Source organism: Enterobacter sp. 120016, from assembly GCF_018383635.1.
Taxonomy (GTDB): domain Bacteria; phylum Pseudomonadota; class Gammaproteobacteria; order Enterobacterales; family Enterobacteriaceae; genus Enterobacter; species Enterobacter asburiae_D.
The window spans coordinates 1-115,343 of the sequence record NZ_JAHAWC010000010.1 but is presented as its reverse complement, the minus strand read 5'-3'; the positions used below and the strand labels follow the sequence as shown (position 1 = coordinate 115,343).

At 55.2% G+C, this 115,343-nt stretch carries 102 protein-coding genes (1 of these 102 running past the window's edge); 54 read left to right on the top strand and 48 right to left on the bottom strand.

From position 1 onward, the window contains the following. Together zapD and coaE are read right to left on the bottom strand one after the other, a co-directional pair. A protein-coding gene (gene zapD / locus KIF87_RS15430; RefSeq protein ID WP_023310405.1) for a cell division protein ZapD crosses the window boundary here: on the bottom strand, positions 1-166 show its beginning. Its footprint begins 578 nt before the window's first position; 166 of the gene's 744 nt are visible here — the first part of the coding sequence; its start codon is at positions 164-166; the stop codon falls past the left edge of the window. Continuing rightward, positions 166-786, bottom strand: a complete 621-nt coding sequence (gene coaE / locus KIF87_RS15425; protein ID WP_213329238.1) for a dephospho-CoA kinase — start codon at positions 784-786, stop codon at positions 166-168. Before coaE ends, zapD begins: the two co-directional genes overlap by 1 nt. A 228-nt stretch (positions 787-1,014) precedes the next feature. Between coaE and KIF87_RS15420 the strand changes: the two genes are divergently transcribed. Next, positions 1,015-2,058, top strand: coding sequence for a GMP reductase (locus KIF87_RS15420; protein ID WP_213329235.1), 1,044 nt, complete (start codon positions 1,015-1,017; stop codon positions 2,056-2,058). A gap of 43 nt (positions 2,059-2,101) precedes the next feature. Here KIF87_RS15420 and hofC read toward each other — a convergent pair whose 3' ends face one another. From hofC to nadC, 4 genes are all read right to left on the bottom strand, one after another. Next, entirely contained in the window at positions 2,102-3,286 is a 1,185-nt protein-coding gene (hofC, locus tag KIF87_RS15415; protein WP_213329234.1) for a protein transport protein HofC, read from the bottom strand. After that, positions 3,276-4,658 carry a type II secretion system protein GspE gene (gene gspE, locus KIF87_RS15410; RefSeq protein ID WP_213329231.1) on the bottom strand — a complete coding sequence of 461 codons (1,383 nt, stop codon included), beginning with the start codon at positions 4,656-4,658 and terminating at the stop codon, positions 3,276-3,278. Before gspE ends, hofC begins: the two co-directional genes overlap by 11 nt. Before the next feature lie 10 nt (positions 4,659-4,668). After that, positions 4,669-5,106, bottom strand: coding sequence for a prepilin peptidase-dependent pilin (gene ppdD, locus KIF87_RS15405; RefSeq protein ID WP_213329229.1), 438 nt, complete (start codon positions 5,104-5,106; stop codon positions 4,669-4,671). 174 nt (positions 5,107-5,280) lie between these two features. Then, positions 5,281-6,174, bottom strand: a complete 894-nt coding sequence (gene nadC, locus KIF87_RS15400; protein WP_032660661.1) for a carboxylating nicotinate-nucleotide diphosphorylase — start codon at positions 6,172-6,174, stop codon at positions 5,281-5,283. An 87-nt stretch (positions 6,175-6,261) separates the two neighbouring features. Between nadC and ampD the strand changes: the two genes are divergently transcribed. Further along, positions 6,262-6,813, top strand: a complete 552-nt coding sequence (gene ampD, locus KIF87_RS15395; RefSeq protein ID WP_213329228.1) for a 1,6-anhydro-N-acetylmuramyl-L-alanine amidase AmpD — start codon at positions 6,262-6,264, stop codon at positions 6,811-6,813. A gap of 9 nt (positions 6,814-6,822) precedes the next feature. Then, complete coding sequence (gene ampE, locus KIF87_RS15390) at positions 6,823-7,677, top strand: beta-lactamase regulator AmpE (RefSeq protein WP_213329226.1); 855 nt, start codon at positions 6,823-6,825, stop codon at positions 7,675-7,677. An 18-nt stretch (positions 7,678-7,695) separates the two neighbouring features. On the opposite strand, the gene KIF87_RS15385 is transcribed toward ampE, so the two are convergent. From KIF87_RS15385 to aroP, 3 genes are all read right to left on the bottom strand, one after another. After that, a complete protein-coding gene (locus tag KIF87_RS15385) occupies positions 7,696-8,646 on the bottom strand; it encodes a glycoside hydrolase family 43 protein (protein WP_213329225.1) in 951 nt (316 codons plus the stop codon). A 10-nt stretch (positions 8,647-8,656) separates the two neighbouring features. Continuing rightward, on the bottom strand, positions 8,657-10,054 hold the full coding sequence (locus KIF87_RS15380) for a glycoside-pentoside-hexuronide (GPH):cation symporter (protein ID WP_196367357.1): 1,398 nt from the start codon (positions 10,052-10,054) through the stop codon (positions 8,657-8,659). 164 nt (positions 10,055-10,218) lie between these two features. Next, positions 10,219-11,589, bottom strand: coding sequence for an aromatic amino acid transporter AroP (gene aroP / locus KIF87_RS15375; RefSeq protein ID WP_063143363.1), 1,371 nt, complete (start codon positions 11,587-11,589; stop codon positions 10,219-10,221). A gap of 537 nt (positions 11,590-12,126) precedes the next feature. On the opposite strand from aroP, the gene pdhR reads away from it, so the two are divergent. From pdhR to lpdA, 4 genes are all read left to right on the top strand, one after another. Continuing rightward, a complete protein-coding gene (gene pdhR, locus KIF87_RS15370) occupies positions 12,127-12,891 on the top strand; it encodes a pyruvate dehydrogenase complex transcriptional repressor PdhR (RefSeq protein ID WP_008501960.1) in 765 nt (254 codons plus the stop codon). Positions 12,892-13,014: 123 nt separating this feature from the next. After that, positions 13,015-15,678: a pyruvate dehydrogenase (acetyl-transferring), homodimeric type gene (gene aceE / locus KIF87_RS15365; protein WP_089599170.1), complete on the top strand. Its 2,664-nt coding sequence runs from the start codon at positions 13,015-13,017 to the stop codon at positions 15,676-15,678. Between the two features lie 14 nt (positions 15,679-15,692). Beyond that, on the top strand, positions 15,693-17,588 hold the full coding sequence (gene aceF / locus KIF87_RS15360) for a pyruvate dehydrogenase complex dihydrolipoyllysine-residue acetyltransferase (RefSeq protein ID WP_032660647.1): 1,896 nt from the start codon (positions 15,693-15,695) through the stop codon (positions 17,586-17,588). 175 nt (positions 17,589-17,763) lie between these two features. Beyond that, a complete protein-coding gene (gene lpdA / locus KIF87_RS15355; protein WP_003856313.1) occupies positions 17,764-19,188 on the top strand; it encodes a dihydrolipoyl dehydrogenase in 1,425 nt (474 codons plus the stop codon). A gap of 53 nt (positions 19,189-19,241) precedes the next feature. On the opposite strand, the gene KIF87_RS15350 is transcribed toward lpdA, so the two are convergent. Further along, positions 19,242-20,033: a DUF2950 family protein gene (locus KIF87_RS15350; RefSeq protein ID WP_213329223.1), complete on the bottom strand. Its 792-nt coding sequence runs from the start codon at positions 20,031-20,033 to the stop codon at positions 19,242-19,244. A 10-nt stretch (positions 20,034-20,043) separates the two neighbouring features. Further along, complete coding sequence (locus KIF87_RS15345) at positions 20,044-21,603, bottom strand: DUF3300 domain-containing protein (RefSeq protein WP_213329221.1); 1,560 nt, start codon at positions 21,601-21,603, stop codon at positions 20,044-20,046. A 399-nt stretch (positions 21,604-22,002) separates the two neighbouring features. On the opposite strand from KIF87_RS15345, the gene acnB reads away from it, so the two are divergent. Then, positions 22,003-24,600: a bifunctional aconitate hydratase 2/2-methylisocitrate dehydratase gene (acnB, locus tag KIF87_RS15340; protein WP_213329218.1), complete on the top strand. Its 2,598-nt coding sequence runs from the start codon at positions 22,003-22,005 to the stop codon at positions 24,598-24,600. A gap of 190 nt (positions 24,601-24,790) precedes the next feature. Next, complete coding sequence (gene yacL / locus KIF87_RS15335) at positions 24,791-25,153, top strand: protein YacL (RefSeq protein ID WP_023310423.1); 363 nt, start codon at positions 24,791-24,793, stop codon at positions 25,151-25,153. 31 nt (positions 25,154-25,184) lie between these two features. Here yacL and speD read toward each other — a convergent pair whose 3' ends face one another. The 3 genes from speD to KIF87_RS15320 all read right to left on the bottom strand — a co-directional run bounded on the left by speD (position 25,185) and on the right by KIF87_RS15320 (position 27,311). Then, complete coding sequence (gene speD, locus KIF87_RS15330) at positions 25,185-25,979, bottom strand: adenosylmethionine decarboxylase (RefSeq protein WP_023334531.1); 795 nt, start codon at positions 25,977-25,979, stop codon at positions 25,185-25,187. Then, positions 25,980-26,849 (bottom strand): polyamine aminopropyltransferase, encoded by an 870-nt coding sequence (speE, locus tag KIF87_RS15325; RefSeq protein ID WP_023310424.1) that lies wholly within the window; start codon positions 26,847-26,849, stop codon positions 25,980-25,982. It abuts the gene before it with no gap. Positions 26,850-26,963: 114 nt separating this feature from the next. After that, positions 26,964-27,311, bottom strand: coding sequence for a YacC family pilotin-like protein (locus KIF87_RS15320; RefSeq protein WP_121425082.1), 348 nt, complete (start codon positions 27,309-27,311; stop codon positions 26,964-26,966). Positions 27,312-27,456: 145 nt separating this feature from the next. Between KIF87_RS15320 and cueO the strand changes: the two genes are divergently transcribed. Further along, on the top strand, positions 27,457-29,025 hold the full coding sequence (gene cueO, locus KIF87_RS15315; RefSeq protein WP_213329216.1) for a multicopper oxidase CueO: 1,569 nt from the start codon (positions 27,457-27,459) through the stop codon (positions 29,023-29,025). Positions 29,026-29,115: 90 nt separating this feature from the next. Here the strand turns inward: cueO and KIF87_RS15310 are convergent, their stop codons facing one another. Continuing rightward, positions 29,116-31,506, bottom strand: coding sequence for a glucose/quinate/shikimate family membrane-bound PQQ-dependent dehydrogenase (locus KIF87_RS15310; protein WP_213329213.1), 2,391 nt, complete (start codon positions 31,504-31,506; stop codon positions 29,116-29,118). Positions 31,507-31,714: 208 nt separating this feature from the next. Between KIF87_RS15310 and hpt the strand changes: the two genes are divergently transcribed. Further along, positions 31,715-32,251, top strand: a complete 537-nt coding sequence (hpt, locus tag KIF87_RS15305; protein WP_032660636.1) for a hypoxanthine phosphoribosyltransferase — start codon at positions 31,715-31,717, stop codon at positions 32,249-32,251. A gap of 60 nt (positions 32,252-32,311) precedes the next feature. Here the strand turns inward: hpt and can are convergent, their stop codons facing one another. After that, on the bottom strand, positions 32,312-32,974 hold the full coding sequence (gene can / locus KIF87_RS15300) for a carbonate dehydratase (RefSeq protein WP_008501947.1): 663 nt from the start codon (positions 32,972-32,974) through the stop codon (positions 32,312-32,314). A 107-nt stretch (positions 32,975-33,081) separates the two neighbouring features. Between can and KIF87_RS15295 the strand changes: the two genes are divergently transcribed. The 4 genes from KIF87_RS15295 to KIF87_RS15280 all read left to right on the top strand — a co-directional run bounded on the left by KIF87_RS15295 (position 33,082) and on the right by KIF87_RS15280 (position 36,630). Next, positions 33,082-34,008 carry an ABC transporter ATP-binding protein gene (locus tag KIF87_RS15295; RefSeq protein WP_048974999.1) on the top strand — a complete coding sequence of 309 codons (927 nt, stop codon included), beginning with the start codon at positions 33,082-33,084 and terminating at the stop codon, positions 34,006-34,008. Beyond that, positions 34,005-34,775, top strand: coding sequence for an ABC transporter permease (locus tag KIF87_RS15290; RefSeq protein WP_023334536.1), 771 nt, complete (start codon positions 34,005-34,007; stop codon positions 34,773-34,775). The genes KIF87_RS15295 and KIF87_RS15290 overlap by 4 nt, the downstream gene beginning before the upstream one ends. Before the next feature lie 104 nt (positions 34,776-34,879). Next, positions 34,880-35,320 (top strand): PTS sugar transporter subunit IIA, encoded by a 441-nt coding sequence (locus KIF87_RS15285; RefSeq protein WP_213329210.1) that lies wholly within the window; start codon positions 34,880-34,882, stop codon positions 35,318-35,320. A 62-nt stretch (positions 35,321-35,382) separates the two neighbouring features. Then, positions 35,383-36,630, top strand: a complete 1,248-nt coding sequence (locus tag KIF87_RS15280; RefSeq protein WP_213329207.1) for a polysaccharide deacetylase family protein — start codon at positions 35,383-35,385, stop codon at positions 36,628-36,630. A 1-nt stretch (position 36,631) separates the two neighbouring features. Here KIF87_RS15280 and KIF87_RS15275 read toward each other — a convergent pair whose 3' ends face one another. The 16 genes from KIF87_RS15275 to thpR form a co-directional block, all read right to left on the bottom strand. Next, a complete protein-coding gene (locus KIF87_RS15275; RefSeq protein ID WP_213329205.1) occupies positions 36,632-37,735 on the bottom strand; it encodes a fimbrial protein in 1,104 nt (367 codons plus the stop codon). Between the two features lie 25 nt (positions 37,736-37,760). Beyond that, positions 37,761-38,357: a fimbrial-like protein gene (locus KIF87_RS15270; RefSeq protein WP_213329202.1), complete on the bottom strand. Its 597-nt coding sequence runs from the start codon at positions 38,355-38,357 to the stop codon at positions 37,761-37,763. A gap of 23 nt (positions 38,358-38,380) precedes the next feature. Then, the gene (locus KIF87_RS15265) at positions 38,381-38,944 is read right to left on the bottom strand and encodes a fimbrial protein (protein WP_213329200.1); all 564 of its coding nucleotides are present in this window, start codon (positions 38,942-38,944) and stop codon (positions 38,381-38,383) included. Between the two features lie 17 nt (positions 38,945-38,961). After that, positions 38,962-39,537, bottom strand: coding sequence for a fimbrial protein (locus KIF87_RS15260; RefSeq protein WP_213329197.1), 576 nt, complete (start codon positions 39,535-39,537; stop codon positions 38,962-38,964). A 26-nt stretch (positions 39,538-39,563) separates the two neighbouring features. Then, positions 39,564-42,158 (bottom strand): outer membrane usher protein, encoded by a 2,595-nt coding sequence (locus KIF87_RS15255; RefSeq protein WP_213329196.1) that lies wholly within the window; start codon positions 42,156-42,158, stop codon positions 39,564-39,566. 50 nt (positions 42,159-42,208) lie between these two features. Next, a complete protein-coding gene (locus KIF87_RS15250; protein WP_502757629.1) occupies positions 42,209-42,937 on the bottom strand; it encodes a fimbrial chaperone in 729 nt (242 codons plus the stop codon). A gap of 56 nt (positions 42,938-42,993) precedes the next feature. Continuing rightward, entirely contained in the window at positions 42,994-43,578 is a 585-nt protein-coding gene (locus KIF87_RS15245; RefSeq protein WP_213329192.1) for a fimbrial protein, read from the bottom strand. Between the two features lie 437 nt (positions 43,579-44,015). Beyond that, positions 44,016-44,396: an aspartate 1-decarboxylase gene (gene panD / locus KIF87_RS15240; protein ID WP_006810068.1), complete on the bottom strand. Its 381-nt coding sequence runs from the start codon at positions 44,394-44,396 to the stop codon at positions 44,016-44,018. Between the two features lie 31 nt (positions 44,397-44,427). Then, positions 44,428-45,279, bottom strand: coding sequence for a pantoate--beta-alanine ligase (gene panC / locus KIF87_RS15235; RefSeq protein ID WP_213329190.1), 852 nt, complete (start codon positions 45,277-45,279; stop codon positions 44,428-44,430). Positions 45,280-45,290: 11 nt separating this feature from the next. Beyond that, positions 45,291-46,082: a 3-methyl-2-oxobutanoate hydroxymethyltransferase gene (gene panB, locus KIF87_RS15230; RefSeq protein ID WP_213329188.1), complete on the bottom strand. Its 792-nt coding sequence runs from the start codon at positions 46,080-46,082 to the stop codon at positions 45,291-45,293. Positions 46,083-46,206: 124 nt separating this feature from the next. Then, positions 46,207-46,686, bottom strand: a complete 480-nt coding sequence (folK, locus tag KIF87_RS15225; RefSeq protein WP_213329187.1) for a 2-amino-4-hydroxy-6-hydroxymethyldihydropteridine diphosphokinase — start codon at positions 46,684-46,686, stop codon at positions 46,207-46,209. After that, on the bottom strand, positions 46,683-48,080 hold the full coding sequence (gene pcnB / locus KIF87_RS15220; RefSeq protein ID WP_213329277.1) for a polynucleotide adenylyltransferase PcnB: 1,398 nt from the start codon (positions 48,078-48,080) through the stop codon (positions 46,683-46,685). The genes folK and pcnB overlap by 4 nt, the downstream gene beginning before the upstream one ends. Before the next feature lie 42 nt (positions 48,081-48,122). Next, entirely contained in the window at positions 48,123-49,013 is an 891-nt protein-coding gene (gene gluQRS / locus KIF87_RS15215; protein ID WP_213329185.1) for a tRNA glutamyl-Q(34) synthetase GluQRS, read from the bottom strand. 59 nt (positions 49,014-49,072) lie between these two features. After that, positions 49,073-49,528 (bottom strand): RNA polymerase-binding protein DksA, encoded by a 456-nt coding sequence (gene dksA, locus KIF87_RS15210; RefSeq protein ID WP_001155232.1) that lies wholly within the window; start codon positions 49,526-49,528, stop codon positions 49,073-49,075. A 176-nt stretch (positions 49,529-49,704) separates the two neighbouring features. Continuing rightward, the gene (gene sfsA, locus KIF87_RS15205; protein ID WP_121425046.1) at positions 49,705-50,409 is read right to left on the bottom strand and encodes a DNA/RNA nuclease SfsA; all 705 of its coding nucleotides are present in this window, start codon (positions 50,407-50,409) and stop codon (positions 49,705-49,707) included. Then, positions 50,399-50,953 carry an RNA 2',3'-cyclic phosphodiesterase gene (gene thpR, locus KIF87_RS15200; protein WP_213329183.1) on the bottom strand — a complete coding sequence of 185 codons (555 nt, stop codon included), beginning with the start codon at positions 50,951-50,953 and terminating at the stop codon, positions 50,399-50,401. The genes sfsA and thpR overlap by 11 nt, the downstream gene beginning before the upstream one ends. Before the next feature lie 73 nt (positions 50,954-51,026). Here thpR and hrpB point away from each other — a divergent pair, with 73 nt between their 5' ends. The 10 genes from hrpB to fhuB all read left to right on the top strand — a co-directional run bounded on the left by hrpB (position 51,027) and on the right by fhuB (position 67,549). Continuing rightward, positions 51,027-53,456: an ATP-dependent helicase HrpB gene (gene hrpB, locus KIF87_RS15195; protein ID WP_213329181.1), complete on the top strand. Its 2,430-nt coding sequence runs from the start codon at positions 51,027-51,029 to the stop codon at positions 53,454-53,456. A 203-nt stretch (positions 53,457-53,659) separates the two neighbouring features. Beyond that, positions 53,660-56,185, top strand: a complete 2,526-nt coding sequence (gene mrcB, locus KIF87_RS15190) for a bifunctional glycosyl transferase/transpeptidase (RefSeq protein WP_213329180.1) — start codon at positions 53,660-53,662, stop codon at positions 56,183-56,185. A 343-nt stretch (positions 56,186-56,528) separates the two neighbouring features. Then, the gene (locus KIF87_RS15185; RefSeq protein ID WP_249665921.1) at positions 56,529-57,101 is read left to right on the top strand and encodes a fimbrial protein; all 573 of its coding nucleotides are present in this window, start codon (positions 56,529-56,531) and stop codon (positions 57,099-57,101) included. 42 nt (positions 57,102-57,143) lie between these two features. After that, positions 57,144-57,857, top strand: a complete 714-nt coding sequence (locus KIF87_RS15180; RefSeq protein WP_213329275.1) for a fimbrial biogenesis chaperone — start codon at positions 57,144-57,146, stop codon at positions 57,855-57,857. 20 nt (positions 57,858-57,877) lie between these two features. Next, positions 57,878-60,355 carry a fimbria/pilus outer membrane usher protein gene (locus KIF87_RS15175; protein ID WP_213329176.1) on the top strand — a complete coding sequence of 826 codons (2,478 nt, stop codon included), beginning with the start codon at positions 57,878-57,880 and terminating at the stop codon, positions 60,353-60,355. Positions 60,356-60,367: 12 nt separating this feature from the next. After that, positions 60,368-61,372, top strand: coding sequence for a fimbrial protein (locus KIF87_RS15170; RefSeq protein WP_213329174.1), 1,005 nt, complete (start codon positions 60,368-60,370; stop codon positions 61,370-61,372). A gap of 204 nt (positions 61,373-61,576) precedes the next feature. Next, the gene (fhuA, locus tag KIF87_RS15165) at positions 61,577-63,832 is read left to right on the top strand and encodes a ferrichrome porin FhuA (RefSeq protein WP_213329173.1); all 2,256 of its coding nucleotides are present in this window, start codon (positions 61,577-61,579) and stop codon (positions 63,830-63,832) included. A gap of 50 nt (positions 63,833-63,882) precedes the next feature. After that, the gene (gene fhuC / locus KIF87_RS15160) at positions 63,883-64,680 is read left to right on the top strand and encodes a Fe3+-hydroxamate ABC transporter ATP-binding protein FhuC (RefSeq protein WP_033144663.1); all 798 of its coding nucleotides are present in this window, start codon (positions 63,883-63,885) and stop codon (positions 64,678-64,680) included. After that, the gene (gene fhuD, locus KIF87_RS15155) at positions 64,680-65,570 is read left to right on the top strand and encodes a Fe(3+)-hydroxamate ABC transporter substrate-binding protein FhuD (protein ID WP_213329171.1); all 891 of its coding nucleotides are present in this window, start codon (positions 64,680-64,682) and stop codon (positions 65,568-65,570) included. The genes fhuC and fhuD overlap by 1 nt, the downstream gene beginning before the upstream one ends. Next, on the top strand, positions 65,567-67,549 hold the full coding sequence (fhuB, locus tag KIF87_RS15150; protein WP_213329169.1) for a Fe(3+)-hydroxamate ABC transporter permease FhuB: 1,983 nt from the start codon (positions 65,567-65,569) through the stop codon (positions 67,547-67,549). Before fhuD ends, fhuB begins: the two co-directional genes overlap by 4 nt. A gap of 96 nt (positions 67,550-67,645) precedes the next feature. Here the strand turns inward: fhuB and hemL are convergent, their stop codons facing one another. Continuing rightward, on the bottom strand, positions 67,646-68,926 hold the full coding sequence (gene hemL / locus KIF87_RS15145) for a glutamate-1-semialdehyde 2,1-aminomutase (protein ID WP_213329168.1): 1,281 nt from the start codon (positions 68,924-68,926) through the stop codon (positions 67,646-67,648). Between the two features lie 177 nt (positions 68,927-69,103). Between hemL and clcA the strand changes: the two genes are divergently transcribed. Both clcA and erpA read left to right on the top strand, forming a co-directional pair. After that, on the top strand, positions 69,104-70,504 hold the full coding sequence (clcA, locus tag KIF87_RS15140) for a H(+)/Cl(-) exchange transporter ClcA (protein ID WP_213329166.1): 1,401 nt from the start codon (positions 69,104-69,106) through the stop codon (positions 70,502-70,504). Between the two features lie 79 nt (positions 70,505-70,583). Further along, entirely contained in the window at positions 70,584-70,931 is a 348-nt protein-coding gene (erpA, locus tag KIF87_RS15135; protein WP_063145182.1) for an iron-sulfur cluster insertion protein ErpA, read from the top strand. 71 nt (positions 70,932-71,002) lie between these two features. On the opposite strand, the gene KIF87_RS15130 is transcribed toward erpA, so the two are convergent. Genes KIF87_RS15130 through mtnN form a run of 3 tightly spaced genes read right to left on the bottom strand, consistent with a single transcriptional unit; the run spans position 71,003 to position 73,145 of the window. After that, positions 71,003-71,626, bottom strand: coding sequence for a TRIC cation channel family protein (locus tag KIF87_RS15130; RefSeq protein ID WP_023334566.1), 624 nt, complete (start codon positions 71,624-71,626; stop codon positions 71,003-71,005). Positions 71,627-71,653: 27 nt separating this feature from the next. Further along, positions 71,654-72,454, bottom strand: coding sequence for a vitamin B12 ABC transporter substrate-binding protein BtuF (gene btuF / locus KIF87_RS15125; protein ID WP_213329164.1), 801 nt, complete (start codon positions 72,452-72,454; stop codon positions 71,654-71,656). Next, positions 72,447-73,145 carry a 5'-methylthioadenosine/S-adenosylhomocysteine nucleosidase gene (gene mtnN / locus KIF87_RS15120; RefSeq protein WP_014882620.1) on the bottom strand — a complete coding sequence of 233 codons (699 nt, stop codon included), beginning with the start codon at positions 73,143-73,145 and terminating at the stop codon, positions 72,447-72,449. Before mtnN ends, btuF begins: the two co-directional genes overlap by 8 nt. An 82-nt stretch (positions 73,146-73,227) precedes the next feature. On the opposite strand from mtnN, the gene dgt reads away from it, so the two are divergent. The 3 genes from dgt (at position 73,228) to cdaR (ending at position 77,614) form a co-directional block, all read left to right on the top strand. After that, complete coding sequence (gene dgt / locus KIF87_RS15115; protein WP_213329162.1) at positions 73,228-74,742, top strand: dGTPase; 1,515 nt, start codon at positions 73,228-73,230, stop codon at positions 74,740-74,742. 131 nt (positions 74,743-74,873) lie between these two features. After that, entirely contained in the window at positions 74,874-76,310 is a 1,437-nt protein-coding gene (degP, locus tag KIF87_RS15110; RefSeq protein ID WP_213329161.1) for a serine endoprotease DegP, read from the top strand. Between the two features lie 146 nt (positions 76,311-76,456). Continuing rightward, positions 76,457-77,614 (top strand): DNA-binding transcriptional regulator CdaR, encoded by a 1,158-nt coding sequence (gene cdaR, locus KIF87_RS15105; RefSeq protein ID WP_023334570.1) that lies wholly within the window; start codon positions 76,457-76,459, stop codon positions 77,612-77,614. A gap of 92 nt (positions 77,615-77,706) precedes the next feature. Here the strand turns inward: cdaR and KIF87_RS15100 are convergent, their stop codons facing one another. From KIF87_RS15100 to map, 4 genes are all read right to left on the bottom strand, one after another. Then, positions 77,707-78,093 carry a DUF3461 family protein gene (locus KIF87_RS15100; RefSeq protein WP_014168696.1) on the bottom strand — a complete coding sequence of 129 codons (387 nt, stop codon included), beginning with the start codon at positions 78,091-78,093 and terminating at the stop codon, positions 77,707-77,709. Between the two features lie 111 nt (positions 78,094-78,204). After that, positions 78,205-79,029 (bottom strand): 2,3,4,5-tetrahydropyridine-2,6-dicarboxylate N-succinyltransferase, encoded by an 825-nt coding sequence (dapD, locus tag KIF87_RS15095; RefSeq protein ID WP_039030312.1) that lies wholly within the window; start codon positions 79,027-79,029, stop codon positions 78,205-78,207. Between the two features lie 32 nt (positions 79,030-79,061). Then, a complete protein-coding gene (gene glnD, locus KIF87_RS15090; RefSeq protein WP_121425061.1) occupies positions 79,062-81,737 on the bottom strand; it encodes a bifunctional uridylyltransferase/uridylyl-removing protein GlnD in 2,676 nt (891 codons plus the stop codon). A gap of 63 nt (positions 81,738-81,800) precedes the next feature. Next, on the bottom strand, positions 81,801-82,595 hold the full coding sequence (map, locus tag KIF87_RS15085; RefSeq protein WP_023310454.1) for a type I methionyl aminopeptidase: 795 nt from the start codon (positions 82,593-82,595) through the stop codon (positions 81,801-81,803). A gap of 321 nt (positions 82,596-82,916) precedes the next feature. On the opposite strand from map, the gene rpsB reads away from it, so the two are divergent. The 20 genes from rpsB to tilS all read left to right on the top strand — a co-directional run bounded on the left by rpsB (position 82,917) and on the right by tilS (position 106,399). Next, the gene (gene rpsB / locus KIF87_RS15080; RefSeq protein WP_003856207.1) at positions 82,917-83,642 is read left to right on the top strand and encodes a 30S ribosomal protein S2; all 726 of its coding nucleotides are present in this window, start codon (positions 82,917-82,919) and stop codon (positions 83,640-83,642) included. 117 nt (positions 83,643-83,759) lie between these two features. Continuing rightward, positions 83,760-84,611, top strand: coding sequence for a translation elongation factor Ts (gene tsf / locus KIF87_RS15075; RefSeq protein WP_014882627.1), 852 nt, complete (start codon positions 83,760-83,762; stop codon positions 84,609-84,611). 150 nt (positions 84,612-84,761) lie between these two features. Next, positions 84,762-85,487, top strand: a complete 726-nt coding sequence (pyrH, locus tag KIF87_RS15070; RefSeq protein ID WP_047346409.1) for a UMP kinase — start codon at positions 84,762-84,764, stop codon at positions 85,485-85,487. Between the two features lie 167 nt (positions 85,488-85,654). Next, positions 85,655-86,212: a ribosome recycling factor gene (gene frr / locus KIF87_RS15065; RefSeq protein WP_023334573.1), complete on the top strand. Its 558-nt coding sequence runs from the start codon at positions 85,655-85,657 to the stop codon at positions 86,210-86,212. A 95-nt stretch (positions 86,213-86,307) separates the two neighbouring features. After that, positions 86,308-87,507 (top strand): 1-deoxy-D-xylulose-5-phosphate reductoisomerase, encoded by a 1,200-nt coding sequence (gene ispC / locus KIF87_RS15060; protein ID WP_121425062.1) that lies wholly within the window; start codon positions 86,308-86,310, stop codon positions 87,505-87,507. 186 nt (positions 87,508-87,693) lie between these two features. After that, positions 87,694-88,452, top strand: coding sequence for a (2E,6E)-farnesyl-diphosphate-specific ditrans,polycis-undecaprenyl-diphosphate synthase (gene ispU / locus KIF87_RS15055; RefSeq protein WP_024907522.1), 759 nt, complete (start codon positions 87,694-87,696; stop codon positions 88,450-88,452). A gap of 12 nt (positions 88,453-88,464) precedes the next feature. Further along, positions 88,465-89,322, top strand: coding sequence for a phosphatidate cytidylyltransferase (gene cdsA / locus KIF87_RS15050; RefSeq protein ID WP_023310457.1), 858 nt, complete (start codon positions 88,465-88,467; stop codon positions 89,320-89,322). Between the two features lie 11 nt (positions 89,323-89,333). Then, positions 89,334-90,686, top strand: coding sequence for a sigma E protease regulator RseP (gene rseP, locus KIF87_RS15045; RefSeq protein ID WP_213329159.1), 1,353 nt, complete (start codon positions 89,334-89,336; stop codon positions 90,684-90,686). 29 nt (positions 90,687-90,715) lie between these two features. After that, the gene (gene bamA / locus KIF87_RS15040) at positions 90,716-93,133 is read left to right on the top strand and encodes an outer membrane protein assembly factor BamA (RefSeq protein ID WP_213329157.1); all 2,418 of its coding nucleotides are present in this window, start codon (positions 90,716-90,718) and stop codon (positions 93,131-93,133) included. A gap of 122 nt (positions 93,134-93,255) precedes the next feature. Next, a complete protein-coding gene (gene skp / locus KIF87_RS15035) occupies positions 93,256-93,750 on the top strand; it encodes a molecular chaperone Skp (RefSeq protein WP_045907838.1) in 495 nt (164 codons plus the stop codon). A 3-nt stretch (positions 93,751-93,753) separates the two neighbouring features. After that, positions 93,754-94,779 (top strand): UDP-3-O-(3-hydroxymyristoyl)glucosamine N-acyltransferase, encoded by a 1,026-nt coding sequence (gene lpxD, locus KIF87_RS15030; protein WP_032644136.1) that lies wholly within the window; start codon positions 93,754-93,756, stop codon positions 94,777-94,779. A 102-nt stretch (positions 94,780-94,881) separates the two neighbouring features. Continuing rightward, positions 94,882-95,337, top strand: a complete 456-nt coding sequence (gene fabZ, locus KIF87_RS15025; protein WP_010426706.1) for a 3-hydroxyacyl-ACP dehydratase FabZ — start codon at positions 94,882-94,884, stop codon at positions 95,335-95,337. A 3-nt stretch (positions 95,338-95,340) separates the two neighbouring features. Further along, entirely contained in the window at positions 95,341-96,129 is a 789-nt protein-coding gene (lpxA, locus tag KIF87_RS15020; RefSeq protein WP_023310462.1) for an acyl-ACP--UDP-N-acetylglucosamine O-acyltransferase, read from the top strand. Continuing rightward, positions 96,129-97,277: a lipid-A-disaccharide synthase gene (gene lpxB / locus KIF87_RS15015; protein ID WP_213329156.1), complete on the top strand. Its 1,149-nt coding sequence runs from the start codon at positions 96,129-96,131 to the stop codon at positions 97,275-97,277. The genes lpxA and lpxB overlap by 1 nt, the downstream gene beginning before the upstream one ends. Next, entirely contained in the window at positions 97,274-97,870 is a 597-nt protein-coding gene (gene rnhB / locus KIF87_RS15010; RefSeq protein ID WP_063145194.1) for a ribonuclease HII, read from the top strand. The genes lpxB and rnhB overlap by 4 nt, the downstream gene beginning before the upstream one ends. Before the next feature lie 38 nt (positions 97,871-97,908). Then, positions 97,909-101,391: a DNA polymerase III subunit alpha gene (dnaE, locus tag KIF87_RS15005; RefSeq protein WP_213329154.1), complete on the top strand. Its 3,483-nt coding sequence runs from the start codon at positions 97,909-97,911 to the stop codon at positions 101,389-101,391. 12 nt (positions 101,392-101,403) lie between these two features. After that, positions 101,404-102,363: an acetyl-CoA carboxylase carboxyl transferase subunit alpha gene (gene accA / locus KIF87_RS15000; protein WP_023310466.1), complete on the top strand. Its 960-nt coding sequence runs from the start codon at positions 101,404-101,406 to the stop codon at positions 102,361-102,363. A gap of 100 nt (positions 102,364-102,463) precedes the next feature. Then, complete coding sequence (locus KIF87_RS14995) at positions 102,464-104,596, top strand: lysine decarboxylase LdcC (protein WP_213329153.1); 2,133 nt, start codon at positions 102,464-102,466, stop codon at positions 104,594-104,596. 65 nt (positions 104,597-104,661) lie between these two features. Beyond that, the gene (locus tag KIF87_RS14990; protein WP_213329151.1) at positions 104,662-105,051 is read left to right on the top strand and encodes a VOC family protein; all 390 of its coding nucleotides are present in this window, start codon (positions 104,662-104,664) and stop codon (positions 105,049-105,051) included. Positions 105,052-105,109: 58 nt separating this feature from the next. Then, complete coding sequence (gene tilS, locus KIF87_RS14985) at positions 105,110-106,399, top strand: tRNA lysidine(34) synthetase TilS (protein ID WP_213329149.1); 1,290 nt, start codon at positions 105,110-105,112, stop codon at positions 106,397-106,399. A gap of 28 nt (positions 106,400-106,427) precedes the next feature. Here the strand turns inward: tilS and rof are convergent, their stop codons facing one another. Together rof and KIF87_RS14975 are read right to left on the bottom strand one after the other, a co-directional pair. Then, positions 106,428-106,688 carry a Rho-binding antiterminator gene (rof, locus tag KIF87_RS14980; protein WP_008501890.1) on the bottom strand — a complete coding sequence of 87 codons (261 nt, stop codon included), beginning with the start codon at positions 106,686-106,688 and terminating at the stop codon, positions 106,428-106,430. Next, the gene (locus KIF87_RS14975) at positions 106,675-106,875 is read right to left on the bottom strand and encodes a YaeP family protein (RefSeq protein WP_006173580.1); all 201 of its coding nucleotides are present in this window, start codon (positions 106,873-106,875) and stop codon (positions 106,675-106,677) included. Before KIF87_RS14975 ends, rof begins: the two co-directional genes overlap by 14 nt. Positions 106,876-107,071: 196 nt before the next feature. Here KIF87_RS14975 and KIF87_RS14970 point away from each other — a divergent pair, with 196 nt between their 5' ends. From KIF87_RS14970 to nlpE, 3 genes are read left to right on the top strand one after another with little or no spacing between them, the layout of a single operon-like run. Next, positions 107,072-107,617, top strand: a complete 546-nt coding sequence (locus KIF87_RS14970; protein ID WP_063145198.1) for a YaeQ family protein — start codon at positions 107,072-107,074, stop codon at positions 107,615-107,617. Then, positions 107,614-108,036 (top strand): alternative ribosome rescue aminoacyl-tRNA hydrolase ArfB, encoded by a 423-nt coding sequence (arfB, locus tag KIF87_RS14965; protein ID WP_213329273.1) that lies wholly within the window; start codon positions 107,614-107,616, stop codon positions 108,034-108,036. The genes KIF87_RS14970 and arfB overlap by 4 nt, the downstream gene beginning before the upstream one ends. 34 nt (positions 108,037-108,070) lie before the next feature. Next, a complete protein-coding gene (gene nlpE / locus KIF87_RS14960) occupies positions 108,071-108,769 on the top strand; it encodes an envelope stress response activation lipoprotein NlpE (RefSeq protein ID WP_032660574.1) in 699 nt (232 codons plus the stop codon). A gap of 47 nt (positions 108,770-108,816) precedes the next feature. Here the strand turns inward: nlpE and proS are convergent, their stop codons facing one another. From proS to metN, 6 genes are all read right to left on the bottom strand, one after another. After that, positions 108,817-110,535, bottom strand: a complete 1,719-nt coding sequence (gene proS / locus KIF87_RS14955) for a proline--tRNA ligase (RefSeq protein ID WP_023334587.1) — start codon at positions 110,533-110,535, stop codon at positions 108,817-108,819. Positions 110,536-110,647: 112 nt separating this feature from the next. Then, the gene (gene tsaA, locus KIF87_RS14950) at positions 110,648-111,355 is read right to left on the bottom strand and encodes a tRNA (N6-threonylcarbamoyladenosine(37)-N6)-methyltransferase TrmO (RefSeq protein WP_213329147.1); all 708 of its coding nucleotides are present in this window, start codon (positions 111,353-111,355) and stop codon (positions 110,648-110,650) included. Next, complete coding sequence (gene rcsF, locus KIF87_RS14945; RefSeq protein WP_008501883.1) at positions 111,352-111,756, bottom strand: envelope stress sensor lipoprotein RcsF; 405 nt, start codon at positions 111,754-111,756, stop codon at positions 111,352-111,354. Before rcsF ends, tsaA begins: the two co-directional genes overlap by 4 nt. Positions 111,757-111,862: 106 nt before the next feature. After that, a complete protein-coding gene (metQ, locus tag KIF87_RS14940) occupies positions 111,863-112,678 on the bottom strand; it encodes a methionine ABC transporter substrate-binding lipoprotein MetQ (RefSeq protein WP_193941881.1) in 816 nt (271 codons plus the stop codon). Positions 112,679-112,718: 40 nt separating this feature from the next. Then, a complete protein-coding gene (locus KIF87_RS14935; RefSeq protein ID WP_014168730.1) occupies positions 112,719-113,372 on the bottom strand; it encodes a methionine ABC transporter permease MetI in 654 nt (217 codons plus the stop codon). After that, positions 113,365-114,396 carry a methionine ABC transporter ATP-binding protein MetN gene (metN, locus tag KIF87_RS14930; protein WP_213329145.1) on the bottom strand — a complete coding sequence of 344 codons (1,032 nt, stop codon included), beginning with the start codon at positions 114,394-114,396 and terminating at the stop codon, positions 113,365-113,367. Before metN ends, KIF87_RS14935 begins: the two co-directional genes overlap by 8 nt. A gap of 188 nt (positions 114,397-114,584) precedes the next feature. Between metN and gmhB the strand changes: the two genes are divergently transcribed. Then, a complete protein-coding gene (gene gmhB, locus KIF87_RS14925) occupies positions 114,585-115,151 on the top strand; it encodes a D-glycero-beta-D-manno-heptose 1,7-bisphosphate 7-phosphatase (protein WP_029741186.1) in 567 nt (188 codons plus the stop codon). The last annotated feature ends 192 nt before the right edge of the window (positions 115,152-115,343 follow it).

The following is a 115,343-nucleotide window of genomic DNA, read 5'->3' as shown; positions in this document are numbered from 1 at the left end:
GTTCAATCACATCCAGCAGATCGCCTACGTTGCGGAAGAAGTGCAGCGCCGTGGCATGATCGTTAACAGGCAGATGTTGTGAAAGCTGTTGAATAAGAAATTCGATGCGCAGCCAGGTGCGCATTTTTTCGTTGAGCGGATGCTCAAAAAGGATGTGTGTCGACATTATGGTTTTTCCTGTGCAACGGCCTGCGCGGCGAACGTCAGATACTGCGCGTGCAGACGGGCAACATCCGATGCAATGGCATCTGGTGCGCCGTTATTATCAATGACATCATCCGCCACGGCAAGGCGCTGAGCGCGCGTAGCCTGAGCGGCAAGAATTTGTTCAGCATGCTCCCGCGAGACGCGATCGCGCGTCATGGTTCGCCGGATTTGCGTTTCGGGAGAGACATCAATCACCAGCACCCGATCGGCTTTCATATGCAGCTGATTTTCAACCAGTAGCGGAACCACCCACAAGACATAGGGCGAGCGGGCTGCGGCTATCTGACGCTGAGTTTCCTGGTGGATGATGGGGTGGAGCAGGGCATTAAGCCAGACTTTTTCCGCAGAATCGGAAAAAATGCATTCGCGAAGCTGACGGCGATTCAGTGTGCCATCGGCATTGATGATGGCCTGACCAAAATGTTCTGCGATGGCCTTTAGCGCGGGTGTATTGGGCTCTACCACCTGGCGGGCAATGATATCGGCATCAATAATCGTGATACCCAAACGAGAGAACGCGTCCGCAACGGTACTTTTGCCACTACCGATGCCGCCGGTTAATGCGACGATATACCCCATTAAATCAAATCCTGGGAATTATTCATTATTAAAATCAGTTGATTAAAACTCTTAGGCGCGCCAGCAACTGTTTAGCCCCGTTTACCGGCTTTTTACCAGGTAAATTTATAGGATTGTAGCGTAAAAAAAGAGAATTTCGCAGTCTTGCGGAGCAGGTATTAGTGCGTATGATAACGTCACTGGAGTTGTGCTTTTAACATATTTGCCTCTAACCCCAGGAATCCGCACATGCGTATCGAAGAAGATCTGAAGTTAGGTTTCAAAGACGTTCTTATCCGCCCTAAACGCTCTACACTGAAAAGTCGCTCAGACGTTGAACTCGAACGTCAATTCACCTTTAAGCATTCCGGTCAGACCTGGTCTGGCGTGCCGATCATCGCTGCCAACATGGATACTGTGGGAACCTTTGAGATGGCAACCGCCCTGGCACAGTTCGACATTCTCACCGCCGTGCACAAACATTACAGCCCTGAAGAGTGGAATGCGTTTGTTGCGTCCGCGTCTGCTGACGTGGTGAAGCATGTGATGGTCTCCACCGGTACCTCCGATGCGGATTTCGAGAAGACCAAACAGATCCTGAACGCTAACCCGGCGCTCAACTTCGTCTGTATTGACGTGGCGAACGGTTACTCCGAGCACTTTGTGCAGTTCGTCAGCAAGGCGCGCGAGGCCTGGCCGACGAAAACCATCATCGCGGGCAACGTGGTGACTGGTGAAATGTGTGAAGAGCTGATCCTTTCCGGCGCAGATATCGTGAAAGTAGGTATTGGCCCAGGCTCCGTGTGCACTACACGCGTCAAAACCGGCGTCGGTTATCCTCAGCTCTCCGCAGTCATTGAATGTGCCGACGCGGCGCACGGTCTGGGCGGCCAGATCATCAGCGATGGCGGCTGTACCACGCCGGGCGATGTTGCGAAAGCCTTCGGCGGCGGCGCGGACTTCGTGATGCTGGGCGGTATGCTGGCAGGCCACGAAGAGAGCGGTGGTACCGTTGTTGAAGAGAACGGCGAGAAATTTATGCTGTTCTACGGCATGAGCTCTGAATCCGCGATGACCCGTCACGTCGGTGGCGTGGCAAAATACCGTGCGGCAGAAGGCAAAACCGTGAAGCTGCCTCTGCGCGGCCCGGTTGAACACACCGCGCGCGATATCCTCGGCGGCCTGCGCTCGGCCTGCACCTACGTTGGGGCATCCCGCCTGAAAGAGCTGACGAAACGTACAACGTTTATTCGCGTTCAGGAACAGGAAAACCGCGTATTCAATAGCCTGTAATGGCTTCGGCTGGCGCATGCCCGTGCGCCAGCACTGTTCAGCACTAGCCCGCGCTCATCGCATCTCCCAGATGGAAAATCGGCAGGTACATTGCCACTACCAGCGTGCCGATGATGACCCCTGTCACAATCAGAAGCATCGGCTCAAGAAGTGCCGCCAGATTATCTGCCCGTTGAAAGGTCTGTTCCGTGTGATGTCGGGCGAGGTTTGCCAGCATGACGTCCAGCGCGCCTGACATTTCGCCGGTGCGTAAAAGCTGAATACACAGCGGGGTGAAGATGGCCGCTTTCTGAAAGGATGACCAGACGGGGAGGCCTTTTTCAATCTCCTCCCGAACGCTGCGGAGTATTTCTCGCCAGTAGCGACTTTCAACGGTCTCCTCCGCACTTTCAAGGCCCTGTAAAAAGGGGATACCGGCCCGCTGCGTGAGTGACAGCACGGTAAAGATGTGCCCCAGTTTTTGACCTTTTGCCAGTGCGCCCAACACGGGCGCGTGCATCAGCATGCCCTGCCAGCGAGGGTTCTGCCGCAGAGCCCAGGCGGTGGCAAAGGGCGCTAATAACGCGGCGAACAACGCAAGGGCATATGACCGCATAAATGCGGCCATCCCCATGACCATTTGCGTCAGCAGCGGAAGCGGAGTGTTAAACGTTTTGTAGATCGCGGCAAACTCGGGCAAGACCAGGGTGACCATCGCCAGCACCACCAGTACGGCCAGCGTCAGGACGATCGCCGGGTAGCGCAGCGCCTTTTTCACTTTCGCACTGAGCTGCTGCTGCGCTTTTTGCTGCTGCGCGAGCTGGCGACAGCACTCCTCCAGCTTCCCTGTAAGCTCACCGGTTTTCACCATCGAGACATGCAGTTGGCTAAAAACGGCTGGCCACTTTTTTAGCGACTCAGAAAAGGGGGCTCCCTCACTGAGCTCATCGGCAATGCTTTGCAGCAGCGCCTGCCAGGGTTTTAACGGATGTTGCTCTGCCAGCATCTGCAGGCTGTGGGACAATGTCAGCCCGGCCTGCAGAAGCGTTCCGAGCTGGCGAAACATCTCGTAGCAGTGATGCGGCCGCCAGCGGTGTCGCTGAGCGCATCGGGTCAGCGTCAGAGGATGGAGGTCGCTGCGCATCAGCCTGGTGAAGGCGGCATTGCGGTCTATGGCCCAGAGCGTCCCGCTTCGGGGTTCTCCTTCCTGGGTGAGCGCTCGCCAGCGCCAGAGCTGATTAGCTGCCATCGGGCATGCCCAGGACGCGCACCAGCTCTTCGAGCGTGGTCAGGCCTTGTTCGACGGCCATGCAGCCGTGCTCAAAAAGAGAAATCATTCCCGCCTGCCGGGCGCTTGCCTCTATTACTTCTGTTCCCGCCCCGCTGGCAATGGCCTGCCGCAGGGCATTGTCGATCGTGAGTACTTCAAAAATGGCCACGCGGCCATAAAAACCGTGATAGCAACGATCGCAGCCGGTGGGCTGCCAGCGTGGAAGCGGTCTGGACCATACGGCGCGCGGTAGTTCAGCATGCTCGCTGGCTTCCCGACGACAGTGTGGGCATAAACGCCGGACCAGCCGCTGGGCAATCACCATCGACAGCGCGGAAGATATCATCCAGCGGGCGACGCCCATCTGCTCCAGGCGAACCAGGGTTTCCGTCGTCGAGTTGGTGTGCAGAGTCGACAGCACCAGATGCCCGGTCTGGGCGGCATTAATAGCAATGTCTGCCGTTTCGCCGTCACGGATTTCGCCGACCATAATGATGTCTGGATCCTGCCGCAGCAGCGCCCGCAGTACGCTCTGGAATGTTAAACCCGCCCGGGGATTAATCTGCGTCTGGTTTAATCCCGCGAGGGGGATCTCAATGGGATCCTCCACGCTACAAATGTTGACGTCAGGGGTGTTACGCGCCTGCAGCGCGCTATACAGCGTCACGGTTTTGCCGCTGCCGGTAGGGCCGGTGACCAGAATCAGCCCCTGCGGCTGGTGGAGGACCTCATTAAAACAGGCCAGCTGTTCAGCACTCATGCCAAGCGCGTTTGGCTCGAGGGCCTGCTGAACCTGATGCAGGAGACGCAGCACAATTTTCTCGCCACCGCTGCAGGGAAGCGTCGCGATTCGAAACGAGACCGGCGCGTTTGCCAGCTCAATCGTAAACTGGCCGTCCTGAGGCAAACGACGTTCTGCAATATCCAGGTTACCCAGCACTTTTAAACGTGCGCTGAACAGGCTTGCCAGCGAGGCGGAAAGCGGAGGCTGGGGACAAAGAACCCCGTCGATGCGTAAACGGATCTGGCACGCGTGCTCCATCGGTTCGATATGAATGTCGGAGGCGCGCTGGTTGATTGCCTGCTGCAGCGTATGGTTGAGAATATCCACCGTCGAGTGCGTTTGTGAAACAACGGGCAGATGCGATTGTGACGTTAGCTGCCGGTGTTTCTCCATGCGCTCAGCGCTCCAGCACTCAATATCAATTCGTTTCTGGGTCGCGAAGCGCAGCGCCTCCATGAGTTCAGCCGCGGGGCTGCCTACGACGGCGATGCTGACCATGTCACTGTCGCTGGTGAGCAGCAGAGCGTGATGGCGCAGGCAAAGCGCCACGAGTTGTTCGGTATTCATTATCCGCTCCTCAGTTATTGTCGAAGCGGAAAACGTCTTCGCAGGCCTGTTTCAGGGCGCTGTCAGCACCGATGCTGCAGTCGCGCGTCCAGCCCGTCATACCGTTGCCGTCGCTCCACCGTGGCGTCATGGTTACCGTCAGCCCGTTGAGACTCTCCTGTCCTGTTAAGATCACGATCCCTTTCGCCACGCTCATTCCTGAAACGTAGCGTGTCGTGGTGGGGGAAGGGATACCGTTGCTGCCGGCATCGCAGCTCTCCACGCCACCGTGATCCAGCGCGCAAAGCTCGATGGCCGTACGGTAGGGAACGAAGGTTTGCAGCATATCGGTCAGCGCCGCCTTGCGCAGGTAGTTTTGATAGGCGGGAACGCCGATGGCGCTCAGAATCGCAATGATGCCAATGACCACCATCAGCTCAATGAGTGTGAAGCCTTGTTGTCTGTCCATATCTGCTCCTTATGCAAAGTGGCGCTACTTTGTCAGCGGGAAAGAGCAGAAACGAGAGGCAAAAAAGGGAACGGGAAGGGGTCTTCAGAGAATTTATTCAGTGTTGCAGGGAAGAACAGCGGATCTGCGAGCGGGGCTGAAATTCCCCTCTCCACCCGGAGAGGGGAGAATGCGTTATTTGAAGCGCATTGAGAGGTCGAGAGCGCGAACGTGTTTGGTCAGCGCGCCGACGGAGATGTAATCCACGCCGGTTTCGGCGAATTCACGGATCGTTTCGAAAGTGACGTTCCCGGACACTTCAAGCTGGGCCCGGCCGTTTGTCAGTTTTACCGCCTCGCGCATCTGCTCTGTTTCGAAGTTATCGAGCATGATGATATCGGCCCCGGCCTTAATCGCCTGCTCCAGCTCTTCCAGGCTTTCGACCTCCACCTCAACAGGCACGTCCGGGTGCAGCCAGAAGGCTTTCTCAACCGCCTGACGCACGGAGCCAGAGGCAATAATGTGGTTCTCTTTAATCAGAAAGGCGTCGGATAAGCCCAGACGATGGTTTGCGCCGCCGCCGCAAAGCACGGCATACTTCAGCGCGGTGCGCAGGCCCGGCAGCGTTTTGCGGGTATCCAGCAGCTGAGTGCGGGTACCGGCCAGCAGGTCAACGTAGCGACGCACTTCACTGGCCACGCCTGAGAGCGTTTGTACAAAATTGAGCGCGGTACGTTCGCCGGTCAGCAAGACGCGGGAAGGACCGTCCAGTTCGAACAGCGGCTGGTTGGCCGTGACTGCATCGCCGTCTTCAACATGCCAGGTCACCTGCACATCATCGCCCGCCAGCTGGGTAAAGACCTCTTCAACCCAACGCTTGCCGCAAAAGACGCCGTCTTCACGGGTGATAATGACCGCGTGGGAGCGTGTCTCTTTTGGCAATAATTGTGCGGTAATATCCTTATCAGCGTTAACGTCACCGCCCAGATCTTCTTTCAAAGCATGGGAGACGCTTGCCGGAATATCCATATTAATACGTTCCAGAAGCGCTTCACGTCGGTGGTCGGGGTTGTAGCGGCGAGGCGGCATGATAAAACTCCAAATTGGTAACGAATCATAATATTGAAACATGCTACTCTGAACCGAGTCATTGCACCATACAGAAGGAGTTCCAGCATGTTGTTAGAAAACGGATGGCTGGTGGATGCGCGGCACGTGCCCTCGCCGCACCACGATTGCCGCCCGGAGGATGAAAAACCCACACTGCTGGTGGTTCATAATATTAGTCTCCCGCCGGGTGAATTTGGCGGCCCGTGGATCGATGCGTTATTCACGGGAACGATTGATCCCGATGCTCATCCCTTCTTTGCTGAGATTGCACATCTGCGCGTATCGGCTCACTGCCTGATTCGTCGCGATGGTGAAGTGGTTCAGTATGTTCCCTTTGATAAGCGCGCCTGGCATGCCGGGGTGTCGATGTATCACGGGCGCGAACGGTGCAACGATTTTTCTATCGGGATTGAACTGGAAGGCACGGATACGACGCCCTACACCGATTCACAGTATCAACAGCTAGCGGCTGTGACCCACACGCTAATTGGACTCTACCCGGCTATCGCCGAAAATATCACGGGACACAGTGATATCGCCCCGGAGAGAAAAACCGATCCCGGTCCGGCCTTTGACTGGCCCCGGTTTCGCGCCATGCTCGCCGCGTCGTCAGAATAAGGAGATACCATGACGTTGTTTACCATGCTGCTGGTTATCATCGCTGAACGCCTGTTCAAGCTCGGTGAGCACTGGCATCTGGATCACCGGCTGGAGGTGTTATTCCGCCGGATTAAGCACTTTTCTATGCTGCGCACGCTGCTGATGATGGCAGGGGTGATGGTCATAACGTTCCTGCTCCTGCGCTCGCTGTACGGACTCTTTTTCAACGTGCCGCTGCTGGTGGTGTGGATCCTGCTTGGGGTGCTGTGCATTGGTGCGGGAAAGGTGCGTTTGCACTATCACGCATACCTGAAAGCCGCCTCCCGTGACGATGCCCATGCGCGCGGTGCCATGGCGAGCGAACTGACCATGATCCACGGCGTGCCGCCGGACTGCGACGAGCGCGAATTTCTGCGCGAGCTGCAAAACGCGCTGCTGTGGATTAACTTCCGCTACTACCTGGCACCGCTGTTCTGGTTCGTGGTGGGCGGCCCGTGGGGGCCGGTACTGCTGATGGGGTATGCGTTTCTGCGCGCCTGGCAGACCTGGCTTGCCCGTTATCTGACGCCGCATGAACGCCTGCAGTCCGGCATTGATGCCATCCTGCACGTGCTCGACTGGCTTCCGGTGCGTCTGGTGGGCGTGGTGTACGCGTTAATTGGTCACGGTGAAAAAGCGCTGCCCGCTTGGTTCGCGTCTCTTGCCGATCGCCATACGTCGCAGTACCAGGTGCTAACGCGTCTGGCGCAGTTCTCGCTGGCGCGTGAGCCGCATACGGACAAGATTGTAACGCCGAAAGCCGCTGTCTCCATGGCGAAGAAAACCTCGTTTGTGGTGGTGGTGATCGTGGCACTGCTGACGATTTACGGCACGCTGGTGTAGGCCAGCGCGCCGCAAAGACTAAAGCGTATCCGCGGGCGGGATGCCGAAATCAGGCATCCCGTTTTCATTCCAGCGGACGAGCTTCAGGCGGGTATGGCGGTTCGGATCGTACAGCGGGTCGCCCTCAATTTCGGTGTAGTTACGCGCGTGATACACCAGCACATCTTCCCCTTCGGGCGTTTGCGTAAAGCTGTTGTGTCCCGGGCCGAACTGGCGGTTCTCATAGCTGGTAACGAACACCGGACGCGGGGATTTGTGCCAGTTTGCCGGGTTTTGCGGATCGGCATTCAGGTCTATCCACAGTAGCCCCATGCAGTAGTTCTCGTCGGTGGCGCTGGCGGAATAGCTGATAAACAGCTTATCGCCGTGAATCAGCACCGCCGGGCCTTCGTTGACCCAAAAACCGCGACACTCCCAGTCATACTCCGGCTTGCTGAGCATCACCGGCTCGCCTTTCAGCGTCCAGGGGTTCTCCATTTCACACAGATAAAGATTGGAGTTTCCGGTGATATCCGGCGCTTTTTGCGCCCACAGATACCAGCGTTTCCCCTGATGAACAAAGGTGGTGGCGTCCAGGGCGAAGGTATCGAAAGGCGTTTTGATCTGCCCTTTTTCCACCCACGCGCCGGTGAGCGGATCGCCATCAGCACATTCAATGGCGAACATACGGTGCTGGAACATCCCGAGCGCGTCGAGCGCCTGGGTGTGCGTCGCGGCAAAATAGATGTACCACTTCCCGTCAATGTGATGCAGTTCCGGCGCCCAGATCAGCTGGCTCATCGGGCCGGTCTCGGGTTTGCGCCAGACCACCACTTCTTCAGCATTACGTAAGCCTTCCAGCGACTCTGCGCGGCGGATCGCCAGCCTGTCGTACTGCGGCACGGAAGCGATGAAATAGTACTGCCCCTCATGGCGTAAAATGTACGGGTCGGCACGTTGTTCGATAAACGGGTTTGGCCAGGTTTGCATTCGGCTTTCCTTATTTTGTTTCAGCGGCTTTCAGTTCCTGATAATCGTTCAGCTCGCGATAGTTGCTGCGGCGTTTTTCCAGATCGAGCTGGATCTGCTTCATGGTTTCGCGGTCCACTTTCAGCAGGCGTACCACGCCAGCGGTAATTAAGTATCCAACGCCGGGAATGACGGTAAACAGCAGCACGATCCCGTTAATGGCGTCCGCGCTTTGCGCTTTTGCGCCCGCGTCATAGCCGTACCAGGAGAGCAGGAAGCCGACCATCGCCCCGGCAATCGCCAGCCCCAGTTTCAGGAAGAAGATGTTGCCGGAGAAGCTGATCCCGGTAATGCGCTTACCGGTCTTCCACTCGCCGTAGTCATCCACGTCGGCCATGAGCGACCAGTGCAGCGGAGACGGGATCTGGTGCAGGATGTTCAGCAGGAAGTAGAGCACCACGATGGTGACGGTGGCTTTCGGGTCGAAGAAATAAAAGGCGGTTGAGAAAATCGCCAGCACGATGTTGGTCCAGAAGAAGACCTTCAGCTTACACCAGCGGTCGGTCAGCACTTTTGCCAGCACGCTGCCGAGCATCATGCCGACTACGCCCAGGCTGATAAACAGCGTGGCGAAGTGGGTGCTCTGGCCCATCACCCAGGTGACGTAATACATGGTGGCGGCCATGCGGATAAAGCCCGGGCAGACGTTGCACAGGGTCAGGAGCAGAATGCGTACCCACTGGTCGTTCTTCCACACGTCTTTCAGATCGTTTTTCAGCTCGTCGTTGGTCTGTACCGCAGGGCGCACGCGCTCGCGCACGGTGGCGAAGCAGAACAGGAACATGCAGGTTCCAATCAGCGCCAGCACGGTCATCGCCATCTGATAGCCTTTGGCCTTGTTGTCCCCACCAAACCAGTCGGCCATCGGCAGCAGCGTTAATGAGAGCAGCAGCGTGGCGATCCCGACCAGCACGAAGCGATACGACTGGCAGGCCACGCGTTCTTTTGGATCGTTGGTGATCACCCCGCCCAGCGAGCAGTAAGGGATGTTGATGGCCGTATAGGTCAAAGAGAGCAGGAAGTAGGTGACAAACGCATAGATAACTTTGCTGTTATAGCTCCACTCCGGCGTGGTGAACATCAGGATGCTGAACAGCGCGTAGGGGAAGGCGATCCACAGTAGCCATGGACGAAACCGGCCATATTTACTGCGGGTACGGTCGGCAATCGCCCCCATGATCGGGTCCGTTACGGCGTCAATTACGCGGACGGACAGCAGCAGTACGCCGACCAGCGCAGGCGCCAGGCCAAAAATATCCGTATAAAAATAGTTAACAAACAGCATGATGGCGCCGAAGATGATGTTGCATCCCGCGTCGCCCATCCCATAGCCGATCTTTTCTTTTACTGACAGTGTGTTGTTATCCATCGACAGCTCTCCGGTTTACGGTATGGAGAGAATTATTCGCTGGCGAAGGAATATATGCGTTGCAGTATCAGGGCGGTGATATGGATAAATGCGCTGTGGGCGCGAAAGTGTGAGGAAGGTAACAACGCGCGGCACCCGCAAAAGCAGGTGCCGCGGAGAAGGGCTTAGTGGGCCTTCATGGCATTACGGCTTTTCTGACTGAAGAGATAGCCCACGCCAAGGATCGCAATCCAGACCGGGATCAGGTAGACGGAAATCGCCATGCCCGGCGTGATCAGCATGATCACCAGCACGGCCGCCATGAACACCAGGCACACCCAGTTGCCCAGCGGGTAAAGCAGGGCAGGGAAGCGGGTGGTAACGCCCTGCTGCTGCTTGGCGCGGCGGAACTTGATGTGCGCCAGGCTGATCATCGCCCAGTTGATGACCAGAGCAGAGACCACCAGCGCCATCAGCAGGCCAAACGCCGATTCCGGTGCCAGATAGTTAATGAGCACGCACAGCGCGGTCACGACCGCCGAAACAAGAATCGTGTTTACCGGCACGCCGCGCTTATCGACGTTGAGCAGCGCTTTTGGCGCGTTACCCTGCTGGGCCAGGCCGAACAGCATGCGGCTGTTGCAGTATACGCAGCTGTTGTAAACGGAGAGCGCAGCGGTCAGAACAACCACGTTGAGTGCGTTTGCTACAAAGGTATCGCCCAGCTCGTGGAAGATCAGCACAAACGGGCTGGTGTCAGCGGTCACGCGGGTCCACGGCAGCAGGGAGAGCAGCACGGCCAGCGAGCCCACATAGAAGATCAGGATGCGGTAGATAACCTGGTTAGTGGCTTTTGGAATGCTCTGCTCCGGGTTGTCGGCTTCTGCGGCGGTGATGCCCACCAGCTCGAGGCCGCCGAAGGAGAACATAATGATAGCCATCATCATCACCAGACCGGTCATGCCGTGAGGCAGGAATCCGCCCTGTTCCCAAAGGTTGCGCACGGTTGCCTGCGGGCCACCGTTTCCGCTGAACAGCAGCCAGCCGCCAAAGATAATCATCGCCACTACGGCAATGACCTTGATGATGGCAAACCAGAACTCCATTTCACCGAACACTTTTACGTTGGTCAGGTTAATGGCGTTAATAATAACGAAGAAAGCCGCTGCGGAGGCCCAGGTTGGGATCTCAGGGTACCAGAACTGAATGTATTTCCCGACGGCGGTAAGCTCAGCCATGGCAACCAGAACGTACAGCACCCAGTAGTTCCAGCCCGATGCAAAACCGGCAAAGCTGCCCCAGTATTTATAGGCAAAGTGGCTGAAGGAGCCTGCGACCGGCTCTTCAACGACCATTTCCCCTAACTGGCGCATGATCAGAAAAGCAATGAAACCTGCAATCGCGTAACCCAAAATAATGCCGGGACCGGCTGACTGGATAACGGATGCGCTGCCCAGAAACAGGCCGGTACCAATCGCACCGCCCAGTGCGATGAGCTGTATATGGCGGTTTTTAAGCCCGCGCTTTAGCTGATCGCCGTGCTGTTGAGCTTCCATTTGAAACCTCGTGTGTGGTTGTTATGTTCACGCTGTGCGTGTGTAATTATGAAAATCCATATTCTGTATTTATTTCTTTACGGTTAACGAGACCGAAAAAAGCGGAGATGACTTCCGTAAGCGCAAGAATAGTGGTAAGCGCCTGCGAATGCACCTGCTTTATGAAAGGGTGATGACGACTTGAATAAAAAGAAAGCATTTGTAAATCGGCCCGCTTATTCGTACTAACCCAACCTATAGAATAGAAATGCTCCATAAGTGGGCGAATTTTCATTATTTGCGTTGTTGAATCGCTTCAGATTGCAAAAACCCTCGTTTCATTATGGTTAAAACTCCCACTTAAGGAGTAATCAACTCATTTGTGCAAAGTTACATTTCTGAAACGTTATTTCTGTAAGGTTGTTAAAATGTGCAGGGTTTACTGATTTCAATCAAAACCAATATGGACAGAAGGTGAATACTTTGTTACTTTAGCGATACGAAATAGAAATTGGTAAGACCAATTGACTCCGGGCAAAAAGGCGTAAGACAGGGAATATGGCCTACAGCAAAATTCGCCAACCAAAACTATCTGATGTGATTGAGCAGCAGCTGGAGTTTTTAATCCTCGAAGGGACTCTGCGCCCGGGTGAGAAACTTCCGCCAGAACGCGAGCTGGCAAAACAGTTCGACGTTTCACGTCCCTCTCTGCGTGAGGCGATTCAACGTCTCGAAGCAAAGGGCTTGCTGCTTCGTCGCCAGGGCGGCGGAACCTTTGTGCAAAACAGCCTGTGGCAGAGCTTCAGCGACCCGCTGGTAGAACTTCTCTCTGACCACCCAGAATCCCAGTTTGACCTGCTTGAGACCCGTCACGCGCTTGAAGGTATTGCGGCCTATTACGCCGCCCTTCGCAGCACTGATGAAGATCGCGTGCGTATCCGCGAGCTGCATCAGGCCATTGAACGGGCACAGCAGTCCGGCGACTTAGACGCCGAGTCCAGTGCCGTTGTCCAGTATCAAATTGCCGTCACCGAAGCGGCCCACAACGTGGTGCTCCTCCATCTGCTACGCTGCATGGAGCCCATGCTGGCCCAGAACGTTCGTCAGAATTTTGAATTGTTGTATGCCCGTCGGGACATGCTCCCACTGGTAAGCAACCATCGCACCCGAGTATTCGAGGCGATAATGGCCGGGGAACCGGAGCAGGCGCGCGAAGCGTCGCACCGCCATCTGGCTTTCATTGAGGAAATCTTGCTGGACCGCAGCCGTGAACAATCGCGTCGCGAACGTTCATTACGCCGCATACAGCAACGAAAGGATTAAGCGCCAGGTACTTTTAGAGCGCGGCAACTAAACGCAGAACCTGTCTTATTGTGTTCTTACCCAAGAGCACAATGGGACAGGTTCCAGACAAATCAACGTATTAGATAGATAAGGAATACCCCCATGTCAGAACGTCTCCAAAATGACGTGGATCCGATCGAAACTCGCGACTGGCTACAGGCGATCGAATCGGTCATCCGTGAAGAAGGTGTTGAGCGCGCTCAGTATCTGATTGATCAGCTGCTTTCTGAAGCCCGTAAAGGCGGTGTGAAGGTTGCTTCAGGTGCAGGGGCTAGCAACTACGTAAACACGATTGCCGTCGAAGACGAACCGGAATACCCGGGCAATCTGGATCTGGAACGTCGTATCCGTTCTGCAATCCGCTGGAACGCCATCATGACCGTTCTGCGCGCATCCAAGAAAGACCTGGAACTGGGTGGCCACATGGCGTCCTTCCAGTCTTCTGCAACCGTTTACGAAGTGTGCTTCAACCACTTCTTCCGTGCAGCGAACGAGAAAGACGGCGGCGATCTGGTGTACTTCCAGGGCCACATCTCTCCGGGCATCTATGCACGTGCATTCCTGGAAGGTCGTCTGACTGAAGAGCAGATGAACAACTTCCGTCAGGAAGTTCACGGTAAAGGTCTGTCTTCTTACCCGCACCCTAAACTGATGCCTGAATTCTGGCAGTTCCCGACCGTATCTATGGGTCTGGGCCCAATCGGTGCGATTTATCAGGCTAAATTCCTGAAATACCTGGAACACCGTGGTCTGAAAGACACCTCTGAGCAGACCGTTTACGCCTTCCTGGGCGACGGCGAAATGGATGAGCCAGAATCCAAAGGTGCGATCACCATCGCAACCCGTGAGAAGCTGGACAACCTGTGCTTCATCATCAACTGTAACCTGCAGCGTCTGGATGGTCCGGTAACCGGTAACGGCAAGATCATCAACGAACTGGAAGGCATCTTCGCAGGTGCTGGCTGGAACGTGATCAAGGTCATGTGGGGCGGTCGTTGGGATGAGCTGCTGCGTAAAGATACCAGCGGTAAACTGATCCAGCTGATGAACGAAACCGTTGACGGTGACTACCAGACCTTCAAATCCAAAGACGGTGCCTACGTTCGTGAGCACTTCTTCGGTAAATATCCTGAAACCGCAGCACTGGTTGCAGACTGGACGGATGAGCAGATCTGGGCCCTGAACCGCGGTGGTCACGATCCGAAGAAAGTCTACGCTGCACTGAAAAAAGCGCAGGAAACCAAAGGTAAAGCGACTGTAATCCTGGCCCATACCATCAAAGGTTACGGCATGGGTGATACCGCAGAAGGTAAAAACATCGCTCACCAGGTTAAGAAAATGAACATGGACGGCGTGCGTTATATCCGCGACCGTTTCAACGTTCCAGTGACCGATGAGCAGGTAGAAAACCTGTCTTACATCACCTTCCCGGAAGGTTCTGAAGAGCACAAGTACCTGCACGAACGTCGTCAGGCGCTGAAAGGCTACCTGCCAGCTCGTCAGCCAAACTTCACCGAGAAGCTGGAACTGCCAGCTCTGGAAGACTTCTCTCAGCTGCTGGAAGAGCAGAACAAAGAGATCTCTACCACTATCGCTTTCGTTCGTGCCCTGAACGTGATGCTGAAGAACAAGTCGATCAAAGATCGTCTGGTTCCAATCATCGCCGACGAAGCGCGTACTTTCGGTATGGAAGGTCTGTTCCGTCAGATCGGTATCTACAGCCCGAACGGCCAGCAGTACACCCCGCAGGACCGTGAGCAGGTTGCATACTACAAAGAAGACGAGAAAGGTCAGATCCTGCAGGAAGGTATCAACGAGCTGGGCGCAGGCGCATCCTGGCTGGCTGCTGCGACCTCTTACAGCACCAACAACCTGCCGATGATCCCGTTCTACATTTACTACTCCATGTTCGGGTTCCAGCGTATCGGTGACCTGTGCTGGCAGGCAGGCGACCAGCAGGCTCGCGGCTTCCTGGTAGGCGGTACCTCCGGTCGTACGACCCTGAACGGTGAAGGTCTGCAGCACGAAGATGGCCACAGCCACATTCAGTCTCTGACTATCCCTAACTGTATCTCTTACGACCCGTCTTACGCGTATGAAGTGGCAGTCATCATGCATGACGGTCTGACCCGTATGTACGGTGAAGCGCAAGAGAACATTTACTACTACATCACCACCCTGAACGAAAACTACCACATGCCGGCAATGCCAGCAGGTGCCGAGGAAGGTATCCGTAAAGGTATCTACAAACTCGAAACCCTCGAAGGTAGCAAAGGTAAAGTTCAGCTGCTGGGCTCCGGCTCTATCCTGCGTCACGTACGTGAAGCAGCGCAGATCCTGGCGAAAGACTACGGTGTGGGTTCCGACGTGTACTCTGTGACTTCCTTCACTGAACTGGCGCGTGATGGCCAGGATTGTGAGCGTTGGAACATGCTGCACCCAATGGAAACCCCACGCGTTCCGTACATCGCTCAGGTGATGAACGACGCGCCAGCGGTGGCGTCTACTGACTATATGAAACTGTTCGCTGAGCAGGTTCGTACTTACGTTCCAGCTGATGATTATCGCGTTCTGGGTACTGACGGCTTCGGTCGTTCTGACAGCCGCGAAAACCTGCGTCACCACTTCGAAGTTGATGCTTCTTACGTGGTTGTAGCAGCACTGGGCGAACTGGCTAAACGTGGCGAAATCGATAAGAAAGTGGTTGCGGACGCAATCACCAAATTCAATATCGATGCAGAAAAAGTTAACCCGCGTCTGGCGTAAGAGGTAAAAGAATAATGGCTATCGAAATCAATGTACCGGACATCGGGGCTGATGAAGTTGAAATCACCGAGATCCTGGTCAAAGTAGGCGACAAAGTTGAAGCTGAACAGTCGCTGATCACCGTAGAAGGCGACAAAGCCTCTATGGAAGTCCCGTCTCCTCAGGCTGGCATCGTTAAAGAGATCAAAGTCTCTGTTGGCGATAAAACCGAGACCGGCAAACTGATCATGATTTTCGATTCCGCCGACGGTGCAGCAGCAGCTGCACCTGCGCAGGAAGAGAAGAAAGCCGCTCCGGCCGCCGCTGCTCCAGCAGCTGCCGCGAGCGCGAAAGAAGTGAACGTGCCTGACATCGGCGGTGACGAAGTTGAAGTCACTGAAATCCTGGTGAAAGTGGGCGACACCGTTGCGGCCGAGCAGTCACTGATCACCGTAGAAGGCGACAAAGCCTCTATGGAAGTGCCAGCTCCGTTTGCCGGTACCGTTAAAGAGATCAAGATCAACACCGGTGACAAAGTGTCTACCGGGTCGCTTATCATGATCTTCGAAGTGGCGGGTGCTGCACCTGCTGCAGCGCCTGCGCAGGCCGCTGCACCGGCTCCGGCTGCAGCACCAGCGGCTGCTGGCGGCGCGAAAGACGTTAACGTACCGGACATCGGCGGTGACGAAGTTGAAGTCACCGAAGTGATGGTGAAAGTGGGCGACAAAGTTGCCGCTGAACAGTCACTGATCACCGTTGAAGGCGACAAGGCTTCTATGGAAGTGCCTGCGCCGTTCGCGGGTACCGTTAAAGAGATCAAAATCAGCACCGGCGACAAAGTGTCTACCGGCTCTCTGATCATGGTCTTCGAAGTGGAAGGCGCTGCGCCTGCCGCAGCTCCGGCTGCCGCGGCTGCTCCAGCCCCTGCTGCTGCACCGGCTCAGGCTGCTAAACCAGCCGCTGCCCCTGCTGCTAAAGCAGAAAAATCTGAGTTCGCTGAAAACGACGCTTACGTCCACGCGACCCCGCTGATTCGTCGCCTGGCGCGCGAATTCGGTGTGAACCTGGCGAAAGTGAAAGGAACCGGCCGTAAGGGTCGTATCCTGCGCGAAGACGTTCAGACCTACGTGAAAGACGCGGTGAAACGCGCCGAAGCTGCACCTGCTGCAGCCGCCGGCGGCGGTATCCCGGGCATGCTGCCATGGCCGAAAGTGGACTTCAGCAAGTTCGGCGAAATCGAAGAAGTGGAGCTGGGCCGCATCCAGAAAATCTCTGGTGCTAACCTGAGCCGTAACTGGGTGATGATCCCGCACGTTACGCACTTCGATAAGACCGATATCACCGATCTGGAAGCGTTCCGTAAACAGCAGAACGCCGAAGCTGAGAAGCGCAAACTGGACGTGAAATTCACCCCAGTGGTCTTCATTATGAAAGCCGTTGCCGCTGCCCTTGAGCAGATGCCACGCTTCAACAGCTCCCTGTCTGAAGACGGTCAGAAGCTGACGCTGAAGAAATACATCAACATCGGTGTTGCGGTTGATACGCCAAATGGTCTGGTTGTTCCGGTCTTCAAAGACGTGAACAAGAAGAGCATCACTGAGCTGTCCCGTGAACTGACCGTGATCTCCAAGAAAGCGCGTGATGGTAAGCTGACTGCCGGCGAAATGCAGGGCGGCTGCTTCACCATCTCCAGCATCGGCGGCCTGGGTACCACCCACTTCGCGCCGATCGTGAACGCGCCGGAAGTGGCTATCCTCGGTGTGTCTAAATCCGCGATGGAGCCGGTGTGGAATGGCAAAGAGTTCGTGCCGCGTCTGATGATGCCAATCTCTCTGTCCTTCGACCACCGCGTGATCGACGGTGCTGATGGTGCGCGCTTCATCACCATCATCAACAACACCCTGAGCGACATTCGCCGCCTGGTGATGTAATCGAAAAGCCGGCCAGTCGGCCGGCTTTTTTCTGATAATCTCATGGTGTTTGTGAGGTTATTGGCGAAAGCGACAATTCGTGAGCCGTTTGTTGTTTCAAAATTGTTAACAATTTTGTAAACTGCGGGCGGATAGAACGACCCGGTGGACGACGGGTATAAATTAAGAGGTCATGATGAGCACAGAAATCAAAACTCAGGTCGTAGTACTTGGGGCAGGCCCGGCAGGTTACTCCGCAGCATTCCGTGCAGCGGATTTAGGTCTGGAAACCGTCATCGTAGAACGTTACAGCACCCTCGGCGGTGTTTGTCTGAACGTCGGCTGTATCCCTTCTAAAGCGCTGCTGCACGTAGCGAAAGTTATCGAAGAAGCCAAAGCGCTGGCTGAACACGGTATCGTCTTCGGCGAGCCGAAAACCGATATCGACAAAATTCGTACCTGGAAAGAGAAAGTTATCACTCAGCTGACCGGCGGTCTGGCGGGTATGGCCAAAGGCCGTAAGGTGAAAGTGGTAAACGGTCTGGGTAAATTCACCGGTGCGAACACCCTGGAAGTGGAAGGCGAAAACGGCAAAACCGTGATCAACTTCGACAACGCGATCATCGCGGCAGGCTCTCGCCCAATCGAACTGCCATTCATTCCGCATGAAGATCCACGCGTGTGGGATTCCACCGATGCGCTGGAGCTGAAAACCGTTCCTAAGCGTCTGCTGGTCATGGGCGGCGGTATCATCGGTCTGGAAATGGGTACCGTGTACCATGCGCTGGGTTCAGAGATCGACGTGGTTGAAATGTTCGACCAGGTTATCCCGGCTGCCGACAAAGACATCGTTAAAGTCTTCACCAAACGCATCAGCAAGAAATTCAACCTGATGCTGGAAACCAAAGTGACTGCCGTTGAAGCGAAAGAAGACGGTATTTACGTTTCCATGGAAGGCAAAAAAGCCCCATCCGAACCACAGCGTTACGACGCCGTGCTGGTGGCTATCGGCCGTGTGCCGAACGGTAAAAACCTCGATGCGGGCAAAGCTGGCGTGGAAGTGGACGACCGTGGCTTTATCCGCGTTGACAAACAGCTGCGCACTAACGTGCCGCACATCTTTGCTATCGGCGATATCGTCGGTCAGCCAATGCTGGCGCACAAAGGTGTTCACGAAGGTCACGTTGCCGCTGAAGTTATCGCCGGCATGAAGCACTACTTCGATCCGAAAGTCATCCCATCTATCGCGTACACCGAGCCAGAAGTGGCATGGGTGGGTCTGACCGAGAAAGAAGCGAAAGAGAAAGGCATCAGCTACGAAACCGCCACCTTCCCATGGGCTGCTTCTGGCCGTGCTATCGCGTCCGACTGCGCTGACGGTATGACCAAACTGATCTTCGACAAAGAGACTCACCGCGTGATCGGTGGTGCGATTGTCGGTACCAACGGCGGCGAGCTGCTGGGTGAAATCGGTCTGGCTATCGAAATGGGCTGTGACGCTGAAGACATCGCGCTGACCATCCACGCTCACCCGACTCTGCACGAGTCCGTGGGTCTGGCGGCAGAAGTGTTTGAAGGCAGCATCACCGATCTGCCAAACGCGAAAGCGAAGAAGAAATAAGTTTCTTCAGATGAAAAAAAGCGGCCAATGGCCGCTTTTTTTATGCGCTGCGTTTAGGGTGCCACCGGCTGCCAGGTTTTATCAGGGCCATAGGCGGCTAGCGCCCGGGCTTTCTGCTCTGAATCGCTGCCGAGATCGGACTGGTACACCTTGTCGTCCTGATTTATCACAAAGCTCATTACGCCCGTCTGACCATAGCTGACCGGCCAGGCAACCATCGCGAAACCGTGATTATCCGGCAGAATGCGGAAACGATAGCCGTGATAGCCGGTACCCGGCTCTTTCGGACTAAATGCCGGGCCGAGCGGGCTGGGCGCTTCGCCGGGCGAGGCTGGCCAGTACAAACCGTCTTTTTTCCCTTTCGAGCTGACAATCTTCTGCGCGTATTTCTGGTTCATCGCAAAATAGCTTTGCTGCGCATCAACATAGGCATGTAAGGCTTCAATGGCGGCGAGCTCGTTACGCCCGATTTCGCGGGTCAGGATCTCTTCAGCCCCTTCTTTGATATCGAACTGCCAGCCGGCAGAGGTTTTGATCACCGGGATGGGGAGCTGCCAGCCGCTGTCTCCGACAACCAGATGCGCCGTATCCCCTTCGACAACCGTGTTATGACGGACGTTCCAGTCGCGCAGGAAGCGATCGACAGCATCCGGATCAACGCCTTCGGGGGGCAGAAAATCGCGCCAGTTCTCTCCGAGCAGGTTGGTCATCGCGCTCTCATTTTGCTCACTGATGGCTTTGGTCAGCGCATCGGTTGCCTGAGCGGGTGTGCTAAAAGACTGCTGCGCCATCACCGAGGCCGAGAGCATGAACAACACCATTCCACTGAGTAGTTTACTTTTCATGTCGGTTCCCTTAGCGATGTCGAATTTCACGGCGTTCAGCACGTCCACCAGACGCCTGACGCGGCTGCTGCTGGCGAGCAGCAAGCTGCCTGCTTTGCGCACCGCGCTGCTGCTGCGCCTGCCAGTTCGCGGAGCGGCTGTCGTTACCGCTCAGCGCATTGGCCCGCGGCTGGCTGTTTCGCTGCTGAAGAGAGCGTTGCTGCGCGGGCTGTGAAGCCCGCTTCTCTTGTCTCTGTGCGGTGGTTTGGCGGTTTTCTCGCTGCTGCGCGGTGCTCCGCTTCGCCGTCTGCGGTTTGGTGTCGTAGCCACGGTAGTTATTGCGCTGCGAAATCTGCTTCAGCTGTTCGCTTGAGGCCTGACGCTGCACGTCTTTCGTTCCGGTTCGCGCCGTTTGGGGGAAGGTTTTGCCCGTAGATTTCTCCATCTGGCTCAGCGCGGCCTGACGCTGGCTATCGCGGTTAACCGGTTTTTGCTGCGCTGAGCTGAGCCCTGTCGCCGCGTTGGTGGAGTGGAAGCGAGTGTTGAGCTGGTTAGTCGGATAGGGCACCCCTTCCCGATAGGCGGGGTTGTGCTGCCAGGTGCGGTTGGCGTCCGTCAGACGCTGTCCGCTGATTTTATTGAAGTTTTCAACGTTGATATTGATATTGTTATCGCCGTTGCGGTTATAGCCGCCGTGATTATCCCCGTCGCCATGGTGATGATCCCAGTCATCGTCATCATCCCAGTCGATGTTGCTGAAGATGGCATAGGTTGTGGCGACGCCCAGGCTGAAGCCTAAACCGTTTACAAAGCTGTTGCCAAACTGCTCCCCGGGTGTAGGCGGGAGATAGGTGGGCGGATAGGCGGTGTTTGGCCAGGCCCCGTAAACCGTATTGGGGTTATAGGTAGGGACGTAAACAACCTGCGGATCGGCAGATTCAATTTTGATTACCGTTGGGGCGGGCGCGGACGTCGTGGCTGTCGTTGTCTCAGTGGTGCTGGTTTTCGCTGGCGCCGATTTTGTCACGGTGGTGACCGTCTGCTGAGGCGTGGATTGTAAAGCGCCGGTCTTCTGCGCCAGCGCGCGCAGGCGCTGAACGGAATCCATCACGTCCTTCGGCTGCGCGAGAAACGCATCACCCAGATTTTGTACCCACGGCGGGTTTTCACCCATCAGGGACATAAGCTGAGGAAACGCGACCAGCGATTTTACGCTGGGATCCCATGGCTGGCTGGCAACGGCCTGAATCGCGGCGTCCCCTTCCATTTTAGGATTGTCTTTGGACCACTGCGCCGCCTGGATCACGTTGGCCGGATAGGTCGACGCCATTAAAATTTGCGACAGCAGGGCATCCGGGTAGAGCGCGATGGGAGCAACCCATTGATCGATTTGCGCGGCAGTGTAGGCTGGCGCGACAACAGGGGCGGGCTGGGCTGCGGCAGGCGCCGCCGGTGCAGCCGGCTGTTGTGCGACGGGGGCCGGCGCAGCGGGCTCCGTGGCGCGACCTTTGACAAACATGACGCCTGAGGCGGCAAACAGCCCGGCACTGCACAGAAGGACGAGCAGATGTGGCTTAAAGGGCAACTTCATAAAATGACTCCAACGAGACAAGCGCTGTGCCGTGAGGCGTTACGGTTGGCGTGAGTATTATTCACCCGTCTTTTACTGTTTTGACTTTTATTGGGAAGCGTCCGGGACGTCCGGATAAAGAGTGTGTGCATTTATTACACAATTATATCTGATGGAGAAAAAATTGAAGCGTCACGGTGCATAAGAAACCGCATAACGATGCCCTAAGTCGTCGCTACACCATGCTTAACGATTCAGCAAATTTTTTAATGTTGCTTTTTTGTAAACGGATTAACACTGTGCAGAAATCCTGCTATGCTGCCCGACGCGGTATCGGGCATTTACCCTACAAACTGCTGTCTCACAGGAGCGTGAAGAGAACGCCCGCCGCATATGACAATGAGAGCGAGGAGAACCGTCGTGCTAGAAGAATACCGTAAGCACGTAGCAGAACGTGCCGCCGAGGGAATTGTACCCAAACCTTTAGATGCAACCCAAATGGCCGCGCTCGTCGAGCTGCTGAAGAACCCGCCCAAGGGCGAAGAAGAATTCCTGTTAGATCTGCTGATCAACCGCGTACCGCCTGGAGTAGATGAAGCTGCCTACGTAAAAGCCGGATTCCTTGCTGCTATCGCCAAAGGCGAAGCCACCTCCCCACTGGTTACTCCTGAAAAAGCCATTGAACTGCTCGGCACCATGCAGGGTGGTTACAACATTCATCCGCTGATTGACGCGCTGGATAACGACAAGCTGGCACCGATTGCCGCTAAAGCGCTCTCTTCCACGCTGCTGATGTTCGATAACTTCTACGACGTAGAAGAAAAAGCCAAAGCAGGCAACGTCTATGCGAAGCAGGTGATGCAGTCCTGGGCTGATGCGGACTGGTTCCTGAACCGTCCTGCTCTGGCTGAAAAAATCACCGTTACCGTCTTTAAAGTGACCGGTGAAACCAACACCGATGACCTCTCTCCGGCACCGGACGCGTGGTCTCGCCCGGATATCCCTCTGCACGCCCTGGCGATGCTGAAAAACGCCCGTGAAGGCATTGAGCCGGATCAGCCGGGCAGCGTCGGCCCGATCAAACAGATCGAAGCCCTGCAGGAGAAAGGTTACCCGCTGGCCTACGTGGGCGACGTTGTGGGTACCGGTTCTTCCCGTAAATCCGCAACCAACTCCGTGCTGTGGTTCATGGGCGACGATATCCCTCACGTGCCAAACAAGCGCGGCGGTGGCCTGTGCCTCGGCGGTAAAATTGCACCGATCTTCTTCAACACCATGGAAGATGCGGGCGCACTGCCAATCGAAGTTGACGTGAATAACCTGAACATGGGCGACGTGATTGACGTCTATCCGTTCAAAGGCGAAGTGCGTAACCACGAAACCAACGAGCTGCTGGCAAGCTTCGAGCTGAAAACCGACGTGCTGATCGACGAAGTGCGCGCCGGTGGCCGTATCCCGCTGATCATCGGTCGTGGCCTGACCACCAAAGCGCGCGAAGCGCTCGGTCTGCCGCACTCAGACGTGTTCCGTCAGGCGAAAGACGTGGCGGAAAGCAGCCGCGGCTACTCGCTGGCGCAGAAAATGGTCGGTCGCGCGTGCGGCGTAGCGGGTGTTCGTCCGGGCGCGTACTGCGAGCCTAAGATGACCTCCGTGGGCTCTCAGGATACCACTGGCCCAATGACCCGTGATGAACTGAAAGACCTGGCGTGCCTGGGCTTCTCTTCTGACCTGGTAATGCAGTCCTTCTGCCACACGGCGGCCTATCCGAAGCCGGTCGACGTAACCACGCACCATACGCTGCCAGACTTCATCATGAACCGCGGCGGCGTTTCTCTGCGTCCGGGTGACGGCGTCATCCACTCCTGGCTGAACCGCATGCTGCTGCCGGATACCGTGGGTACCGGCGGTGACTCCCATACCCGTTTCCCTATCGGTATCTCCTTCCCGGCGGGCTCTGGTCTGGTGGCGTTTGCTGCTGCGACCGGCGTGATGCCGCTGGATATGCCGGAATCGGTGCTGGTGCGCTTCAAAGGTAAAATGCAGCCGGGTATCACCCTGCGCGACCTGGTTCACGCGATCCCGCTGTATGCGATTAAACAGGGCCTGCTGACCGTTGAGAAGAAAGGGAAGAAAAACATCTTCTCTGGCCGCATCCTGGAAATTGAAGGTCTGCCGGATCTGAAAGTTGAGCAGGCGTTCGAGCTGACCGATGCTTCCGCCGAGCGTTCTGCGGCGGGCTGTACCATCAAGCTGAACAAAGAGCCGATTATTGAGTATCTTAACTCTAACATCGTGCTGCTGAAGTGGATGATTGCAGAAGGCTACGGCGACCGTCGTACGCTGGAGCGCCGTATCCAGGGCATGGAAAAATGGCTGGCCGATCCGCAGCTGCTGGAAGCCGATGCTGACGCAGACTACGCGGCGGTGATCGACATCGATCTGGCGGATATCAAAGAGCCAATCCTGTGTGCACCGAACGATCCGGACGACGCGCGTCCGCTGTCTGAAGTGCAGGGCGAGAAGATCGACGAAGTGTTTATCGGTTCCTGCATGACCAACATCGGTCACTTCCGTGCAGCCGGTAAGCTTCTGGATACCCACAAAGGCCAGCTGCCAACCCGTCTGTGGGTGGCGCCGCCAACCCGTATGGACGCGGCTCAGCTGACCGAAGAGGGCTACTACAGCGTGTTTGGTAAGAGCGGTGCGCGTATCGAAATCCCTGGCTGTTCCCTGTGCATGGGCAACCAGGCGCGCGTTGCCGACGGTGCGACGGTGGTCTCCACCTCTACCCGTAACTTCCCGAACCGTTTAGGTACCGGTGCAAACGTCTTCCTGGCCTCTGCGGAGCTGGCGGCGGTTGCGGCGCTGATTGGCAAACTGCCAACGCCGGAAGAGTACCAGACCTTTGTGGCTCAGGTGGATAAGACCGCGGTGGATACCTATCGCTATCTGAACTTCGACCAGCTCTCTCAGTACACCGAGAAGGCCGACGGGGTTATCTTCCAGACGGCAGTATAAACAGCAAAACCGTCTCTACGAGACGGTTTTTAGTGTTTGCACCCTCTCCCGTGGGAGAGGGACGGGGTGAGGGCATCAGGCCGCAGGGTCTTGCTCTCACCTTTTTATTTTCATTCCTCCCACCTCTCACGCTTTTTTTCTTCCTCGCTGCTGCGATAATTACCTTAATGGCTTTGCAGAGGAAAACACTATGGATTACGAATTTCTGCGCGACATCACCGGAGTGGTGAAAGTGCGTATGTCGATGGGCCACGAAGCCGTTGGACACTGGTTTAACGAAGAGGTGAAAGAAAATCTCGCACTTCTTGATGAGGTTGAACAGGCGGCAAATACGGTGAAAGGCAGTGAACGCTCCTGGCAGCGCGCCGGGCATGAATACACGCTGTGGATGGACGGTGAAGAGGTCATGGTGCGTGCCAACCAGCTCGAGTTTTCAGGTGATGAGATGGAAGAGGGGATGAGCTACTACGACGAAGAGAGCCTGTCGATGTGCGGCGTAGAGGATTTCCTTCAGGTGGTAAATGCCTACCGCGACTTCATGAAACAGAAATAACAGACCGGAGCATCCCTGCTCCGGTTTACTTTTACACGGCCGGAATATTGCGGCCGTAGTAGATCTCGCGCATCTCTTTCCAGAGCAGGTCAGTAATCGCCTTACGCTCTTCTTCGCTCAAATCTTCCGGCTTCGTGTGGAACATATAGTGCTTAAGGTCGAATTCCTTCAGTAACATCTTGGTATGGAAGATGTTTTCCTGATACACGTTCACGTCCATCATGTCGTACAGCGATTTCATGTCGTCGGACATAAAGTTCTGAATAGAATTAATCTCGTGGTCGATGAAGTGCTTCATGCCGTTAATATCACGGGTAAAACCGCGCACGCGATAGTCAATGGTGACGATGTCCGATTCCAGCTGGTGAATTAAATAGTTCAGCGCGTTCAGCGGGGAAATCACGCCGCAGGTCGACACTTCGATATCGGCGCGGAACGTACACAGCCCGCCTTCCGGGTGACTCTCCGGGTAGGTATGTACGCAGATATGGCTTTTATCAAGGTGGGCTACAACCACTTCCGGCAGCGGGCCCGGATGTTCAGTTTTGTCGATAAGCTTAGGATCGACCGGCTCTTCGCTGACCAGTATGGTTACGCTGGCGCCCTGGGGTTCATAATCCTGTCGGGCGATGTTCAGGATGTTTGCGCCGATAATGGAACAGGTTTCTGACAGGATCTCGGTCAGACGGTTGGCGTTGTAGAGTTCGTCGATATAGGCGATGTAACCATCGCGTTCTTCCGCTGTTTTGGCATAGCAGATATCGTAAATACAAAAACTCAGGCTTTTCGTCAGGTTGTTAAAGCCATGCAGTTTAAGCTTTTTCAATTAGCTCACCCCCTTAGTGGATAATGCGTCCTGCAGGTACTGCGGCAGGGCAAACGCTGCGGTGTGAATTGCCGGATTGTAGTATCGGCACTGAAGACCGGCCTGATGGAAGCGGGCCTGAATAATTTCGGTGGAGAGATGGCGTAATACGTCGTTATCCGTCGCCCAGGCAAAGGTCATGATCCCGCCGTAGTACGTCGGAATGGCCGCCTGATAGAAGCTGACATCATCGAAATAGGTGCTGAGCTTACGATGGCTGTCGAGCGCTTCATCCTGCTGCAGGAAGCAGACGCCATTTTGTGCGACGAAGATCCCGCCCGGGTTCAGGCAGCGCTTGCAGCCTTCGTAGAAGGAGGAGGTAAACAGCGACGCGCCGGGGCCGATAGGGTCGGTGCAGTCGGAGATAATAACGTCAAAGGTCTGCGAGGTCTGGTTAACAAAGTTAACGCCGTCGTCAATCACCAGGCTAAAGCGCGGATCGTCATAGCTACCGGCATTGTGGTTGGGCAGGTACTGGCGGCAGAAAGAGACGACGCCCGCATCAATTTCCACCATGGTGATGGTTTCAATGGAACGATGGCGGGATACTTCACGCAGCATTGCGCCGTCGCCGCCGCCGATAATCAGGACATGCTTCGCGTGGCCGTGCGCCAGCAGCGGGACGTGGGTCATCATCTCATGATAGATAAACTCATCTCGCTCGGTCGTTTGCACGACGCCGTCCAGCGCCATGACGCGGCCAAAGGCGGCATTCTCGAAGATGATCAGATCCTGGTGATCGGTTTTCTCATGATAGAGCACGTTATCAACGGCAAAGTACTGACCAAACTGGTCATGCAGTGTTTCATGCCACAACGTGTGGTCGGCCATAGCGAACTCCTCCTGTGTAAACATCCATTACGCTCACCAAAAATGAGCGAAACATGATAGCTAACTCTAACCGTGGTTGCACGGCCAGAGGTTCAACAGGGGGCGTCGGGAAGGTTATTTCACGTAGGCGAGCAGGCTGAGTGAATCACGAGCCAGCGCTTTGCATTTTTTGGCAGTGGGAATACCAATACCGCTTAGGTCACGGTAGCTGTCTTCGCCGAGCGCCTTCATGTCGAAGCTGTCGTAGTTGCTGAGATCCCACTGGTTTTGCTGGGCAAAAAAGACCAGCGCGCGGCGAATTTGCCCGTTGGGTAAATTCTGGTAGCCACAATCATTTTTCAGGAATACAAAAACCGCCGTTAAATCGGCCATATCTTCCGCTTCATTTTCACTTAGCGCATAGCTGTTCGCACACATTGCCATCAGGCTACCGAACAAAATTGTCCTGAAAAACATCTTCATTGCTTCTACCACTTCTTCACGGAAAATTAACGTTAGCATACTTGATGCCGGTGCGACGATCTTTATTATTGCCGCTTGACTTGACCTTCCGGTAAGGGGAGGGTTTATGCTCAAAAGATCGCCTGCTGGAAATAAGGAAATGAACATGCAACGTCGTGATTTTTTAAAATATTCCGCTGTGCTGGGGGCTGCCAGCGCATTACCTCTCTGGAGCCGCGCGGTTTTCGCGGCTGACAGGCCTGCCTTACCCATCCCTGATTTAGTGACCGCTGACGCGCGAAGCCGTATCCAGCTTGTGGTTCAGGCCGGTAAAACAACGTTTGGCGAGCACAATGCCACGACGTGGGGCTATAACGGCAATTTGCTCGGTCCGGCGCTTCAGCTACGTAAAGGGAAAGCGGTGACGGTGGATATTCACAACACCCTCGCCGAAGAGACGACGCTGCACTGGCACGGGCTGGAAGTGCCGGGCGAGGTAGACGGCGGGCCGCAGGGCGTCATCAAAGCGGGCGGCACGCGCAGCGTCACCTTTACGCCTGACCAGCGCGCGGCGACCTGCTGGTTCCACCCGCATCAGCATGGCAAGACGGGCCGTCAGGTAGCGATGGGGCTGGCGGGGCTGGTGCTGATTGAAGACGACGAAAGCCGCCTGCTGCGCCTGCCGAAACAGTGGGGCATCGACGATGTGCCGGTGATTGTGCAGGACAAGAAATTCAACGCTGACGGGCAAATTGACTATCAGCTGGACGTGATGAGCGCGGCGGTAGGCTGGTTTGGCGACACGCTGCTGACCAACGGCGCTATTTATCCTCAGCATGCCGCGCCGAAAGGCTGGCTGCGCCTGCGCCTGCTCAACGGCTGTAACGCACGCTCGCTCAATTTCGCTGCCAGCGATAAACGCCCGCTGTACGTGGTAGCGAGCGACGGCGGGCTGCTGCCGGAGCCGGTGAAGGTGAGCGAGCTGCCGATGCTCATGGGTGAACGCTTTGAGGTGCTGGTGGACATCAGCGACGGCAAGCCGTTTGACCTCGTAACCCTGCCGGTTAGCCAGATGGGGATGGCGGTCGCACCGTTTGATAAGCCGCATCCGGTGCTGCGTATTCAACCATTGCTGGTGGCCGCTTCCGGCACGCTGCCTGATACGTTAACCACGCTGCCAGCGCTCCCGTCGCTTGATGGGCTTACGCAGCGCAAGCTGCAGCTCTCCATGAACCCGATGCTCGACATGATGGGCATGCAGGCGCTGATGGCGAAATATGGCGATAAGGCGATGGCGGGGATGCACCACGGGCAGATGATGGGCCATATGAATATGGACCACGGCAAGATGGGCGGCATGGGGAACATGAATCACGGCGATCGCGGCTTTGATTTCCACAACGCCAATACGATCAACGGCAAAGCGTTCGACATGAACGCGCCGATGTTTGCTGCGACAAAGGGCCAGCTTGAGCGCTGGGTGATTTCGGGCGAAGGGGACATGATGCTGCATCCGTTCCACATCCACGGCACCCAGTTCCGTATTCTTTCAGAGAACGGCAAAGCGCCGGATGCGCATCGCGCGGGCTGGAAAGATACGGTGAGAGTGGAAGGCGGCGTCAGCGAGGTGCTGGTGAAGTTTGACCACGATGCGCCGAAGGAGTTTGCCTATATGGCGCACTGCCACCTGCTGGAGCATGAGGATACGGGGATGATGCTCGGGTTCACTGTTTAAAACAGTGCGGCCTGATGCCCTCACCCTGGCCCTCTCCCACGGGGAGAGGGAACAAACACAAAAACGGCAACCGAGGTTGCCGTTTTGCTTTTATTTGCCTTCGTCCGGCAGCGCATACGCGACGATATAGTCGCCCATCTTCGTGCCAAACGAACCGTGACCACCCGCAGAGATGACAACGTACTGCTTGCCATTCACTTCATAGGTCATCGGCGTGGCCTGTCCACCTGCCGGCAGACGGCCCTGCCACAGTTTTTCACCGTTGGTCATGTTGTACGCGCGCAGGTAGTTATCTGCGGTTGCCGCGATGAACAGCACGTTACCGGCGGTAGAAATTGGGCCACCCAGCATCGGCATACCCATATTGAACGGCACCGGAACCGGCATAGGGAACGGCATGCTGTCCTGTGGTGTACCAATACGTTTTTTCCACACGATCTGATTAGTTTTCAGATCCAGACCGGAGATATAACCCCAGGCCGGCTGTTTACACGGCAGACCAAACGGAGACAGGAACGGGTTCAGCGTCACGCCAAACGGTACGCCGTACTGCGGCTGGATGCCGGCTTCGGTCCCGCTGCCTTTCGCGTCTTTCGGCTGCTCCATTGGGTTGCCCGGACCGCGTGGGATCAGACGGGAAACGAACGGCAGCGCCATTGGGTTGGCAATCGCCACCTGACGGTTCGGGTCGACGGAGATCCCGCCCCACTCGAACATCCCCAGGTTACCCGGGAAGACCAGCGTGCCCTGCTCAGACGGAGGCGTGAAGATGCCCTCGTAGCGCAGCTGGTGGAACATCACGCGGCACACCAGCTGGTCAAACATGGTGGCACCCCACATGTCTGCACCGCTGAGGTCTTTCTTCGGACGGAAGCTCAGGTCAGAGAACGGCTGCGTTTTGCTGACGTAGTCGCCTTTTGCCGCACCCTGCGGAACCGGTTTTTCCGGGGCAGGGACAACCAGCTTGCCGTTGCTGCGATCCAGGACGAAGATGTTACCCGTCTTGGCCGGAGCGTAAATCACCGGCACGGTTTTGCCGTCAACGGTAATGTCCGCCAGCGTCGGCTGGGACGGCATATCCATATCCCACAGATCGTGGTGAACGGTCTGGTAGCTCCACGCCAGCTTGCCGGTGGTCGCGTTCAGCGCCACGATAGCGCTCGCGTAACGCTCCTGCTCCGGCGTGCGGTTACCGCCCCAGATATCTGGCGTGGTTACGCCCATTGGCAGGTAGACCAGGTCCAGCTTCGCGTCATACGCTGCCGGTGCCCAGGAGTTTGGCGAGTTAAAGGTAAAGGTGTGCTCGTCCGACGGGATCGCGTTTGGATCTTTCGCGCCCGGGTCGAAGGCCCACAGCAGTTTACCGGTGTTCACGTCGAAACCACGGATAACGCCGGAGGTTTCACGCGTGGAGAAGTTGTCCGTTACCGAACCGGCAATCACGATAGTTTTATCGGTGATGATTGGCGGTGAGGTGGGCTCATACAGACCCGGCGTGGTGTCCGGCATGTTGGTCTGCAGGTTCAGGACACCTTTATTGGCAAAGGTTTCGCACAGCTTGCCCGTTTCGGCATTGATGGCGAACAGACGGCCATCGTTCACCGGCAGCATGATGCGGCGAGGACAGTCGGCGATGACTTCCGGGCTGGCATTATCGGCACGCGCTTCGTGGTAAGAGACGCCGCGACAGGTGACGTGCTGGAAGGACGGGTTGGAGTTCAGCTGTGGATCGAAGTGCCATTTCTCTTTACCGGTGGCCGCGTCGAGCGCGAACAGACGCTGGTGCGCCGTACACAGATAAAGCATGTTGCCAACTTTAATTGGCGTCACTTCGTTGGTCAGCTCGCCCGGATCGTTCGGCATCTTCACATCGCCGGTACGGAATACCCAGGCTTCTTTCAGGTTCTTCACGTTGTCCGCGTTGATCTGCTTCAGCGGAGAGTAGCGTTGACCTTCCTGATTACGACCATACGCAGGCCAGTCACCGTCCGCAACCTGCGAGATAGCCGCAGCAGGCGTAGATTCCGCGTTCAGCGTACCGTTGATCTCCTGTGGGTCATTAAAACCGGCCCAGGTCAGAATGCCGCCGGTAATCAGCAGGGCAACAACCAGGCCCGCCACAGCACCGCTGGAAGGCACAATCAGGCGACGCCACACGAACGGCAGGATCAGCCAGACGCCAAAGAAGACCAGAATGTCGCTGCGCGGCGTCAGCGCCCAGAAGTCGAACCCGACTTCCCAGACGCCCCAGATCATGGTGGCAAGAAGGAGGGCGGCATACAGCCACAGTGCAGATTGTTTTCTACGCAACAGCAGGACGGTTACGGCAACCATAACCAGACCCGCAATCGGGTAGTACCAGGAGCCGCCTAAAGCGACCAGCCAGACGCCACCGATTAACAGATACAGCGCGCAGAAGGCTGCGAATGCGGCTGTTAATGTCACCAGTAGACGCGGCTGTTTAGAGTTTGTTTCAGCCATAGAAAGTGTACTCGTCAGTTTTTGTTAATAATTTGCTAGCAACTAATTATAGGTATTAACAAGTGTGATCGGAATCACAATATTTGCTTTTTATAACTCATACGCCAGGGTTATCCATTTGCTGATATAATGGCGGGCTTGCGTATCGATGCCGGATTTACATTCACCAGCATTGAGAGATTTTCATTAAAATCATTTGGTTAGTAATATGAAACATACTGTTGAAGTGATGATCCCGGAAGCCGAGATCAAAGCGCGTATCGCCGAACTGGGTCGTCAAATCACCGAACAATACAAGGACAGCGGCAGCGAAATGGTGCTGGTCGGTCTGTTGCGCGGCTCTTTCATGTTCATGGCAGACCTGTGCCGTGAAGTGCATGTGCCCCATGAGGTCGATTTTATGACCGCCTCCAGCTACGGCAGCGGCATGTCCACCACCCGTGATGTGAAAATCCTGAAAGATCTGGATGAAGATATTCGTGGCAAAGATGTGTTGATCGTTGAGGACATCATCGACTCCGGCAACACGCTGTCAAAAGTACGCGAGATCCTGAGCCTGCGTGAGCCAAAATCTCTGGCGATTTGTACGCTGCTGGATAAACCTGACCGCCGTGAAGTGCAGGTGCCGGTAGAGTTCGTGGGCTTCTCGATTCCGGACGAATTCGTCGTCGGTTACGGCATTGACTACGCGCAGCGTTATCGTCATCTGCCGTATGTTGGGAAAGTGGTATTGCTGGACGAGTAGTTGCGGCCTGATGCCCTCACCCCGGCCCTCTCCCACAGGGAGAGGGAGTAAACCCCGGCTTTATTTATGGTTCACATGCTTAAGCTGAAGGTTTGCAATCCCCGAACGGTAGCGCTGCTCCAGCGTTTCGCGGTTGGTGGCGGTCACTTCAAGATTGCGCAGCAGACCATCGTGAATACCGTACGCCCAGCCGTGGATAGAGACCTTCTGCCCGCGTTTCCACGCTGATTGCATGATTGTTGAGTGGCCCAGGTTATACACCTGCTCCATCACGTTGAGTTCGCAAAGGGTATCCATGCGACGCTCCTGCGGCATTTCGCCCAGCAGTGAGCTATGTTTGAACCAGATATCGCGGATGTGCAGCAGCCAGTTATCAATGAGCCCCAGCTCCGTGTTTTCAACCGCCGCCTGCACGCCGCCGCAGCCATAATGGCCGCAAATGATGATGTGCTCGACTTGCAGAACGTCCACGGCATACTGAACAACAGAAAGACAGTTGAGATCGGTGTGAATCACGAGATTGGCGACATTACGGTGAACAAACAGTTCGCCGGGTTCAAGGCCGGTCAGGCGCTCCGCCGGTACGCGGCTGTCGGAACATCCAATCCAGAGAAAGCGTGGGTTCTGAGCCTGCGCGAGTTTTCCAAAAAATCCGGGGTCTTCCTCCACCAGCATTTTTGACCATAGTGCATTGTTGCTGATGAGTGTATCTATGTTGTTCATGGAGGTTAGCGACCTGTAACCGAGTTATTGCGTTGCGCTACTATAGGGTAACCCGACTTTTAATGAAACCACACAACGTGTGTAAGAACTGAAGGTAAGTTAATTTCATGGCGATTGCACTGGAGCTTGAGCAGCTTAAAAAAACCTATTCGGGTGGCGTTCAGGCGCTACGCGGAATAGATCTTAAAGTAGAGGCCGGTGATTTTTACGCGCTTCTGGGGCCGAACGGGGCGGGGAAATCGACCACCATTGGGATTATCAGCTCGCTGGTCAATAAAACGTCCGGTCGGGTGAGCGTTTTTGGGTACGACCTGCAAAAAGATGTGGTGAACGCCAAGCGCCAGCTGGGGCTGGTTCCGCAGGAGTTCAACTTCAACCCGTTCGAGACGGTGCAGCAAATTGTCGTTAACCAGGCGGGGTATTACGGCGTTGAGCGCAAAGAAGCCCTGGAGCGTAGCGAAAAATACCTCAAGCAGCTCGACCTGTGGGAAAAGCGAAACGAACGTGCGCGCATGTTGTCCGGCGGGATGAAGCGCCGCCTGATGATCGCCCGTGCGCTGATGCACGAGCCAAAGCTGCTGATCCTCGATGAACCGACTGCGGGTGTCGATATCGAACTTCGCCGTTCCATGTGGGGCTTCCTGAAGGATCTCAACGACAAAGGCACCACCATTATTCTGACCACCCACTACCTGGAAGAGGCTGAAATGCTGTGCCGCAACATCGGCATCATTCAGCACGGTGAGCTGGTGGAAAACACCTCGATGAAGAATCTGCTCTCCAAGCTGAAATCCGAAACCTTCATTCTCGATCTGGCGGCGAAAAGCGCGCTGCCAAAACTTGAAGGTTACAACTATCGTCTGGTGGATACCTCGACGCTGGAAGTGGAAGTACTGCGCGAGCAGGGGATTAACAGCGTGTTCTCGCAGCTGAGCGCGCAGGGGATTCAGGTCTTAAGTATGCGTAACAAAGCGAACCGACTGGAAGAGCTGTTTGTCTCTCTGGTACATGACAAACAAGGAGACAAGGCATGACGCATCTTTACTGGGTCGCGCTGAAAAGTATCTGGGCGAAAGAGATCAACCGCTTTATGCGTATCTGGGTGCAAACCCTGGTGCCGCCGGTCATCACGATGACGCTCTATTTCATTATCTTCGGTAACCTGATTGGTTCCCGGATTGGTGAGATGCACGGCTTTACCTATATGCAGTTTATCGTGCCTGGCCTGATTATGATGGCGGTGATCACCAACGCCTATGCCAACGTGGCGTCGTCATTCTTCAGCGCCAAGTTCCAGCGCAATATTGAAGAGCTGCTGGTGGCCCCGGTGCCGACGCACGTCATTATCGCGGGCTATGTCGGCGGCGGCGTGGCGCGCGGGCTGTGCGTGGGGATCCTGGTCACGGCGATTTCGCTGTTCTTCGTGCCGTTCCAGGTCCACTCGTGGCTGTTTGTCGCGCTGACGCTGCTCCTGACGGCGATCCTGTTCTCGCTGGCCGGTCTGCTGAACGCCGTGTTCGCCAAAACGTTTGACGATATTAGCCTGATCCCAACCTTCGTGCTGACGCCGCTGACCTATCTCGGCGGGGTGTTCTACTCCCTGACGCTGCTGCCACCGTTCTGGCAGGCGCTGTCGCACCTGAACCCGATTGTCTACATGATCAGCGGCTTCCGCTTTGGCTTCCTCGGCATCACTGATGTGCCGCTGTTTACCACGGTGGCGGTGCTGGTGGTGTTTATCATCGCCTTCTACCTGCTGTGCTGGTATCTGATCCAGCGCGGACGCGGTCTGCGCAGCTAATCTTCTGCCCGGCGACGTTCTGTTTGCCGGGCACTTTCTTTGACAGTTATCACCGAAAGCTAACCTTCACTCCGCTAAACTACTTGCCTGCTAAGGAGAGAGTTATGCTGGGATGGGTTATCACCTGCCACGATGAACAGGCGCAGGAAATGCTGGATAAGCTTGAAGCCAAATTTGGCCCGCTGGCGCAGTGCCGGGCGGTAAACTACTGGCGCGGGCTGAGCACCAACATGCTCAGCCGCATGATGTGCGATGCCCTGCATGAAACTGACACCGGCGATGGCGTGATTTTTTTGACCGATAAATCGGGCGCGGCACCTTACCGCGCAGCCGCGTTGCTGAGCCATAAGCATGCGTGCTGTGAAGTCATTTCGGGGATCAACTTCGCCCTGCTGGCGTTAATGTATCCACAGCGTGAATTATTAAGCAGCGCTGAGTTTCGCCATGCCATCGTGGCGCAGGGCGTTCCGGGCGTCAGCAGCTTGTGGCATCAGCAGCAAAAAAATCCCCCCTTCGTCCTGCTCCATGACCTGTATAAGAATTAAACGTTGGTATTGATGTCTCATTTGTTACAATAGCGGCAGTTTCCCGCACCGATTAAGACACCATGCTACCGCGTATTCTTTTCCTGCTATTGATGCTCATTTCCGGCGTCAGCTCAGCCAGTTTACTCAGCCAGCAAACGCTGCCTGCCCAGTATATGCAAACCACCGAAGACGCGGCGATCTGGGCGCAGGTGGGGAACAGCGTCATCAACGTGGGTAACGTGCGCGCCGGGCAGATCCTGGCCGTTGTGCCCGCGGCGGCGGACTACTACGAATTTCGCTTCGGTTTTGGTACGGGGTTTATCGACAAGGGGCACCTGGAGCCGGTTCAGGGGAAACAGCGCGTCGAGGACAGCCTCGGGGATCTCAATAAACCCCTGAGCAACCAGAACCTGATTACCTGGAAAGATACGCCGGTATATAACGCGCCTTCCAGCGGCAGCGCACCGTTCGGCACGTTAAGCGCCAATCTGCGCTATCCGATACTGAGCAAACTGAAAGACCGTCTGAATCAGACCTGGTTCCAGATCCGCATCGGCAACCGTCTGGCGTGGATCAGCAGCCTGGATGCGCAGGAAGATAACGGACTTCCGATTCTGACCTACCATCATATTTTGCGTGATGAAGAGAACACCCGTTTTCGACATACGTCCACGACGACCAGCGTGCGCGCGTTCAACAACCAGATGGCCTGGTTACGCGATCAGGGCTATACCACCCTGACGATGTACCAGCTGGAAGGGTACGTGCGTAACAAAATGAACCTGCCTGCAAAATCGGTAGTGATTACCTTTGACGACGGCCTGAAATCGGTCAGCCGCTATGCCTATCCTGTGCTGAAAGAGTACGGCTTTAAGGCCACGGCGTTTATTATCTCTTCCCGCATAAAGGGCCATCCGCAGAAGTGGGACCCAAAATCGCTGCAGTTTATGAGCGTGCAGGAGATTAAGGGCATTCAAGACGTGTTCGACATTCAGTCTCACACCCATTTCCTGCATCGCGTGGATGGATACAAACACCCGATCTTACTGAGCCGCAGCTATCACGTGATCCTGTTTGATTTTGAACGCTCGCGACGCGCGCTGGCGCAGTTTAATCCTCGCGTGCTCTATCTTTCCTATCCGTTTGGCGGCTACGACAATAAAGCGATAAAGGCGGCGAATGACGCCGGTTTCCATCTGGCGGTGACGACGGTGAAGGGGAAGGTGAAGCCGGGGGATAATCCGTTCTTGCTGAAGCGCCTGTATATTCTAAGAACGGATTCGCTGGAGACCATGTCGCGGCTGATCAGCAATCAGCCGCAGGGGTAAGTTAGTAGTAGTTCATCGTAAAGGTGGCCTGACCCTTAAAATTGCCCGCTTTAACCGTTTCTCCATTTTTTACGAGCTGGGCATCAAACGACAGCGCGCCGATACCCGCGCCTGCACTCGTGTCGATATCGTACATCGTGTACGCTAAATCGTTAGGTTTGATTTGTTGACCCCGCAGTGTTGCCATGAGCTTGACGCCGACGCCCTGAGCGGCTCCCGAGCCCGTGAGCGTATTGGCTAACAGGCTGCTGTCTGAGCCGGTAACTTTTTGCGCGTTCATTTTAAAATTAACGGCAAACACGTTATCACACCCGAGCAGCTGCACTGCAAACGACGTGCTTCGCGGCGAGGCGTTAAAATCAGATATCATATATTCGCCAAGATCAACGTTGCTTCCTCCCGAACTCAACTGAGCCGTCTGGCAGGTTGTCGTAATAATAGGAATTCTGAAGCTGGATGGCGTAATGGTAAATGTCCAGGGTTTATTGTCACTGTCGCTTGGATCGCCGATACCCATTTGACCGAGTGTAAAACTTCCTGAAGGCGTAAGGTACGTCAAACCGCTGGTATTGCCTGCGAAATCAAAGTCGAATTGATAGATTTCGATATGGGCTTTCCAGCGCTTGCCTGCCCACCGTTCGCCACCTCCCGCATCGATAGTGGTCCATTCTGACTGGCTTGTCTCAAAATACCCACCCCCGGCATCAGAGTAAATTTTTACCGAAAATCCAATGCCGGGAATATTGGTGTTATATGTCGCGGTATAATCAGAGATGCCAATATTACGGTAAACACCAGCGTAATTTATTTTTGCTATCAGCTGTTCACCGTCATTCCCTGAGTCGCAATCAGATTCCAGCCAGGGATCCAAATCCATCTCTGCGGTTGCAAGCAAATGCGATGTGGTATTATTTTTAGGTCCATCAGAACGCGCCCAGCGGATGCTGTTGGAATATGATGACATGACCAAATTCGACGTTCCGCCTTCCGTACCACGGATGCCCATATGGCATTCGGTTGCATAGCTGAACGGTGTTAACACCAGGAGTATAAAGGCGCTAAATAGCGTATATTTCATATTCTGCAGATAATTCCATTTTATCATTAGAGTATCCTTGATTAGGTGACTGTTATTCATACGTCGCGTTAACCAGCACCTGGCTGGTTATTTTCCCAACGGAGACGGCACCCGTATTTTGTAAGCGAGCATAGAATTCATATTCCCCGGCCAATTGCGTTTGAGGTTCAACGGCGACGCTGGAACTGCCATCAGAATTCAGTACGTTAGTATTCAGTGCCGATGAAAATATGACGATGCCAGTGTTGGCTGCACCACCTGCCGTCGCCGCTGTTTCGTTGATAAAGACCTGATGCGTACCGCTCGGCCACTGTTTTGACTGTGGCTGGAAGCTGAAATTAAGGCGATTGATATTGGCGCCATGACAACTGTCCACTTTGACGTTGAAAACCGTGCCTGTGGCGGCGTCCGTTGGCTGAAGACGTGAGCTCCCGTCACTGTTGTAGAACCAACTCTTACTGACCGTCGGCAGATGCACTTTGCCGTTATCAGAAAGGGAAATCTGGCAGGTATTTTCAATAATCCTGGCATTCAGGGTGACATCCATACCTGTCTCTATTGACAGGCATGGGGCAGTCCAGAGCCAGCTTATCAACCCGGTCAGAAGCGCTAATTGACCGTTCGTGCCTGGTAATAATGGTTGCGACATATCTGTTCTGCCCCCGCTTAACATTACTGGTAAGTAACGATAAAGGTTACAGGCGCGCTGACATCGCCAGTGGTGACATCAGCAATCGTTCTGTCTTTTGCGATGACAATACGGGCAGCCATATCAACGGTGGTCGTTGCGCCGCTGATGGCGACCGTTTGAGTGGGTTTGGTAATACAGCTCAGCAATGTTCCTGAGCTGGCTTCACCTTTCCACACTTCAAACCCTGTTGCTCTCCCTGCGGAGAAAGAGTCTCCGTTTGATGAAGGGCCAGAACAGCCGTTGCCCACTCCCGGCGTTGCCTGCAGAGTGGCAGATTTGACCCCTGCGCATCCGCTGAAGGCCACTTTGAACGGCTCACTGCGGCTCTGATTGACGAGGTCAGATTTAAACACATCGCCAAATGCGAGGGTGTCGATAGCCTGCCCGCTGGCGTTTTGAATTTGCGCCGTGCAGGTGCCCGCCTCAATGGTTGAGGTAAAGGTTGCCTGTACGCTGGTTGTCCCTGTAATCGCGCTAGCATTAACGGACATAAGCCCGGCGGAGATGGCCAACGCAATGAGGGGTAAATTCAAGTTTGTTTTCATTATGCGTATCCTTCCGCTTACTCGTAGACAAAATTAAAGGTGGCAATGGCGCTAAAGCTGCCTGTTGTTGCCTGTCCCGTTTTGGTTTCAACCAGACGGGCGATTAACGGCACTTCTTTGCCGCTAATTTCACCAGCAGTCCAGACCAAACGTTTGGCATCTTCTGTTGCGTTGATGGTGAAAGGTGTCGCCGGCGCCGATACGCGAGCAATCGTGACCCCCATATTGGACGCAGGTGAATCCGTTGCTGCGTTTGCGATAGCGGTCAACACGTCAGTTGACTGCGTGCCGGTAATCGTTGTTTTCAACCCGCTCAGGCTGGAAGGGCATTCGGTGATCAGCAGCTTAAACGTCGTGCTGGCGGCATCGTTACCTGCAGCAATATCCGACAGAGAGGTTTTGCCACTGGTGCCAATCGGTATCGTGTTTTTTGAACCATCCCCGGTCCCGCCCTGAATTTTCATGTCGCAGGTGGTTTCACGCAGCGTTGCCGTGAAGGTGACATCAAGGTTTTTCGTTTCCGCCATAGCCTGCGCACTTAATACGAGGGCAAAGAGCGCGCTGATGCGCGTGTGTAATAATGTTTTTCTCATGCAAATTAACTCCCTGTTAAAAGTCATTACATCTGGCACAACTGGTTAGTGAGCAGGGTTGTCAGGCCCACTTTTTTTGCCAATGCAGTAATACGATAGGTAACGGAACACGAACCGTTGGCGTCATTACCCCAGACCACGCGTAGCGTTCCGCTCTCCTCTACGCCACGAACGTAAGCCTGGCCCGCCTGTCCTACGGAACCGACCGAAATGCCTTTCTCATTAACAACGTCGGCACCAAGCGGAATGAAGCTGTTGTCAGAGCGGTGGAGATCCAGAAGCAGCGAGCGGCCCTGATCGGTTTCGAAGTCAACGCGCAGAATTGCACCGCTGCGAGGAACGGCAATGGTGCTGGTGTTTTTGACTTCTACGTCGGATTCGAGGTTGGCAATATCAATACCGACGGTGTTCTGTCGGTAAGCCGACAGATACGGCATGATGGCGTAGCCTGAGCTGCCGATGACGGCGTCACCCACGCTCAAATGCGCGCCTTTGGCACCGGGGGCACTGACGAGAGCCAGCGTGTCGGTATCGCCGATACTGCCAGGCGCCAGCGTAATACCACCGGAATGAAGCAGCATGCCGCCGCTGTAGCTCATCGAGTATTGGCGACTGTCGTCATCAGACGCCGATGCCGACAGGTTCAGAGGACCGTAAGCGCTGTTATAGCTGCCATATCCGCCAATCTGGCTAATGTTGCTATTGTCTGCATGGCTGGTACTGGCGTTTACGCTGTAGCTAAAGCGGTAATCATCCGTATTTCCGTTGGCGCTGGTGTTGAATGCCGTGTTGTGTTTGAAATCGGAGTTGACGCTCATGTTTACGGTGGAGAAACCGGCCGGGCGTTTCTTATAACCCAGGAGATTTTCCAGGGGGATACTCAGGCTCAGATAGATGCTGTCGTCTTTCTCACCAAATTCATCATAACTGCGTTGTAACGATACGCTGTAGCTACCGAGCCAGAATGAATTGTTATAACCCATTGAATATTGAGACGTTGAGCTGGACTTATTCCAGTAATCCTGCCAGCTGCCGGTCAGGTAAAGTGAGCCGTAATCTTTACCGTCAGTTGAAAGGGGCTGGCTGACGTTCAGCTGAATCTGATTTTTCATACGCTGGAAGCTGTTATAGACGTCTTCATCCGTATGGTTTGGATTACGTGAGGTATCCCGGTACTTTACATCCTCTGAAAGCGACGCTGCGTCGCTCAACGTCAGGTAGTTTTCAGTAGAGAAGCGATACGCGGCGACGTTGAAAGAGGTATTCGTCTCTTCAAGGAGCTTGCTCCAGGAAAGCCGGTAACTCTGCCCCGTAAGATTACCCAGACCGTCGATATCGGCATCAGAGTGGGTGACATCAAGCGCAAAGGCGCCAATACCGGTGTTCATGGCAAGACCCAGCAAGCCGGATACGTAGCCTGTATCCATATACTGCAGCCCGGCATACCCGGTGAAGGTATTGCTTAAACCGTAGTAACCGGTCGCATAACCTAGACGCGGTTTGTCGCGCAGACCACTATCATTTAGCTCACCCGCCCCAGCGTCCCAACGGCTATACCCTGGTCGCAGCATCTGGCTGACGGAAGAGTAGGGCACGGAGAAGGTACGCGTGCTGCCATCAGACTCTTCGACGGTCACGATCAAATCGCTGCCATAGCCAGTGGTGCTGAGGTCGTCGATCTCAAATGCGCCCGGTGGGACGGTGCTTTCGTAGATCTTGTTCCCGCTCTGGGTGATAGAGACTTTTGCGTTACTCTTCGCCACGCCCCGAATTACGGGGGCATAAGTTGAAATACCGCCTGGCAGCATGCGGTCATCGTTATAGAGGCGAACACCGCGAAGGTTAATTGAATTAAAGGTATCACCACGCGTGTACGAATCACCTAACAGCAATTGAGAACGTATGGCGGTGATATCCCTTTGCAGGTAAATATCCTGGCTGGAATAGCTCGAACCGTCGTCTTTGTCCCAGTTCAGCGTGCCGCGAGAACGCAAGCGCCATGGCCCCATATTCAGGCCATATTTTAAACCGGCATAGGCGGTGTCCTGCCCCCCTGAAGCGCTGTCTGAATGCCAGGCATTGAGGTCGTAAGAGAGGATTGCCGCAGTAATACCCTCTTCCCAGAGAGAAGGGTCGACGTAACCCCCCGGGCGTCGTTCAATGTATATTTGCGGCACCGCGAGGCTTAATTCCTGCGTTCCAGAATCATATTCCCAGGATGCGCCGTTCAGTGACTGGGTAATATTGATGCAGATGCTTTCGTCGCCCACTTTTTCAGGCTTCATATGTAAGGCATCTTTTTTGATGCCGATCTGCATTAATAATTTTGAGGTAAAGCAAGGCGTGGCACGAGACGTGCCGTTATCTTTGAACGTAAACTCTGTCAGGATCTTTCTCTGACCATTCAGCAGAATTTGAGTTTTATAAGTACCAGCAACGACGGGGTTCCCTTTAGAAAATCGGCTAACGTCGACCGGTGTCCCCGTATTAAACAGAAACTGATCGTTGAATTCGACCTCTTCACTACCGAAGGTTGGCGCAGCCGTTTTCTCCGCAGCAAATGCTGCAGACTGAAATACGGCACAAATGGCAAGACATAGAAATGAGTGGCGAAGTAACATTGCTATCACTAATCCGTTAGCGTCTAATAATTAAATTGTGTTTAGAACGATCAATTAACTGAGGATTCGTGAGCCTCTGCGCCACCAAAATCATTGATTGCGGTGTACGTTAATTTTTCGACACGTGCTGAACCGGCATTTTTTATATCGAATGACTGGCTGGCAAAAGGCTCAACATAGTGCGGATCAATAGTGACTTTTTTACCGTTTACATTTGCTTCAATCTTTGCGACAGAAACAAAATAAGGGGAGTCGTTGCGGGCAGTTAACTTATTATTTTGCTGTGACCACTTTAATTGACCGGCGGCAACGGCAGGATCGCCTTTTAACCCATCCGGGCGGAAAAACATTTTGATTCGGGTACGGAATGCCAGCTGCAGAACGTTTTGCTCGTCTGCGTTTTTACCTTTAGGCGGGACCTCCAGCACATTGAACCAGTACATTGTCTCTTTATCTTGTGGCATGTTCTGGCCTAGCCAGGTAATACGCACCGTTTGGCCTTTAGAGGGATCAACGCGGGAAACAGGTGGCGTGACAATAAACGGAAGTTTCAGCTCTTGTGGGTTCGTGGTATCACGGCCATCATCAAGCCAGGTTTGCACCAGCAAAGGTTTATTACCGCGGTTTTCCATATTCACGGTGACATCTTTTGCTGATTGCGGGTAGATCACGCGAGTGCCAGAAATAACGATATCGGCTAATGCGGATTGGGTAAAAGTAAACCCAACGCTCATTAAAATGGCGGTGGTACTGATTTTAAAAAGGCGCATATTATTCATCCATTAAACAAAAATGCGCCCACCTCATCCGTGAGCGCATGAATTTAATCAGCCGATTATTCGTAGCTCATGGTGAAGGTGACGTTGCTGCTGACTTTACCAGAGGCAATGTCATTGGTGCCTTTCACCCAGTCGGCGCTTGGAACGTAAGCAACACGGTACGCCAGGGTACCTTCGCCTGACGTAAGCGCAGCGACCTGAGTATTGTTATCTGGCTGACCAATCAGAACGCGATCGGAGCTTGCTGCGGTGTTGTTGTACAGCGCCAGACCCACGTTGTCAGCATGGCCCGTTACGGTTGGGTCCGCTTTCAGGGTGCCGTTTGACAGATCAGCGAACTGCTGCGAAGAGAAGCTTGCAGAGGCTTTAGCCAGGGCGGCTGGACACTTGCTCAGGTGCAATTCGAACTCTTTAGAACCTACGCCTTTATCAACGGTCGTTCCTTCTACATCTGACTTTTTAACTACTGGCAGAGTAACGGTAACGTTGTTTGCTTCCACGCCGTTGTTAGTGGTGATAACGCAAGTGGTATCTGTTACCGCGCCATCAAAGGTGATCAGGCCAACATCCGCCGCCATTGCTGATACAGAACCCATTGCCATTACGGCTACAGTCGTAGCCAGAATTGTTTTCTTAAACATCGTTAATCCATTTTGTATATAAAAGAAGTCATTAATGAAAATAGTGTTTCAATGAAACGAGGTAACTATATTTCCTTTTTATTTTCTGTATAACGACTTGTCTTTAATTGATATTGTAAAAGAAATAATTACTTGAATAAATTATTGTAAAACAATGGCTTATGGCCATTAGCGGCTGGGAGTGAAAAGTCTGTTACTGGACTAAATAATCTCTTCGAGATATACTTATTACACTTCGGAAGAAGCTAATAAATAATATTATTTATTTTAAAAACTATGGTGAGAGGGTAATAAATACTCTCGGGTGTACGTGTGAGAACGTAAAGGGTAATTGTGAGTTTGGCGTTGTGGGGGGAGTTATTAAAGGAGAAAGGAATAAATAAATAAGGGAATAGCAGAGAAGGGGGGCGTTCAATCAGACAACCCCCCTGGAAAGATTAAGCCACCTGAACCGGGATCGCCTTCGCGGTACGTTTCATGTCGTTGTCGCCTTCGAAGTAGGCCACTTTTGGCTGCCAGCGACGCGCCTCTTCATCAGACATCATCACGAAGCTGGCGATAATCACAATATCACCCACGTCCGCGCAGTGCGCTGCCGCGCCGTTAACGGAGATGATTTTAGACCCGCGCTCGGCGGCAATGGCGTAGGTTGAGAAACGTTTGCCGTTATTCACGTTCCAGATATCAATCGCTTCGTTTTCAAGGATCCCCGCAGCATCGAGGAAATCCTGGTCAATGGCGCAGGAGCCTTCATAGTGCAGGTCGGCCTGGGTGACTTTCACACGGTGAAGCTTACCTTGCAGCATTTTGCGAATCATTACGTTTACCTTTCATTATCAAGGGCGAGAACTACGCCAGCTCAACCACTTTATTATCAATCAGACGAGCCTGGCCAAGCCATGCCGCTACCAGGATCACCGCACGCTTGCTGGTTTCAGTAAATTCCAGCAGCGTATCAGCATCACGAATTTGTACGTCGTCAGCGCGAAGGCCTTTATCGTTCAGCGCCTGTTCGGCGAGGGCGACGATCTCTTCGACGGTCAACTCTTTTGCCAGAACCTGCTCCGCCATGGCGTTCATGACCTTGCTTAAGCCCGGCGCGATTTTACGCTGTTCAGCGGTCAGGTAGCCATTTCGCGAGCTGAGCGCCAGACCGTCTTTGGCACGTACAATCGGCACGCCGACAATCTCAATATCGTAACCCATATCCGCAACCATTTTGCGGATCAGCGCCAGCTGCTGGAAATCTTTCTCACCGAAGCAGGCAACGTCTGGCTGCACCAGGTTGAACAGCTTGCTGACGATGGTCGACACGCCGCGGAAATGACCCGGGCGGCTAGCGCCTTCCAGCATGGTGGAAATGCCCGGTACATCAACGTAAGTGGCCTCTTCCGTACCCTGCGGATACACGTCCGCCGGCGCCGGAGAGAAGACAATATCCGCATGGCGTTTTTTGAGCTTCTCGCAATCTTCCTGCAGGGTGCGCGGATAGCGTGCCAGATCGTCGGCGCGGTCAAACTGCATTGGGTTAACGAAGATACTGACCACCACGATATCTGCACGGGCTCTTGCTTCATCGACCAGCTTCATATGGCCGTCATGCAGGTTGCCCATGGTCGGGACCAGTGCGATACGTTTACCTTCCTGACGCGCACGACGAATATGCTGGCGCAGCAGCGGCAGGGTTTCAATGATTAGCACAACGAGACTCCTTAATGGAAACTGTGTTCTTCACCCGGGTAAACACCGGATTCAACGTCGGCAATATACTGCCTGACCGCAGCGCGCATGTCGCCCGCTTCGGTGAGGAAATTTTTGGCAAACTTCGGAATATGCCCGCCGGTGATGCCAAAGGCGTCGTGCATCACCAGAATCTGACCGTCGGTCACGTTGCCCGCGCCAATACCGATCACCGGAATCGACAGTGCTTCAGTAATACGCTTCGCCAGCTCAACCGGCACGCACTCCAGCACCAGCAGCTGCGCGCCTGCGGCTTCCAGCGCCAGGGCATCATCAAACAGCCTCTGGGCGGCGTCACCGCGGCCCTGTACCTTATAGCCACCAAAGATGTTGACGGACTGCGGCGTCAGACCCAAATGGCCGCACACCGGCACGGCGCGTTCGGTGAGCATCTTCACCGTCTCCACCAGCCAGGCGCCGCCTTCAATTTTGACCATATTGGCCCCGGCGCGCATGACCGCTGCCGCGTTTTCGAATGCCTGCTCCGGCGTGGCGTAGGCCATAAACGGCAGATCGGAGAGCAGCAGGCAGGCTGGGGCACCACGGCGCACGGCGCGGGTATGGTAAGCGATATCCTCAACCGTGACCGGCAGGGTGGAATCATGTCCTTGTACCGTCATCCCTAACGAATCTCCGACCAGCATGACGTTGATACCCTCTTCGGCAAAGAGTTTGGCGAAGCTGTAGTCATACGCGGTGATGGTGGCGAAGCGTTTTTTTTCCTGTTTGCATTTCTGCAGTAAGGAGATGGTGGTTGGTTTCATACTGTTTCCTGATAGCCCAAAAGCGAATCTTTGCGCATTCTAACAGTAACATTCGAGGGAACAATGATTTTAGGTAACCGATTAGCCACAATTATTTTGAGGCTAATCGGCAGGGGGAATCTGATCACCAGCGGGCGGGTTTTTCCGCGTTGAGGCCGTCCAGAATTGACTTGAGCGAGATGCCGTCCGGGAAGAGGAGAGCGGGGGCGACTTCAAACAGCGGCCAGAGCATAAACCCGCGATTTTTCATGTCGTAATGCGGAACGGTGAGACGTTCAGTGTTAATGGTCTCGTGACCAAACAGCATAATGTCGAGGTCCAGCGTGCGCGGTCCCCAGCGTTCTTCTTTGCGTACGCGGCCCTGCTGCAGTTCGATGCGCTGGGTATTGTCCAGCAGCGTTTCGGCACTAAGAGCGGTTTCAAGCACCACGGCGGCATTGAGGTAATCAGGCTGATCCTGCGGACCCAGCGGCGGGGTACGGTAGAAAGAGGAGACCGCCACGACCCGGCTCTGAGGGATCTCGCCCAGCGCCTGTACGGCAGCGTTAACCTGCTCCAGCGGAGAGGCTAAATTACTGCCGACGGCGATGTACGCGAGGGTCATGCTGTCCCTTCACGACGTGGCGCGCGCTTACGCGGACGACGATGGCGGCGACGCGGTTCCGGCTCTTCATCCAGCCCGGTGAGCATATCTTTCTGCTCCGGCGGGGCGGAAACCTGGAATTCGGCCCACCACTGGGACAGGCGCTGCAGCTCCTGATTGCGTTCAATTTCAGCACGCAGCGACAGCAGATCGAAGGCGGCGCGGAATTTTGGATGCTCCATCAGCTTCCAGGCGCGTTTGCCCTGACGACGGGACATGCGCAGCTGAAGCTGCCAGATATCGCGCACCAGCGTGGTAATACGTTTCGGAATAGCGAGCGTACGGCACCCTTCGTCCAGCACGTCGTTTGCGGCCAGCGCGAAGGCATCATAGTAGGCGAGCCCGCTCTCCTGGGTGATGCGCTGGGCCGTTTCCAGCAGCGGATACCAGAACATCGCCGCAAACAGGAACGCCGGATTGACGCGCATGTCGTTGCGAATACGGGTATCGGTATTTTTCAGCACCTGCGCAATCATCCGCTCCATTGGGCTGTCACCGCTTTCGGTGAAGTAGCGGGTAATGGTCGGGAACAGCGGCTGGAACAGGTTGTATTCACGCAGCAGTTTATAGGTTTCAAAGCCGTGGCCGGCCTGCAGCAGCTTCAGCGCCTCTTCGAACAGGCGGGCAGGCGGCACGTCGTTAATCAGCGTAGCCAGACGCGGAATCGGCTCTGCCGTTTCCGGGCTGATGCGCATATCCAGCTTGGCGGCGAAACGCACGGCGCGCAGCATACGCACGGGATCTTCACGATAGCGCGTTTCCGGCGTGCCGATCAGACGGATCAGACCTTCTTTCAGGTCCTGCATGCCGCCGACGTAATCGCGTACGGTGAAATCCGCCACGCTGTAGTAAAGGCTGTTGATGGTGAAATCGCGGCGCTGGGCATCTTCTTCGATGGAGCCGAAGATGTTATCCCGCAGCAGCATGCCGTTCTGGCCCTGCTGTGACGTCGTGCGATCCGATACGCCCGCTTCGTGGTGGCCACGGAAGGTCGCCACTTCGATAATTTCCGGCCCAAACATCACGTGAGCCAGACGGAAACGGCGGCCAACAAGACGGCAGTTACGGAATAATTTGCGCACCTGCTCAGGCGTGGCGCTGGTCGTCACGTCGAAATCTTTTGGTTTTTTGCCCAGCAGTAAATCACGCACTCCACCGCCCACGAGGTAGGCCTCGTAGCCCGCTTTATTCAGACGATAGAGCACCTTGAGGGCATTTTCACTGATATCTTTGCGGGAAATAGTGTGCTGCTCACGCGGAATAACCGACATGTGTGGCTGTGCAATAGCATCGTTCGCCATGCTCTCTTCGCGGCTTAGCACTTTACGGCAAAAATTAGCGACTCGGGTAAAAATGGTACACCTCGTAGTGTGTTTTGTTATGAAAAAAGCGGCTAATCATAGCTCAGCGCAACGCATTTGAGAATGCTGGATTTTTGGCACTGCCGCGAGCGTCCAGTTGGCAACGGCCATTTTCAGCAGTTCGTCAATACGCAGATCCTGCCATTCGTTGGTTACATTCTGGTTGAGAAATCGCAGCGCGTCGATCAAAACAGGACGCGGATCGCCGTCTGGCAGGGCCGGGGCGTGGTTCTGCTTTGACAATTTAAAGCCCTGCGCATTGACCGCCAGCGGCAGATGAATGTAGTCCGGTGCCGTCCAGCCAAACTGATGATAGAGCGATATTTGTCGCACGGTCGGTTCGACCAGGTCTGCTCCGCGCACAATTTCCGTCACGCCCTGGAAACGATCGTCGACGACCACCGCCAGGTTATAGGCAAACAGGCCGTCACGGCGGTGAATAATAAAATCCTCACGCGCCAGACGTTCATCGGCATGAACCTCACCGGAGAGGAGATCGGTAAAGTGCGTTACCGGGGCACGCTGCTTTATACGTACGGCGGCATTTTCCTGGGGAAGATTAAGCGTGCGGCAGTGGCCGTCATAAACGCCACCCACGCTCTGGATACGCGCGCGGGTGCAGGTGCAGTTATAGGAAAGCCCCCGATCGCGAAGCCAGGCCAGACGTTCCCGATAAGCCTCGTGACGTTTTGACTGCCAGAGCACCTCGTCATCCCAGTGAAGACCGTAATGTTCCAGCTGACGCAGAATCGTCTCTGCAGCACCGGGAACTTCACGTGGAGGGTCAATATCTTCAATGCGTACGAGCCATTTTCCCAGGCGGGCGCGAGCCTGCAGGTAGCTGCCGAGCGCGGCAATTAATGAGCCGAAGTGTAATTCACCGGAAGGAGATGGCGCGAAGCGCCCAATATAGTGTGATTCAGACATATCAACAGTAACAAGGCGGGAGAGACTCCCGCCTTTGAAGTGTGTAAACAGCGCTGGTGTTAACCGGCCATCTGTTTTTCGCGGATTTCGGCCAGCGTTTTACAGTCGATGCACAGATCGGCGGTTGGACGCGCTTCCAGGCGACGAATACCGATTTCAACACCGCAGGATTCGCAGTAGCCAAAATCTTCGTCTTCGACTTTTTTCAGCGTTTTCTCGATCTTTTTGATCAGTTTGCGTTCGCGGTCACGGTTACGCAGTTCGAGGCTGAACTCTTCTTCCTGAGCGGCACGGTCTACCGGATCCGGGAAGTTAGCAGCTTCATCCTGCATATGAGTAACGGTGCGATCGACTTCATCCCTGAGTTGATTACGCCATGCTTCAAGAATACGCTTGAAGTGCGACAGCTGGGCTTCGTTCATATACTCTTCGCCCGGCTTCTCTTGATACGGCTCCACCCCAGCGATGGCGAGAATACTCAGGGACGATGTTTTACGGTTTTGCCCTTCTTGCATGTTGCTTCTCCTTAACACGCACTATCGATCCCCGTGTTGGGGGAAAAATCAGGTCGCTATAAATAGCAGATGCTTTTCCGGATGGCAATTATCTAAACGTAACACTTGACAAGCCTGTGAGGAAAAGCGTATTTGCGCACGCGGCCAGAACACTTAATCGTCAATCGTCTAATCCCTTATAAGACAATGGGAAGAGAGGATATCAGAGTCATATTATCGGCAGAAAGTTCCGCTTTATAAGCGAAAACCTCTACCCCCTGCTTTTGTGCCTCATTCAACAATTGCGCGTATTTAGGATCAATATGGCGGGCAGGGGAGAAACGTTCAATGGCTGAATGCAACACTGCAAACAGCAATACGGCGCGTTTGCCCGCCGCCGCAACACTCATTAGCTCTCGCAGATGCTTCTGGCCACGTAGCGTTACCGCATCCGGGAAGTAGCCATTTTCCTGTTCCGCTAACGTCACTGATTTCACTTCAATATAGCACTCCGGCCTATCTTCCGCCTGTAACATGAAGTCAATTCTGCTGCCTTCATCGCCATATTTCACTTCACTTTTATGCGTGCCGTATCCTACCAGTTCAGGAATTGTGCCGTGGGTCAGCGCTTCCTTAACCAGTTGATTTGCGCGCAGGGTGTTAACGCAAATAAATGCCCCATTTTGGGTTTCGGTCATTTCCCAGGTATGGGCATATTTGCGTTTAGTATTTTCTGATGTGGAATACCAGACCCTGTCACCCGGCGTCGCACAGCCCGTCATAGCACCGGTATTGGGGCAGTGCAGGGTGAGTTGTACCCCTTCGGGGGTGATCACGTCGGCGAGGAAGCGTTTGTAGCGTTGGATAAGCGTAGCGTGCTGCAGGGGAGGACTAAACTTCATCAGAATTCCTTTCGGTGTTGCCCAGCGTCCAGCGCTGTAGCGGCGTATAGCGGGTGCGTCCCTGTGCAAAGACGGATTCGTAAAGCGCGAATCCGTTGACCGGAAAGGCCCAGTGAAAACCCGGCGGCGGGATGGCAACGGCCTGACCGGCATCGCGCAGCAGCGTGATATGGGGATGAAACGGCTGTGGGCTCTGATAACAGCCGCTGCGAGCCGCCTGCGCGCGCAGCATATTCGCCAGCTGCAATAATCCGCGCGGTGGCTGGCGCGTGCCCAGCCAGACCACGCGCGAACGCAGCCACTGACCCGCGTCGTCGAGGTGCAGCGTAAATTCCGGCTGGGCAATACGCCCGGCCATTGCGGCTAACGCCCGCTGCTTTTCGGCACTGACGTCGCCCAAAAAGGCCAGCGTCAGGTGCAGGTTGGCCGCCGCGACAGGGCGGCCTGCCTCCGGCGGGAAGCAATCGGCGCGCCAGCGAACAATTTGACGCTGTATCGCGGTGGGCAATTCAATGGCAAAAAACAGCCGTTTCGACTCAGGCATAGGGAGGACTCGGTAATGATATGCGCCGATGCTACAATGTACGCCGACTAATGTTAACCCTCTGGAGCTGTTAGTGTCCTCATTGCCGGTCGCCGTCATTCTTCCTGAGCTTCTCGCTGCCTTACACCATGCCCCGCAGGTTTTGCTGAATGCCCCTACGGGCGCGGGGAAGTCCACCTGGCTGCCGCTGCAGATTCTGAAAGACGGAAACATCAGCGGGAAAATTATCCTGCTGGAGCCGCGCAGGCTGGCCGCGCGCAACGTGGCGCAGCGTTTGGCGGAACTGCTGAATGAAAAACCGGGCGAAACGGTAGGTTACAGGATGCGTGCCGAGACCTGCGTTGGCCCGACCACGCGTCTTGAAGTGGTCACCGAGGGTATTCTCACCCGCATGCTGCAAAACGATCCGGAGCTGACCGGCGTCGGGCTGGTGATCCTGGATGAGTTCCACGAGCGCAGCCTGCAGGCGGATCTGGCCCTCGCCCTGTTGCTGGATGTGCAGCAGGGGCTGCGCGACGATCTCCGGCTGCTTATTATGTCGGCCACGCTGGATAACGAGCGGCTACGACAGGCATTACCCGATGCGCCGGTCATCAGCTCAGAGGGGCGGGCGTTTCCGGTTGAACGCCGCTATCAACCGCTTCCCTCCCATCAGCGTTTTGACGAGGCCGTCGCTATTGCCACCGCTGAGCTGCTGCGCCAGGAGCCCGGTTCCCTGCTGCTGTTTTTGCCGGGCGTCGGTGAAATCCAGCGCGTGCAGGAGCAGCTTTCTGCCCGCGTAGGCGGCGAGGTGCTGCTTTGCCCGCTCTACGGCGCGTTGTCGCTACAGGAGCAGCGTAAAGCCATCCTTCCGGCCCCGGTAGGGCAGCGCAAGGTGGTGCTGGCAACCAACATTGCTGAAACCAGTTTGACCATTGAAGGCATTCGTCTGGTGGTGGATAGCGCGCAGGAGAGGGTGGCAAGCTTTGACCCGCGTACCGGGCTGACGAAACTCCTGACGCAGCGCATTAGCCAGGCGTCGATGGTGCAGCGCGCGGGCCGCGCGGGGCGTCTTGAACCGGGTATCTGCCTGCATTTGACCAGCGCGGAACAGGCGGAACGCGCAGCACAGCAAAGCACCCCGGAAATTTTACAAAGCGATTTGTCTGGCCTGGTGATGGATCTGCTTCAGTGGGGCTGCCCGAACCCTGATCAGCTTACCTGGCTTAATCCTCCCCCTGTCGTAAACCTCACCGCTGCGCGCACGTTGCTGACCCAGCTCGGCGCGCTGGAAGGCGAGCGTCTGACGGCGCGCGGCCAGAAAATGGCGGCGCTGGGCAACGATCCGCGTCTGGCCGCGATGCTGGTGGCCGCGCAAGGGGATGATGAAATTGCCACGGCGGCAAAACTGGCGGCTATTCTTGAGGAGCCGCCTCGCGGTGGCAGCAGCGATCTGGGGCAGGCGTTTTCGCGCAGTCAGGGGAACTGGCAGCAGCGGGCGCAGCAGCTGAGCAAACGTCTGAATAGCCGGGGAGGATCGCCTGACAGCGATAAGATTGGCTTCCTGCTGGCACAGGCCTTCCCGGACAGGATCGCGCGTCGGCGCGGGCTGGACGGTCGCTACCAGCTGGCAAACGGCATGGGGGCGATGCTGGACAGCGATGATGCGCTGACGCGTCACGAATGGCTGATCGCCCCGCTGTTGCTTCAGGGCAGCCATTCCCCGGATGCGCGTATCCTGCAGGCGATTGCCGTAGAGATTGACGCCCTGACGCGTGCCTGCCCGCAGCTGCTTCAGCAATCTGATACCGTGGAATGGGATGACGCCCAGGGTACGCTGAAGGCGTTTCGTCGCAGCCAGATTGGAAAGTTGACGTTAGGGACGAAGCCGCTGGCAAAGCCGTCGGAAGAAGAGCTTCATAAGGCCATGCTGAACGGCATTCGGGAAAAAGGGCTGAGCGCCCTGAACTGGACGCCGGAAGCCGAGCAGTACCGCATTCGTCTGCACTGCGCCGCGAAGTGGCTACCGGAATACGGTTGGCCCGCGGTGGATGACGAGACGCTGCTTGCTACGCTTGAGCGCTGGCTACTGCCGCAAATGAGCGGCGTGCACTCTCTGCGAGCCCTTAAGGCGCTTGATGTTAAGACAGCGTTACAGAATTTACTGGACTGGTCATTACGTCAACGTCTGGATAGTGAACTGCCAGGGCATTACACTGTGCCGACCGGAAGCCGGATTGCCATCCGTTATCATGAGGATAATCCGCCAGCGCTGGCGGTTCGGATGCAGGAGATGTTTGGTGAGGCCACCACGCCGTCCATTTCGGAAGGGCGCGTGCCGTTAGTGCTTGAGCTGCTGTCGCCTGCGCATCGTCCATTACAAATCACCCGAGATTTGGGGGCGTTCTGGGCGGGAAGCTACCGTGAAGTGCAGAAAGAGATGAAGGGGCGATACCCCAAACATGTCTGGCCGGACGATCCGGCGAATACGGCGCCGACGCGGCGAACGAAGAAATATTCGTAAGTTAGGTGAAAGAGGGGAGTGCGGCCTGAAAAGTGCGGCCTGATGCCCTCACCCCAGCCCTCTCCCACGGGGAGAGGGAGAAAACACTAAAGACTTTCCTGACAGGAAAGTCTTGCTGTTTATTTTGAGAGATTTCTTCTTTCACAGGCCTGTGAAAGAAAAGAAAATCTGGCCTTTGCGCCTGAAAGTTGCGGAGAAAAAGCATGGCGGGGAATGACCGCGAGCCAATAGGACGTAAGGGAAAACCAACGCGTCCGGCGAAAGAAAAGGTAAGCCGTCGTCGCCTCAGAGATGAGGACTATGACGATGACTATGAAGACGATTATGAGGATGAAGAACCGATGCCGCGTAATGGAAAAGGCAAAGGGCGTAAGCCTCGGGGCAAGCGCGGCTGGTTCTGGCTGCTGCTGAAGCTGTTTATTGTTTTTGTCGTGCTGATGGCGATTTACGGCGTGTATCTGGATCAGAAGATCCGCAGCCGTATCGACGGTAAAGTCTGGCAGCTACCTGCGGCAGTGTATGGCCGTATGGTGAACCTTGAGCCAGATATGTCCATCACTAAGAACGAGATGGTTAAACTGCTGGAAGCCACCCAGTATCGTCAGGTGTCAAAAATGACGCGGCCTGGCGAATTTACCGTGCAGTCCAACAGCATTGAGATGATCCGTCGTCCGTTTGATTTCCCGGACAGCAAAGAGGGGCAGGTGCGCGCGCGTCTGACCTTTGACGGCGATCGTCTGGACACCATCGAGAACATGGATAACAACCGTCAGTTCGGTTTCTTCCGTCTCGATCCGCGCCTGATCACCATGCTTTCGTCGGCAAACGGCGAGCAGCGCCTGTTCGTGGCGCGTAACGGCTTCCCGGATCTGCTGGTCGATACTCTGCTGGCAACCGAAGACCGTCACTTCTACGAGCACGATGGCATCAGCCTCTACTCGATTGGTCGTGCGGTGCTGGCTAACCTGACTGCCGGTCGTACCGTGCAGGGGGCGAGTACGCTGACTCAGCAGCTGGTGAAGAACCTGTTCCTCTCCAGCGAACGCTCTTACTGGCGTAAAGCGAACGAAGCCTACATGGCCGTGCTGATGGATGCGCGCTACAGCAAGGATCGTATCCTTGAGCTGTACATGAACGAGGTGTACCTCGGTCAGAGCGGCGATAACGAAATCCGCGGCTTCCCGCTGGCGAGCCTGTACTACTTTGGTCGTCCGGTGGAAGAGCTGAGCCTGGACCAGCAGGCTCTGCTGGTGGGCATGGTGAAAGGGGCGTCCATTTATAACCCGTGGCGTAACCCGAAACTGGCGCTGGAGCGTCGTAACCTGGTGCTGCGTCTGCTGCAACAGCAGCAGGTGATTGACCAGGAGCTGTACGACATGCTGAGCGCGCGTCCGCTCGGCGTTCAGCCGCGCGGCGGCGTGATTTCGCCTCAGCCTGCGTTTATGCAGCTGGTGCGTCAGGAGCTGCAAAGCAAGCTTGGTGATAAGGTGAAAGATCTCTCCGGCGTGAAGATCTTCACCACCTTTGATTCCGTGGCGCAGGATGCGGCAGAAAAAGCGGCGGTGGAAGGCATTCCGGCGCTGAAGAAACAGCGTAAGCTCTCCGATCTTGAAACCGCGATGGTGGTGGTTGACCGTAACTCCGGCGAAGTTCGCGCCATGGTGGGCGGTGCCGAGCCGCAGTATGCGGGCTACAACCGCGCCATGCAGGCGCGTCGCTCAATCGGCTCTCTGGCAAAACCGGCAACCTACCTCACTGCCCTGAGTCAGCCAAATCAGTATCGCCTGAATACCTGGATTGCGGATGCGCCGATCTCCCTGCGCCAGCCTAACGGCCAGGTCTGGTCGCCGCAGAACGATGATAAACAGTTCAGCGGTCAGGTCATGCTGGTGGATGCGTTAACGCGTTCCATGAACGTGCCAACGGTGAACCTGGGCATGTCGCTGGGACTGCCAGCGATTGTCGACACCTGGCAAAAACTGGGCGTGCCGAAAGATCAGCTGCACCCGGTGCCGGCGATGATCCTCGGTGCGCTTAACCTGACGCCGATCGAAGTGGCGCAGGCATTCCAGACCATTGCCAGCGGGGGCAACCGCGCACCGCTGTCTGCCCTGCGTTCGGTGATTGCCGAAGATGGCTCTGTGCTGTATCAGAGCTTCCCGCAGGCGGAGCGTGCCGTTCCTGCTCAGGCCGCCTATATGACGCTGTGGACGATGCAGCAGGTTGTGCAGCGCGGTACCGGGCGTCAGCTGGGTGCGAAGTATCCGGGTCTGCATCTTGCGGGTAAAACCGGGACCACTAACAACAACGTCGATACCTGGTTTGCCGGTATTGATGGCCGTGAAGTGGTGATCACCTGGGTAGGCCGCGACAACAACCAGCCGACCAAACTGTACGGGGCGAGCGGGGCGATGTCGATTTACCAGCGTTATCTGGCCAATCAGTCTCCGGTTCCGCTGAATCTGGTTGCGCCGGAAGATATCGTGGATATGGGCGTGGACAGTTCCGGTAACTTCGTCTGCGGCGGCGGGATGCGTACCCTGCCGGTCTGGACGGCCAACCCGGACTCGCTGTGCCAGCAAAGCCAGCCTGAACAGCCGACGGGCAACCCGTTCGACCAGTCTTCTCAGCCACAGCAGCCGCAGCCGCAACAGCCGCAGCAGCAGAATGAGAAGAAAGACAGCGATGGCGTAGCCGGCTGGATTAAGGACATGTTTGGCGGGAACTAATTAGTTTCCTGAATAAAAAGCCGCTTTATAATAAAGCGGCTTTTTTTGTTTTTTACATTTATTAATATTTTAAAATTATTAAATTCAGATTTAAGAATTATTAAGTACTTGGTTTTGTCATTTAAAACATAAACTTGCGATGATTTTTATTTGGTCTGTTATTTTCCACTCTGGACACGTGCAAGAATAATCTGATGTAATCTCCTCAACAAATCCACCGGCCTCATAGAATATCTCATTGGTAGATATTTGGTCGTGATTGGCGTGAAAACTTGCATAACATTCTGACGCTCGTTTTTTTGCGGGAATGGATGTCTACATCGATATATATAAGGATATTATCATGAATAAATATGTTGTTTCTTCGTTCCTGGCCGGAAGCCTTATGGCTGCGGTGTCTCTGCCTGTATTCGCATCGAACGATTCCGGTACGGTGAACTTCGCCGGAAAAATTGTTGCCGATACCTGCGAAATTAACGTTGATGGCTCAGGTACCAACGCATCAACCGTCACGTTCGCGGATACCTATCCTTCGGACTTTGGCGCTGACGGTACCGTGGGAACATCCAAGGCCTTCAAGATTGAAGTGAAAAAATGTGACCCGCTGGTCGCCAAACTGAACCTCAAGTTCAGCGGCACAACGACAGATGCAGCGTACAAGCGTTTGAAGAACGATCTCTCCGGCGCAGGCAATGCCACTAACGTTGGCATCACTGTCAGCAATGAAAACGGCGGCAAAGGCGATGTGCTCTTTGACGGTTCAATACCGGATGCAGGCACCGACGTGGCTAACGATGCGACCGGCGCAGCGGCTTCTGTCTTTAACTACACCGCGAAAGTAATTCTGGTCGGTGATACCGCGCCAACCGCGGGTCATTACTCCTCCTCAGCCACATTTGAGGTTGTCTATCGCTAAACAATGACTGGCAGCCTGAAAGGCTGCCTTCTGGAACGCTGTATGAAGACGTTATTTAAATTGTTATGTGGTTGTTTAATTATTTCTTGCTGTTCAGTGCAGGCAAGCGTTGTTCTCGGTGGTACGCGAATTATTTATCCATCGAATAAATCTGAAGTACAAATCGCACTTAAAAATAAAGATCCTCATACGCGTTATCTGGTGCAAAGCTGGGTCAGTTATCCCAATGATGCAAAGGCTCCCTTTATTATTACGCCGCCTGTCTATAAGTTGCAGGAAAATCGTCAGACGCTGTTACACGTTATTTTTACCGGCGATAAAAACAGCCTGCCGGCAGACCGCGAATCACTGTTTCTGGCGAACGTGAAATCCGTCTCTGCTCTGTCTCCCGATCTGAAAGAGAAAAACACGCTGCAGTTTGCAATGAAAACGCGCCTGAAGCTTTTCTGGCGTCCCGCTCAGCTGAAGGAAGCCGATGCGCTGGGGGCCTATGAAAAAATCACGTTCCATCGTCAGGGTGAGACGCTAATTGCAAACAACCCTACGCCTTTTTACGTCTCTTTTGGCGAACTGGCCGTTGGCGGGAAAAGCGTACCGGTGAAAGAGACCAAAACCACGCCGGGTGCCATTTCAATGATGGTTGCACCGTTTAGCAAGCAGAGTTTCGCGCTACCAAAAGCGGCAAATGGCGCGGTGACCTGGACGGCTATTAATGATTTCGGCGCCCAGACTCCTCAACGCAAGCAGGCTCTTTAAATCGATCATGTTGGTACGTTATGTCGTCATCTTTACTTCACAAACAGGTACTGTCCGGGATCGCGCTGGCGCTGCTCGCCGCGATCCAGCCTGCAAGTGCGGATGACGAATTCAACCTGCGGATCCTTGAACTGGATACCCCTCTCGAAAATACCTCCACGCTTAAAAATTTCATCAATGATAATGGCTTACTTGCAGGAAGCTACCCCACGACGATTATGTGGGATCGGGACGTGCTGGATACACGTACGCTCACCTATGTGCTTTCTGACGACAAACAGCATCTGCTGCCGGAGCTGACCAAAGCGGACCTGCGCGAATACGGCGTTAAGGTCGACACGATCCCGGATTTAAAGGCGCTGGACGACGAGGCTTACGTTCGGGATATCTCTCATTTCATTGAAAATGCACGCTACGATTACGATCAGGATAACCAGACCCTGAAGCTGGTCATTCCGCAGATCTACCGCGATCGGGCCGTCGCTGGCGCGATAAACCCGAAATTCTGGGATGACGGCGCACCTGCCGCCTGGACAAGCTATCAGCTCAGCGGCTCTCAGCAGCACTACAGCTCGGGCAACACCTCTTCGACCTGGCTGGGTCTGGAGTCTGGAATGAATCTTGGCCCGTGGCGACTGCGCAATAACAGCACCTGGAGCAATGCGTCCGGCTGGGAGGCCATCGCCAGCACTTTGCAGCGTGACATTAAAGCGTTGAAAAGCCAGCTTGAGATGGGGCAGACGTATACTAATGGCGAGCTTTTTGACAGCGTCCAGATGACCGGCGTGAAGCTGGAAACGGATACCGCTATGCTGCCCGTCAGCCAGCAAGGCTTTGCGCCCGTTGTGCGGGGTATTGCGAATAGCGACGCGAAAGTCACCATCAAGCAAAACGGCTACACCATCTATCAGACAAACGTCTCGCCAGGGCCTTTTGAGATCCGCGATTTGAGCCAGGTGACTTCCGGAGCCGATCTGGAAGTGACCGTCGAAGAGGCGGATGGCAGCGAGCACAGCTTCATTCAGGCCAGCGCGTCGGTGCCGGTGCTACAGCGAGAAGGCGGTTTTAAGTACTCGCTGGCAGCAGGGCGCTATCGCGGTAACGAAGGGGAAGATGAACCCACCTTTGCGCAGGGTACGGCAATCTATGGTCTGCCTTACGGCGTCACGGCCTATACCGGCGCGCTGGGTGCGTCACTATATCATGCGCTGCTGCTGGGGCTTGGTGCCGACCTGGGGCAATTCGGCTCCGCATCTGTCGACCTTACGGCTGCGCGTACCGCGTTTGATGACGGGAGTGACGATGCCAGCGGTTTATCGTGGCGGGCCCAGTACTCAAAAGATATCCCTGACACCGATACGACCGTCACGCTTGCCAGCTACCGCTACTCCACCTCGGGGTTTTATACCTTTCAGGAGGCTATCGATCGGCGGGACAGCAATATCGATGACGGTATCTATACCTACCGCAGAACCAACAACCGCCGTAGCCGCATGCAGCTAAACCTTTCCCAGCGCATTTCAGACTGGGGCTCGGCTTATCTCAACGGCTATCAGCAGGATTACTGGGAAATGGACGGCCATGAGCGTAGCGTCAGCGCGGGGCTGAGCTCCAGCTGGCGCGATATTACCTGGTCGATAAGCTACAACCTGACCCGCACGCCGGACGCCGATACCGACCGGCAGATGGCGTTGACGGTCAACATTCCATTCTCAAAGTGGCTGCCTGACTCCTGGGCAACCTACAGCGCGAACACCGCCAGCGGTGGATATGTTTCGCATCAGGTCGGGCTCGGCGGTACCGCGCTGGAGGACAATAAGCTGAGCTACAACCTGCAGCAGAGCTATGCCAATCAGAATACCGGCTACGGCGGCAGCCTGTCCGGACGTTACCGTGGCGCTTCCGGTGAGGTCGGGATGGGGTACAGCTACGGCGGTGATAATCGGCAGTGGAACTACAGCGCGCAGGGGTCAATCGTTGCCCACGAGCATGGCGTGACGCTGGGGCAACCCGTACGCGACGCGTTCGCCATTGTGCACATTAAGGATGGCGATAACGTCAAAGTGCAAAACGGGCGGGGCATCTCTACAGACCGTTTTGGTAACGCCATTGTGCCCTCTCTGACGGCCTATCGGCACAACGTCATCACCGTAAATACCCAGGATCGGGAGGATATTGATATCGATGCTGCAACGCTAGATCTCGTGCCGACGAAAGGGGCAGCGCTGCACGCCACGTTCGATGCTCGCGTTGGCCGACGCGCGCTGGTGACCTTGCTCTATGCGGGTAAGCCCGTTCCGTTTGGGGCTGTGGTGGCGCTGGAGAGCACCTCCGCCATCGTCGGGGATGACGGTGAGGTTTACCTCACGGGGCTGTCCGGCAAAACAACGTTTAGCGTGCAGTGGGGGGAAGAACGCGATCGTCAGTGTCAGGGAGTACTGGATCTTCCCTCGCAGGGCTCAGCAGGGATCGTGAAAGCTACGGTCAACTGCCATTAACAGAGGTATTTCATGCGTCAATGTTGTTCAGTCAAAACGTTTCTTTCGCCACTGCTGCTCTTGCTGGCGGGGACCTTTTTCCATTCAGCCTGGGCTGACTGTACTTTTAACGGCAGCTCTGACGTGGACGCGGTGGTCACATTTCAACTTCCACCGCTGATTGTTGTTGCCCCCGATACGCCCGTCGGCACCGTGATTTATGACGTCAGCGTCGAGAGTAAGGAAGTCACGGTGGAGTGTTATGGTGACGCGCAAATCAGACGCGGATATCTTTATCTTGCGGATACTGATGCACGCGAAAGTGTTCTGCCTGGGGTTTATCAAACTAACGTGCCGGGTATTGGTATCCGAGCGGCTTCCTCGAACGAACGTCTTCCCAGCTATAACGAAGAGAACCTCTTTCGGCCTATCCGTTATCTGGGGTCTATTCATGGCTCTTCGCATAAAAAATCTACGTTTCGCGCCGCTGCACAGCTGGTAGTAACAGGCGATATCCAGGAGGGGGATCTGGATACTTCGCAATTAACGGCTGTGGATATGCTGGGTAACGCGGTAATCGGTGAAATGCGGTTTTCTCCTGCCAGCGTTCACATTACGACCAACACCTGTAATCTGGTCGACCGCAACATTTATGTGCCTCTTAAAACGGTTAACGTTCAGGATTTTGACGGGCAATACTCAGACATTCTTACCGACGGCAGTTTTAAGATTGAAATCACCGACTGCGCGGCGGGGACAAAGGTCGATTATCAGTTCACCAGCGCGGGATCGACGGGCGTGACGAACGGCAATATCCTTGGCATCGCAGCCGGAGATTCCGCCGCCGCGGGTGTCGGCATCCAAATTCTCGACAAGAACAATACGGTGCTGCAGTTTGACCAGAACTACACGGCGATAACCAGTACGCAGGACAAGGTTCCCGTTGAAATCCCCCTCAAGGCGCGCTACGTCAAAACGGGGGAGGTTAAAGCGGGCAAAGTTGATTCCGTCGCCACGTTCGAGGTGTTTTACCGTTAATCCTCTCTGCCCGTTTCGGCGGGCTTTAGCGATCATTTCGCTAACCTCATTAACCCTCTCTTTTCATCTGGTTAATTCTTAAACCCTTAAATCTTGTAGGGCCGCTTACTGCTTGCTTTGCAACCAGCGTTTCGCATATTATTCTGGCGCTCATAATAATAATTCTCGTTTACGTTATCATTCACTTTTCCATCAGAGAACAACATGGCGCTTTTCAATACAGCTCAGCCCATTAACACGTCACGGCGTAAAATCGCGGTGGTTGTTGCCACAGCGGTTGCCGGAATGTCTGCTTATGCGCATGCGGCCGACGCCCCGAAAAAAGAAGAAACCATTACGGTAACAGCAGCACCTGCGGCACAGGAAAGTGCCTGGGGGCCTGCTGCGACCATCGCCGCAAGGCAATCCGCGACCGGGACCAAAACGGATACCCCGATTCAGAAGGTTCCTCAGTCTATTTCTGTGGTCACGGCCGAAGAGATGGCGCTGCATCAGCCGCGCTCGGTGAAAGAAGCCCTGAGCTACACGCCGGGCGTTGCGGTAGGCACGCGCGGCGCGTCTAACACCTATGACTATTTGATTATTCGCGGCTTCGCGGCCGATGGTCAGACGCAGAATAACTACCTCGACGGCATGAAAATGCAGGGGAACTTCTATAACGACGCGGTGATTGATCCTTATATGCTGGAGCGCGCCGAGATCTTGCGCGGTCCGGTTTCCGTTCTGTACGGCAAAAGCAGCCCAGGCGGGTTGCTGAACATGGTAAGCAAGCGCCCAACAACCGAGCCGCTGAAAGAGATCCAGTTCAAAGTCGGCACGGATAGCCTGTTCCAGACCGGGTTCGACTTTAGCGATGCAATCGACGATGACGGCGTTTACTCTTACCGCTTAACGGGCGTGGCGCGTTCGAATAATTCCCAGCAGGAAGGTAAAGGCGAGCAGCGTTACGCCATCGCGCCATCTTTCTCCTGGCGTCCGGATGATAAAACCACCTTCACGTTCCTCTCCTACTTCCAGAACGAGCCTGAAACGGGCTATTACGGCTGGCTGCCAAAAGAGGGGACGGTTGATCCGCTGCCGAACGGCGATCGTCTGCCGACGAACTTCAACGAAGGTGCGAAGAACAATACCTATTCCCGTAACCAGAAAATGGTGGGATACAGCGTCGATCACGAATTCAACGACACCTTTACCGTGCGTCAGAACCTGCGCTATGCGCAGAATAAGACCTCGCAAAACAGCGTTTACGGCTACGGTATGTGTTCCGATCCGCTCTATTCGAGTAATCCGGCATCCAGCCCTTGCGCGAGCGTTCCTCAGTCGCAGTGGGGCCATACGCTGACTCGTCAGTATGTTATTGATAACGAGAAGCTGGAAAACTTCACTGTTGATACGCAGCTGCAAAGCAAGTTCGCGACGGGCTCACTCGATCATACTCTGCTGACGGGTGTGGATTTCATGCGCATGCGTAATGACATCGACTCGTGGTTCGGCTATGCCGGTTCCGTTGCGCCATCTGATATCTATAACCTCGATCGCAGCGATTTCGATTTCGGTTCACATCCTGGACCGTCAGGTGCCTATCAGGTGTTGAACAAGCAAAAACAGACCGGCGTTTACGCTCAGGATCAAATTGAGTGGGACAAAGTCCTGGTAACCCTGGGCGGTCGTTATGACTGGGCCGATCAGGAATCCTACAACCGCGTGACGAACACCACCTCCAAACGTGATGATACCCAGTTTACCTGGCGCGGTGGCGTTAACTATCTGTTTGATAACGGCGTAACCCCGTACTTTAGCTACAGCGAATCGTTTGAACCGGCTTCGCAGAGCGATGCCCAGGGCAAGCTGTTCGCGCCGTCTAAAGGCAAACAGTACGAAGCGGGCGTGAAATACGTGCCAAACGATCGTCCGATCGTCGTTACCGGTGCGCTGTACCAACTGACCAAAACCAACAACCTGATGGCGGACCCGGCGGGCTCCTTCTTCTCGGTTCAGGGCGGTGAAATCCGCGCGCGTGGCGTAGAGGTGGAAGCGAAAGCGGCCCTGTCTGCGAGCGTTAACCTGGTGGGTTCTTATACCTATACCGATGCGGAATACACCACGGACACCACCTACAAAGGCAACACGCCAGCTCAGGTGCCAAAACACATGGCATCGTTGTGGGGCGATTACACCCTGTTTGACGGTGCGCTGTCTGGCCTGACGCTGGGTACCGGCGTGCGTTACACGGGCTCAAGCTATGGCGATCCGGCGAACTCCTTCAAGGTGGGCAGCTACACCGTTGTCGATGCGCTGGTCAGATACGATCTGGCACGCGTTGGCATGGCGGGCTCAAACGTGGCGCTGCACGTGAACAACCTGTTCGATCGCGAGTACGTTGCCAGCTGCTTCAATACCTACGGCTGCTTCTGGGGTGCTGAACGTCAGGTTGTTGCCACCGCGACCTTCCGCTTCTAATCTCTCTTCGGGCACGGTTCGCCGTGCCCTTTTTATTTAAGTTGGCTGATATGCAGGATATTCAAACGCAACCCGACACCACCTTTACGCTCAACCATCTCTCCTTTCGCGTACCCGGGCGCACGCTGCTGCATCCGCTCTCTCTGACGTTCCCTGCCGGTAAAGTGACGGGCCTGATTGGTCACAACGGCTCCGGTAAATCCACGCTGCTCAAGATGCTGGGGCGCCATCAGCCGCCTTCAGAGGGCGATATTCTGCTGGATGACCAACCGCTGGAGAGCTGGAGCAGTAAAGCCTTTGCCCGCAAAGTGGCCTATCTGCCGCAGCAGCTGCCGCAGGCGGAAGGGATGACGGTGCGTGAGCTGGTGGCGATTGGGCGTTATCCGTGGCACGGGGCGCTTGGGCGCTTCGGCGTCGCCGACAGAGAGAAGGTGGAAGAGGCGATTGCGCTGGTCGGGCTAAAACCGCTGGCGCACCGTCTGGTGGATAGCCTGTCCGGCGGCGAACGTCAGCGCGCGTGGATTGCGATGCTGGTGGCGCAGGACAGCCGCTGTCTGCTGCTGGATGAACCAACCTCTGCGCTGGATATTGCGCATCAGGTCGACGTCCTGGCGCTGGTGCATCGCCTGAGCCAGCAGCGTGGTCTGACGGTCATTGCGGTCCTGCACGATATCAACATGGCCGCGCGTTATTGTGACTACCTCGTCGCGCTGCGCGGGGGCGAGATGATTGCCCAGGGCACGCCGGCAGAGCTGATGCGCAGCGAGACGCTGGAACATATTTACGGTATTCCGATGGGTATTCTGCCTCACCCTGCCGGGGCTGCACCGGTGAGCTTTGTCTACTGATGCTGGATAACGCTCGCATTAGCCGCCGTCGCCTGCTGACGGCGATGGCGCTCTCACCGCTGCTGTTAAAAATGAATACGGCGCGTGCCGCCGCCGTCGATCCGCACCGTATTGTGGCCCTGGAGTGGCTGCCGGTCGAGCTGATGATGGCGCTTGGCGTCACGCCCTATGGCGTTGCGGACATTCCTAACTATAACCTCTGGGTGAACGAGCCGAAGCTGCCGGACTCGGTGATCGACATCGGCCTGCGTACGGAGCCAAACCTTGAACTGCTCACCCAGATGAAGCCCTCGTTCATGTTCTGGTCAGCGGGCTACGGTCCGTCAGAGGAGATCATGGCGCGCATTGCGCCAGGACGTGGATTCGCCTTCAGCGACGGTAAAAAACCGCTGGCCATGGCGAAAAACTCGATTAACGAGATGGCGCGTTTCCTCAACCGCGAGGTCGAGGCCAAAAAGCATCTCGACGAATTTGATGCCCTGATCGACTCCCTGAAGCCACGCTTTGCCAACCGGGGCGATCGTCCGCTGCTGATGGTGACGCTGCTGGATGCCCGCCATATGCTGGTCTTCGGTAAAAACTGCCTGTTCCAGGAAGTGCTCGACAGCTTCGGTATTCGCAATGCCTGGGAAGGGGAGATGACGTTCTGGGGCAGTACCGCCGTGGGGATCGATCGTCTGGCGGCGTTTCGCGACGTCGACGTGCTATGCTTCGACCACGGCAACGAACGCGCCATGCAAACCCTGATGGCGACTCCGCTCTGGCAGGCGATGCCGTTTGTGCGCGAGCAGCGCTTCCAGCGCGCCCCGGCGGTCTGGTTCTACGGCGCGACGCTGTCGGCCATGCATTTTGCCCGCGTGCTGGATAACGCCCTGGGAGGTAAAGCATGAGTACGCGTATCGCCCGCTTCCCGGCGCTGCTGCTATCCCTGCTTTTTCTGGTTGCGCTGGTATTAACCGGGTTCAACCTCTCGACGGCGTTACCTCGCGCGCAGTGGGGGGCCGCTCTGGCCTCGCCGGATATCGACAATATTCAGCAGATGCTGTTCCACTACAGCCTGCTGCCGCGTCTGGCGATCTCCCTTTTAGTCGGCGCCGGTTTAGGGCTGGTGGGCGTGCTGTTCCAGCAGGTTTTGCGTAACCCGCTGGCAGAACCAACCACGCTCGGCGTCGCGACCGGCGCGCAGCTTGGGATCACCGTCACCACGCTGTGGGCGCTGCCGGGAGCGTTAACCTCGCAGTTTGCGGCACTCGCGGGGGCGTGCGTGGTGGGCGCGCTGGTCTTTGGCGTGGCCTGGGGCAAGCGCCTTTCTCCGGTAACGCTTATTCTGGCCGGGCTGGTGGTGAGCCTCTACTGTGGCGCGATTAACCAGCTGCTGGTGCTGTTCCACCACGATCAGCTGCAAAGCATGTTCCTGTGGAGTACCGGCACGCTCACCCAAACCGACTGGAGCATTGTGCAGCGCCTGTGGCCGCAGCTGGCTGGCGGTGTTGTGCTGACGCTGCTGCTCCTGCGTCCTCTGACGCTCATGGGGCTGGATGATGGCGTGGCGCGTAACCTGGGGCTGGCGCTGTCGCTGGCTCGCCTGGCGGCGCTGACGCTGGCGATTGTATTAAGTGCCCTGCTGGTGAACGCGGTCGGCATCATCGGGTTTATCGGCCTGTTTGCGCCCCTGCTGGCGAAAATGCTCGGGGCGCGTCGTTTACTGACGCGTCTGATGCTGGCGCCGCTGATTGGGGCGCTGATCCTCTGGCTTTCCGATCAGCTTATTCTCTGGCTGGCGCAGGTCTGGAGGGAAGTCTCCACCGGCTCTGTGACCGCGCTTATCGGGGCGCCGCTGCTGCTGTGGCTGCTCCCGCGCCTGCGCAGCATGAGCGCGCCGGCGATGGATGCGGGCGATAAAGTCTACGCTGAACGTCAGTCGGTGCTGTGGTTTAGCCTTGCCGGTCTGGCGGTGCTGATGATCGCCTCGTTCGCGGCGCTCTCATTCGGACGCGATGCCTCGGGCTGGCACTGGGCAACGGGTGATTTACTCAATGAACTGCTGCAGTGGCGCTGGCCGCGTATCTTCGCTGCGCTGATAGCAGGGGTAATGCTGGCGGTGGCGGGGTGCATAATTCAGCGTCTGACCGGCAACCCGATGGCGAGCCCTGAAGTGCTTGGGATCAGCTCTGGCGCCGCCTTTGGCGTGGTGCTGATGCTGTTCTTTGTGCCGGGCAATGCGTTTGGCTGGCTGATGCCTGCCGGCAGTATCGGCGCGGCAGCCACGCTGATGATTATCCTGATTGCCGCCGGTCGCGGCGGGTTTTCACCGCACCGCATGCTGCTGGCCGGGATGGCGCTCAGTACCGCATTTACGATGCTGCTGATGATGCTGCAGGCCAGCGGGGATCCGCGTATGGCGAAGATCCTGACCTGGATTTCCGGCTCGACGTACAACGCCACCGGCAGCCAGGTAATCTGGTCCGGGATGGTGATGCTCGTGCTGCTGGCGATGGTGCCGCTGTGCCGCCGCTGGATGACCATTCTGCCGCTCGGCGGCGAAACCGCGCGTGCGGTGGGAATGGCGCTGACGCCAGCGCGCGTGGCCTTGCTGCTGCTGGCGGCGTGCCTGACGGCTGTGGCAACCCTGACGATTGGACCGCTGAGTTTTGTCGGATTAATGGCGCCGCACATTGCCAGAATGATGGGATTCCGCCGGACGATGCCGCATATCGTGATGTCGGCCCTGACGGGCGGGGTGATGCTGGTGTTCGCGGACTGGTGCGGAAGAATGGTGCTGTTCCCGTATCAGATCCCGGCGGGTCTGCTGTCGACCTTTATCGGTGCGCCGTACTTTATTTATCTGTTGAGAAAGCAGAGCCGGTAGTCAGGTGCGGCCTGATGCCCTCACCCCGGCCCTCTCCCACGGGGAGAGGGAGAACATCGTAGGCCGGGTAAGCGTTAGCGCCACCCGGCAATGCCCTTACAGCTTCGCAAACACCTTACGCGCCGCGTCGATGGTGTTATTGATATCTTCTTCGCTGTGCGCCACGGACATAAAGCCCGCTTCGAACGCGGACGGCGCCAGGTACACGCCTTCTTCCAGCATCAGGTGGAAGAAGCGCTTGAAGCGTTCAACGTCGCACTTCACCACGTCCTGATAGCTGGTCACGGTTTTCGCATCGGTGAAGAAAATCCCGAACATGCCGCCCACGTGGTTAACCACCAGAGGGATACCGGTCTCTTCTGCGGCTTCCAGCAGACCGTTTGCCAGCTGCGTGGTCAGGTCGGTCAGGGTTTCGTGAATGCCAGGCTGAGCCACTTCGGTCAGGCAGGCAAAGCCCGCAGCCATGGCGATAGGGTTACCGGAGAGCGTGCCCGCCTGGTAAACCGGACCGGTTGGTGCCAGGGCTTCCATCACGTCCTTACGCCCACCGAATGCACCGACCGGCATGCCGCCGCCGATGATTTTGCCGAGGCAGGTCAGGTCCGGCTCGACGCCGTAGTAAGACTGGGCACCCGCCAGCGCTACGCGGAAGCCGGTCATGACTTCATCAATGATCAGCAGCGCGCCGAACTCGTCGCACAGGGCGCGCAGGCCCGGCAGGAACTCAGGCTGCGGTGGGATGCAGTTCATGTTGCCCGCAACCGGCTCAACGATGATGCAGGCGATCTCCTGCGGATACTGCTCGAACGCCGCGCGAACGGTAGCAAGATCGTTGTAGGTGCAGGTCAGGGTGTGCTTCGCGAAATCCGCCGGTACGCCAGGCGAGTTTGGCTGGCCGAGCGTCAGCGCGCCGGAACCGGCTTTCACCAGCAGGCAGTCGGCGTGGCCGTGGTAGCAGCCTTCGAATTTGATGATTTTATCGCGACCGGTAAAACCGCGCGCCAGGCGGATGGCGCTCATGGTGGCTTCGGTGCCGGAGTTCACCATGCGCACCATGTCCATGGTGGGCACCAGTTCGGTCACCAGCTCCGCCATTTTCACTTCCATTTCGGTTGGCGCGCCGAAGCTCAGGCCGCGCTGGGCGGCTTCGATTACCGCGTTACGAATCGCCGGGTGGTTGTGCCCCAGCACCATCGGCCCCCAGGAACCCACATAATCGATATAGGCTTTGCCATCGACATCATACAGATACGCGCCGTCAGCACGTTCGATAAACAGCGGCGTACCGCCCACGCCGGTGAAGGCGCGCACGGGTGAGTTCACGCCACCCGGAATAAGCTCGCGGGCTGCACTGTAGAGGTTTTCAGACTTGCTCATGGCGTCGTTCCTGGTTCGTATAAAATGATTAAGCCCACTATTCTAAGTGATTCGGGGAAGGTTATGAAATTTTTAGCCCGGTAATGCTTTAAGATTTGTTAAGTAATTTTCAGGAGACGGTAGGGCAGTCTCTGGTAAAATCCTCGCGGCTTTTTGTATGACGAATAAGAACAGGACATGAAATCAGATTCTCCGTCTTTTGAAGAACAACAGTTTACGCGCGCCCAGCACCGAGTCAGTATTCGGCGGCTGCTCAATCGCGATAAAACGCCGCTGGCGATCCTGCTGGCCGCTGCCGTGGTGGGGACTCTCGCGGGGCTGATTGGCGTGGCGTTTGAAAAAGCGGTTAATGCCGTACTCAACTGGCGAGTGGGCACCGTGGCCGGTTTCGCCGACAGCGAATGGCTGGTCTGGGTTTGGGCATTCGGGCTGTCTGCGCTGTTTGCCATGGTGGGGTATTTTCTGGTGCGTAAATTCGCGCCGGAGGCGGGCGGGTCGGGCATCCCGGAAATTGAAGGTGCGCTGGAGGAGCTGCGTCCGGTGCGCTGGTGGCGGGTGATTCCGGTTAAATTCATCGGCGGCATGGGTACCCTGGGCGCGGGCATGGTGCTTGGCCGGGAAGGGCCCACGGTACAGCTGGGGGGGAACGTCGGCCGCATGGTGGGCGATCTGTTTCGGATGCGAAGCGCCGAAGCGCGCCATACGCTGCTGGCAACCGGCGCGGCGGCGGGGCTTTCCGCCGCGTTTAACGCGCCGCTGGCGGGCATTTTGTTCATTATCGAAGAGATGCGCGCGCAGTTTCGCTACAACCTGATCTCGATTAAAGCGGTGTTTACCGGCGTCATTATGTCGAGCATCGTGTTTCGCATCTTTAACGGCGAGGGCGCGGTTATTGAGGTGGGTAAACTGACCAACGCGCCGGTCAACACCCTGTGGCTTTACCTGATCCTCGGCATGATTTTTGGCGTGGTGGGACCGCTGTTTAACACTTTTATCCTGCGCGCTCAGGATATGTTCCAGCGCATTCACGGCGGCAACACCACGAAATGGGTGCTGATGGGCGGCCTGCTGGGCGGAATGTGTGGCGTACTCGGGTTTATTGAGCCGAATGCCGCAGGCGGTGGGTTCGGGCTGATTCCCATTGCGGCGGCGGGGAATTTCAGCGTGGGTCTGCTGCTGTTTATGTTTATTTCAAGAGTCATCACGACGGTGCTGTGCTTCTCCTCCGGCGCGCCCGGCGGGATTTTTGCCCCGATGCTGGCGCTAGGTACGCTGCTCGGCACCGCGTTTGGTATGGCGGCTGAAGCGGGGTTTCCCGCCTATCATCTTGACGCCGGGACCTTTGCCATCGCCGGAATGGGGGCGCTGCTGGCCGCGTCCCTGCGTGCGCCGTTGACCGGGATCGTGCTGGTGCTGGAGATGACGGACAATTACCAGCTCATTTTGCCAATGATCATTACCTGTCTCGGCGCGACACTATTGGCCCAGTTCCTGGGTGGAAAACCGCTATACTCCACCATCCTTGCGCGTACCCTGGCAAAACAAGAGGCTGAGCGGGCCGCCACGCAGAATACTTGAATGAATTACCAGGGTATTAGATAATGAGATAAAGAATTGGGTGAATTTTACCCAATAGCAGTATTCATGGGAGCATAAGATGAGTGATGACGTAGTAGCTGTACCGCTCGAATTTACCGAAGCAGCAGCCAAAAAAGTGAAAGTCCTGATTGCCGACGAAGACAATCCGGATCTGAAACTGCGTGTCTATATTACCGGTGGCGGCTGCAGCGGCTTCCAGTATGGTTTTACCTTTGACGATCAGGTTAACGATGGCGATATGACTATCGAGAAACAGGGCGTCGCGCTGGTGGTTGACCCGATGAGCCTGCAATATCTGGTGGGTGGTTCGGTGGATTACACCGAAGGTCTGGAAGGTTCGCGCTTTGTGGTCACTAACCCGAATGCGACAAGCACCTGCGGGTGTGGTTCTTCGTTCAGTATTTAAGAAGGTGCGGGCTGATGCCCTCACCCCGGCAAAACGCTAAAAACGGTAACCTGGTGGTTACCGTTTTGCATTTACCTGCCATTCTCATCCAGCGCAAACGTCGGCAGCTTCAGGTGCCAGCGTATCGCCGCTAAACGTATCACCAGCGTCACGACCATCCCCAGCATCGCGGCATTTTCCAGCGGGAGGGCAAAGGTGTAGTACGCGGTCGCGTGAACAATCCCGCCCACAATGCAGGCCGTTGCGTAAATTTCAGTACGCAGGATCATCGGCACTTCACGCGCCAGAATGTCGCGAATGATCCCACCGCCCACGCCGGTTAGTACGCCCATACAGATTGCCACCATTGGACCGGTACCCGCATTAAACGCCTTATTGACGCCAATACCGACAAACACGGCCAGACCGACGGCATCCAGTACCGGCAATATCCATTTTGGTAATCTGCGGGGCTGGCGAACCAGCACAATGGTTAACAGGCAGGTGACCATCGCGACCACCAGATCGGTAGGATCTTTCACCCAAAACACCGGGCCATTTGCCAGCGCCATATCGCGGATAGTCCCGCCGCCGACGGCGGTCACGACGCCAAGCACCAGCACGCCAAACGGATCCATGCGTAGTTTTCCGGCGAGCAGGACGCCGGAGATAGCAAAAACGGCTGTGCCAAGAATATCCAGCCAATAAACGAGCATCGTTAAATCCTCGAAAAGGGTCTTATGTTAATGACTCTCTGCCAGCGCGGCACAGAGCTGTTTTGCGGCGAGGATAATACGCGGGCTGGCGCGTTCAAACCAGTCGCTGTTGAGGGGTATTACCGGTATTTTTAGCTGCTTTTGCCAGAATTGCTCAATTTTGGGAATTTCACTCGCATTTCCGACCACGACGATGGCCTGCGGCTGGCGCGCCAGAACCTGTTCACGGCTGACCTGAGGCCACGGCACCCGGCTGGCAGCAAAGATATTTTCACCGCCACAGACTTCCAGCACCTGGTTCTGAATCGACCCTTTTCCGGTGGTGAACAGCGGCTGGCTGCCAAACTGCAGGAAGATGCGCTTTTTCACAGGGGTATCGTATCGGGATTTCAGCGCGGCATAGTCGCTCAGCATCTCTTTCGCCGCAGCCTCGGCTTTTTTGGGCGTAGGGCTATAGGGTGCCAGGGCGCGTAGCGCCTGAGCGACCTGCTCAATGCTGACGGCATCAATCCACATCACTTTTATGCCAAGCGAGGTGAGCTGGTTGACCTGCCGCTCGGCGTTGCCGCCGCGCCAGGCCAGCACGAGATCCGGTTTAAGCGCCACGATGCGCTCAAGGTTCATCCCCTGCCAGGTTGCCACTTGTTCAATATCCGCAGCTTGCGGTGGGTAATCCGAATAGCTACTCACGCCAACGGGCGTGATTCCGGCGGCAAACGCCAGTTCCGTATTCGCGGGAGAGAGCGTAATCACACGCGGTACAGCATAGAGCCACAGCGGTGCGAGAAGAAGCAGGGCGGCCAGCGCCCTGACGGTATGTTTAGCCACGTGCCAGATTCTGCACCAGGCGTTCCACCATCACGGTGGACTGTTTTGCCGCAACGGTCAGGAACTCGTCGAAGCTGATGTGGGACTGCTGGTCTGCCACGTCAGAGATGGCGCGAACCACCACGAACGGAACGCTGAAGTTATGGCAAACATGAGCGATCGCGGTCGCTTCCATCTCAACGGCCACCGCCTGAGGGAAGTTATGACGGATTTTCGCCAGCCCAACGGAGCCGTTGATGAAGGCATCACCGCTGACAATCAGACCGCGTACCGCGTTGAGGTTCAGTTCAGCAATGCAGGTCTCTGCCGCCGCAATCAGCTTGTCGTCCGCTTTAAAGCCAGCAGGGCAGCCCGGAAGCTGGCCGTACTCGTAACCGAACGCGGTGACGTCGGCATCGTGGTAACGCGCTTCGTCGGAGACAACGATATCACCCACTTTCAGCGTCGGCGCCAGGCCGCCCGCAGAGCCGGTATTCACGATCACGTCCGGCTTGCAGCGCTCAAGCAGCAGGGTTGCACCCAGCGCAGCAGCCACTTTACCGATGCCTGATTTCAGCAGAGCCACGTCAACGCCGTTCAGCTGGCCGGTGTAGATCTCACAACCACCAAGAGAGAGCGTCTGACGGTTCTCAATTTTGTCACGCAGCAGCGTAACTTCTTCTTCCATTGCACCAATAATGCCGATTTTCATAGATTTACTCGCGATGTGCCTTGTTAAGATGCATAGTCTATCATGCGGTTAAGGGGAAACGCATTCTCACGCGGGGGAGCACATGGCACCAATCGATTTTCGCACCAAAATTAACTGGCACCGACGTTTCCGTTCGCCGCAGGGCGACAAGAGCGAACATGAGATCCTGCGTATCTTCGAAAGCGATCGCGGGAGGATCATTAACTCGCCCGCTATCCGGCGCTTGCAGCAAAAGACCCAGGTGTTCCCGCTGGAGCGTAACGCCGCGGTGCGCACCCGTTTAACCCACTCCATGGAAGTGCAGCAGGTCGGGCGCTACATTGCCAAAGAAATTTTGAGCCGTCTCAAAGAGCAGCGTTTACTGGAAACCTATGGTCTGGATGAGCTGACGGGGCCCTTCGAGAGCATCGTTGAGATGGCCTGCCTGATGCATGACATCGGCAACCCGCCTTTCGGCCATTTTGGTGAGGCGGCGATCAACGACTGGTTTAAGCAGCGGCTTTATCCTACGGATGCGGTAAGCCAGCCCCTCAGCGATGACCGCTGCATCGTACGCGATTTACGCCTGCGTGAGGGTGAAGAGGGGCTGAACGATCTGCGTCGCAAAGTGCGCCAGGATTTGTGTCACTTCGAGGGCAACGCGCAGGGGATCCGGCTGGTCCATTCCCTGATGCGCATGAACCTGACCTGGGCGCAGGTCGGCTGCATTCTGAAATATACCCGCCCCGCGTGGTGGATGGGGGATACGCCCGCGTCCCACAGTTATTTAATGAAAAAACCGGGCTATTACCTTTCCGAAGAGGCCTATATTGAACGGCTACGTAAAGAACTTTCATTGACGCCAAACGGCCGCTTTCCATTGACCTGGATTATGGAAGCCGCCGATGATATTTCCTATTGCGTGGCCGATCTGGAAGATGCCGTTGAGAAAAGAATTTTCAGCGTCGAGGAGCTTTATCAGCATCTTCATGCGGCCTGGGGTGCCCATGAAAAAGGCTCGCTGTTTGCGCAGGTTGTCGAAAATGCCTGGGAAAAATCGCGCTCAAATACATTAAGCCGCAGTACGGAAGACCAGTTCTTTATGTATTTGCGGGTCAATACTTTAAATAAACTGGTGCCGTATGCGGCGTCGCGCTTTATTGATAATTTACCGCTCATCTTCAGCGGGGAATTCAACCACGCGCTGCTGGAAGATGACAGCAGCTTCAGTCAACTCCTTGAGCTTTATAAACATGTGGCGATGCTGCATGTATTTAGCCATCCGGATGTCGAGCAGCTGGAACTGCAGGGCTACCGGGTAATCAGTGGGTTACTGGAAATTTATTCCCCGTTGCTCCAGCTGTCGGTCGACGAGTTCAGCGAGCTGGTGGAACACGAGCGCGTGCGCAGAATACCTATCGAATCGCGGCTTTATCAGAAACTCTCTACCCGGCATCGTCTGGCGTATGTCGAAGCGATTGGCAAGCTTGATCGCCACTCTTCCCAATGGCCGGTGATGGAATATTATTATCGCTGCCGTCTTATCCAGGACTATATCAGCGGCATGACGGATTTGTATGCCTGGGATGAATACCGCAAGCTGATGGCAGTGGAATAATCCCGGAGTTTTGTAAAGACGGCCAATAAATTTTTACCTTTTCCATAAACTTATCGCCGGAACTAAGCGGTATAAAACGAATCTGAGTTACACAGCAATTTTGCGTTACCTGTAAATCGAGATTGAGAAACATGAAAAAAACCACATTAGCAATGAGTGCACTGGCTCTGAGTTTAGGTTTAGCGCTGTCTCCTCTGACTGCTACTGCAGCCGAGACCGCGTCGTCGGCAGCAACCGCGCAGCAGATGCCAAGCCTGGCACCGATGCTCGAAAAAGTGATGCCATCGGTGGTGAGTATTAACGTTGAGGGCAGTACGACCGTCAATACGCCGCGTATGCCGCGTAACTTCCAGCAGTTCTTCGGCGACAACTCGCCGTTCTGCCAGGACGGTTCGCCATTCCAGAGTTCACCGTTCTGTCAGGGCGGTGGTGCCGGGGATGACAGCCAGGGCGGCGGCCAGCAGCAGAAATTCATGGCGCTTGGCTCGGGTGTAATTATTGATGCGGCGAAAGGCTATGTGGTCACCAACAACCACGTTGTCGATAACGCTAACAGCATTAAGGTTCAGCTGAGCGATGGCCGCAAGTTCGATGCGAAAGTGGTGGGTAAAGACCCGCGCTCCGACATCGCGCTGATCCAGATCCAGGATCCGAAAAACCTGACGGCGATTAAAATTGCTGACTCCGACGCGCTGCGCGTGGGCGACTATACCGTGGCGATCGGTAACCCGTTCGGTCTGGGTGAAACCGTGACATCCGGTATCGTCTCAGCGCTGGGTCGTAGCGGCCTGAACGCGGAAAACTACGAAAACTTCATCCAGACGGATGCGGCGATCAACCGCGGTAACTCTGGCGGTGCGCTGGTGAACCTGAACGGTGAGCTGATCGGTATCAACACCGCGATCCTGGCACCGGACGGCGGCAACATCGGGATCGGCTTTGCTATCCCAAGCAACATGGTGAAAAACCTGACCGCGCAGATGGTGCAGTATGGCCAGGTGAAACGCGGCGAGCTGGGTATCCTCGGGACTGAGCTGAACTCCGAACTGGCCAAGGCGATGAAAGTTGACGCCCAGCGCGGGGCATTCGTCAGCCAGGTGATGCCGAATTCCTCCGCGGCGAAAGCGGGCATTAAAGCGGGGGATGTGATCACCTCCCTGAACGGTAAGCCGATCAGCAGCTTTGCCGCCCTGCGTGCCGAAGTGGGCTCAATGCCGATTGGCAGCAAAGTGACCCTCGGCCTGCTGCGCGACGGTAAGCCGGTTAACGTGAGCCTGGAGCTGCAGCAGAGCAGCCAGAATCAGGTGGATTCCAGCACCATCTTCAGCGGCATTGAAGGTGCCGAGATGAGCAATAAAGGCGCAAACAAAGGCGTGGTGGTGAACAACGTGAAAGCGAATTCACCGGCAGCCCGTATCGGCCTGAAAAAAGGCGATGTGATCATGGGCGCTAACCAGCAGCCGGTGAAAAATATCGCTGAACTGCGCAAGATCCTCGACAGCAAGCCTTCCGTGCTGGCGCTGAATATCCAGCGTGGTGATACCTCGCTTTATCTGCTGATGCAGTAATCCTCTAAAGCCCCTGTTCGCAGGGGCTTTCTCTTTTCTGTGATTCTTGCCACAACTCCATACTTCTCCCTCTCTCTTTGTGCATTCGCACAATGCAGCCGTCGCTGAACTTCCCTATGCTTGAGCTCTGCTCACGGGAGGGTTCTATGGCTGGCTGGCATCTTGATACCAAAATGGCGCAGGATATCGTGGCGCGCACCATGCGCATCATTGATACCAATATCAACGTGATGGATGCCCGCGGGCGCATTATTGGCAGCGGCGATCGCGAGCGTATTGGGGAATTGCACGAAGGGGCGCTGCTGGTGCTTTCCCAGGGGCGGGTCGTGGATATCGACGATGCGGTAGCGAAACATCTGCACGGCGTCCGTCAGGGCATCAATTTACCGCTGCGCCTTGAAGGCGAGATTGTGGGGGTAATCGGCCTGACCGGCGAGCCCGAGTCACTGCGAAAATACGGCGAGCTGGTCTGTATGACGGCAGAGATGATGCTGGAGCAGTCGCGCCTGATGCACCTGCTCGCTCAGGACAGCCGCCTGCGTGAAGAGCTGGTGATGAATCTTATTCAGGCGGAAGAGCATACGCCTGCGCTCAGCGAATGGGCGCAGCGTCTGGGGATCGATCTGAACCAGCCGCGCGTGGTGGCGGTCATTGAGGTCGATAGCGGCCAGCTTGGCGTAGACAGCGCGATGGCCGAACTGCAGCAGCTGCAAAATGCGCTGGCGACGCCGGAGCGCGATAACCTGGTGGCGATCGTTTCTCTGACGGAAATGGTGGTGCTCAAACCGGCGCTTAATGCGTTCGGCCGCTGGGATGCGGAAGATCATCGTCGTCGCGTGGAGCTGCTTATCTCCCGGATGAAGGAGAATGGTCAGCTGCGTTTTCGCGTTGCGCTGGGCAACTACTTTACCGGGCCGGGCAGTATCGCCCGCTCCTGGCGTACCGCGCGCACCACCATGATGGTGGGCAAGCAGCGGATGCCGGAGAGCCGCAGTTATTTCTATCAGGATTTGATGCTGCCGGTGCTGCTCGACAGCCTGCGCGGAGGCTGGCAGGCCAATGAGCTGGCGCGGCCATTAGCGCGTCTGAAAGCCATGGACAACAACGGCCTGCTGCGCCGGACGCTGCAGGCGTGGTTCCGCCATAACGTGCAGCCGCTGGCGACCTCGAAGGCGCTGTTTATTCACCGCAATACTCTGGAGTATCGGTTAAACCGGATTTCGGAGCTGACGGGGCTGGACCTGGGGAATTTCGACGACAGGCTGCTGCTGTATGTGGCGCTGCAGCTGGACGAGCAGAGATGACTGAGTGCGGTCTGGTGCCCTCACCCCATCCCTCTTCCACGGGGAGAGGGCGCAAACACTAAAAACGGCAATCAAGGATTGCCGTTTTGCTTTTATTTCCGCGTTAATTTCTCAAGATCCGCTTCAATCTCGCTGATCTTATTCGTTACCACGCTTTCAAGGTGACGCAGATCGTCAAGGATCTTACGCTTGAGATCGACTTCGGTGCGGTCGCGCTGGCAGATCTGATCGAGTTCATCGATCACATAGCGCAGGTTAGGGCTGATTTCCTGTACTTCTTTGTATCCCTGTCCTACACCGTCAGCGACAACGGTCTTACGCTGGCGTGGATATTTAAACTTCACGCTTTTGGCGAAAAACTCTCCTTTGTCCTTGTGAAAATAGATTTTCAGAATATCGTTATTGGCTTCCTGACGGAGGCTGTAACGATCAATTTCATCAGGATTGGTAATGCCCAGACTTTTCAGATTATCGTACATAGCGGTACCCTTGATCTCAACATAACCTTTGAATAATTAACGAAAAAATCTATTTTCGCCACCCTCAGATATAAAAAAAGCGGGGTTGCCCCCGCTTTTTGTTATACCCGATTAATCGATGGTGCGCAGCAATTCGTTGATGCCCACTTTACCGCGCGTTTTCGCATCCACCTTCTTCACGATAACCGCACAGTACAGGCTGTATTTGCCATCTTTTGACGGCAGGTTGCCGGAAACCACCACGGAGCCCGCCGGAACGCGACCGTAGTGAACTTCGCCGGTTTCACGGTCGTAAATACGGGTGCTCTGACCGATGTAAACGCCCATGGAGATCACGGAGCCTTCTTCAACGATCACGCCTTCAACCACTTCAGAGCGCGCGCCGATGAAGCAGTTGTCTTCGATGATGGTCGGGTTGGCCTGCAGTGGCTCCAGAACACCACCGATGCCCACGCCGCCGGACAGGTGAACGTTTTTACCGATCTGCGCGCATGAACCGACCGTCGCCCAGGTGTCAACCATGGTGCCTTCGTCAACGTAGGCACCGATGTTCACGTAGGATGGCATCAGCACGGTGTTGCGCGCGATGAATGCGCCCTGACGCACTGCCGCAGGCGGAACCACGCGGAAGCCTTCTTTCTGGAAACGCGCTTCGTCGTAGTCAGCGAATTTCATAGGGACTTTATCGAAGTAGCGGCTTTCAGCTCCGTCGATAACCTGGTTATCGTTGATACGGAAAGAGAGCAGCACGGCTTTCTTCAGCCATTGATGAGTGACCCACTGACCGTCGATTTTTTCTGCCACGCGCAGCGCGCCGGAATCCAGAAGGGAAATCACCTGGTTTACCGCTTCACGGGTCACGGTATCCACATTTGCCGGGGTAATGTCGGCGCGACGCTCAAAAGCGGACTCAATAACGTTCTGTAACTGCTGCATTGTTTACTCTTTCCATTTCACTAAAAAACATATCACCCTTTATCGTTTGGATTGAGGGCTGCTGTCAACCGTTGTTGCACTTCAAGCTGCAGGTCATTATTAAGGGCACGCCGGTCCGCCGTCGCGATTATAAATAAATCTTCTACTCGCTCGCCAATCGTTGTAATTCGGGCCCCATGGAGCGAAATTCCCAGATCGGCAAAAACCTGGCCGACGCGGGCGAGCAGCCCCGGCTGGTCGAGCGCGATCAGCTCCAGGAACGATTTACGGTCGGTGTGGGTCGGCAGGAAATTGACCTCGGTATCGACGGTGAAGTGGCGCAGTTTCGCCGGCTGGCGACGCGGCTGCGGGGGCTGCCAGCTGCGCTGGGTAATCGCCTGTTCCAGACCAAAACGTATCCCTTCATGCCTGTCCGACGAGAGCGGGCTGCCGTCCGGCTCAAGCACGATAAAGGTATCCATCGCCATACCGTCGCGGGTAGTGAAAATCTGCGCGTCGTGTACGCTCAGGTTACGCCTGTCCAGCTCGGCGCAGACCGCAGCAAACAGATAAGGCCGGTCAGGGCTCCAGATGAAAATCTCCGTCCCGCCGCGGGTGGCCTGCGGGCTCAGGAGGATCATCGGCTGGGACAGATCGTGCTTCAGCAGGTGCCGCGCGTGCCACGCAAGCTGGTTTGGGCTGTGGCGGACAAAATAGTTGGCGCGGCAGCGGGCCCAAATCTGATGCAGCGCCTCTTCATCAATGTTGTCCATCCGCAGCAGCGCCAGCGCCTGCAGCTGGTGATGACGCACGCGCTCGCGCATGTCCGGGGTGTTTTGCATCCCGCGACGCAGCTGTTTTTCGGTAGCGAAGTACAGCTCGCGCAGCAGGCTCTGCTTCCAGCTGTTCCACAGCGTTTCGTTGGTGGCGCAGATATCGGCCACCGTCAGGCAGACCAGATAGCGCAGACGGTTTTCCGTCTGAACCACTTCCGCGAACTGCTTGATCACCTCAGGATCCTGAATGTCACGACGCTGTGCGGTGACCGACATCAGCAGGTGATGGCGTACCAGCCAGGCCACCAGCTGCGTTTCACGCGAGTTCAGACCGTGCAGCTCGGCAAATTTCAGCACGTCCTGCGCGCCCAGCACCGAATGGTCACCGCCGCGACCTTTGGCGATATCGTGGAACAGGGCGGCAATCAGGATCAGTTCCGGATGGGTCAGGCGCGGCCACAGCTCCACGCACAGCGGGTGGCGGGAGCGCGTCTCTTCTTTCGCAAAGCTTTCCAGCTTGAGCATCACCCGGATCGTGTGTTCATCCACCGTGTAGGCGTGGAACAGATCGAACTGCATTTGCCCGACAATGTGCGACCACTGCGGCATATAGGCCCACAGCACGCTGTGGCGGTGCATCGGCAGCAGCCCGCGGCTGACGGCACCCGGATGGCGGAGCATGCTCAGGAACAGCGAGCGCGCTTCCGGGATATAGCACAGCGGCTGCGTCAGATGACGGCGCGCATGGCGCAGATGGCGCAGGGTGGTGGAGTAGATCCCGGTGATGGTGCTGTTGCGCACCATGGTATAGAACATCCGCAGAATCGCTTCCGGCTCGCGGATAAACAGCGTTTCGTCGCGCAGATCGATAAGCGTGCCGCGCAGCTGGAATTCGTCATCAATCGGGCGCGGTTTCTCATCCGCCGTCAGGGCCAGAATGGCCTCGTCGAACAGCTGCAACAGCATCTGGTTCAGCTCGGTCACCCGGCGGGTGACGCGGAAGAAATCCTTCATCATGTGTTCAACCGGCTCGTTGCCTTCGCCCTGATAATTCAGGCGCTGCGCCACGCTGAGCTGGCGGTCAAACAGCAGACGGTTATCGTAGCGGGTGACTTCCAGATGCAGGGCAAATCGGATGCGCCACAGCAGATGCAGGCACTCGTTAAGCTCGTTACGCTCTGCCTCGGTTAAGAAGCCGAAGCCGACCATCTCGTCCATCGAGGTGGCACCAAAATGGCGGCGGGCGACCCACTGCAGGGTGTGGATGTCGCGCAGGCCGCCGGGGCTGCTTTTTATATCGGGCTCAAGATTATAGCTGGTGCCGTGATAGCGCTGGTGGCGCTGGTTTTGCTCCTCGACCTTCGCGGCGAAGAACTTTTCTGACGGCCAGAAGCCGTCGCTGAAGATGTGCTTTTGCAGCTCCAGAAACAGCGCGACGTCGCCAATCAGGAGGCGAGTTTCAATCAGGTTGGTGGCGACGGTCAGGTCCGATAACCCTTCCAGCAGACACTCTTCCAGGGTGCGCACGCTGTGGCCGACCTCCAGCTTCACGTCCCAGAGCAGCGTCAGCAGTTCGCCAATTTTTTGCGCCTGTTCGTCCGGCAGCTTTTTGCGGCTTAAGATCAGCAGATCGATATCGGAAAGCGGATGCAGCTCGCCGCGGCCATAGCCCCCGACGGCAACCAGCGCAACATCACTGATTTGCCCAAACCCGTAATCGATCCACAGGCGCTGCAGCAGCTGGTCGATAAATTCGGTGCGCGCTTCAATGAGCTGCTCGGCCGACACGCCCGCGTCGAACGCGCTGCCCAGCCAGCGATGGAAAACATCCATATGGGCTTTAATATGCGCGCAGGTCAGCTCGTGCGACGGCCAGACGCCCGGGTTATCGGGCTGGTCGGGAAGGGTGGGAAGTGCTGTGTTAGCATACTGTTCGGGTAAAAGATTACTCATCGTGCGCCACCCATAAGAAAAAGCTATAGCCATTAAAAAAGCCGGCATTTGCCGGCTTTTTTATCATTCATCGTGCGTCAGTATCGCCGGGATGGTGTCATCCTTGCGCAACGTCATAATTTCGCAGCCGTTGTCTGTTACCACAATAGTATGCTCGTACTGCGCAGACAAGCTTCTGTCTTTGGTTTTCACCGTCCAGCCGTCTTTCATGGTACGGATGCGATAATCACCCGCGTTGACCATCGGCTCAATGGTAAAGGTCATGCCTTTTTGCAGCACCACGCCGCCGTCATCTGCATCATAGTGCAGGACCTGCGGTTCTTCATGGAAGACGCGACCAATGCCGTGACCGCAGTACTCGCGCACCACGGAGAAACCTTCTGCTTCCACAAACTTCTGGATTGCCGCACCGATGGTACGCAGGCGAATACCCGGTTTAACCATTTTCAGCGCCAGGTAGAGGCTCTCTTGCGTCACTTTACACAGACGCTCGCCGAGAATAGTCGGCTTGCCAACGATGAACATTTTTGAGGTGTCACCGTGGTACTCGTCTTTAATGACGGTCACGTCGATGTTGACGATGTCGCCATCTTTCAGCAGTTTTTCATCGTCCGGGATGCCGTGGCAAACCACTTCATTAATAGAGATGCAGACGGATTTCGGGAAACCGTGGTAGCCGAGGCAGGCGGAAACCGCGTGCTGCTCGTTCACGATATAGTCGTTACAGATACGATCCAGTTCACCGGTGCTGACGCCCGGCTTCACGAACGGTTCGATCATTTCCAGCACTTCCGCGGCCAGACGACCGGCGACGCGCATCTTTTCAATTTCTTCAGGTGTCTTAATAGAGATAGCCATGTAATCTGTCCATCGGTGTCGATTTTTTCGACAATACTAGTCTAAGTGTCGTCAATGGTATCAGTCAGGCACACCCCGTGCCAAATTGAGAATCATTAACAGCACACTCCGCCAACAACTGTTGGTTTCTGGTCGTGTTTTGTGGTATAAAGCGCGCCGGACTTCCGATCCATTTCATATACACAGAATGGACGGAGGCGACAAATCTCACTTTGTGTAACAACACACACGTATCGGCACATATTCCGGGGTGCCCTTCGGGGTCGGTAATATGGGATACGTGGAGGCATAACCCCAACTTTCAATATAGAGGTTTTAAACATGGCAACTGTTTCCATGCGCGACATGCTCAAGGCTGGTGTTCACTTTGGTCACCAGACCCGTTACTGGAACCCGAAAATGAAGCCTTTCATCTTCGGCGCACGTAACAAAGTTCACATCATCAACCTTGAGAAAACTGTACCAATGTTCAACGAAGCCCTGGCTGAGCTGAACAAGATCTCTTCCCGTAAAGGTAAGATTCTGTTCGTTGGTACTAAGCGCGCTGCAAGCGAAGCTGTGAAAGATGCTGCTAACAGCTGCGACCAGTTCTTCGTGAACCATCGCTGGTTGGGCGGCATGCTGACCAACTGGAAAACTGTTCGTCAGTCCATCAAACGCCTGAAAGATCTGGAAACCCAGTCTCAGGACGGTACTTTCGACAAGCTGACTAAGAAAGAAGCGCTGATGCGCACTCGTGAACTGGACAAGCTGGAAAACAGCCTGGGCGGTATCAAAGATATGGGCGGCCTGCCAGACGCGCTGTTCGTAATCGATGCAGACCACGAGCACATCGCAATCAAAGAAGCTAACAACCTGGGTATCCCGGTATTCGCTATCGTTGATACCAACTCCGATCCGGACGGTGTTGACTTCGTTATCCCGGGTAACGACGACGCAATCCGTGCTGTTAGCCTGTACCTGAGCGCTGTAGCTGCTACCGTTCGTGAAGGCCGTTCCCAGGATCTGGCTTCTCAGGCGGAAGAAAGCTTCGTAGAAGCTGAATAATAAGGTTTTACCCCTTATTAGTACCGTGTATGAATAGGGGCCCATTACCGGCCCCTTTTTTCAATTTACACTGTTTGGCCCCCGGCCGGGCAGTTCACATCTCCCGAGGATTTAAGAATGGCTGAAATTACCGCATCCCTGGTAAAAGAGCTGCGCGAGCGTACTGGCGCAGGCATGATGGATTGCAAAAAAGCGCTGACTGAAGCGAACGGCGACATCGAGCTGGCAATCGAAAACATGCGTAAATCCGGTGCGATCAAAGCAGCTAAAAAAGCAGGCAACGTTGCTGCTGACGGCGTGATCATCACTAAGATCGACGGCAACTACGGCATCATTCTGGAAGTTAACTGCCAGACTGACTTTGTTGCTAAAGATGGCGGTTTCCAGGCATTTGCTAACAAAGTTCTGGACGCAGCTGTTGCTGGTAAAATCACTGACGTTGAAGTTCTGAAAGCACAGTTCGAAGAAGAACGTGTTGCGCTGGTTGCTAAAATCGGTGAGAACATCAACATCCGTCGCGTATCCTCTCTGGAAGGCGACGTTCTGGGCTCTTACCAGCACGGTGCACGTATCGGTGTTCTGGTTGCGGCTAAAGGCGCTGACGAAGAGCTGGTTAAACAGCTGGCTATGCACATCGCTGCAAGCAAACCAGAATTCGTTAAGCCAGAAGACGTGTCTGCTGAAGTGGTAGAGAAAGAGTACCAGGTTCAGCTGGACATCGCGATGCAGTCTGGTAAGCCAAAAGAAATCGCAGAGAAAATGGTTGAAGGCCGCATGAAGAAATTCACCGGCGAAGTTTCTCTGACTGGCCAGCCATTCGTAATGGACCCAAGCAAGTCTGTTGCTCAGCTGCTGAAAGAGCACAACGCTGACGTAACTGGCTTCATCCGCTTCGAAGTGGGCGAAGGCATCGAGAAAGTTGAGACTGACTTCGCAGCAGAAGTTGCTGCAATGTCCAAGCAGTCTTAATGATTGAAAAGGAGCCGCCTGAGGGCGGCTTCTTTTTGTCACCCGTCACAGGAAATCAGACAGGCTCCAGTATCGCTGTGCTGATTTGCGGCATATCATGTCGCCAGAATTAACCCCCATCTTAATCGTTGACAGTCTCAGGAAAGAAACATGGCTACCAATGCAAAACCCGTGTACAAACGCATTCTGCTTAAGCTGAGTGGCGAAGCGCTGCAGGGATCGGAAGGCTTCGGTATTGACGCAAGCATCCTTGATCGCATGGCACAGGAAATCAAAGAACTGGTCGAACTGGGTATCCAGGTTGGCGTGGTCATTGGCGGTGGCAACCTTTTCCGTGGTGCTGGTCTGGCGAAAGCGGGGATGAACCGCGTTGTGGGCGACCACATGGGTATGCTGGCAACCGTCATGAATGGCCTGGCAATGCGTGATGCACTGCACCGCGCCTATGTGAATGCCCGCCTGATGTCCGCGATTCCGCTGAATGGCGTTTGCGATAATTACAGCTGGGCAGAAGCCATCAGCCTGCTGCGCAACAACCGCGTGGTGATCCTCTCCGCCGGTACGGGTAACCCGTTCTTTACAACCGATTCCGCTGCCTGCCTGCGCGGTATCGAGATCGAAGCCGATGTGGTACTGAAAGCGACCAAAGTAGACGGTGTGTTTACTGCCGACCCGGCAAAAGATCCTTCTGCCACCATGTACGATCAGCTGAGCTACAACGAAGTGCTGGATAAAGAGCTGAAAGTGATGGATCTTGCCGCCTTCACGCTGGCTCGCGACCACAAACTGCCGATCCGTGTCTTCAACATGAACAAGCCTGGCGCACTGCGTCGCGTGGTCATGGGCGAAAAAGAAGGCACTTTGATCACGGAATAATTTCCGTTGACGACAAATACAGGTAAGATTCCGCTTTATTTTGTAGTGGTATCTTACCCGGGCGCGCCTTTGGCGTTGTCATGAATTAAACGCGACTATACTTAGCACACCTGTAGCGCTGTGCTGGCGGATAGTCTGCCTGAGACAAGTTTTCAAGGATTCGTAACGTGATTAACGACATCAGAAAAGATGCTGAAGTACGCATGGAAAAATGCGTAGAAGCGTTCAAAACCCAAATCAGCAAAATCCGTACTGGCCGTGCTTCCCCAAGCCTGCTGGATGGTATCATCGTAGAATACTACGGTACGCCAACCCCTCTGCGTCAGCTGGCGAGCGTAACGGTAGAAGATACCCGTACGCTGAAAATCAACGTGTTCGATCGTTCTATGAGCCCGGCCGTTGAGAAAGCGATCATGGCCTCTGACCTCGGACTGAACCCAAGCTCTGCGGGCGCTGACATCCGCGTTCCGCTGCCTCCACTGACGGAAGAGCGTCGTAAAGATCTGATCAAAGTGGTTCGTGGCGAAGCTGAGCAGGGTCGTGTATCCGTGCGTAACGTCCGTCGCGACGCGAACGATAAAGTAAAAGCGCTGCTGAAAGAAAAAGAGATCAGTGAAGATGACGATCGTCGTTCTCAGGACGACATTCAGAAAATGACAGACGCTGCCATCAAGAAAATTGATGCGGCGCTGGCAGATAAAGAAGCGGAACTGATGCAGTTCTGATTTCTGTCGTACACTGATAAACGCCGTTCAGAGGGACTTCGGGTCTTGCTGGCGGCGTTTTGCTTTTATCTGGTCTAACTTTTTTCGGGCATCTCATGAAGCATTTAACACTCCTCGGCTCAACCGGCTCTATCGGTTGCAGCACTCTCGACGTTGTTCGCCATAATCCTGAACTTTACACCGTGACAGCGCTGGTGGCCGGTAAGAATGTGCAGCGAATGGTCGAGCAGTGCCTGGAGTTTGCGCCCCGCTATGCGGTGATGGATGACGAAGAGAGCGCGCGTCTGCTGAAAGCACAGCTGCGTGAACAGGGCAGCCGAACCGAGGTGCTGAGTGGCCAGCAGGCGGCCTGCCAGATGGCGGCGCTGGATGAGGTGGATCAGGTGATGGCGGCTATCGTCGGGGCGGCAGGATTATTGCCCACGCTTGCCGCGATTGATGCCGGTAAGGATGTTCTGCTGGCCAACAAAGAGTCGCTGGTCACCTGCGGACGTCTGTTTATGGACGCGGTGAAGCAGCGCGGCGCGCGTCTTTTGCCAGTCGACAGCGAGCACAACGCGATTTTTCAGAGTTTACCGCAACCTTTTCAACAGAACCTGGGGTACGCTGACCTGGAGCAGAATGGCGTAGTGTCTATTCTGCTTACCGGGTCTGGTGGCCCGTTCCGTGAAACGCCACTGTCTGAACTGCGCGCCATGACGCCGGATCAGGCGTGCCGTCATCCGAACTGGTCGATGGGGCGTAAAATCTCCGTTGACTCAGCCACCATGATGAACAAAGGTCTGGAATACATTGAAGCGCGCTGGCTGTTTAATGCGTCAGCGAAACAGATGGAAGTACTGATTCACCCGCAATCGGTGATTCACTCGATGGTGCGTTATCAGGATGGCAGCGTGCTGGCACAGCTGGGCGAGCCGGATATGCGTACGCCGATTGCCCATTCAATGGCGTGGCCAAATCGAGTGAAATCCGGCGTGAAGCCGCTTGATTTCTGCAAGCTAAGTTCCCTGACGTTCAGTGAACCAGACTACGACCGCTATCCATGTCTGAAGCTTGCGATGAATGCCTTTGACCAGGGGCAGGCGGCGACGACGGCACTTAATGCAGCCAATGAAATTACCGTTGAAGCATTTCTGAATCAGCAAATTCGTTTTACCGATATCGCGTCGTTAAATTTATCGGTACTGGAGATGATGGATTTGCGCGAACCACAAAGCGTGGAAGAGGTGCTGGCGGTGGATGCAGCTGCGCGTAATATTGCGCGCCAACAGGTGACACGTCTCGCAAGCTGGTGATAAAGCAAGCACTAGTCGTCGTGCTATTTGTTAGCGTTGGGCTTCAGTGATATAGTCTGCGCCACCTGATCGCAGGTATTTGACTTAATGTGGTCAGGTGAGCCGTGGTTTGACACGGCTTTTTTATGTATAGGCTTCAGTATTCCTGAGTACCGTTAAATCCTTTTCAGGGACAAAAAACGCGTTATGTTGTCTGCGAATCAACCAATAAGCGAAAATTTGCCAGCTCATGGCTGCCGTCATGTAGCAATCATTATGGATGGCAATGGCCGCTGGGCGAAAAGACAAGGGAAGATACGAGCCTTTGGGCATAAAGCGGGGGCGAAATCCGTTCGTCGCGCCGTTTCTTTTGCCGCCAACAACGGCATTGATGCGTTAACGCTCTATGCTTTTAGCAGTGAAAACTGGAATCGACCTCTGCAGGAAGTGACTGCGTTGATGGAATTGTTTGTGTGGGCGCTAGACAGCGAAGTAAAAAGCCTGCACCGCCACAACGTCCGCCTGCGTATCATTGGCGATACCAGTCGTTTTAACTCACGTTTGCAGGAACGGATTCGCAAAGCAGAAGCGCTGACGGAAAATAACACCGGTCTGACGCTGAATATTGCGGCGAATTACGGCGGACGCTGGGATATTATCCAGGGCGTTCGGCATCTGGCCGAACAGGTTCAGGAAGGGCTGTTGAGACCCGACCAAATTGATGAAGAGGCGCTGAGCAAGCAAATCTGCATGAATGAACAGGCGCCTGTGGATTTGGTAATTAGGACAGGGGGGGAACATCGCATAAGTAACTTTTTGATATGGCAAATTGCCTATGCTGAACTTTACTTTACGGATGTTCTTTGGCCCGATTTTGATGAACAAGACTTTGAAGGTGCGCTGCATGCCTTTGCCAATCGAGAGCGTCGTTTCGGCGGCACCGAGCCTGGTGGCGACAAAGCCTGATGGGGGTAGCTTTTGCTGAAGTATCGCCTGATTTCCGCTTTTGTATTAATACCCATTGTCATTGCGGCGCTGTTTTTACTGCCCCCGGTGGGATTCGCTATTGTCACGCTGGTGGTGTGCATGCTCGCCGCGTGGGAATGGGGACAGTTTAGCGGCTTTACCTCGCGCACTCAGCGAGTATGGCTTGCGGTACTTTGTGGCTTTATCCTGGCCATAATGCTGTTTACGCTGCCTGAATATCACCATGATATTCATCAGCCTCTGGTTGCCGGTTCCTTGTGGATATCGTTGGCCTGGTGGGTTGCCGCGCTGTTGCTGGTTCTTTTTTATCCAGGCTCCGCGGCACTGTGGCGCAATTCAAAAGTGCTGCGACTGATTTTTGGTTTGCTCACAATTATTCCTTTTTTCTGGGGTATGGTTGCGCTGCGAGCCTGGCACTACGACGAAAACCACTACAGCGGTGCGATCTGGCTGCTTTATGTGATGATTCTGGTCTGGGGGGCTGACTCCGGGGCCTATATGTTTGGTAAACTGTTTGGCAAACATAAGCTGGCACCGAAGGTTTCCCCGGGCAAAACCTGGCAAGGATTCATCGGCGGCCTGTTTACGGCAGCGATCATCTCCTGGGGCTACGGCGTCTGGGCGAATCTTGAAGTGGCACCGTCAATACTGCTGGTGTGCTCGATTTTTGCTGCGCTTGCCTCCGTGCTCGGTGATTTAACCGAAAGTATGTTTAAGCGTGAAGCAGGGATTAAGGACAGCGGACACCTGATTCCAGGGCATGGCGGTATACTGGATCGCATTGATAGCCTGACAGCGGCTGTTCCAGTGTTTGCGTGTTTGCTTTTACTGGTATTCGGGACGATTTAACGGAAGGTTTTATGCTGAGCATTCTCTGGAATCTGGCGGCGTTCATTGTTGCACTGGGTGTACTGATTACCGTGCATGAATTTGGCCATTTCTGGGTTGCTCGCCGCTGTGGCGTGCGCGTAGAGCGGTTTTCCATCGGTTTTGGTAAATCACTCTGGACGCGCACCGACCGTCACGGCACGGAATTTGTCATCGCCCTTATCCCGCTGGGCGGCTACGTCAAAATGCTCGACGAACGCGTCGAGCCTGTCGCTCCTGAGCTGCGACACAGCGCATTCAACAATAAAACCGTTGGACAACGCGCTGCCATCATTGCTGCCGGACCGGTAGCCAACTTCATCTTTGCGATTTTCGCTTACTGGCTGGTGTTTATCATCGGCGTCCCTGGCGTGCGTCCGGTGGTGGGTGAAATTGCCCCCAACTCCATCGCGGCGAGTGCGCAAATTGCATCCGGGATGGAACTTAAAGCGATTGATGGCATCGAAACCCCTGATTGGGATGCCGTGCGACTGCAGCTGGTAGCTAAAATCGGCGATCCGCAGACCACCATCAGCGTATCGCCGTTTGGTTCAGATACGCGTCAGGACAAAGTACTCGATTTACGTCACTGGCGTTTCGAGCCAGACAAAGAAGATCCCGTCGCTGCGCTGGGCATTCGTCCACGCGGCGCGCAGATCGAGCCGGTATTGGCCGAAGTACAGGCAAATTCGGCGGCGAGCAAAGCGGGTTTGCAAGCGGGCGACAGGATCGTTAAAGTCGATGGTCAACCATTAACAGAGTGGATGACCTTTGTTACTCTGGTGCGCGATAATCCGGGAACGTCTCTCGCGCTGGAAGTTGAAAGGCAAGGCAGTCCGCTTTCGCTGACGCTGATCCCGGATACGAAGTCGGTCGGCAAAAAGGCAGAAGGGTTCGCAGGCGTTGTGCCAAAAGTGATCCCGCTGCCAGATGAGTACAAGACAATACGCCAGTATGGGCCGTTCAGCGCCATCCTTGAAGCCACGGATAAAACATGGCAACTGATGAAGCTGACGGTCAACATGTTGGGGAAATTGATAACCGGTGATGTGAAACTGAACAACCTCAGTGGGCCAATTTCGATTGCTCAGGGGGCTGGGATGTCAGCGGAATTCGGGGGGATTTACTATCTCATGTTCCTCGCGCTCATTAGCGTGAACCTTGGGATAATCAACCTGTTCCCGCTTCCCGTTTTAGACGGGGGTCATCTGCTGTTTTTGGCGATTGAAAAGCTAAAAGGCGGACCGGTATCCGAGCGAGTTCAAGACTTTAGTTATCGCATTGGCTCGATTTTGCTGGTGCTGTTAATGGGGCTTGCACTTTTCAATGATTTCTCTCGGTTGTAAGAGAGTGTTAGGAAGAACGCATAATAACGATGGCGATGAAAAAGTTGCTCATAGCGTCGCTGCTGTTTAGCAGCGCCACCGTATACGGTGCTGACGGGTTCGTAGTGAAAGACATTCATTTCGAAGGCCTCCAGCGTGTCGCCGTTGGTGCGGCCCTCCTCAGTATGCCTGTACGCCCCGGCGATACGGTTAATGATGATGATATCAGTAACACCATCCGTGCTCTGTTTGCCACCGGCAACTTTGAGGACGTTCGCGTCCTGCGCGATGGTGATACGCTGCTGGTACAGGTAAAAGAACGTCCAACGATTGCCAGTATCACTTTCTCCGGTAACAAATCGGTGAAAGATGACATGCTCAAGCAGAACCTTGAAGCATCCGGTGTTCGTGTGGGTGAATCCCTGGACCGCACAACCCTTTCAGACATTGAAAAAGGTCTGGAAGACTTCTACTACAGCGTCGGTAAATACAGTGCCAGCGTGAAAGCGGTTGTCACTCCGCTGCCGCGCAACCGTGTTGATCTGAAGCTGGTCTTCCAGGAAGGTGTTTCTGCGAAGATCCAGCAGATCAACATTGTCGGCAACCACGCGTTCAGCACCGACGAACTGATCTCCACCTTCCAGCTGCGCGATGAAGTGCCATGGTGGAACGTGGTAGGCGATCGTAAATACCAGAAACAGAAACTGGCGGGCGACCTTGAAACCCTGCGCAGCTACTATCTCGACCGTGGCTATGCGCGTTTCAACATCGACTCGACTCAGGTAAGCCTGACGCCGGACAAGAAAGGGATCTACATTACGGTCAACATCACTGAAGGCGAGCAGTACAAGCTTTCGGGTGTTGAGGTGAGTGGTAACCTTGCGGGGCATTCTGCTGAAATCGAGTCGCTGACCAAAATTCAGCCAGGCGACCTGTATAGCGGTTCCAAGGTAACCAAAATGGAAGACAGCATTAAGAAGCTGCTCGGCCGCTATGGTTATGCCTATCCGCGCGTACAGACTCAGCCGGAAATCAACGATGCGGATAAAACCGTTAAGCTGCACGTGAATGTTGATGCGGGCAACCGTTTCTATGTGCGTAAGATCCGCTTCGTCGGTAACGACACCTCCAAAGATTCCGTTCTGCGCCGCGAAATGCGTCAGATGGAAGGCGCATGGTTGGGTAGCGATCTCGTTGATCAGGGTAAAGAGCGTCTGAACCGTCTGGGCTATTTTGAAACGGTGGATACCGATACCCAGCGCGTACCGGGCAGCCCGGATCAGGTTGATGTCGTTTATAAAGTGAAAGAGCGCAACACCGGTAGCTTCAACTTCGGTGTGGGCTACGGTACTGAAAGCGGCGTTAGCTTCCAGGTCGGCGTGCAGCAGGATAACTGGCTGGGTACGGGTTACTCTGTCGGTATTAACGGCACCAAAAACGACTACCAGACCTACTCTGAGTTCTCTGTGACTAACCCATACTTCACCGTAGACGGTGTGAGCCTGGGCGGTCGTATCTTCTATAACGACTTTAAAGCAGACGACGCGGACCTGTCTTCTTACACCAACAAGAGTTACGGTGTAGACGGAACGCTTGGCTTCCCGGTTAACGAATACAACACCCTGCGTGCGGGCTTAGGTTACGTGCATAACGACCTGTCCAACATGCAACCGCAGGTGGCGATGTGGCGTTATCTGGACTCTATCGGCCAGTCAACCAGCAAAAATGGGCATGACAATGGCTTCGCGGCGGATGACTTCACCTTTAACTACGGCTGGACCTATAACCGTCTCGACCGTGGTTACTTCCCAACGGAAGGTTCTCGCGTCAACCTGAACGGTAAAGTGACCGTGCCGGGTTCCGATAACGAGTTCTATAAGGTCACGCTGGATACCGCATCCTACTTCCCGATCGATGACGATCATAAGTGGGTGGTTCTGGGTCGTACCCGTTGGGGCTATGGCGATGGTCTGGGTGGCAAAGAACTGCCGTTCTATGAAAACTTCTATGCGGGTGGCTCCAGCACCGTTCGTGGTTTCCAGTCCAACAACATTGGTCCGAAAGCGGTTTACTACGGCGGGAACGACAAAGATAACTGTAATAAGACTTCCTCTTCCGAAGTCTGTAGCTCCAATGACGCGGTGGGCGGTAACGCCATGGCCGTTGCCAGCCTGGAGTTCATTACGCCAACGCCGTTTATCAGTGATAAATACGCAAACTCGGTCCGTACGTCCTTCTTCTGGGATGCGGGTACCGTGTGGGATACCAACTGGCAGAATACTGCCCAGATGCGCGCTGAAGGCATTCCTGACTACAGCGATCCGAGCAATATTCGCATGTCTGCCGGTATCGCATTACAATGGATGTCACCGCTGGGGCCGTTGGTCTTCTCTTACGCCCAGCCGTTTAAGAAATACGATGGAGACAAAGCGGAGCAATTCCAGTTTAACATTGGTAAAACCTGGTAATAATCCGCTGCAAAGGAATGCGTTGGCAGTGTAGCGCTGACAACTGGCGATCGGTAACACGGTCGCCTTGCCACGCAAAGAACGGTACCTTCTGGTGCCAATGGGATGGTAAGGAGTTAATTGTGAAAAAGTGGTTATTAGCTGCAGGTCTCGGTTTAGCGATGGCAACTTCTGCTCAGGCAGCAGACAAAATTGCAATCGTCAACATGGGTAATTTGTTCCAGCAGGTTGCACAGAAAACAGGTGTTTCTGCGACTCTGGAAAACGAATTCAAAGGCCGTGCAAGCGAACTGCAGGGTATGGAAAACGATCTTCAGTCCAAAATGCAGCGTCTGCAGCGTGATGGTTCTACCATGAAAGCAAGCGACCGTAGCAAGCTGGAAAAAGACGTAATGGCTCAGCGCCAGACGTTCTCCCAGAAAGCGCAGGCTTTCGAGCAGGATCGTCAGCGTCGTTCTAACGAAGAACGCGGCAAGCTGGTAACTCGCATTCAGACTGCTGTTAAAGCAGTGGCTGCCGATCAGAGCATCGATCTGGTTGTAGATGCGAACGCCGTTGCTTTTAACAGCAAAGATGTTAAAGACATCACTGCTGATGTTCTGAAACAGGTTAAATAAGTAATGCCTTCAATTCGACTGGCTGATTTAGCTCAGCAGTTGGATGCAGAATTACACGGTGATGGCGATATCGTCATCACCGCTGTTGCGTCCATGCAATCTGCTAAAGCTGGCACGATTACCTTCATGGTAAGCCCTAAGTACCGTGAGCAACTGGCTCAATGCCAGGCGTCAGCTGTTGTACTGACGCAGGACGATCTTCCATTTGCCACTGTAAGCGCGCTGGTAGTGAAAAACCCCTACCTGACGTATGCACGCATGGCTCAAATTCTCGATACCACGCCGCAGCCGGCCCAGAACATTGCTGCCAGTGCAGCGATTGATGCGACGGCCCGGCTTGGTAACAACGTCGCCGTTGGCGCGAATGCGGTTATCGAATCCGGCGTTGTGCTGGGCGATAACGTCGTCATTGGCCCTGGTTGCTTCGTTGGGAAAAATACGAAAATCGGCGCCGGGACCCGTTTATGGGCCAACGTGTCCGTTTATCATGACGTTGAAATTGGCGAAAATTGCCTCGTCCAGTCCAGCACCGTGATTGGTTCTGATGGCTTTGGTTACGCTAACGATCGCGGTAACTGGGTGAAGATCCCACAGCTTGGTCGCGTTATTATTGGCGATCGCGTGGAGATCGGTGCCTGTACCACCATTGACCGTGGCGCGCTTGACGACACGATCATTGGTAATGGTGTTATCATCGATAACCAGTGCCAGATTGCGCATAACGTTGTGATTGGCGACAATACCGCAGTTGCGGGTGGCGTCATCATGGCAGGCAGTCTGAAAATTGGCCGTTATTGCATGATTGGCGGCGCGAGCGTGATTAATGGCCATATGGAAATATGCGACAAGGTCACCGTGACGGGAATGGGCATGGTAATGCGTCCTATCACTGAACCTGGCGTCTATTCCTCAGGCATTCCGCTACAACCCAACAAGGTATGGCGTAAAACAGCAGCTCTGGTGATGAACATTGATGATATGAGCAAGCGCCTCAAGTCTCTTGAGCGTAAGATCGATCAACAAGATTAAGCGTCATCCGTTTAACGCTATTTTTCCCGGCCTGTCGGCTTTCTAATAAACCGGCAGGCCGTGTTATTATTGTTATCAGTACATTTTGACAGGAAGAGTATTTTGACTACTGACACTCATACTCTGCATATTGAAGAGATTTTAGAACTTCTGCCGCACCGCTACCCGTTTCTGCTGGTAGACCGTGTGCTGGATTTTGAAGAAGGTCGTTTTCTGCGCGCAGTGAAAAATGTTTCCGTGAACGAGCCGTTCTTCCAGGGGCACTTCCCTGGTAAGCCTATCTTCCCGGGTGTGTTGATTCTGGAAGCGATGGCTCAGGCTACCGGTATTCTGGCGTTTAAAAGCGTCGGCAAACTGGAGCCAGGTGAGCTGTATTACTTCGCAGGTATTGATGAAGCGCGCTTTAAGCGTCCTGTCGTGCCTGGTGATCAGATGATCATGGAAGTCACTTTTGAAAAAACGCGTCGTGGCCTGACTCGCTTCAAAGGCGTAGCGCTGGTCGACGGCAAAGTTGTTTGCGAAGCGACGATGATGTGTGCTCGTAGCCGGGAGTCCTGATACGTGATTGATAAATCCGCCTTTATTCATCCTACTGCTATTGTGGAAACCGGTGCCATCATTGGCGCTAACGTCCACATTGGCCCGTTTTGTATTGTTGGACCCCATGTCGAAATTGGTGAGGGTACAGTACTGAAATCTCACGTTGTGGTGAATGGTCACACGACCATTGGCTGCAATAACGAGATCTATCAGTTCGCCTCCATCGGCGAAGTTAACCAGGATCTGAAATATGCTGGTGAGTCGACCCGTCTGGAAATTGGCGATCGTAACCGTATTCGCGAAAGCGTCACCATTCATCGTGGAACAGTACAAGGTGGTGGGTTGACGAAGGTGGGCAGCGATAACCTGTTTATGGTTAATGCGCATATCGCGCACGACTGTACCGTGGGTGACCGCTGTATTCTTGCCAACAACGCAACGCTGGCAGGACACGTATCGGTTGATGACTTCGCAATTATTGGCGGCATGACCGCAGTCCATCAGTTCTGCATCATTGGTGCGCACGTGATGGTTGGCGGATGCTCCGGTGTGGCGCAGGACGTTCCACCGTATGTGATTGCGCAGGGCAACCATGCCACGCCGTTTGGCGTGAACATCGAAGGCCTCAAGCGTCGTGGTTTTAGTCGCGAAGCGATTACTGCCATCCGCAACGCGTACAAACTGCTGTACCGTAGCGGTAAAACGCTGGAAGAGGCGAAGCCGGAAATTGCCGAGCTGGCGAATAAGCACCCGGAAGTGAACGCGTTCATGGAATTCTTTGACCGTTCAACAAGGGGTCTGATTCGTTAATGGTCGACAGTCGTCCGCTTACGATAGCCCTGGTCGCCGGAGAAACCTCCGGCGATATTCTTGGTGCCGGTCTCATCCGCGCGCTTAAGGCGCGTATACCCAATGCTCGCTTTGTCGGTGTTGCTGGCCCGCTGATGCAGGCCGAAGGCTGTGAAGCCTGGTATGAAATGGAAGAGCTCGCCGTGATGGGCATCGTTGAGGTGCTGGGACGGCTACGCCGTTTGCTGCACATCCGTGCCGATCTCACCCGCCGCTTTACCGAACTCAAACCCGATGTGTTTGTCGGTATTGATGCACCTGATTTCAACATTACCCTCGAAGGGAATCTGAAAAAGCAGGGCATTAAAACCATTCACTACGTCAGTCCGTCCGTCTGGGCGTGGCGACAGAAACGTGTTTTCAAAATCGGACGGTCCACCAACCTGGTGCTGGCTTTCCTGCCTTTCGAAAAAGCGTTTTACGACAGATTTAATGTGCCGTGCCGTTTTATCGGTCATACCATGGCGGATGCGATGCCATTGGATCCGGATAAAAACGCGGCGCGCGACGCGCTGGGCATCCCGCATGATGTGCACTGTCTGGCACTGCTGCCAGGCAGCCGTGGTGCCGAAGTGGAGATGCTGAGCGCCGATTTTCTCAAAACAGCGCAAATTCTTCGCCAGACCTATCCCGACCTTGAAGTGGTTGTTCCGCTGGTGAATGCCAAACGCCGCGAGCAGTTTGAGCGCATCAAAGCGGAAGTCGCCCCGGATCTTCACGTCCGTCTTCTGGACGGGAAAGGGCGGGAAGCGATGTATGCGAGCGATGCCGCGCTGCTGGCCTCCGGCACGGCGGCGCTGGAATGTATGCTGGCGAAATGCCCAATGGTGGTCGGTTATCGCATGAAGCCGTTCACCTTCTGGCTGGCAAAACGTCTGGTGAAAACGGATTATGTCTCCCTGCCAAACCTGCTTGCCGGGCGCGAGCTGGTGAAAGAGCTGTTGCAGGATGAGTGCCAGCCGCAGGCGCTTGCCGATGCACTGCTGCCGCTGCTCGCCGACGGTAAGACCAGCCACCAGATGCACGATACCTTCCGCGAACTGCATCAACTGATCCGCTGTAATGCCGATGAGCAAGCGGCGGATGCGGTGCTGGAGCTAGCAAAATGATGGAATTTGTTTATCCTCACACTCGTCTTGTGGCGGGCGTGGACGAAGTGGGCCGTGGCCCGTTAGTCGGGGCCGTGGTGACCGCCGCGGTGATCCTCGATCCGGCTCGCCCGATTATCGGGCTGAACGACTCGAAAAAATTGTCTGAAAAGCGCCGGCTGGCGCTGTTTGGTGAGATTCAGGAGAAGGCGCTGGCCTGGAGCCTGGGGCGCGCTGAACCGCATGAAATAGACGAGCTGAATATTTTGCATGCCACGATGCTGGCGATGCAGCGTGCGGTAGCGGGTTTGAAAATTTCCCCGGAATATGTCCTGATTGACGGCAACCGCTGTCCTGCATTGCCCATGCCTTCAATGGCGGTCGTCAAAGGCGATAGTCGGGTCGCAGAAATTAGCGCAGCTTCTATTATTGCCAAAGTGACGCGCGACGCTGAAATGGCCGCGCTGGACCTCACTTACCCTCAGTATGGTTTCGCCCAGCATAAGGGGTATCCCACACCTTTCCATCTGGAAAGGCTGGCTGAACATGGCGCAACCGAACACCACCGTCGCAGCTTTGGCCCGGTGAAGCGCGCGCTGGGACGGGTGTCCTGAATCAATACGCAAGCAATTAAGTAACGCGGAATCTGAAGATGGCTGAACCACGTTTCGTACACCTGCGGGTGCATAGCGACTACTCCATGATCGATGGGCTGGCGAAGACCGGGCCGCTGGTAAAAAAGGCGGCCTCCCTTGGCATGCCCGCGCTGGCGATCACCGATTTTACCAACCTGTGTGGCCTGGTGAAGTTCTACGGAACGGCGCACGGCGCGGGGATGAAGCCTATCGTCGGCGCAGATTTTCATGTGCAAAGCGATCTCGTCGGCGATGAAATGACGCAAATCTCCGTGCTGGCGATGAACAACACGGGCTATCAAAACCTCACTCTGCTTATCTCAAAAGCCTATCAGCGCGGATACGGTGCGCTGGGCCCGTGGATCGACAGGGACTGGCTGGCTGAGCTGAACGAAGGGCTGCTGCTGATCTCCGGTGGCCGTATGGGGGATGTCGGCAAATGCCTGCTGCGCGGCAATAGCGCGCTGGTGGATCAGTGCGTCTCGTTCTATGAAGAGTATTTCCCGGATCGTTATTATCTGGAGCTGATCCGCACCGGTCGCCAGGACGAAGAGAGCTATCTGCACGCGGCGGTCGCACTTGCGGAAGAACGCGGGCTGCCCGTCGTCGCGACAAACGATGTGCGGTTCCTCGAGCCGGGGGATTTTGACGCTCACGAAATTCGCGTGGCGATCCACGATGGCTTCACGCTGGACGATCCCAAACGGCCGCGTAATTACTCCGCTCAACAGTACATGCGCAGCGAGGAGGAGATGTGTGAACTCTTCTCCGATATCCCTGAAGCGCTGGAAAACAGCGTAGAGATCGCCAAGCGCTGTAACGTCACCGTCCGCCTCGGCGAATACTTCCTGCCGCAGTTCCCGACGGGTGATATGACCACGGAAGATTTCCTGATCGTGAAATCAAAAGAAGGTCTTGAAGAGCGTCTGGAATTCCTGTTCCCGGATGAGGCCGTTCGCAAAGAGAAGCGGCCACCGTACGATGAACGACTGGATATTGAGCTTCAGGTCATCAACCAGATGGGCTTCCCGGGCTACTTCCTGATCGTCATGGAGTTTATCCAGTGGTCGAAGGATAACGGCGTACCTGTCGGACCGGGGCGTGGCTCCGGTGCAGGATCGCTTGTGGCCTATGCGCTTAAAATTACCGACCTCGATCCGCTGGAATTCGACCTGCTGTTCGAACGTTTCCTCAACCCGGAACGTGTTTCCATGCCCGACTTTGACGTCGACTTCTGCATGGAGAAACGCGACCAGGTGATCGAGCACGTCGCCGATATGTACGGCCGTGATGCGGTATCGCAGATTATTACGTTCGGTACGATGGCGGCAAAAGCGGTAATCCGTGACGTTGGCCGCGTGCTGGGCCACCCGTACGGCTTTGTCGATCGTATTTCTAAGCTGGTGCCGCCCGATCCGGGCATGACGCTGGCAAAAGCGTTTGAAGCTGAGCCTCAGCTGCCGGAAATCTACGAAGCCGACGAAGAAGTTAAAGCGCTGATCGACATGGCGCGCAAGCTGGAAGGCGTCACGCGTAACGCCGGTAAGCATGCGGGGGGCGTGGTTATCGCGCCGACCAAAATTACCGACTTCGCACCGCTCTACTGCGATGAAGCGGGTGAGCATCCGGTTACTCAGTTTGATAAGAACGACGTGGAATACGCCGGGCTGGTGAAGTTTGACTTCCTCGGCCTGCGTACGCTGACGATCATCGACTGGGCGCTGAAGATGATCAACCCGCGCCGGGAGAAGCAGGGCCTTGAGCCGATAGACATTGCCGCCATCCCGCTGGATGACAAGAAAAGTTTCGACATGCTGCAGCGCTCGGAGACCACCGCGGTCTTCCAGCTTGAATCGCGCGGCATGAAAGATCTGATTAAACGTCTGCAGCCCGACTGCTTCGAAGATATGATCGCACTGGTTGCCCTGTTCCGTCCGGGCCCGCTGCAGTCAGGGATGGTAGATAACTTTATCGACCGTAAGCACGGGCGCGAAGAGATTTCTTACCCGGACGTTCAGTGGCAGCATGAAAGCCTGAAGCCGGTACTGGAGCCAACCTACGGCATCATCCTGTATCAGGAACAGGTCATGCAGATTGCCCAGGTGCTTTCCGGCTATACCCTCGGCGGCGCGGACATGCTGCGTCGTGCGATGGGTAAGAAAAAGCCGGAAGAGATGGCCAAGCAGCGAGGCACTTTCGAAGAAGGCGCGAGAAAAAACGGCGTTGACGGTGAGCTGGCGATTAAGATCTTTGACCTGGTGGAGAAATTCGCCGGGTACGGGTTTAACAAATCCCACTCCGCCGCCTATGCTTTGGTCTCGTATCAGACGCTGTGGCTGAAGGCGCACTATCCTGCTGAATTTATGGCGGCGGTAATGACGGCCGATATGGACAACACCGAGAAGGTGGTGGGCCTGGTGGACGAGTGCTGGCGCATGGGGCTTAAGATCCTGCCGCCGGATATTAACTCAGGGCTCTACCATTTCCACGTTAACGACGACGGAGAGATCGTTTACGGGATCGGCGCGATCAAAGGCGTGGGTGAAGGTCCGATCGAGGCGATCATCGAAGCGCGTAACAACGGCGGGTATTTCCGCGAGCTGTTCGATCTTTGCGCCCGTACCGACACCAAAAAACTGAACCGTCGCGTGCTGGAAAAACTGATCATGTCCGGCGCGTTTGACAGGCTGGGGCCGCACCGCGCCGCGCTGATGAACTCGCTGGGCGACGCGCTGAAAGCGGCGGATCAGCATGCAAAAGCGGAAGCCATTGGTCAGGCGGATATGTTCGGGGTGCTGGCGGAAGAGCCAGAGCAGATCGAGCAGTCCTATTCCAACTGCCAGCCGTGGCCAGAACAGGTGGTACTGGATGGGGAGCGTGAGACGTTAGGCTTGTACCTGACGGGGCACCCGATCAACCAGTACATCAAAGAAATTGAGCGCTATGTCGGCGGCCACAGGCTTAAAGACATGCATCCGACAGAACGTGGTAAAATCACCACGGCTGCGGGGCTCGTGATTGCCGCAAGGGTTATGGTCACCAAGCGCGGCAATCGTATCGGCATCTGTACGTTGGATGACCGTTCCGGGCGTCTGGAGGTGATGTTGTTCACCGACGCGCTGGATAAATACCAGCAATTGCTGGAAAAAGACCGCATACTTATCGTCAGCGGACAGGTCAGCTTTGATGACTTCAGCGGGGGGCTTAAAATGACCGCCCGCGAAGTGATGGACATTGACGAAGCCCGGGAAAAATATGCTCGCGGGCTTGCTATCTCGCTGACGGACAGGCAAATTGATGACCAGCTTTTAAACCGACTCCGTCAGTCTCTGGAACCCCACCGCTCGGGGACAATTCCAGTACATCTCTACTATCAGAGGGCGGATGCACGTGCGCGGTTGCGCTTTGGTGCAACGTGGCGTGTCTCTCCGAGCGATCGTTTACTTAACGATCTCCGTGGCCTCATTGGTTCGGAGCAGGTGGAACTGGAGTTTGACTAATACAGGAATACTATGAGTCTGAATTTCCTTGATTTCGAACAGCCGATTGCTGAGCTGGAAGCGAAAATCGATTCTCTGACAGCGGTAAGCCGTCAGGATGAAAAACTGGATATTAACATCGACGAAGAAGTGCATCGTCTGCGCGAGAAAAGCGTAGAGCTGACGCGCAAAATCTTTGCCGATCTCGGCGCATGGCAGGTGGCCCAGCTGGCTCGCCATCCACAGCGTCCGTACACCCTGGATTATGTCCGCCTGGCGTTTGACGAATTTGACGAACTGGCAGGCGATCGCGCATATGCTGACGATAAAGCTATCGTTGGCGGTATCGCGCGTCTGGACGGACGCCCGGTGATGATCATTGGTCATCAGAAAGGTCGTGAAACCAAAGAGAAAATCCGTCGTAACTTTGGTATGCCAGCACCAGAAGGCTACCGTAAAGCCCTGCGCCTGATGGAGATGGCTGAGCGTTTCAACATGCCAATCATCACCTTCATCGACACCCCGGGTGCATACCCTGGCGTGGGCGCGGAAGAGCGCGGTCAGTCTGAGGCCATCGCGCGCAACCTGCGCGAGATGTCTCGTCTGAAGGTGCCGGTCATCTGTACCGTTATCGGCGAGGGTGGTTCCGGCGGTGCGCTGGCGATTGGCGTGGGCGATAAAGTGAATATGCTGCAGTACAGCACCTATTCCGTTATCTCCCCGGAAGGCTGCGCGTCCATTCTGTGGAAAAGCGCCGACAAAGCGCCGCTTGCTGCAGAAGCAATGGGCATCATTGCGCCACGCCTGAAAGAGCTTAAGCTGATCGATTCCATTATCCCGGAACCGCTGGGTGGTGCGCATCGTAAGCCGGAAGTGATGGCGGCTTCCCTGAAAGCGCAGCTGCTGGCTGACCTGGCGGATCTGGACGTGCTGAGCAAAGACGATCTGCTCAACCGCCGCTACCAGCGTCTGATGACCTACGGTTACGCGTAAGCTTCACAATTATCTGAAAAGCCGCACACTGTTGCGGCTTTTTTTATACCTGCGGTTTAGCCGGACTATGCTTAGCTAATGTTTTTTAAGGAGGAAGCCCATGAATATCATTGCCATAATGGGGCCGCACGGCGTCTTTTATAAAGATGAGCCAATTAAGGAGCTGGAGCAATCCCTGCAGTCGCGCGGGTATCAGCTAATCTGGCCGCACAACAGCGCCGACCTGCTGAAGTTCATCGAGCATAACCCGCGTATCTGCGGCGTGATCTTCGACTGGGACGAATACGATCTCGAACTGTGCAGCGATATCAACAAGCTGAACGAATACCTCCCGCTGTACGCGTTTATTAATACCCATTCCACCATGGACGTCAGCGCCAACGATATGCGTATGGCGCTGTGGTTTTTTGAATATTCCCTCGGCGTGGCGGATGATATTGCGACCCGCATTCAGCAATATACCGGTGAGTACCTCGACAACATTACGCCGCCGTTTACCCGCGCGCTCTTCACCTACGTGAAGGAGGGTAAATATACCTTCTGTACGCCGGGTCATATGGCGGGAACGGCTTATCAAAAAAGCCCGGTGGGCTGCCTGTTTTATGATTTCTTTGGTGGCAACACCCTGAAAGCGGACGTGTCAATTTCAGTCACCGAACTAGGCTCTCTGCTGGATCACACCGGCCCGCATCTGGAAGCCGAAGAGTATATCGCCCGCACCTTTGGCGCCGAGCAGAGCTATATGGTGACCAACGGCACCTCGACCTCGAACAAAATCGTCGGGATGTACGCTGCGCCCGCTGGCAGCACCTTGCTGATTGACCGTAACTGCCATAAATCACTGGCACACCTGCTGATGATGAGCGACGTCGTACCGATCTGGCTGTCACCCACGCGTAACGCGCTCGGTATTCTTGGCGGCATTCCGCGCCGGGAGTTCACCCATGACGCCATTGAAAGTAAGGTCGCGGCAATTCCTGGCGCAAGCTGGCCTGTTCATGCGGTCATCACCAACTCAACCTATGACGGTCTGCTGTACAACACGAACTGGATCAAAAAGACGCTCGACGTGCCGTCGATCCACTTCGATTCCGCATGGGTGCCATACACCAATTTCCACCCGATTTACGCCGGTAAAAGCGGCATGAGCGGTGAACGCGTGCCGGGTAAAGTGTTCTTCGAAACGCAGTCGACGCATAAAATGCTGGCGGCATTTTCCCAGGCTTCGCTCATTCACATCAAAGGCGAGTACGACGAAGACACGTTCAACGAAGCTTTTATGATGCACACTACCACCTCACCGAGCTATCCGCTGGTGGCCTCCATTGAAACGGCCGCGGCGATGCTGCGCGGCAATCCGGGCAAACGCCTCATCAACCGTTCGGTGGAGCGCGCGCTGCATTTCCGCAAAGAGGTTCAGCGGCTGAAAGATGAAGCCGACGGCTGGTTCTTTGATATCTGGCAGCCGGAAGAGATTGATGAAGCCGAATGCTGGCCCGTCTCGCCCGGCGAAGACTGGCATGGATTCCGGGATGCCGATAGCGACCATATGTTCCTCGACCCGGTCAAAGTGACGATCCTGACGCCGGGCATGGATGAGCAGGGCAGGATGGGCGATGAAGGTATTCCGGCCGCGCTGGTCGCGAAATTCCTTGATGAACGTGGCGTGGTGGTGGAAAAAACCGGTCCCTATAACCTGCTGTTCCTGTTCAGCATTGGCATTGATAAAACCCGGGCAATGGGGTTGTTGCGCGGACTGATGGAGTTTAAGCGCGCCTACGATCTCAACCTGCGGGTGAAGAACATGCTGCCAGATCTCTACGCGGAGGATCCTGACTTCTATCGAAATATGCGCATTCAGGATCTGGCCCAGGGGATCCACAGGCTGATCCGTCAGCACGATCTGCCGCGTCTGATGCTTCAGGCGTTCGATGTACTACCGGAGATGAAGTTTACCCCGCACAAGGCGTGGCAGCGCCAGGTGAAAGGGGAGGTCGAAACCGTCGAGCTGGAAAACCTGGTCGGACGCGTATCGGCCAACATGATCCTGCCTTATCCACCGGGCGTACCGCTCCTGATGCCGGGAGAGATGATTACCGAAGAGAGTCGGGCCGTGCTCGATTTCCTGCTGATGCTCTGCTCTGTCGGGCGCCATTATCCGGGCTTTGAGACGGATATCCACGGTGCGAAGCGCGACGAGAACGGCGTTTACTGGGTGCGAGTCCTAAAATAAGGGTGACCGCTTGCCAGGCGCGGGTTTTCGGTTGTAACGTTCAGGCATCATAAAAAGGAGAAGCTATGCTGGGTTTAAAAGCTGTTCATCATATTGCGATCATTGCGACCGATTACGCGAAAAGTAAGGCCTTCTACTGCGACATCCTGGGCTTTACGCTCATGAGCGAGGCCTACCGCGAGGAGCGTGACTCCTGGAAGGGCGATATGGCGTTAAACGGGCAATATGTGATTGAGCTGTTCTCTTTTCCTTTTCCGCCTGCGCGTCCGTCCCGCCCGGAAGCCTGTGGCCTGCGTCATCTTGCCTTTAGCGTCGATGACCTGGATAGCGCCGTCAAACATCTGGAAGCGCACGGCGTGACGTGCGAAGCGATTCGCGTCGATCCCTTCACCGACAAGCGCTTTACCTTTTTCAACGACCCGGACGGCCTGCCGCTGGAGCTTTATCAGCAGTAATGGTTGTCCTGTGTGATAATGCCCGCTCAGTTCGGGCATTTTTTATGTGTAATCTCCTATGACCTTACCCGCTATCGCAAAAGCCGTTTCACCGTACCGCCAGCTGCTGGTGGGGTTTAGCGGTGGCCTGGATTCTACCGTGTTGCTGCATCGCCTTAAGCGCTGGCGCGATCGGGAACCTGACGTCCAGCTTCGGGCGATGCATATTCACCACGGATTAAGTCCTCACGCAGAGGAGTGGGTGGCGCACTGTGAAACCTTGTGTGCTGCCTGGGCGATCCCGCTCATCGTTGAGCGCGTCACGCTTGCGGAGGAAGGGCTGGGCATCGAGGCGCAGGCGCGTAAAGCCCGCTATGCCGCGTTTGCCGGGGCATTACGTACTGGAGAAGCGCTGGTCACGGCCCAGCATCTGGACGATCAGTGTGAAACCTTTCTGCTGGCGCTTAAGCGGGGCAGCGGGCCGGCGGGGCTTTCTGCCATGCCGGCGCGTTCTGAATTTGCCGGCACAACGCTACTGCGTCCGCTGCTTGGCGAGACGCGTGCCTCACTGGAAGCCTGGGCGCGAGAACACCAGCTGAAATGGATCGAAGATGAGAGTAACCAGGATGACGGCTTTGACCGTAACTTCCTGCGTCTGCGCGTCCTCCCGCTTTTAGGCGAGCGCTGGCCGCATTTCGCCGACGCGACGGCAAGAAGCGCCATGCTGTGCGCCGAACAGGAATCATTGCTGGATGAGCTGTTGAGCGACGAGCTGGCTGGACTCATTTCTGCCGACGGGGCGTTGGCGATCGCACCGATGAAAGCGATGAGCCCGGTACGTCGCGCCGCGCTGTTACGACGCTGGCTGGCCTTTCATCGCGCCGCGATGCCGTCGCGGACAATGCTGAGCCGTATCTGGGACGAAGTCGCCCTGGCGCGGGATGATGCTTCCCCGTGCGTCTACCTGAACGGTTTTGAGGTGAGACGCTATAAAGGCGAACTCTGGTGGATAAAATCCACGCCCTCACTGACCGATGTGGTGCTCGACTGGCTTTCTCCTGACGCACCGCTGATATTGCCCTGTGAGGCAGGATGCGTCTCTCTCCTGCCGTCTGGTCACGTGCGGCTGCCGAAGCCCGGTGAATCGGTCACCGTGCGCTTTAAGGCTGGCGGCATGCTGCATATCGTCGGGCGCAACGGGGGACGGAAGCTGAAGAAAATATGGCAAGAGTGTAACGTGCCGCCGTGGCTGCGCGACACCACGCCGCTACTGTTCTACGGTGAAACGCTTATCGCTGCGGCAGGGGTTTTCATCACGGAAGAGGGGTGGTCAGAAGAGGGTGTCCGTTTTGAGTGGCAGAAAGCGTAACGGGCAGCCAGGCTGCCCGTTAGTGTCATCAGGATTCGCTCACCACGACGGTGCCGATTTGCGGGTGGCTGAAGCTGGCTATTTTGTCCAGACGCAGCTCACGCGTCGCACCGGCGTCTTCCACTATCAGATATTCCACATTCTTTCGTGAAACCAGATCGCTGGCTTTCGCCTTCAACACTTCGCCATCTTTTAGCTCCAGCGTCAGTAATAAATGATGCTGGCAGGCGAGTTCGAGGTTGTCATAGTCATCACAATTGATGGGTTGATAAGTATCATTCATCGACATAATCGCTCACCAGTAAATTCGCCGCAGCATACGCTGCTTTTTCCCTGACCGACTCTGAAAGGCTCTCATCAGAGGCCACTTCATTAAGCACCTTCAATACACAGCCCAGCGCGTCCGGGATATACCCCAGATCTCCGCTGGCGATTTCCGCATACCGTTTGCGAATTAACTCACAATAATTATTCACATCCCCTCCCGCCAGCGCACTGACTTACTGTGAGATCTCATTAAGCCTACGAAGATAAACTCGGTTTAGCAAGGTGACTATACCATACTCATTTAAGCAATATCAGAGCCTTGATAGTGGTGTATTTAACACCCTGTAACAGCCTTTTGCCGCGGTTTTCGCTACAATGTGCGCCTGATTCGAATGGAGTTCTCTCATGGCGCTGAAAGCGACAATTTATAAAGCAGTGGTCAATGTGGCCGATCTGGATCGCAACCAGTTCCTGGACGCGTCGCTTACTCTGGCACGCCACCCCTCTGAAACCCAGGAGCGCATGATGCTGCGCCTGCTGGCGTGGATTAAGTATGCCGACGAGCGTCTGCAGTTTACCCGTGGGTTAAGCGCAGAAGACGAGCCTGAAGCCTGGCTGCGCAACGATCATCTGGGTATCGATTTGTGGATCGAACTCGGACTGCCGGACGAGCGCAGAATTAAGAAGGCCTGCACCCAGTCCGCTAAAGTGGCCTTATTCGCGTATAATCAGCGCGCTGCGGAGATCTGGTGGCAGCAAAACAAGAGCAAGTGCGGACAGTTTAAAAATCTCACGGTCTGGTATCTGGATGATGAGCAGCTGGCGCAGTTGAGCGAGTTTGCCAGCCGGACCATGGTTTTGCAGGCGACGATTCAGGACGGCGCCATCTGGCTCTCTGATTCTCAGAATAATCTGGAAATTCATTTAACGGCGTGGCAACCCGCGTCATGATCGTCTTGTCCCGAAACGTCTGCATTCCTGACAACGAGCTGGAGATCACCGCCATTCGTGCGCAGGGGGCTGGTGGGCAGCACGTCAACAAGGCGTCGACGGCTATCCATTTGCGTTTTGACATTCGGGCCTCAAGCCTGCCAGAGTATTATAAAGAAAGCCTGCTTGCCGCCAGCCATCACCTGATCACCAGCGATGGCGTGATTGTGATCAAAGCCCAGGAGTACCGTAGCCAGGAGCTCAACCGGGAAGCGGCAATAGCCAGGCTGGTGGCGGTCATCAAAGAGTTAACGGCAGTACAAAAAAGCCGCCGGGCAACGCGGCCAACCCGCGCATCGAAAGAGCGTCGGTTGTCCTCGAAGGCCCAAAAATCCACAGTGAAAGCACTACGCGGTAAAGTTCGTCGCCCGACAGAGTGACGAAAGGGAACACACTTTTCATAAGGAATTCATTGTGAAAAAAGTATTATGGTCAGCGCTGGCAGCGAGTACGCTGTTTGCGCTTTTCGGGTGTAACAACCGCTCCGAAACGCAGGTTTTACAACCCACGCAAACGGAAGAATTAAAACCAATGCAGCAAAGCTGGCGCGGCGTATTGCCTTGCGCGGACTGCGAAGGCATTGAAACGTCTCTGTTCCTGCAAAAAGACGGCACCTGGGTGATGAACCAGCGCTATCAGGGCGCAAAAGAGCCTTCTTCTTTTGCAACTTATGGAACATGGGCGCGCACGGCTGAGAAGCTGGTCCTGACGGATACCACCGGTGAGAAAACCTTTTTCCGCGCCAAAGGTGAGGGGATGGAGATGCTTGACCGCGAAGGCAACCCGATTGAATCTCAGTTCAACTACACGCTTGCGCCGGTAAAAGCGGCTCTGCCTGCCACGCCGATGGCAATGCGGGGGATGTACTTCTATATGGCGGATGCGGCGATCTTTACCGACTGCGCAACCGGCAGGAAGGTCAGCGTGGCAAACAATGCGCAGCTTGAACGTGATTACGCTGTGGCACGCGGCAATGACAGCAAGCCGGTACTGCTGACGGTTGACGGCCACTTTACGCTGGAGCCAAACCCGGATAGCGGAGAGATGGTGAAAACGCTGGTGGCAGATAAAGACGCGAAATTTGTCGCGGGTAAAGACTGTAACAGTAAATAAGCTGACGCTGAGCCATTAAAAAACCCCGCCTGAGCGGGGTTTTTTGTTTAGCCTTTGATGGCTTTCACCAGGTAATCAAGAATGTCGCCGGTCTTGATCATCTGTTTTTCGCCGCTGCGACGGTATTTGTATTCAATCTCATCGCTGTCGAGGTTGCGGTCACCGATGACGACGGTGTGCGGGATACCGATCAGTTCCATATCGGCAAACATCACGCCCGGACGCTCTTTACGGTCATCCATCAGCACTTCGATACCCTGAGCGCGCAGCTCGGCATACAGCTTCTCGGCCAGCTCCTGCACGCGGTAAGACTTGTGCATGTTCATTGGCAGAATAGCCACCTGGAACGGCGCGATATTGTCCGGCCAGACGATGCCGCGCTCGTCGTAGTTCTGCTCAATTGCCGCAGCCACCACGCGCGTCACCCCGATACCATAGCAGCCCATGGTCAGGATCTGGTTACGGCCATCTTCACCCTGAACTGCGGCGTTCAGCGCGCGAGAGTATTTATCACCCAGCTGGAAGATGTGACCGACTTCGATGCCGCGCTTAATCATCAGGGTACCCTGACCGTCCGGGCTTGGATCGCCTGCAACCACGTTACGGATGTCAGCCACTTCCGGCGTCGCCACGTCGCGATCCCAGTTGATGCCGAAGTAGTGTTTACCGTCGATGTTCGCACCTGCGGAGAAGTCGCTCATTGCAGCAACCGTGCGGTCAATAACAACCGGCACCGGCAGGTTGACTGGACCCAGTGAACCTGGACCCGCATTCACCACGGCGCGGATTTCCGCTTCCGTTGCGAACGTCAGCGGGCTGGCTACCTGCGGCAGCTTCTCGGCTTTCACTTCGTTGAGCTCGTGATCGCCACGCACCAGCAGGGCAACCAGCGGGTAAGCGCTACCTTCGGCGGATTTCACCAGCAGCGTTTTCACGGTTTTTTCGACTGGCAGATTGAACTGCTCAACCAGCTCGGCGATGGTTTTCGCGTTTGGCGTATCAACCAGCGTCATCTCTTGCGTTGCCGCGCCGCGTGGTTCTTTTGGTGCCAGCGCTTCTGCAAATTCGATGTTCGCCGCGTAGTCTGAAGAGTCAGAGAAGATCACATCGTCTTCACCGCTCTGCGCCAGTACCTGGAACTCATGGGATGCGCTACCGCCGATGGAGCCGGTATCAGCCTGCACAGCACGGAAATCCAGACCCATGCGGGAGAAGATTTTGCTGTAAGCCGCGTACATTGCGTCGTAAGTCTCTTGCAGTGATTCCTGAGAGGTATGGAAAGAGTAGGCATCTTTCATCAGGAATTCGCGAGAGCGCATAACGCCGAAACGTGGGCGAACTTCGTCACGGAACTTGGTCTGGATCTGGAAGAAGTTCAGCGGCAGCTGTTTGTAAGAGCTCAGCTCATTACGAATCAGGTCGGTAATAACTTCTTCATGCGTTGGGCCGAGAACGAACGGACGCTCGCCGCGATCGACGAAGCGCAGCAGTTCAGGACCATATTGTTCCCAACGGCCACTCTCCTGCCATAGGTCAGCGGGCTGAACCACAGGCATGGACACCTCGATAGCACCGGCGTTGTTCATCTCTTCACGCACGATGTTTTCGACTTTTTTCAGGACGCGCACGCCGGTCGGCAGCCAGGTATATAACCCGGAGGCCAGCTTGCGGATCATCCCGGCGCGCAGCATCAGCTGATGGCTGATCACTTCGGCGTCGGCAGGCGTCTCCTTCAGAGTGGAGAGCAGATATTGGCTAGTACGCATGTTGTTACGGTTCCATTTCGACGATTGGAACAGGCTGAATCACCAGCCTGACACAAAAAAAGTGGTTTAGTTTACCAGTGTGGCAAAGATGCCAAAAGAGAGGAGAACAAAATTACCTGGGTTCAAGGGCAAACACTTCAAAACCTGCCCCGGTGACGCGCCAGCGAACGTTAAAATCCATCAGCCAGACGGCGTACGTTTTTCCTGCTTCCTCTTCTTTACGGTAGGCTGGACGAGGGTCCTGTGCCAGAACTTCAGTGATGAAATCCCGTAAGCGAGGATAGCGTTTCTCCAGTTGACCGAGCTGCGCGGTTATCTCAGGCGTAAAATAAACAGGCATGTCCGCCTGCGGCGCGTCCTGAGCATAGCTTGCACGCGCGTCCGGGAGGGCTTCGGCGAAGGGCAAATAGGGTTTGATGTCGATTACCGGCGTGCCGTCCACCAGATCCAGGCTACCTAACTCCAGTATCACCCGATCTTTCTGGCAGTGTATGCCTTTCAGTTCAACCAGCGACATGCCAACCGGGTTTGGGCGGAAGGTCGAGCGAGTCGCAAACACGCCCATTCTGGCATTTCCGCCAAGACGAGGAGGGCGCACGGTCGGACGCCAGCCGCCTTCCATCGTCTGGTGAAACACGAACACCACCCATAAATGGCTGAAAGCCTCGAGCCCGCGTACCGCATCGGCCTGATTGTAAGGCGCAATCAGGTGAAGCTCACCGCTTCCGCTGGTCACAAGACCGGGCTGGCGGGGGACGGCGAACTTCTCTTTATAAGGAGAGTGGATAACGCCTATCTGCTCGAACTGAAATGCACTCATTTCGCCGTGATGTTCAACGCAGAACCGATGCAAACCGCCTGACGGTAGCAGCCCGGCGTGCCGCTGGTGACTTCACAGCTGTGCAGCAGGACCGCGTTGGCTTTCATTTTTGCGGCATTAATCTGCATACGTTTACGCGCTGTCGGAATATTCGGTGGTGAGTCCTGATTGGTCGCCTGACAGGATTCACCGCTCACTTCGCCCAGTTCACGGAACGGTTTACCGACGAGTTCGTCTGCTTTCGTGATAATGCGAACCGGCGCAGGGCGAACCACTTTCGGTTTCGCAGGCTCGGTTTTTGGCGGGGTTGCCGTGCTTTGAACAGGTTCAACGGGAGATCTGCTTAGCATAGAACAGCCGCTCAGCATGAGTGCTAAAAGACAGATCGGTAAAGCACGCATAATATTTCCTCAATGGATAATCAAAACGTCAGATATTGAATCAGTTGACTGCACAAATGACAAGACGGGCATAAGCCCGTCCTGATGATATTACACTGAGGTGAGATTACCAGCCTTTAACAGCGCCGCCGTTAAACACTTTGTTGGCTTCCTGGTAAACTTCATCAGACTGATAAGCCTGAACGAATTTCTTCACGTTTTCCGCGTCTTTGTTGTCTTCGCGAGTCACGATCAGGTTAACGTACGGGGAGTCTTTATCTTCAACGAAGATACCGTCTTTAGCTGGCGTCAGGCCAATCTGGCTGGCGTAAGTGGTGTTGATCACGGCCAGAGCAATCTGTGCATCGTCCAGAGAACGTGGCAGCTGCGGTGCTTCCAGTTCAACAATTTTCAGATTTTTCGGGTTTTCGGTGACATCCAGAACGGTTGGCAGCAGGCCAACACCGTCCTTCAGTTTGATCAGGCCCACTTTCTGCAGCAGCAGCAGGGAACGGCCAAGGTTGGTTGGGTCGTTAGGCACGGCAACCTGAGAGCCCGGCTGCAGTTCGTCCAGCGATTTAATTTTCTTGGAGTAACCGGCAATTGGATAAACGAAGGTGTTACCGATGCCCACCAGTTTATAGCCACGATCTTTGATCTGCTGATCCAGATATGGCTTATGCTGGAAGGCGTTAGCGTCGATATCGCCTTTGCTCAGCGCTTCGTTCGGCAGAACGTAATCGTTGAAGGTCACCAGCTCAACGTCCAGGCCATACTTCTCTTTTGCCACTTTCTGAGCAACTTCTGCAACCTGTTGTTCTGCACCCACGATAACGCCCACTTTAATGTGGTTTGGATCTTTTTCGTCCTGACCGCAACCCACCAGTGCCAGAGAGCCGATCAGCGCGCCTACTGCTGCAAAGGTCTTTAATTTAAACGCCATGTTTTATCCTTAACTCGTAGAGTTTGTGTTGTGTGTAACGTTATTTGTGAGTAACGGTCCGGACGATGCGATCGCCAGAGAACTGGATTAAATAAACCAGAACAACCAGCAATACCAGAACGGTATTCATCACGGTAGCGTTATATCCAATATAGCCGTACTGGTAACCAATCTGACCTAAACCGCCAGCGCCAACGGCACCGCCCATCGCGGAATACCCGACCAGCGTGATGAGCGTGATGGTTGCCGCGTTCACCAGGCCCGGCAGTGCTTCCGGGAGCAGGACTTTGCGCACGATCTGCATCGGCGTTGCGCCCATCGCGCGGGAAGCTTCAATCAGACCTGTCGGGATCTCCAGCAGGGCGTTTTCAACCATACGGGCGATAAACGGCGCTGCGCCTACGGTCAGCGGAACGATGGCCGCCTGCAGACCGATAGACGTACCGACGATCACGCGGGTAAACGGAATCATCCACACCAGCAGAATAATGAAGGGAATAGAACGGAAGATGTTCACCAGCGCAGAGAGCGTACGGTACAGCTTCGCGTTCTCAATGATTTGACCCGGACGCGTCACGTACAGCAATACGCCGACCGGCAGGCCAATCACAAAACCAAAGAAGCCAGAGACAAAGGTCATTGCCAGCGTTTCCCAAACGCCGCGAACCAGCAGCCACATCATCGGCTCAGACATAACCCAGTACCTCTACTTTTACGTGGTGTTCTTGCAGCCAGGCAATTGCGGCCTGGGTTTCTTCTTGGGTGCCGTGCATTTCTGTCAGCATGATGCCGAACTTCACGCCACCGGCGTAATCCATCTGCGCGCTGATAATGTTGTTGTTCACGTTAAAGCGACGCGCGGTTTCGGAAAGCAGGGGAGCGTCAACGGACTGACCGGTGAACTCCATGCGCAGCATCGGGACGCTGTCTGCCGTCGGTTCGGTTTTCAAACGCTCAAGATAATCTTCCGGGATATCCAGATGCAGCGTGGACTGGATGAACTGCTGTGCCAGCGGCGTCTTCGGATGCGAGAACACTTCACTTACCGTGTCCTGCTCGATCAGCTCACCGTTGCTGATGACCGCCACGCAGTCGCAGATGCGTTTCACCACGTCCATCTCGTGCGTAATAAGGAGGATCGTCAGGCCCAGGCGACGGTTAATGTCTTTCAGCAGTTCCAAAATCGAACGCGTGGTTGCCGGATCCAGTGCGCTGGTGGCTTCATCACACAGCAGTACCTTAGGATTGCTTGCCAGCGCGCGGGCAATGGCCACACGCTGTTTTTGCCCACCGGACAGGTTTGCCGGGTAGCTATCATGTTTGTCGCCCAGACCCACGAGGTCGAGCAGCTCGGTGACGCGACGCTTCACTTCTTCTTTTGGCGTGTTATCCAGCTCAAGCGGTAAGGCAACGTTGCCGAACACGGTACGGGAGGCCAGCAGGTTAAAGTGCTGGAAGATCATGCCAATCTGACGACGCGCTTTGGTGAGTTCTTTCTCTGAGAGGGCGGTAAGTTCCTGGCCGCCAACTTCTACGTTGCCCTGAGTTGGGCGCTCAAGCAGGTTAACACAACGAATCAGCGTGCTTTTACCTGCACCCGATGCGCCAATGACGCCATAAATTTGACCAGCAGGAACATGCAGGCTGACGTTGTTCAGCGCCTGAATGGTTCGGTTCCCCTGCTGGAACACTTTGGTGATATTGGAAAGTTTAATCATTAGATTATTTTTATCGTATGTAAGTTAGCCGTGGCATTTTCTTCTGCCAGATACGGGTGATGACCGTAAACAAAACGGATGTTAAGGCATCCAGACGTCTAAATCAATCCAACTCTGTACGATGAGCACTTTATTGCGCTGCGATTCATGAGATACTAGTCGAACATGCCTTTTTCAGGAGCAAACCGGTGGCAAAATCAGTACCCGCAATTTTTCTCGATCGTGACGGCACTATTAATGTGGATCACGGTTATGTCCATGAGATTGATGAGTTCGAGTTTATCGAGGGCGTAATAGATGCCATGCGCCAGCTGAAAGAGATGGGCTATGCGCTGGTGGTGGTGACGAACCAGTCGGGTATTGCACGCGGTAAATTCACCGAAGCGCAGTTCGAAACGCTAACGGAATGGATGGACTGGTCGCTGGCCGACCGAGGCGTGGATCTCGACGGCATCTACTATTGTCCGCACCACCCGCAGGGAACGGTAGAAGCGTATCGCCAGACCTGTGACTGCCGTAAGCCGCATCCGGGGATGTTCATCTCTGCGCAGGAGTTCCTGCACATTGATATGTCTGCTTCTTATATGGTGGGCGATAAACTGGAAGATATGCAGGCAGCAGCAGCAGCGGGTGTAGGGACCAAAATATTAGTTCGCACCGGTAAGCCGGTGACGCCAGAAGCAGAAAATGCAGCGGATTGGGTGATTAATAGTCTGGCCGATCTGCCAAAAGAGATTAAAAAGCACCAAAAATAGCCTTTTTGGCGAAAAGATGAGCGGTTGAAATAAAAATGCATTTTTCCGCTTGTCATTCCTCGGCGGCCCCCTATAATGCGCCTCCATCGACACGGCGGATGTGAATCACTTCACACAACAAGCGGTTCGGTTGAAGAGAAAAAATCCTGAAATAACGGGTTGACTCTGAAAGAGGAAAGCGTAATATACGCC

Coding starts and splice junctions, on each gene's coding strand:
- nadC (WP_032660661.1), bottom strand. CDS start 6,174: ATGCCGCCTCGCCGCTACAACCCCGACCACCGACGTGAAGCGCTTCTG.
- aroP (WP_063143363.1), bottom strand. CDS start 11,589: ATGGAAGCTCAACAGCACGGCGATCAGCTAAAGCGCGGGCTTAAAAAC.
- rcsF (WP_008501883.1), bottom strand. CDS start 111,756: ATGCGTGCTTTACCGATCTGTCTTTTAGCACTCATGCTGAGCGGCTGT.
- rof (WP_008501890.1), bottom strand. CDS start 106,688: ATGTCGATGAATGATACTTATCAACCCATCAATTGTGATGACTATGAC.
- ispC (WP_121425062.1), top strand. CDS start 86,308: ATGAAGCATTTAACACTCCTCGGCTCAACCGGCTCTATCGGTTGCAGC.
- mtnN (WP_014882620.1), bottom strand. CDS start 73,145: ATGAAAATCGGCATTATTGGTGCAATGGAAGAAGAAGTTACGCTGCTG.
- ampD (WP_213329228.1), top strand. CDS start 6,262: ATGTTGTTAGAAAACGGATGGCTGGTGGATGCGCGGCACGTGCCCTCG.
- KIF87_RS15130 (WP_023334566.1), bottom strand. CDS start 71,626: ATGCTCGTTTATTGGCTGGATATTCTTGGCACAGCCGTTTTTGCTATC.
- KIF87_RS15275 (WP_213329205.1), bottom strand. CDS start 37,735: ATGATAAAATGGAATTATCTGCAGAATATGAAATATACGCTATTTAGC.
- KIF87_RS15380 (WP_196367357.1), bottom strand. CDS start 10,054: ATGGATAACAACACACTGTCAGTAAAAGAAAAGATCGGCTATGGGATG.
- rnhB (WP_063145194.1), top strand. CDS start 97,274: ATGATGGAATTTGTTTATCCTCACACTCGTCTTGTGGCGGGCGTGGAC.
- KIF87_RS15345 (WP_213329221.1), bottom strand. CDS start 21,603: ATGAAGTTGCCCTTTAAGCCACATCTGCTCGTCCTTCTGTGCAGTGCC.
- dgt (WP_213329162.1), top strand. CDS start 73,228: ATGGCACCAATCGATTTTCGCACCAAAATTAACTGGCACCGACGTTTC.
- yacL (WP_023310423.1), top strand. CDS start 24,791: ATGGATTACGAATTTCTGCGCGACATCACCGGAGTGGTGAAAGTGCGT.
- KIF87_RS15250 (WP_502757629.1), bottom strand. CDS start 42,937: ATGAATAATATGCGCCTTTTTAAAATCAGTACCACCGCCATTTTAATG.
- KIF87_RS15310 (WP_213329213.1), bottom strand. CDS start 31,506: ATGGCTGAAACAAACTCTAAACAGCCGCGTCTACTGGTGACATTAACA.
- KIF87_RS14970 (WP_063145198.1), top strand. CDS start 107,072: ATGGCGCTGAAAGCGACAATTTATAAAGCAGTGGTCAATGTGGCCGAT.
- KIF87_RS14995 (WP_213329153.1), top strand. CDS start 102,464: ATGAATATCATTGCCATAATGGGGCCGCACGGCGTCTTTTATAAAGAT.
- KIF87_RS15260 (WP_213329197.1), bottom strand. CDS start 39,537: ATGAGAAAAACATTATTACACACGCGCATCAGCGCGCTCTTTGCCCTC.
- dksA (WP_001155232.1), bottom strand. CDS start 49,528: ATGCAAGAAGGGCAAAACCGTAAAACATCGTCCCTGAGTATTCTCGCC.
- bamA (WP_213329157.1), top strand. CDS start 90,716: ATGGCGATGAAAAAGTTGCTCATAGCGTCGCTGCTGTTTAGCAGCGCC.
- dnaE (WP_213329154.1), top strand. CDS start 97,909: ATGGCTGAACCACGTTTCGTACACCTGCGGGTGCATAGCGACTACTCC.
- folK (WP_213329187.1), bottom strand. CDS start 46,686: ATGACCCTCGCGTACATCGCCGTCGGCAGTAATTTAGCCTCTCCGCTG.
- tilS (WP_213329149.1), top strand. CDS start 105,110: ATGACCTTACCCGCTATCGCAAAAGCCGTTTCACCGTACCGCCAGCTG.
- sfsA (WP_121425046.1), bottom strand. CDS start 50,409: ATGAAGTTTAGTCCTCCCCTGCAGCACGCTACGCTTATCCAACGCTAC.
- fhuC (WP_033144663.1), top strand. CDS start 63,883: ATGCAGGATATTCAAACGCAACCCGACACCACCTTTACGCTCAACCAT.
- KIF87_RS15290 (WP_023334536.1), top strand. CDS start 34,005: ATGACGCATCTTTACTGGGTCGCGCTGAAAAGTATCTGGGCGAAAGAG.
- KIF87_RS15245 (WP_213329192.1), bottom strand. CDS start 43,578: ATGTTTAAGAAAACAATTCTGGCTACGACTGTAGCCGTAATGGCAATG.
- gluQRS (WP_213329185.1), bottom strand. CDS start 49,013: ATGTCTGAATCACACTATATTGGGCGCTTCGCGCCATCTCCTTCCGGT.
- hpt (WP_032660636.1), top strand. CDS start 31,715: ATGAAACATACTGTTGAAGTGATGATCCCGGAAGCCGAGATCAAAGCG.
- aceE (WP_089599170.1), top strand. CDS start 13,015: ATGTCAGAACGTCTCCAAAATGACGTGGATCCGATCGAAACTCGCGAC.
- metN (WP_213329145.1), bottom strand. CDS start 114,396: ATGATTAAACTTTCCAATATCACCAAAGTGTTCCAGCAGGGGAACCGA.
- can (WP_008501947.1), bottom strand. CDS start 32,974: ATGAACAACATAGATACACTCATCAGCAACAATGCACTATGGTCAAAA.
- rpsB (WP_003856207.1), top strand. CDS start 82,917: ATGGCAACTGTTTCCATGCGCGACATGCTCAAGGCTGGTGTTCACTTT.
- ppdD (WP_213329229.1), bottom strand. CDS start 5,106: ATGGACAGACAACAAGGCTTCACACTCATTGAGCTGATGGTGGTCATT.
- tsaA (WP_213329147.1), bottom strand. CDS start 111,355: ATGAGTGCATTTCAGTTCGAGCAGATAGGCGTTATCCACTCTCCTTAT.
- coaE (WP_213329238.1), bottom strand. CDS start 786: ATGGGGTATATCGTCGCATTAACCGGCGGCATCGGTAGTGGCAAAAGT.
- KIF87_RS15285 (WP_213329210.1), top strand. CDS start 34,880: ATGCTGGGATGGGTTATCACCTGCCACGATGAACAGGCGCAGGAAATG.
- degP (WP_213329161.1), top strand. CDS start 74,874: ATGAAAAAAACCACATTAGCAATGAGTGCACTGGCTCTGAGTTTAGGT.
- pdhR (WP_008501960.1), top strand. CDS start 12,127: ATGGCCTACAGCAAAATTCGCCAACCAAAACTATCTGATGTGATTGAG.
- KIF87_RS15280 (WP_213329207.1), top strand. CDS start 35,383: ATGCTACCGCGTATTCTTTTCCTGCTATTGATGCTCATTTCCGGCGTC.
- thpR (WP_213329183.1), bottom strand. CDS start 50,953: ATGCCTGAGTCGAAACGGCTGTTTTTTGCCATTGAATTGCCCACCGCG.
- KIF87_RS15295 (WP_048974999.1), top strand. CDS start 33,082: ATGGCGATTGCACTGGAGCTTGAGCAGCTTAAAAAAACCTATTCGGGT.
- KIF87_RS15100 (WP_014168696.1), bottom strand. CDS start 78,093: ATGTACGATAATCTGAAAAGTCTGGGCATTACCAATCCTGATGAAATT.
- hofC (WP_213329234.1), bottom strand. CDS start 3,286: ATGGCAGCTAATCAGCTCTGGCGCTGGCGAGCGCTCACCCAGGAAGGA.
- tsf (WP_014882627.1), top strand. CDS start 83,760: ATGGCTGAAATTACCGCATCCCTGGTAAAAGAGCTGCGCGAGCGTACT.
- cueO (WP_213329216.1), top strand. CDS start 27,457: ATGCAACGTCGTGATTTTTTAAAATATTCCGCTGTGCTGGGGGCTGCC.
- erpA (WP_063145182.1), top strand. CDS start 70,584: ATGAGTGATGACGTAGTAGCTGTACCGCTCGAATTTACCGAAGCAGCA.
- panB (WP_213329188.1), bottom strand. CDS start 46,082: ATGAAACCAACCACCATCTCCTTACTGCAGAAATGCAAACAGGAAAAA.
- fhuD (WP_213329171.1), top strand. CDS start 64,680: ATGCTGGATAACGCTCGCATTAGCCGCCGTCGCCTGCTGACGGCGATG.
- dapD (WP_039030312.1), bottom strand. CDS start 79,029: ATGCAGCAGTTACAGAACGTTATTGAGTCCGCTTTTGAGCGTCGCGCC.
- lpxD (WP_032644136.1), top strand. CDS start 93,754: ATGCCTTCAATTCGACTGGCTGATTTAGCTCAGCAGTTGGATGCAGAA.
- fhuA (WP_213329173.1), top strand. CDS start 61,577: ATGGCGCTTTTCAATACAGCTCAGCCCATTAACACGTCACGGCGTAAA.
- KIF87_RS15385 (WP_213329225.1), bottom strand. CDS start 8,646: ATGCAAACCTGGCCAAACCCGTTTATCGAACAACGTGCCGACCCGTAC.
- pyrH (WP_047346409.1), top strand. CDS start 84,762: ATGGCTACCAATGCAAAACCCGTGTACAAACGCATTCTGCTTAAGCTG.
- arfB (WP_213329273.1), top strand. CDS start 107,614: ATGATCGTCTTGTCCCGAAACGTCTGCATTCCTGACAACGAGCTGGAG.
- lpxB (WP_213329156.1), top strand. CDS start 96,129: ATGGTCGACAGTCGTCCGCTTACGATAGCCCTGGTCGCCGGAGAAACC.
- accA (WP_023310466.1), top strand. CDS start 101,404: ATGAGTCTGAATTTCCTTGATTTCGAACAGCCGATTGCTGAGCTGGAA.
- rseP (WP_213329159.1), top strand. CDS start 89,334: ATGCTGAGCATTCTCTGGAATCTGGCGGCGTTCATTGTTGCACTGGGT.
- proS (WP_023334587.1), bottom strand. CDS start 110,535: ATGCGTACTAGCCAATATCTGCTCTCCACTCTGAAGGAGACGCCTGCC.
- KIF87_RS15270 (WP_213329202.1), bottom strand. CDS start 38,357: ATGTCGCAACCATTATTACCAGGCACGAACGGTCAATTAGCGCTTCTG.
- KIF87_RS15255 (WP_213329196.1), bottom strand. CDS start 42,158: ATGTTACTTCGCCACTCATTTCTATGTCTTGCCATTTGTGCCGTATTT.
- fhuB (WP_213329169.1), top strand. CDS start 65,567: ATGAGTACGCGTATCGCCCGCTTCCCGGCGCTGCTGCTATCCCTGCTT.
- ispU (WP_024907522.1), top strand. CDS start 87,694: ATGTTGTCTGCGAATCAACCAATAAGCGAAAATTTGCCAGCTCATGGC.
- gspE (WP_213329231.1), bottom strand. CDS start 4,658: ATGAATACCGAACAACTCGTGGCGCTTTGCCTGCGCCATCACGCTCTG.
- metQ (WP_193941881.1), bottom strand. CDS start 112,678: ATGGCGTTTAAATTAAAGACCTTTGCAGCAGTAGGCGCGCTGATCGGC.
- KIF87_RS15170 (WP_213329174.1), top strand. CDS start 60,368: ATGCGTCAATGTTGTTCAGTCAAAACGTTTCTTTCGCCACTGCTGCTC.
- speE (WP_023310424.1), bottom strand. CDS start 26,849: ATGGCCGACCACACGTTGTGGCATGAAACACTGCATGACCAGTTTGGT.
- panD (WP_006810068.1), bottom strand. CDS start 44,396: ATGATTCGCAAAATGCTGCAAGGTAAGCTTCACCGTGTGAAAGTCACC.
- KIF87_RS15420 (WP_213329235.1), top strand. CDS start 1,015: ATGCGTATCGAAGAAGATCTGAAGTTAGGTTTCAAAGACGTTCTTATC.
- lpdA (WP_003856313.1), top strand. CDS start 17,764: ATGAGCACAGAAATCAAAACTCAGGTCGTAGTACTTGGGGCAGGCCCG.
- KIF87_RS15180 (WP_213329275.1), top strand. CDS start 57,144: ATGAAGACGTTATTTAAATTGTTATGTGGTTGTTTAATTATTTCTTGC.
- aceF (WP_032660647.1), top strand. CDS start 15,693: ATGGCTATCGAAATCAATGTACCGGACATCGGGGCTGATGAAGTTGAA.
- KIF87_RS15350 (WP_213329223.1), bottom strand. CDS start 20,033: ATGAAAAGTAAACTACTCAGTGGAATGGTGTTGTTCATGCTCTCGGCC.
- ampE (WP_213329226.1), top strand. CDS start 6,823: ATGACGTTGTTTACCATGCTGCTGGTTATCATCGCTGAACGCCTGTTC.
- KIF87_RS15320 (WP_121425082.1), bottom strand. CDS start 27,311: ATGAAGATGTTTTTCAGGACAATTTTGTTCGGTAGCCTGATGGCAATG.
- glnD (WP_121425061.1), bottom strand. CDS start 81,737: ATGAGTAATCTTTTACCCGAACAGTATGCTAACACAGCACTTCCCACC.
- KIF87_RS14990 (WP_213329151.1), top strand. CDS start 104,662: ATGCTGGGTTTAAAAGCTGTTCATCATATTGCGATCATTGCGACCGAT.
- hemL (WP_213329168.1), bottom strand. CDS start 68,926: ATGAGCAAGTCTGAAAACCTCTACAGTGCAGCCCGCGAGCTTATTCCG.
- mrcB (WP_213329180.1), top strand. CDS start 53,660: ATGGCGGGGAATGACCGCGAGCCAATAGGACGTAAGGGAAAACCAACG.
- KIF87_RS15175 (WP_213329176.1), top strand. CDS start 57,878: ATGTCGTCATCTTTACTTCACAAACAGGTACTGTCCGGGATCGCGCTG.
- KIF87_RS15265 (WP_213329200.1), bottom strand. CDS start 38,944: ATGAAAACAAACTTGAATTTACCCCTCATTGCGTTGGCCATCTCCGCC.
- KIF87_RS14935 (WP_014168730.1), bottom strand. CDS start 113,372: ATGTCTGAGCCGATGATGTGGCTGCTGGTTCGCGGCGTTTGGGAAACG.
- KIF87_RS15185 (WP_249665921.1), top strand. CDS start 56,529: ATGAATAAATATGTTGTTTCTTCGTTCCTGGCCGGAAGCCTTATGGCT.
- cdaR (WP_023334570.1), top strand. CDS start 76,457: ATGGCTGGCTGGCATCTTGATACCAAAATGGCGCAGGATATCGTGGCG.
- clcA (WP_213329166.1), top strand. CDS start 69,104: ATGAAATCAGATTCTCCGTCTTTTGAAGAACAACAGTTTACGCGCGCC.
- map (WP_023310454.1), bottom strand. CDS start 82,595: ATGGCTATCTCTATTAAGACACCTGAAGAAATTGAAAAGATGCGCGTC.